Raw genomic sequence first — 107,358 nt, 5'->3', positions numbered from 1 at the left:
AAAGTAAAAAAGTGACTGAAATATATCACTCTTACTTATACCTCTAACTCTCTGACAAACCGAAGGTTTTTACCTTCAATCACCGCCGGTAACGCCCTGCGTCCCCGGCAGCGGATGCGTACTCTACGGGTTCACCGGCGGGTTGGCAAGGGGTTGTGTAAATTTCTTTCACGACGTTCGCCAATAGGCGTGAAAAGCGTCGCAGTTAGCCATAGGGCAGTTACACTAACGCGATTGCCATTCGCCTATACTCACGTCATCTTGAGGTCAGAAATGAGCCACCATCTGTTATCTGTCGACTCGCTAAACCGCGACCACGTGGATCACTTATTGCGCGTCGCCGCCCGCATGGAGCCCATCGCCGGTCGGCAGAAAGTTACCCGCGTATTAGAAGGCGCGGTGCTGGGCAATCTTTTCTTTGAGGCTAGCACGCGCACCCGGGTCAGCTTTAATGCGGCGTTCTGCCGTTTGGGCGGAAGCGTCTGCGATACCACAGGTTTCACCTTTTCTTCCATGGCCAAAGGGGAATCACTTTACGATACCAGCCGGGTGATGAGTGGCTACTGTGACGCCATTGTGATGCGCCACCCGGAGCAAGGCTCTGTCACCGAATTTGCGGCCGCCACCCACATCCCCGTCATCAACGGGGGTGATGGCCCAGGCGAACACCCAAGCCAAGCACTGCTCGACCTTTACACCATTGATAAGGAGTTTGCTCGACTCGGCAAATCGCTAAAAGGGGCGCATATTCTGCTTACTGGCGACCTGCTCCACGGGCGCACGGTGCATTCGCTGATCAAGCTATTATCGCTCTATGACCCGATGCGCATTACGCTGGTCTCCCCGCCGGGGCTTGAGATGCCCGCCGCACTGGTTGACCTAGTGACATCGCGCGGCCACCGCGTGGAAGTCCGCGATAGTTTGACCCACGATTTCAGCGATTTGGATGTGGTGTACACCACGCGGATACAGAAAGAGCGCTTCACCAACGAAATGAGTGAAACCTTTGCCGGTGTTTCGGACGACTTTACTGTTCACAAGCGCTTTATAGATCAACGTTGTTCGCCCAGCACGATCGTGATGCACCCACTACCTCGGGACAGTCGCCCCGGCGCGAATGATTTAAACGTGGACCTTAACGGCGACCCGCGCCTGGCGATCTTCCGCCAGACCGACAACGGCATCCCGATGCGCATGGCCATTTTCGCCACGCTGCTTCAGGTCGATGACTTGATTGAAAAAGACTTGCGCCCAGTGCGCTGGTTTGTGCCTGCACAAACCGGCACTCTCGACCGGTGATTGAATAAGCGATTCAGCCTGACGTTCGCCCACTGGGAAGGCCTTCCTGGTGGGCGAACCAACCTTCCAAGATAAGCACGGCAGCAATTCCATCGACACTCTGCTCGCGGTAATTGCCGCGATGCCCCGCTTCTCGGGCGATTTGCTTGGCTTCACGAGTAGAGCCGCGCTCGTCAACCATTTCGCAGGGTTTACCGTAGCGCCCGTGCAGCCGGTTGCCGAATTTGCGCGCCCGCGTGCTCATGGCTGACTCGCTGCCGTCCATGTTGAGCGGCAAGCCCACGACGAGCAGGTCCGGCTGCCACTCGCTGATCAAGCGTGTCACTACGTGCCAGTCAGGTATGCCGTCGCGGGCCGGCAACGGCTCCAGTTCGCGAGCGCTGTTCAAAAGCTCATTGCCAACTGCCACGCCGATACGGCGCGTACCAAAATCAAACGCCAGGACGAGACGCTGACCGATATTTGCCATCAGGCGTGTCCTGCGTCTCGCGTCATCAGGTTGAGATCCACGCCGAGAATACCCGCTGCAGCACTCAGGCGCTCTGCCGGTGGCGTTTCAAACAGCACACTCGCGTCGGCATCGACAGTGAGCCAAGCGTTTTCCTTGAGCTCCTCTTCCAGCTGCCCAACATCCCAGCCAGCGCAACCAAGGCAAACAAGATAGCGTTCAGGGCCCATGTTATTGGCTAACGCTTGAAGAATGTCCATCGACGTCGTTAGAGCAATATCGTCGGTAACCTGAATACTGGAGTCCCACTCATCGCTATTACCACGATGGAGAATAAAGCCCCGATCTTTGTGCATCGGGCCACCGTAGTAAACCGGCGAATTGCGATGCAGGCTCGTTTCCCCGCCCAGTGAAAGTTGCTCAAAAAGCGCATCCAGGGTGATATCGAGCGGCCGATTGGTGATAACACCCATACAGCCGTTATCGTCATGGTCGCATAGGTAGACCAAGCTTCCGGCGAAGTTGGCTTCTTCCATATGCGGCATGGCCAAAAGAAAATGGTGTTTCAAGCTTTGCATGCGTCTCCTAGCGCCTCCCCATAAGGAGAAGGCGTCTTCAATCGATCACGCCACCGGGGTTAAGCGGCGCTCAATGGCATCCAGCAGTAAACCCGCGATATCCGTGCCGCGCTGGTCGTCAATTTCGCGCACGCACGTGGGGCTCGTCACGTTAATTTCGGTGATGTAATCGCCGATCACATCCAGCCCCACAAGCAGCAGGCCCTTTTCGCGGATCATCGGCTGAACTTGCTTAATAAGCCAGTGATCGCGCTCGGTTAGCTCGCGGCTAACGCCACGCCCACCGGCCGCGAGATTGCCACGCGTTTCTCCCGCTGAGGGAATACGCGCCAGTCCATAAGGCACCGGCTCGCCGTCGACCAGGAGAATACGCGTGTCGCCGTCTTTGATTTCCGGCAAATAACGCTGCGCCATGATTTGACGCTGGCCGCGCAGCGAAAGTTGCTCAATCACAGCGCCGAGATTACGACCGTCTGGTCCAATATGAAAAATACCGGTGCCGCCCATGCCATCCAAGGGCTTGAAAATCACATCGCCGTGCTCGGCATGAAACGCGCGCAACACATTGGCTTGGCACGATACGAGCGTAGGCGCGCAGCACTGCGGAAACTGCTGAGCGAACAGCTTTTCATTGCACTGCAAAAGCGCCGCGGTGGGGTTCACCACGAGCACGCCTTCGCGCTCGGCAAAGCCAAGTAGGTGCACAGCATTGGTAAAATCGGCATCCACCGGCGGGTCTTTGCGCATCAGAATCGCATCAAGCTCGGCGAGCGGGCGCGCATCGGCCTCCCCCAGTTCAAACCAGTGCTCTGGGTCACGGTACACGTTGAGTGGCCGTATACGCGCGTAAGCCTGACCGGCGTTCAAGAAAAGATCTTCCTGCTCCATGTAATGCAGGATGTAGCCGCGCTCTTGCGCCGCCCACAGCAGTGCCATGGTGGAATCTTTCTTGTAAGCAATATCGGCGATGGAATCCATCACCACGCCAAGATGAAGGCTAGATTGGCTCATCAGGTCGCTATCCCCAAGGTGAACGGGTCGTTAAAGTATCGGCCAGTATGCCGTACGGCTCGCTTAGCTCCAACCGTGGCTGCAACGCTTACGACGTTACCGCACCGGGCACCAGTCGAATCGCATAAGGCTCAAGGGTGATCAGCTCGCGCTTGTAAAGACGGCCAATGGCCTGTTTATAGGCACTTTTGCTCACGCCTAAGCGTGCTTTAACCTCATGCGCGGCGCTTTTATCCCCCAGCGGAAGATACCCACCGCTTTCGCGCAGCGCCTGCAGAACTTTCTCGCCGACAACATCAAGGCGCGCTTCGCCCGGCGGTAGAAGTGAAATATCCAGTCGGCCATCGTCGCGGCGTTGCTTCACGTAGCCGGGAAGCGTTTGCCCACGCCGCAGCGGTTGCGTCAGGTCATCTAGGTAAACCAAACCCCAGTACCGGTGATTGACGACCACTTTCATGCCGAGATCCGTGCGCTCAGCAACAACCAGCGTGACCTGATCACCGCGCGCGAGTTCCCACGCTTCGTCGGTCACAAAACGCTCTAGGCGCATGGTCGCAACCGGGCGGCCTTGGTCATCCTCATAAAGTTTAACCAGCACGCGCTTACCCACATCCGGGCGAAAATGCTGCTCGCTGTAGGGCAGTAACACATCCTTCGCATGCCCCCAACGCAAAAACGCACCGGTGTTGTTCACCGTCGTCACCGTCAAGTACGCCACATCGCCAATATGGGCGGCAGCATCGGTAGCGGAAAGATGAGAAGCTCGTGCATCACGCGTCATAGCCAAGCCGTCCTGATAAAAAAGAGAGAAGGGATTAAAGCAACGTCAGGGACAACTTACAGATCACCAAAGTGATGCTGCAAAAGCGTTAACGCTACCACAGGGGCTGTCTCAGTGCGCAGCACCCGGGGGCCCAGGGTCAATGGGGTAAAATCTACCGCCTGTGCCGCAGCGGTATCATCTGGCGTCAAGCCACCCTCCGGGCCGATCAAAAGCGCCGCTGCCACCGGTTTTTGCGCTTGAGAAAACGCATTGCCGGTCGCCAGATGCAGCATCAGCCGTAGCGGTTCATTGCGCTCGGAAAGCCATGCCCCAAGCGCCTGCGGCGGGTGGACCGGCGGCACGACCGCGCGGCCGCACTGCTCACAGGCGCTCGCGGCCACGGCTTGCCAGTGGGCGAGCTTTTTCGCCTCACGCTCGCCTTTTAAGCGCACATCGCCCCGTTCGGTGTACAGCGGGGTGATCGCCGCGACGCCCAGTTCGACCGCTTTTTGAATCGCGTAATCCATGCGATCACCCTTAGAAACGGCCTGCCCCAGATGGACGGCCAGCGGCGATTCGCCTGTTCCCGGCCAAAGCGCCTCAAGCATTACCGTGGTGCGTTTACGCGAGACTTCCGTCAAGCGGGCACCCGCCTCTTGGCCGTTACCATCAAATAGCACCAGCGGCGCTCCCTCGCCCATACGCAACACGCGAGTGAGATGGCGCGCCGCGCCTTCTGGCAAGGTGAGCGTGCCGCCCACCTCGAACGTCGCCGGCACGTAAAGGCGTGGCATTTTGCCGTGGGCGGCGTACCAGTCGGCGGCTTGCATTTACTGCGCGTTTTCCTCTTGTGCGCCTTGCGCCTGCTGCGCTTCACGCTGCTTACGCTGGGCGTACATCGCCTCGAAGTTCACCGGCGCCAGCATCAGCGGCGGGAAGCCACCGCGGTTGACCAGGCTATCGACACACTCGCGGGCATAAGGGAACAGCAAGTTAGGGCAGAATGCGCCCAGGGTTTGATCCAGCTGGGCGCCTTCAATACCCGAAATGCGGAAAAGCCCCGCCTGCTCGATTTCGGCAAGAAACGAGGTCGTGCCGGTTTCATTGTCGTTGACCTGTGCGGTCACTTTCACTACGACTTCGTATTGATCGTCGGCAATCTTGGTGCTTGAGGTGTTGAGATCAAGGCTGACCTTGGGCTTGAACGGCTGCTTAAACACGCTCGGCGAGTTCGGCGCTTCAAAGGAGATGTCTTTGACGTAAATGCGCTGCAGCGAAAATTTAAGCTGCGATTTATCGCCCTCTTGAGCACCAGCTTGCTGGGCATTGTTCTGGGTATTGTTTGGTTGAGTACCGCCCTGTTGATTGCTGCCCTGGGTATTGTTCTCTTCCGCCATCGGAAACTCCTACTGATTAAGGTAAGGCGTGTAATAGGACGCCTATGACCATGGGTTATGTCTGCTGATTACAGCTAAGGACAATAAAGCGGCTTTGCAAAACACTTATAAAAACCGTGCGGTGTTTGAAGGCACCGTATTTGAAAACACGTAGCATTTGAAAACACGCAGCATTTAAAAAAATGGTTGAAAGCGGTTATTTTTTTACCACGGGCAAGCCATCCGCCTGCCACTGCACCATGCCGCCCTTAAGCTTAAACGCACGCTCAAAGCCCGCTTTGGCAAGCTTCGCTTGTACCGCACCGGCACTTTGGCCGTGCTTGCAAGCCACGACGATGGGCTGGCTTTTATGCTTTTCCAACTCGTTGAGCCGGCTATCCAGACTGCTTTGAGGAATATTACGCGCCCCGGCAATATGCCCGGCGTTATAATCTTTGCTCTCGCGCACGTCCACCACCACAGCATCTTCGCGGTTGATAAGCTGCGTCGCTTCAGCCGAGGTCACGCCGTTTGTGGAAGCGCTACGCGTCTCGTAGATAATCCAGGCGATTAACACGAGCAAAAACAAGCCCACCAGCAACGGGTGGTTCTGTACGAATTCGAACAGCTGATCGATCATCGCGAGCACAATCTCTTAGTCAATGCACAAATAAAGCGGCTTTGCCGCCGTGAAAACATCACAGTATACACGCCACGCAGCGTCGCGCGCAGGCCTCTAGCCATGACGAGCGGTCGCTGCCTGCGCTATGATGCACCAAGCTTACGCTCGTCGCGACCCCGCGTCGCTGTTCGGTCAATATGAGGTTTTCATGGACACGTCAAACACGCCGCGCCCGGTGGCGCTGATTATCCTAGACGGCTACGGCCACAACCCTGATGCCCAGCACAACGCGGTGGCAGCCGCCAACACGCCGGTCATGGATCAACTCTGGAATGAACGCCCGCATGCGTTCGTTCACACCGACGGCCACCACGTCGGCCTACCCGACGGGCAAATGGGCAATTCTGAAGTGGGCCACATGAATATCGGCGCTGGCCGCATTATCTATCAAGACCTTACCCGCATCACCAAAGCGGTGGAAAACGTTGACCTCGACGCTAACCCCATCCTTACCAAGCCAATCGACGACGCGGTTGCCAACGGCCGTGCCGTGCACCTACTGGGGCTTCTTTCCCCCGGCGGCGTGCATAGCCACGAAGACCACGTTCTCGCCTTGGCCGAACTTGCCGCCCGCCGGGGCGCCAAACACATTTACATTCATGCCTTCCTCGATGGTCGCGACATGCCGCCGAAAAGCGCGCTGCCTTCCATTGAGCGCGCCAACACCCGCTTAGCGGAACTGGTCGGTGCCGATAACGGTTTTGTGGCATCAATCATTGGGCGCTTTTACGCGCTGGATCGCGACAACCGCTGGGAGCGAGTCGCGCAGGCGTATACGTTGCTCACCCAAGGCAACGCCGATTTCCACGCGTTAGCCGCTGAAACAGCGCTAAATGACGCTTACGCGCGCGGCGAAACCGACGAGTTTGTCTCGGCAAGTAGCATACGGCCACAAGGGACACCGGTCACCATCGCGGATGGCGACGCGGCGATTTTCGCCAACTTCCGCGCCGACCGCGCCCGCGAGCTGACCCGTGCTTTTGCCGAGCCAGATTTCTCCGGCTTTGAGCGACAGGTGTGCCCCAAGCTTGCGGGTGATGGACTGGTCATGATGACCCAGTACGCCGCCGATATTCCCGCACCCACGGCGTTCCCGCCGGCGGAGCTTACCGATACGCTGGGCGAAGTCGTCGCCAAGCGCGGGCTTAAGCAGCTGCGCATCGCCGAAACGGAAAAATATCCCCACGTGACGTTTTTCTTCTCCGGCGGTCAAGAAGGGGAATTTGAAGGCGAAACGCGCATTCTGCTGCCCTCGCCTCAAGACGTGCGCACCTACGACGAAAAACCCGAAATGAGCGCATTTGAAATCACCGACAAGCTCGTAGAGGCCATCGACGGCGGCACGTTTGACCTGATCGTGTGCAACTATGCCAACGGCGATATGGTCGGTCACACCGGCGATTTTGCGGCCGCGGTGAAAGCGATTGAAACCGTCGATACCTGCGTGGGCCGCGTGGTTGACGCGATCAAGCGTGCCAGTGGCGCCTGCTTGATCACCGCGGATCACGGCAACGCCGAGCAGATGGTCAACCCCGACACCGGCGCGCCGCAAACCGCCCATACCACCTTTGTGGTGCCCCTAGTTTACGTGGGCGAGCGCCAGGCCAAGCTCGAAGAGGGACGCCTTTGTGATCTTGCCCCCACGCTTTTAACCCTCATGGATCAGCCGGTGCCCGAGGCCATGACCGGCCAATCCCTGATCACATTGAGCTAAACGCGCCAATGCGGCACTTAGCGTTCACCGGCGTATTACTGCTGTTGAGTGGGCTTTTCTGGGGCGGGTTTTCACCAGCGCTTAGCCACGCCAGCGAAGCGGATGCCAAGCGTCAGCTCGACGCGCTCGGCGAACAGATTGAAACCGTCGCCGAGCGCCTAAGCACTACCGATGCCGCTCGCGACGACGCTTCACGCGAGCTGCGCGACATCGAAACCCAACTCGCTGAGACCCATCGGCGTTTAGATGCATTACAGGCCGAGCGTCGCGAGCTCGCCGACGAAAGTGCCCAGCTGCGTGCGCATCGCGAGCGCTTAGAGCGCGAGCGGCATGAGCAGTCTCAAGCGCTCGCCAAGCAACTCGCCGCGCTTTACCGCGTCGGCCCCACGCCCCAACTCAAGCTGTTACTTAACCAGGGCAACCCAGGGGAACTCGACCGTATGCAGGCCTACCTCAATCGCCTAACGCAGGCACGCCAAGCGCGTATTGAGGCCATTGCCAAGCTCGACACTGCCCTTGCCGACACCGAGGCGGCACTCGCCGCACGCCAACAGCGTTTAGACACTCTCAGCGCCGAGCTTGAAAGCCAAAGTGCGACATTGGCAGAACGCACCGCGCAGCGTCGCGAGCTCGTCGCCACGCTCGATTCGCGCGTTCAAAACGAAGCGCAGCGATTAGCGACTCTAGAGCAAGAGCGCGAACAGGCGCAGCGCGCGTTGGAACACATTCGCCAAGAGATGGCGCGCCTTGACGAGCCCGCCCCGAGTACCCAAATCAACCGCACGCAGGGGGATCTTCCTTGGCCGGTGCAAGGCACGATTAGCGCGGCGTATCATCGTCAAGAAGGCGTTCATTACAACGGCATTGTCATCAACGCCCGTGCTGGGACACCGGTTACTGCCGTTCACGCCGGACGTGTGGTATTCGCCGACTGGATGCGCGGCTTTGGTAATCTCTTGATTATCGACCACGGTGATCACGTGATGACACTCTATGCCCACTTGCAGCGCTTCAGTGCTCGCCCTGGGCAACGCGTCACACGGGGCGACGAAATTGGCCGAGTCGGCGACACTGGTGGCCAAGCACAAGCCGCGCTCTACTTTGAAGTGCGCCAAAGCGGCGAGCCGATTAACCCTCAGCGTTGGATTGCCCGCCGCTGACGGGATAAGCTTGTGCCATTACCTTTCAATATCATTGTCTCTCAATTTGGGCAGCCCACCTGCCAATCGCCTAGCGGAGTCTCCATGACGCTTTCAGTTAATGCGGTAACCGCCCCCGCCAAGCGGCTTTTGGCCACCTTTATGCCGATTGCGCTGCTTTCGGTGTCGCTCATCGCCACCTCGCCACAGGCCGCGGCGCAAACAGTCGACACGCTGCCCAACACAAGCGAACTAGACGATTTACCTCTCGAAGAGATTCAAACCTTGGCGGAGGTGTTCGAGCGCATCAAACGGGGCTACGTGGAAGAGGTCGACGACCGCACGTTATTACGTAACGCCATGCGCGGGATGCTCAGCGAACTCGACCCTCACTCGGCGTATCTTGATGAAGACGAGTTCAGGAGCCTACGCGAATCCACCCAAGGCGAATTTGGCGGCATTGGTATCGAAGTGGGCATGGAAAACGGCCAGCTAACGGTGATTACACCGATTGACGATACGCCGGCCTCCAAGGCGGGCCTGATGTCGCGAGACATCATCATCGGCATTGACGGTACACCGACCGAAAGTCTATCGCTGCAAGAAGCCGTTAACCTGATGCGCGGCGAACCCGGCACCGCGATTACGATTTCCATCCTGCGCAGCGGTGAAGACAGCCCGCGTGAGTTCACTCTCACGCGTGAAGTTATCCGCACCGAAAGCGTGAAACACGAGCTCCTTGAGCCCGGTTACGGCTACCTGCGCATCAGCCAGTTTCAGTCGCGTACCGCCTCGCAGGCCCGCGAGGCGCTGCAAAACATGGCCGCTGACGCACCGCTGAATGGGCTCGTGCTCGATTTGCGCAACAATCCCGGCGGCGTGCTTCAAGCCGCCGTGGATGTGTCCAACCTGTTCTTGGACGAAGGGCTTGTGGTCTACACCGAAGGGCGCCTTTCAGACACACAAATGGAGTTCTCCGCCACGCCGGATACGCCTGCTGGCGACATTCCGCTGGTGGTGCTGATTAACGGCGGCAGCGCGTCCGCCGCGGAAATTGTCGCCGGCGCCATTCAGGACCAGCGACGCGGGGTGATCATGGGCACCGACAGCTTTGGCAAGGGCTCGGTGCAGCAGATTATGCCGCTGGGTAATGGTGAAGGACTGAAGCTCACCACCGCGCTTTACTACACGCCCAATGGCCGCTCCATTCAGGCCCAGGGCATCGAGCCCGATGTGGAAGTCGTACGCGGTCGGCTTGAAGTCGCCGATAGCCGGCGCCAACTACGCGAAGCCGATTTAGAAGGCCACCTCCGCTCCCAAGGAGAGGCGCGCGAGCGCCAAGAAACCTCCGAGCGGCTGCGCGAAGACTACCAACTCGGGGAGGCGCTCAACCTGCTAAAAGCGCTCAATGTGGTGGATCGCCGCCGCCGCTAGCGGCAACTCGTCGGCAGGCGGCCGCGCTCCCCGGTTGCCTGCCGCATGAGTACCCGCTTGATCGGCACCAGCCGGTTCATGCCGCTCATGCCCACGTTGCGTGCCAGCGTCAAGGCAGGGTTTTGCGCGCCAAACAGCAACTTAAACCCTTTCATTAGCCCCAGCATCGCCGCATTATCGCCCCGCCGCCGCCGCTCGTAGCGCGTAAGAATACGCTCATCGCCCCAGGGCGCCCCGCGACGCCAGGCCTGAATCACTTCTTCCGCCAACACGGCGGCATCTATCAAACCAAGGTTGACGCCTTGGCCCGCCAGCGGGTGGATGCTGTGCGCGGCATCGCCCACCAGCGCCAAGTGTGGCTGAACATACTCGCGGGCATGACGTTGCACCAAGGGGAAGCGGTGGGTGCTACCGCGCACTTCAACCTGACCTAACCGATGTTCAAAGGCATTACCTAACGCAGCGCCAAGCGCATCCGCGCTAAGCTCACATAAGGCCTTGGCCCGATCCGGCGTCGTGGACCAGACAATCGAGCAGTAGTGGTCATCACCCGCGACGGTCAGCGGCAAAAATGCCAGCGGCTCACCCGCGAGAAAGACTTGCCGCGCCGTGCCCGCGTGGGGCGTTTCACAGCGCACCGTGGTGACCACCGCGTGCTGCCCCATGTCGTCTTCACTCACTTCTATCTCAGCCAACGCCCGCAGCGCCGAGCGCGCGCCATCCGCGGCTACCACCAGCGGCGCGTGAAGCTTGCGACCGTTATTCAACTCAAGCCAACGCCCAGTGGCGGTGGTTTGCAGCGCCTCAACGCGAGCACCGTTAATGCGCGAGACCTTAGGATGGCCCGCGATCTGGGCGTTAAGCGCTGCAAGCGTCACGTCATTTTCGACGATGTGCCCCAACACCAGCACGCCGGCTTCATCGGCGGAAAAACGAATCTCACCACTGCCTTCGCCATCCCACACGTGCATAGCGTGATACGGCGTTACCCGCGCGGACACCATGGCTGGCCAGGCGTTTAGCCATGTGAGCAAGCGTTGCGATACCGGCGTTAGCGCACTAACCCGCGGGGTGGGCTGTGTTAGCTTAAGCGTTGCGGGCAGTAAAGGGGTGTTTTGTGCTTCTACCAGCGCCACGTGCATGCCGGCATTGGCGAGCAACGCGCACAGGGCGGCGCCCACCATGCCCCCACCGACGATAACGACGTCGAAGGCGGCGTCTTTGCTGTCGTTTTTTTGGTTCACGTCGTATTGGCTCCCTGTGCTCATTAGCGTTCAATTCCCATGGCGCGGCGCGCGAGGCTTCGCCGCAGCGGCCCGGCTAAATTAAGCCCGATCAGCCCCGCCGCGCGGGCATGGCCCAACAGCGGCACGTCAATGCCAAAGAGCTTCACCAGCCCATCGCTAAAGCGAATTACATTGGCCCGGTCGCGCTCACGGCAACGTTCGAAGTCCTTCAACATGGCCATGGCACCCGGTGGCTGACCAGCAGCAAGGCTGACGCTCAACGTATCGACTAGGTCCATTACACCGCGCAGCGCCAGGTTAAACCCCTGCCCCGCCACCGGGTGCAGCGCGTGGGCCGCATTGCCCAACACGGCGAGACCCGGGCGCACCGGCTCTTTCGCCGTGGTCAGCGTAAGCGGATAAGCATAACGACTGCCGACATGGGTAAATCGCCCAGCGCGGTCACCAAACGCCGCCTGAAGGGCGAGAAGAAAATCCCTCTCCGAGAGTGCCATGCGTGCTTTTTCAGCCCCGGCTGGGTGGGTCCATACCAACTCCATGGCATTACCTGGCAGCGGCAGTAGCGCAATCGGGCCTTCGCGGGTGAAGCGCTCATACGCCACGCCTTGATGCGGCTGGCTGACCGACACATTGGCAATTAGCGCGGTTTGCTCGTAAGGCGCATGCGCGCTTTCGATACCCAGCTGCTCTTTTAACCCCGAGCGCCCACCATCCGCGACGACCGTCAGCGCGCCAGTGAGCTCACTGCCATCGGAGAGCAAAAGCCGGTGCCCTTCAGCAACGGGCGCAATCGTCTCCACTCGCGCTGGGCAATGCCACTCAAGCGGCGACCCGGCGAGATGATGGTGCAGCACACGGCCCATCCAGGCATTAGGAATAACGTACCCCAGCGCCTCGATCCCGACATCAGAAGCGCTTAGACGCGTCGCTCCGAGCCGCCCACGCTCGCTGATATGAATGCGTTTAATCGGAGCTGCCTCTTGACGCATGGTTTCCCACACGCCTAAGTGGCGAAAACGTTGCGCGGAGCCCTCGGCAATGGCGCTGGCACGAGCATCAAAACTCGGCTGCCAAGTGGGCGGTGTCTCCATAGAGGGTAGCGGCGCGGCTTCGATAACCGCCACACGCAGCCCATGACGTTCAATAAGCGGTGCTAAGGCACAACCAAGGCTCGCCCCGACCAAACCACCACCCACAATCACAATATCGTGTGTCACTGCTTTTTCTGGCGTCGCCATCTAGGACTCCATCGGCACTTAAAACATAAAAATCAAATACTTATATCGTAATGTAAATTACATAAAGACATAGAACACTTTCCGCTCTGGTTATCTCTTAACCATTAAGGCTTCGATATCGGCCATCTGCTTGGGCACACCTGCCGTCAGCACGTCATGGCCGTTGTCTGTGACCACCACGTCGTCCTCGATACGGATGCCTATCCCGCGATACTCCATGGGTATGTCGGCGTCATCAGGAATATAGAGCCCTGGTTCCACGGTGAGTACCATCCCGGGTGCAAGCGGTCGAGGGGTCTCCAGGTCAAGGCGGTAAGTGCCAACGTCGTGGACATCAAGGCCGAGCCAATGCGATGTCGAGTGCAGGTAGAAGCGACGATAACTCTCGTCGTCCACGCGCGCTTTCGCGTCGCCTTCCAGCAAGCCAAGTTCAATCAGCCCTTGGGTTAGGTCGCGCACCACGCCCTGGTGGATGTCTTTCAGCGTCGTACCAGGCTTGACCGCCGCTACCGCGCGCTCCTGTGCAGCCAGCACGATACGGTAAAGGGCGCGCTGGGCCGCACTGAACGTGCCAGATACCGGAAACGTGCGGGTAATATCGCCCGCATAGAGGTCAAATTCGGCGCCGGCATCAATTAAAACAAGCTCGCCCGCACGTAGCGGTGCGCTGTTTTCAATGTAGTGCAAGACGCAGGCGTTCGCCCCGCCGCCCACAATGGTGCTGTACGCGGGGCCGCTACCGCCTTGCCACATGAATTCATGCTCCAGCTCTGCTTGCAGCTGGGACTCCAAAAGCCCAGGAGCAGCGGCCTGCATGGCGCGGCAATGGGCGCGGGCGGAAATTGCTGCCGCATGGCGTAACAGGTGGATTTCTTCCGCGCTTTTAATCAAGCGCATGTTATGAATTAAAGGGCTTATATCCTGCCAACCGCGCACCGGCGCTTCGCCATGGCGCTGGCCCGCTTTCGCCTGCACGTAAATGTCTTCGGCCAAGGCGACGGCCTCTGAGCTTTCCAGCGGCAGGTAGAGCTGTTCGCGGCCGCGGAGCAGCTCGGCTAAGCGCGTGTCGCGTTCGGCGTTCTCAAACGCGTGATCCAGGCCGTGCTCGCGCACCACACCTGCGGCACCAAGGCGCCGCCCCGTCCATGCCTCTAGCGTTGCATCACGGTCTTGGCAAAACACGATACTTTCGCCCTCGTCGTTCTCGCCTTTACCTGGCAGCAACACCAGTAGCGCATCGGGCTCGGTCATGCCGGTGAGGTAGTAGAAGTCGCTGTTCTGGCGAAACGGGAATTCGCTGTCATTGGAGCGCGTAAGCAATGACGCGCCGGGCAAGAGTATAGCCGCCGACGAGGGCAGCTGGCGCATCAGCGTTTCGCGGCGTGCGCGGTAGGTTTCCGGCGGGATCGCAGCGGGGCGCGGTATGACATCAGGCAGCATGCAAACTCCTTTTTAATTTGAAAAGCCGTTTTTGACTCACAGGACGTTTTTTGATCCACAGGACAATGGGGCGCTCAATGGACAGGCGCATCGGTCTGTTCTACCTGAGGCTGGCCAGGGTGTTGCTCGGTATACAACATCATGGCCGCCATGCGTGCGTGTTCGGTCAAGGCAAACAGATCGTTTTCGTTTTCCGGGCTGTCGTCGATATCGGTTTCGATCTGCGCCAGTGCCGGCAAGTCATCGAGCGCCTCGCGTAGCGTTTGCGACCAGCGCTTACGCAGCGCATCATCCACCGCTTCATCGAGCACTTCGACAAAGCCCTGTGTCCACTCTTTAAGCCCCTGCGCCTGCTCGACCAGAGAGAAAAGCTCATCAGGCAGTAGCGGCGTATAGTTCATTTCGCTGGCACTCAGCGCTTCAAGCGTCTGCTTGCGCCAGCCAAGCAACCGTTCAGCGCTGGCTTGATCCTTGGGCTCCTCGATGCCTAGGCTCAGACACACCTCATCAAGCCACGCCTCGGCAGAGAGATCCTTAAGCGCTAGCAGCGCGCATAAGCGACCGTCTAAAAACGCCGGCGACTGCATGCTGCCGTGCATAAGAAAAACATCAGCGACGTCAGAAAATTCTTGGCGCTCGTCGATTAGGGACATGCGAATCACTCACTTTTCGATGGGAGACCATACGCCATTGACGTACGGTGTTAACGTGTTAGCAACATTTTGTTAGCTAGAAAACCATGGCGTTCACGCCCGCGCGTTGACCCCGCGCAAGCCGCTCTCTTATAGTGAACGCCGATCATCCTTCCTATGCAGTAATGTTAACGCATCGGTCAATGAAATGACCCGTGCCGGAGCCTTTGATGAGTAACGCTAAGCGGCCAACCAAAGACATTACCCTACTCGGTCGCAGCTATATGATTGCCTGCGATCCAGGCGAAGAAAAGAAACTGGAGCGAGCCGCGCGTTACCTAGACCGCGCCATGCACGGTATTCATTCGCAAAGTAGCGTTTTAGGTAGCGAGCGCATCGCCATTATGGCCGCGCTCAATATCACCCATGAGTTACTGGAAACGCTGGATGAACGCCGCGACCACGAAGCTGATATCACTCGCTTGAGCGAGCGGCTGGAAAACGCGCTAGAGAAAACCCGACCGCCATCGTAAATCACACGCGTCCTTTGGTATCGGCAACCGCTCTGTTAGTATGAAGACGTTCCCTGGGGTGTTCGCCAGTCGTTTACGTCCCTCGAGCCTATGCGCAATACCTAGGGGGCCAAATGCTAGCCAGACCCGTGTGCATGTCCGCGCGACGGAAAGCCTAACGGTTTGGCTGCGGCCACCCACCTGAACCTTTGGGTTCAGGGCCAGAACGACAGCGGCACTCTGGGGAACTCACTGCCGAGAAACACGCGCTATGCCCGCCAATGACGCTACCGTTAACGCTCGCCCAACGACGGCACCGCTGGAAAAAACGGCACTACGCCGCGAGTTGAAACGCCGCCGCCGCGCGCTTCCCCCCCAAGCGCAACGCCTTGCCGCGAAAAAGTTGTGCGAACGGCTTAAAACATTACCTGAAATCCAACGCGCCCGGCGCGTCAGCTTCTATTTGCCCGTTCATGGTGAAATCGACCCAACGCCGATTTTGGCGTGGTTGCGCGCACGTCGTGTTGAGGTGTATCTGCCGGTATTACGCCCGTTAGCCAAAAATTCGCTTTGGTTTGTCGCTTACCGCCCTAATACGCCCATGGTGAAAAACCGCTTCAACATTTGGGAACCCGCGCCACGCTTTAGCGCTCAGCGCCGCCATCGCCTGCCCGCGTGGGCGCTTGATACGCTCATCGCCCCATTGGTGGGGTTTGATGCCCATGGGCACCGCATGGGCATGGGCGGCGGCTTTTACGACCGCACGCTGGCCTTTGTGCGCCACCGCCGCCCGGCGCCGCGGCTGATTGGCGTTGCTCACGCCTGCCAAGAGGTAAAAACGCTCCCCACCGACCCGTGGGATATTCCTCTCAGCGCCATCGTCACCGATACGAAGATCGTGCGGCCTTAGGGTCTTTCCCAGACACAAAAAGGCGGCGTTGCACTTAGCAACGCCGCCGTTTTGTGTTTGTACTTTTGTGTATGTACTAGCGGGTATGATGATACGTCGTGATCGATACGCAGCTAAAAAACCATTAGCTACCAGCGAGTGCCTGTGCATATCCCGTTACCAATACCCCCAGCGCAAACACCACCATTAAGGCCATGATCATATCCGGCTTTTTACGACGCATGTTGCTTCTCCACGATTTACGACAGTTGCCAAACCTTAAATGCGTATTTTTTTGCTAGTCGGTCGAGGCGATGATGTTTTTACATCATTTTGCTGCCGACTATTTCATTAGTGACTATAGGGCCAACCGGCTACGTTTCGCAATCGATAAAGGCGTTATCGAACAGCGTTTGTTTAAACGTTTGACCACAATCAAAACACCGAGCAACACAAAGCCTCCAGGTAAGTAACCGCTTACTCCAGGACACGTTTCATTACGTTATGCCATAAACAGTCGGTAAGCCGGATTATCGCTCTCTTTCCAGTAGCGATAGCCTATGGTATCCAGGTGTTTTTCCACGTTCACGCGGTCGCCGTTAGGCACTTGCATACCCACCAGCACACGCCCATAGGCTGCGCCGTGATTGCGGTAGTGGAAAAGCGAAATATTCCAATCATGCGGCAGCTGCGTTAAGAAGTTCATCAGCGCCCCAGGGCGCTCGGGGAACTCAAAGCGGTAGAGCTCTTCGGCAAACTGCTCGCTAGGCCGCCCGCCGCCTAAGTGACGGATATGCACCTTGGCCAGCTCATTGTCGGTTAAGTCTTCGACTTGATAGCCCGCCTCGGTGAGTTTTTCGATCACGGCTTGGCGGTCTTCTCCGCCCGGTTTGACTTGTACGGCGACAAAGATATGCGCGTCGGTGGCATCCGCATAGCGGTAGCTAAATTCAGTCACCATCCGCTTGCCCAGGGTGCGGCAGAATTTTTTAAAGCTGCCGGGCTTTTCGGCGATGGTCACGGCCAAAATAGCTTCGCGCTGCTCACCTAGCGAGGTACGCTCGGCGATATGCTGCAAACGATCAAAGTTGGTGTTAGCGCCCGAGTTAATGCAAATCAGCGTCTGGCCTTCCGCGCCCGTTTGCTGAATGTACTTTTTTAACCCCGCAAGCGACAACGCCCCAGACGTTTCCGAAACCGCGCGGGTATCCTCGAAAATATCCTTCACCGCCGCGCACATTTCATCGGCGGTAACGGTAATCACCTCGTCGATCAAATGCTGCATGATGGAGAACGGCACTTCACCAATTTGCGCCACCGCGACCCCTTCGGCAAAAACGCCAACTTGGTCCAACACCACGCGCTCACCGGCGTCGAGCGCCGCTTTCAGGCAAGCGCTATCTTCGGATTCCACCGCGATGACCTTGATATCCGGGCGCAGGTACTTCACGTAGGCGGCCACGCCGGCAATTAGCCCGCCGCCGCCCACGGGGACAAAAATGGCATCAATGGGTCCGGCGTGCTGGCGCAGTATTTCCACTGCAATGGTGCCTTGGCCAGCCACCACGTCAATATCGTCAAACGGCGGAATGTAAGTATACCCGTGCTCTTTGATTAACTCCTGGGCATGCTCGGCCGCAGCGGCAAAAGCATCGCCTTTCAGGATTACCTTGGCCCCCCGGGCGCGCACCGCGGCCACCTTGATTTCCGGAGTAATGCGCGGCATCACAATCGTGGCTTTAACGCCCATCTGCTTGGCCGCCATTGCTAACCCCTGGGCATGGTTACCGGCAGAGGCGGCAATCACGCCTTTGGCTTTTTGCTCTTCGGTAAGCTGCGCCATTTTGTTGTAAGCGCCACGAATCTTGAAGGAAAAAACCGGCTGGAGGTCTTCGCGCTTAATTAAAATCGTGTTGTTGAAGCGACGTGACAGAAAAGGAGCGGGGGAAATGGGAGTCTCATGAGCCGCTTCATAAACGCGGGCTTGGAGGATTTTCTTCACGGTAGCTTCGAGCATGCTGGTATCCACGGGAGTAATGGCCATCACGGCGCAGGTCAGACAAAACATCTATTGGTAGCAGATAGCGCCTAGCGGCGTCTAGCATTTCGACATCGGCAGTGCGCTTTTTGCCCGCTATACTGTGGCTCCACGCTTTTCCTGCTGACCCATTACAAGGGTGTATTATGACGCAAGACGAACTCAAAGCCGCCGTAGCCGACGCTGCCATCAACGAGATCGAACCGTGGCTTGAGAAAGACACCGTGCTCGGCATTGGCACCGGCTCCACGGCCAATCTGTTTATCGACCGGCTGGGTAAGTTGGCCGATCGCTTTAAAGGCGCGGTAGCAAGCTCGGATGCCAGCGCCAAGCGCTTAAAAGAGTTAGGTATCGATGTGCTAGAGCTCAACAGTAGCGGCACACTACCTTTTTATATCGACGGCGCAGACGAAGTAAATGCCCACTTACAAATGATCAAAGGCGGTGGCGCAGCCCTAACCCGGGAGAAAATCGTCGCCGCCTGCGCCGAGCGGTTTATCTGCATCGCCGATGGTTCGAAGTACGTCGCGCAGCTTGGCGAATTTCCTTTACCGATCGAAGTTATCCCCATGGCGCGCTCTTACGTCGCCCGCGAACTGGTGAAACTTGGCGCCGAGCCGGTCTATCGTGAGGGTGTGGTAACCGATAACGGCAACCAAATCATCGATTGCTATGACTTTATGATCGAAAACCCCAAGGCAATGGAAGCCACTCTCAACAGTATTGTCGGCGTGGTCACCAACGGCCTGTTTGCCGCCCGGGGAGCCGATGTGCTGCTGCTCGGCAAAGAAGACGGCGTCGAGCGCACCGCGCTGCGTTAAAATACGCGTTCCTCGTTATACCCTTCCTTTTGTATCCCTCCTCATTAACAGGCCAGCGAAATAGGCTGGCCTGGTTTCAAAGCGCTATCGCCGTTGGCATTCGCTTACCTTGAACGGCCATGGCCCGCTTAACCCAATAGCTTTACCTGCGCAAAACTCTGCCACCTTGAGTATGAGTAAAATCATACTTTTTCGTGGTAAATATCATTCCCTCTCATCTTGTATCAAAATGTAAACTAAGTTAATTTTAAGATACGGAGTGTATCTCTTATTTCCTTATAAACTTAGGCACTAACACCTTGTTGTCTAAAGCAAGTTATTTAAGAGCAAGGTTATCTAAACACCGAGGGGGAAGTACCCATGACCAAACTCAAAGAGCACGTACTGGTCACTGGCGGCGCCGGGTTTATTGGCTCGCACAGTGTCGAGTTATTGCTCCAGCAGGGCTTTACCGTGCGCGTTCTGGATAACCTTTCCAACGGTCACCTAGACAATCTCCCCCTCCACCCCCGCCTTGAGTTCATGAGGGGTGATATTCGCCATTCCGATGATGTAAAAGCGGCCATGCAAGGTGTTAGCCATTGTCTGCACCTCGCCGCCCAGGTGTCTGTTAACAGTTCGGTCGAGGACCCGGTCAGCTCTGCCACCCACAATATCCTGGGGGCGCTCAACGTCATGCACGAGGCTGCTCAGGCCCAGGTAACCAAGCTGGTCTACGCCTCTTCCGCTGCGGTATACGGTGATTCTGACCAGCTGCCGCTGCAAGAAGATTGCGCCTCTCAGCCCTTGTCTCCCTACGGGTTGGAAAAATGGGTCGACGAGCGCTATGCCACTTTACTGCAAAGCCTGCATGGCTTACCGAGCATGGGGTTACGCTATTTCAATGTTTACGGCCCACGGCAAGATCCGCGCTCCCCTTATGCCGGCGTCATCGCGCGCTTTCTCGACCGCCTGCTCGATCGCCAGGAACCTATCATCTTCGGTGATGGGCTTCAGTCACGAGACTTTGTTTATGTCGGCGATATTGCCCGAGCCAACGTTACCGCGTTGCTAAGCCCTCGCTGTGGTGTCTGTAACGTAACAACCGGCAAAAGCATCTCGCTTCTGGAGTTGCTTGAGCACCTCCGACACCTGACTAAATGCCATTTACCTGCTCGACACATGCCCGCCAAGGCCGAAGATATTCGCCACTCCTGCGGCGATGCCCAGCGCTTGTTCGAGTGGTTGGCGTTTGAGCCTCAGTGGTCCCTGCAACAAGGCTTGGTCGAGTTAATCAAACATCAACGTCAAAGCGACGTGGCGCGTGTCACGGCCATGCCGATCAACGCCTGACATCGGGCTGATTCCAAGGTGAATGTCGTGGAGAAACCGTTTTGTCGACTGATATTGGGTGCTGTCATAACGCTTTGCCAGCCCTTTATCCAGGCGCAAGCCACCGAGCCGGTATTGACGCCTAGCGTTAGCTTTTACTACGGCAATGACCTGCCCACGGAACTGCTTTCTCAGTTTGACTGGATCGTGGTGGAAGCGGCCAACGTGGACGCTACCGAGCTTCGTTTGCTCAAACAGCACGGTGGGCAACCGTTGGCCTATGTGAGTATCGGTGAGTTAGATGCCTGGCGTGGCGCTGATGTAACGTTGCCCCCCACTGCCCTGGTGGCAAAAAACGAGGCTTGGAACAGCCGGGTCGCCGATTTGACCGACCCTGGTTGGCAGGATTTCCTCATCGAGGCACTCATAAGGCCCTTGTGGGAGACGGGCTACCGGGGCCTGTTCCTGGACACCCTGGATAGTTACCGTTTATTTGCGCCGGAAGGCGCCGCCGCCGAGCGCCAGCAGGCCGCCCTGATTGAGATCATTAACCGGATACATCAAGAGTTTCCCGGTATCCAGTTACTGCTCAATCGCGGCTTCGAAATACTGGAGACGGTGCATGACGACATTATCGGCGTGGCGGCGGAATCCCTCTACCGAGGCTGGAACCCCGCCACCGACACCTTCGGCGCGGTGCCCGAGGCCGACCAGGCTTGGCTGTATCAGCAGCTGTCACGCGTGCGTGATCAATATGGGCTGCCGGCCATCGCCATCGACTACGTGCCCGCCGCCAATCGTGAGTTGGCACGCGAAACTGCCCAGCGCATTCATGCCGAAGGGTTTATCCCTTGGGTCAGCGTTCCTGAGTTGAACCAGGTCGGCGTGGGCCTGATCGAGCCCATCCCCCGGCGAGTGCTGGTGTTGTTCGACAAAGAAAAGACCGAAGCCGGCGAACTGGCCAACACCAACGCACACCGCTACCTGGCCATGCCCCTTGAGTACCATGGCTATGGTGCCGAATACCGCGACGTGAACGGAGAGCTGCCCAGCGACGTGCTGCATGGCCGTTATGCTGGTGTCGTTACCTGGTTCAACGACTCGCTTAGCAATGGCGCAACTTACCATGCGTGGCTACGCCAGCAGATGGAAAACGGCCTGCGCGCCGCTATCGTTGGCAACCCAGGAATCCCCTTATCCGGCGCTTTGGGCAGTCTAATGGGGCTCCAAGAACTCAACGGTTTGGCCGCGCAGACGCTAACCGTCATCGACCATGACGCGTTGTTGAATTTCGAAGGGTTTTCCCAGCCCTCCCCGTTGCCACAAACCAGCTACCGGTTAGTGGGAGACGGCTTGACCGCCCACCTGACATTGCGTGATGACAACAGTGGCGACACCGTCGTACCGATCATGACGGGCGCCTGGGGCGGTTTAGCGAGCTACCCCTGGGTTTTTCAGGAGGCAACTGAGTACCAGCATCGCTGGAACCTAGACCCTTTTGCCTTTCTTACGCGCGCCCTGGCACTGCCGGAGATGCCGGTGGCCGATGCCACGACGGAAAATGGCGCACGCTACTGGATGACGCAGATCGACGGGGATGCCTTTGTCAGCCGCGCCGACCTGCCCGGCACGCCCTTCACCGGCGAAAAAATGCTGTCGGATATTCTGATGCGCTACCAAGTGCCCACCACCGTTTCCATCATCGAAGGAGAAGTGGGGGCCGAAGGCCTCTATCCCCAATACCGGGAAGTGCTGGAGCCGCTTGCCAGGCGGATTTTCGCCCTGCCGTGGGTAGAAGTCGCCACTCACACGTTCAGTCACCCCTTCGAGTGGGAAAGCTTAGTGGAAGGTGAAATGGCCGGGCAGGGAGAAACGTCCGCGGGCTTCAACTACAACATGCCGATTCCCAACTACCGTTTTTCCCTGGAACGCGAAATCGCTGGCTCTACCGACTATATCAATCGCCATCTGGCACCGGCCAACAAGCCAGTAAAGATGGTGCTGTGGACCGGTAACACCCTCCCTCCGGAAAAGGCCTTAGCGATTGCCGACGAACTGGGGCTGCGCAATATCAACGGCGGCAATACCAGCGTGACCCACAGCAATCCCACCATGACCCGCGTATCCCCCATGCTACGGCCACAAGGCCGTTATCTGCAGGTTTATGCCCCGCAAATCAATGAAAACGTTTATACCAACAACATGTTGGGGCCGCTATGGGGTTATCGCCGCGCCATCGAAACGTATCAGATCACCGATCACCCCCGGCGCTTAAAACCCATCGACGTCTATTATCACTTCTACTCGGCGGCAAGCCCCGGTGCTCTGCGTGCGCTTCATCAGGTGTACGAATACGTTGAAACCCAAGAGACTCTGCCACTTTTCGCCAGTGACTGGAGCGATGTGGCCACCCAGTGGTATTCCACCGGTATTGCTCGGCGTCTGGATGGCGGCTGGCAGATTCGCGGCGCCGACCACATGCGCACACTGCGCATCCCTTCAGCAATGGGCTGGCCCGACCTTAACCGCTCAAGCGGTGTTGCCGGCGTGCGTGATCTCCCTTCTGGGCGTTACGTTGCCCTGACCGGCCAAGGCGACGCGGAGGTGTATTTCACTTCCACGGCTCCGTCACTTCCCCACTTGCGCCATGCTAACGGCCGCATTCAGGCGTGGCAGGCCACGTCGCCAGCCCGGCTGAGTATCAGCTTAGCGGCGCAACAAGTACCTTTGACCGTGGAACTGGGCGCCACCCAGGGGTGCCAGGTGTCAGCACCCGGCGCCCGCCAAGAGCAGCGTGGAGACAGTACCTTTTTACACTACCGCCAACCTCGCCCAGAGCGGATTGAGGTGACCTGTGCCGTACGCTAACCCTCACGCCCCGCCACCGCGGCGTTTACTACGCCCGCTGACTCTGCGCCTCATCGCACTGGTCATCGCCTTGATGCTGGTGTTGCTGTTTCCTGCCCATCATCTATTGACGTTAGAGCGCAACGACAGCATGCCGAGTCGCATCTCGATTCTGTATTCCCAGGCGCTACTTAACACCAATCCGGATAATGTCTCCCTGCGCGTCGGCCTGGCCACTAAATTGCTGCAGGTCGGCGAGCTCGACATGGCCAAAGCCACGCTGGCCCCGCTTCAAGACCACCCTGACCTCGCCATTCAGTGGTTGCGGCTCACTATTGAATGGCAATTGCTGGCCGCCATTTCGCACGACAACCCCACTCGCCACGATGCGGTACAACGCTTTCAAGCGCATTTGCTCGCCTACCAGAGCGGCACCGCGCTACCCAACGACTATCTGGAAAGTATGGCCTCGTACTGGCTGGCGCTTGAGCAGCCCCGCCACGCCGCCATGCTTTACGAGCAGCTAAGCGAGCAGGACCCCGAGCAACAGTACCAATGGCTAGCGCTCGCCGGTTATTGGTGGCTACGCGCCGGTTATCCTGAGCGTTCAGCGGCCGCCTGGCACCGTGCCTACCAAGTCGCCGACATTCCGCTGATCACCCTGGGTTGGCTCTCCTGGTTCATGACCCCGGCATTCGCTCAAGACACAGACACCACGGCAGAATCTCCCCGCCGCGAAGCAGCACTGGAAGCCTTGCGCGCCGCCCAGCAAAGCCAGCAAGACGACGGCGTTGCCTATGCCCGGGAATACTTGACGGTATACCCGCGCGACCCGGAATTACTCGACCTGGGTATCCGTCTGGCGTTATCCCACGGCCAACCGGAACAGGCCCACGCGTGGTCCCAGCGGCTTATTGAGATCAATCCGGCCACGGAGAACCTGGAACGCCATGTGACGATCGCCCTCGGCCTGACCGAGCTTCAAAGCGCTCTCGCCGCGCTGACACAGTTGCGCCAGCAACATCCAGACCAGCCTGCTTATCTGGAACAGCTTGCCCAGACGCAACAGTGGTCAGGCGATGCCCGTGGGGCGCTGACAAGCGCAGAACGCCTGGCTCAACAGACCGGCGACGCGCGCCACTACCGCTGGGTCGTCACCCTCGCGCTCAGCGTGCGAGAACGCAGAGCCGCCGTGGCCGCGCTGGCCCACCTGGAACGCAACGACACCATCACGTTGGAAGAGCGCCGCCGGTGGGTGGACTTGCTTGAAGAGCTCGGTGAGCCAGATGCCGCCATCCAACGTATTCAAGCCTGGCAGGCCAGCGGTCTCCACGATGAGGCACTGGGTATTCGCCTAGCGACCTGGCAGGAGCAGACCGGGCGCCTGGAAGACGCCGCCGACAGCTGGGCAGCGCTTAGCGCCCGATACGGCACGCGTCATAACTTCGTTCAAGCGCACAGCCAGGTCCTCGTCCGGAACTGGCAGCTCGAAAGCGCCTTGGACGTCCTGAATAACGCCCCGCTCCCATTAGCGGCTAACGCTGCGCAACCCTGGCAGCAGTCTTGGAATCAACCGTACTTAAATCCATCGTACTTAAATCAACAGTACTTAAATCAACGCGGGGAACTGGCCTGGAAACTGGGCGATAGCGAAGCCAGCTTGCAAGCCTACCGCGCCATGTTCGAACACGGCATGCTGGACGCGGAAGGCGCCTCACGGCTAATACAAGCCGCGGCGGATAATGGCGATATCGACCTGGCCATGCGTGTTTCACGGCAGCGCTGGCGCCAGGCTCGGGATGGCGACGCGTTGATCCAGATGCTTTACCTGGCCCAGCGTGAACGCCAAACCGCGCTTACCCAGGAGTTGCTGGCCATGGCCAACCAGGAGCCCGCCCAATTTGCCCAATCAGCGGATTACTGGGCGGCACGCGGCCAACAAGCCCTACTGCGGCAAGCGCCCGACGACGCGGTCACGGCCTACCACCGCGCCCTTGAGCTCTCGGACAACGACCCTGGCCTACTCGCGGGCATGCTGTATGCGCTAATGGCCGCCGGAGAAGACGTTGCCCTGCGTCAGCGGCTGGAAGCGTGGCATACCCAAGCGGCCCAAACGCCAGTGATGATGAGTGCCATGGCCGAGGGGCACCGTCATCTCGGCAACTTGGCGCAAACTTTAACGTGGTACGCCCTGGCGCAGGAATCTGGCGCCACGGATGCCTGGCAGCAGCTCTACCATGCCGATGCGCTAGCCCAGAGCGGCCAAGCGGCACTCGCTTTCAACATGCGCCTAAAAGCGCTTGATACCTTATCTCCAGGCCTCACGGACAGCTTGCAGGAAGCCTCTACGCCCACCCTCCCCCTCCAACAGCGCCGTGAACATACCCAAGCAATGGCCTTGCAGGCACAGCTTAGCGGCCCGGAAAGCGTACACGACTGGTACACCCAGCTGGTCACCAACGCCTTTGCCGACACTCCCCTTCAGGCCAGCGATAGCGATTGGCTGTTCGAGGCCCATACGAGCCTGCAGCAGCCCCTCCACGCGCGCTACTTGCTGCTGCGTGCCCAGGCACAAGGCCATGTCAGCCCTGCTTGGCAAACGTTTGTCGTCGCCCTAGAGAAAAACGACCGCGACACCCTTGAACAGCTACTCGATAGCGACGCAGGCCGCACGCTCCCAGCCACGGATCGGCTGGCGATAATGCGTCAGCTTGACCGCCGCCAACCGGCCCAGGCATTGGCCGAGACGCTCACCCACGGCGGTGTCGATCGCCGTCGCGATGCGGTGGAACTGGCCAGCGAGCTGCCACACCGGCTAGCGACGACCGCCGAGTATCGTCGCCTGGGCGACCTGGATATCACCTCTCAGAACGCTCTCTACGAAACCAGTGGCGAGCGCTTTTGGGGCCAGTTATTGCTGGTGACGCGCGAACTGGACATGGCTACCAGCGACATCGAGAGCGACGGGGTAACCGACGAACAAGGCGCCGAGCTACAGCTGGGCTGGAACGGACCTCGCGCCGACACCACGCTGACCATCGGCAGCACCCAAACCGATCGCGTCGACCGGCCTTACGGGGGCATTTCTCAGCGCTGGCAAGCCACCTCACGCGTGGCTGGCACGCTCTATGGCGAAATCAGCCGCACGTCCGATATCAACGATCGTATGCGCTTATTAAGCGTGGAAGACCGCGTCGGCGTGCAGCTTGAGTGGACCCCCACCGCCCGCGACACCCTTAGCCTTGATGCCGGCCACGTCAGCCTAAAAAGCCGCGAAACCCGCGACACGCTCGGCAGTGGCTACCGTGTCGACGCCGCCCTGCGCCGCACGCTGATCAAAGGCGCCACCCGTCAGCTAGAGGTGAGCCTTTTGGCCAATCACGCCGATTACCACTTGAATAACCGCTTGCCGGACGATATCGCTCGCCGGCTTCCAGTGGGCACGCAACCGGGCGACTTACTGACCGATCAGACCGGCTTTGTCGGCATGGGCGTCACCCTGCGGCGTGGCGACCCTTTCAGCAACTACCCAACGGTGGCATCTCCCCGAATCGAGATAGGGCTGGAAGCGGGTTACTTGATGCCGGATAACGACATTGGCCTCAATGCCCGCCTTGGGATAGGCAGTCGCCTTTTCGGTAACGATTCACTGAGCTTGCGCATAGAAGCCGACCAAGGCGCCGGCGATAACGGGAATACCAATCTCGGCGCCTCACTGACGTATCAGTACTTTTTGGGACATTGACCTGCCATGAAGTCACCAACCGCCATCGCACTTTTTCACCCAACCCTTCCCCACTGGTTGCGCCGCCGACTAGGCGCTCTCGGAGATAACGCTATGTCTACTGACTTGTTTCATCGTGTGGTAATGCTCACCTTGCTGATCGCGTTCACCGTGCTAAGCGGCTGCGCCGTGACCGATGTGCACCGAGGGGAGCCGCTCGCCAGCCAAGCCAAATGGGTGCTGCTACCCATTGCCAACCACTCAGAAACCCCGTTGGCGGGGCAAAAAGCACAAGCCAGTTTGATGACGCTACTGCACCAGCACGGCGTCAGCTCGCTGGCCCAGGCACCTCGCGCCGCGCAAACGGGGCTAATCGATCTGCCAAGCGATCGGGACTATCGTGCGGCCCTTGCCTGGGCACAACAGGAGGGCATTCGCTACGGCATCACAGGTTCCGTCGATGAGTGGCAGTACAAGGCCGGCTTGGACGGTGAACCCGCCATTGGCATCAGTTTGCGTGTGGTAGATATCAATAGCGGCGAGATTCTGTGGAGCGCCAGCGGCGCCCGTACCGGGTGGGGATTCAGCACGACAAGCGGTGTCGCGCAAAAACTGATGGCAGACCTGGTTGCCACGCTCCCCCTCCGGCAATGAGGACACATACCATGGCCACACGTATCGATGAACTAAAGCCCTTTGAGCCTCCCCGCTGGTTGCGCCTGCTGGAAACCGTGGTCATTACGCTTGCACTGCCAGCGGTCGGGTGGCTAATCAATCCTCAGGACCCCTTGCTGCTCGGCAGCGGTTTGACCTGGCTGCTGGCCATCGCGCCGCTGCTTGTTGGCATGCGCTACGGCTTCGCCTGGGGCTTTAGTAGCGCTTTACTCGGCGTTACCTTCATCGGCATGGAAGGATGGTGGTTTCATGGCGACGTATTTATCGATCGTACTCAACGACTGCCCATCGCTATCGCCTTGATTTTGGTGGGAATGGTCGCCGGTGAGATGGCCGATGTATGGCGTCGGCGCCTACAAAAAATGACTGTCATCTACCACGCGCAATCGACACGCCTGGAAGAGTTCGTACGCCACTATCAATTGCTGCGGGTTTCCCACGACCAGCTGGCGGAGCGTCTCGCCGCCAACCCGTTTACCCTGCGTGACGCGCTGAAAGCGCTGGAAAAAAAGTACCAGCATCTCCCTCCCAACCAGGCCCCCCTTCGCCATTTTGGCAACGAGCTGCTCGCCTTCCTAGCCCAACACGCCCGTGTGCAACAGGCGGCCCTGATACCTCTAGACGACCAGCAACAGCTGCATGCCGAACAGGCAATCTGGTTCGGTGGTGAAGCGCCTTTCGATCTCGACGATCCCATGCTGCGGGCCTGTCTGGAGCAGCGCCGCATGATCTGCCTGAAAAGCGCCATGGAACAAGGGATCAACGTGGATAACGCGCCGCTCACCGCCGTGGTGCCGCTGATCGATATCGCGGAACATATCCATGCGGTGGTGGCCGTGACCGCCATGCCGTTTATTGACTTCCATCGAGGGCATTTGCACCTGCTCGCGGTACTCGGCGCCCAGTTTGGCGATATGTTGCATCAGGCACAGCACTCGCCACATGACCCCCACTTCAACCAACATGCCTGCGTCGCTCAGTGGGTACGCCACGCGCGTGACCATCAGTTGACCTCTTTGCTGGTATTGATCGACTTTTCAGCGCAATTGAGTCCCGCTCAAGTTCAGCCCGTTATCGACAAGATTCTGAGCCAACAGCGTGGCCTTGATCGTAGCTGGGTCTCCTTTGACGACGACCTTCACCATCGGCTCTACGTTTTGTTACCCCTCACCCAGCCACAAGCTTTCGATATCTATGCAAAACGGCTACAGGAGATTATCGCCGCGCAACCCGGTATAGGCGAAAGTTGTGAGCAAATCCGCATCACCCATCGCGTTATCGATGGACGGCTTTCGGTCAAAAAACTGCTGGATCAACAGGTAAGCCAAGAGGTGGCCCATGTCCACGCATGAAACAGCGGCACGCGCCTCACCGCTCAAAAGCTTGCCTTGGCTTGTCGCCGGGTTACTTTTTGAAAGCACGGCGGCCTACCCTTGGTGGGTCGCGATCACCCTGCCGACAACTGAAATGATTGCCCTGCATGGCGTGGGCTCGGTATTGCTCGCCGAAGGGCTGCGACGCGCGCTGCCTACCCCTTATCAGCGCCCTGCGCTGGGAGTGCTGCTGTTTTTTGCCCTGCTGATTTTTATCTTGCCTGCGGTGGGCTTTTTGGGCTTAGCGTTCGGCCTGGTACCGGCTTTGTATCGGACAGCGCCTCAACGTGCGTCACGCTGGCAACCCCTTGACCTCCCTGCCTTGCCCTACCAGCCTATGGTACCCCCTAGCGCGGACTCGGTTGCCATGCGGGAAGGGCTCACCAGCGTGCTGAGCTATTCAGACAACAGCCGCCAGCGCCAGGAAGCGATTCTGGCCTGCCGACATTTGCCACGTCGTCAGGCAGTCAGCTTATTGCGACAAGGTTTGACCGACCCCACTGATGACGTGCGCTTGCTGGCGTACTCGATGCTCAGCGGGATCGAGCGCGACCTTGATGAACAAATCAAAACCCTGTCCACCGCTCGCCAAGACAATGGCGATCCTTTTGGTCAGCATGCCGAAGCATTGGCCATGCACTACTGGGAATATGACTACCTCAAACTTGCCCAAGGCAGTACCGCGCGTTTTTTGTTAAACCAAGCATTGGATTATCTCGACCAGGCGATTGACTGCGCGGATAGTGCCCACCGCCAGCTATTGCGAGGGCGCTTGTGTCTAGCGCTCAACGACGATCAAGGAGCGAAAACCGCCTTTCAACAATGTCAGCGTTTGGGCATGCACGATGACGATCTCGCCCCTTACCGCGCCGAGCTTGCCTTTCAAACCCGAGACTATGCCTCAATGCTCACGCAGCTTGCGCGGCTCAGCCCCACCGCACGTGAGCAACCCATCCTGCATCCTTTATTGGAGTACTGGCGATGACATGGCCCACCCTAAAACGGCGGGATGCACCCGCCGATGTGGTATTACTGCTGGAAGGCACCTACCCCATGGTGCGCGGTGGCGTCAGTGCATGGGTTGATCAATTAATTCGCGGCCTGCCTGCGCTGCGCTTTGCGCTTGTGTTTCTCGGCGGACGCCGCGAGCACTACGAAGGCATCCTCTTCGAACGCCCAGCCAATGTGGTGCACCTGGAGTGCCACTACTTGATAGACGATTTACCCAATGCCAAGACCATCAAGGCGCGTCGGGGTAAAAAACGTACCTTTGCCGCCGTTCATGAGTTTCACCAAACGCTGCGCCACGCCGAGCCTAGCGAGCAGAACCGAGCCCTGTGCGACATGGCGCGCATGCTTGGGCGTCGCGGCGGTCTCAGCCAAGAAGACTTTCTGTATAGCCAATCGGCGTGGCAACAGATCGTGGACCACTACCTAGAGCACGTCACCGAGCCTTCTTTCATCGACTACTTCTGGTCGGTTCGCAACATTCACGCTCCGCTGTTTTTATTGGCACGCATCGCCAAGACCCTGCCTCGGGGGCGCTGCCTGCACACCATTTCCACGGGCTATGCCGGTTTCCTGGGAGCGCTGGCGCACCACATCCACCACCGCCCACTATTAGTGACCGAACACGGCATCTATACCAAGGAGCGTCAAATTGACTTGCTCGAAGCCAAGTGGATAAAAAACTCAACCGATGCGCTTTCCCACGGGTTTCAAATCGATACCGGCTATATTCGCCAGATGTGGATTCGTTTTTTTCAGGGGCTGGGGCGCATGGCCTATACCAGCGCCGCGCAGATTACCGCCCTGCATGAAGGTAACCGCTTACGCCAGCTTCAGGACGGCGCCCCCGCTGAGCGTACTCGCCTCATTCCCAACGGCATTAATATCGAACGGTTTGCCCCGCTACGCGATGCCACCGCCCACAACCGGCAGCCAATCGTGGCGCTGCTAGGGCGAGTCACACCGATCAAAGACATCAAGACCTTTATTCGCGCAATGCGGCAACTAAGCGACCAACTTCCTGAGGCTCAGGGCTGGATCGTTGGCCCTACCAGCGAAGACCCCGCCTACGCCCAAGAGTGCCACGATCTAGTAGCTCAGCTAGGGCTGGAGGACCGGGTCCAGTTTCTGGGTTTTCAGCGGACTGAGGAGATCCTCGCCCAGGTGCGTCTCGTGGTGCTGACATCGATCAGCGAAGCGCAGCCGCTAGTGATATTGGAAGCCATGGCCGCCGGTATTCCGCTAGTGTGCAGCGATGTCGGCGCTTGCCGCGAGATGGTGCTAGGCGACCCAGCGGCGCCTCAGCCAGCGGGCAGTATCGTGCCAATTGCCAGCCCCCAGGCGACGGCGCAAGCCATGTATGACTTGCTGACGCAACAAGACACGTGGCAAGCGGCACGCACCACAGGGATCGCTCGGGTGGAAGCCGAGTATACCGACGCCCTGATGATGGCGCGCTACCAACAGCTCTACCAGGAGGTAATACACCCAGAAGACCACCCGCACCGCCAAGACACCGGCGCCCCCTCCCCCATCCCAGCGCTTAGCACGCCCTAGACCCGTAAAGGAGACCTCTCATGGCCGGCATTGGCTTTGAACTGCGGCGGCTACTTCGCCAGGATAGTTACGTCAGCTTGTTGCGCGCCTACGGTTACGCCGGCATGATCAGCTCGGGGCCGTGGGTACTTTCAATTTTAGCGGTGATGGCCCTGGGGGTGCTATCTGCCGCCGCGTCACCCACCGGCACAGCGACCCACGTCACCGCGTTTCTGGTCTCCGTGACGTGGCTAGTCGCCAGCTCCTTGCTGTTGACCTCGCTGGTTCAGCTACTCTTTACTCGCTTTGTCGCGGATCGCCTGTTCGAAAAACGTGAGCAGGCCGTGCTACCCAACCTGTTCGGCTTGCTAACGCTGGTACTGTGCGTAGCAACGCTTACCGGAGCCGCTCTGTTGCTGTTCACCTTCCAGCAAACCCCCTGGTTCTACCAGCTTGAAATGCTAATGGCTTTTGTCATTCTCTGCATGATTTGGTGTGTCACGGTGTTTATCGCCGGGATAAAAGCTTATCGCCAGGTGCTACTGGCGTTCGCCCTCGGCTATGGCGCGACCTTTATCGCCGGCATGTTACTCAGCGGTTATGGCCTAGAGGGCTTGCTGGGGGGCTTCGTGATAGGTCAGGGGCTATTGCTGTTCATCCTGCTAGTGATGGTGATTTACCATTTTCCCAGCAACCAGTTGTGGCGCTTTGATTTACACCGCGCCGCGCAGTGTCAGTGGTCGTTGATCGCCATTGGATTGTTTTACCAAGCCGGTATCTGGGCCGACAAACTGGTGTTCTGGTTCAATCCCGCGACGTCCGAAGCAGTTATCGGCCCATTGCGCGCCTCACCCATTTACGACTTACCGATTTTTCTCGCCTACCTATCGATTGTGCCGGGCATGGCGGTATTCATCATGCGCATGGAGACTGACTTTGCGGAACATTGCCAAGCGTATTACGAAGCCGTACGCAATGGCGATACATTGCAGCACATCGAGTCAGCGCGGGGTGAGATGGTCGCGAGCGTTCGCCATGGTATTTACGACATTTTCAAAGTGCAGGGGATCACCGTGATGGCGCTTCTGCTAGGTGGTCCGACGCTGTTTACCTGGCTGGGCTTTTCTCACTGGTATTTGCCGCTATTTAATATCGATATCGTGGCCGTGGGCATTCAAGTGCTGTTTATGGCGATCCTAAACGTGCTGTTTTATTTAGACCGGCTTAAACCTGCACTCTGGCTTTGCCTACTGTTTTTACTCGGCAACATCATGTTGACGCTGCTTAGCCAACTGCTGGGGCCGGTTTTTTATGGCTATGGCTACGCACTGTCGTTGCTGTTTGCTTCCCTGGTGGGGCTGGCGGTACTTGATCATGAGTTCGACAACCTGACCTACCAAACCTTTATGCTACAGCCCAACAGATAAAAGTGAGCACTTACTTATTTTTCGGCGCCTGTGAAATAAGCTTCTCAAGCCCCTCAAGGGTGCGCTCCAACGCGCCCCGCTCGGCGGCCACCACCCGCTGCCCCTGCGCGCCTTTTTGCGCCGTGGCAGCGAGGTTGTGGAGCGCATCAATCAGCGCACTCCCCAACGCCTCGGCATCGGCGACCGGCTTAAGCGCGCCGGCCTTAATCAGCGGGGCGGCGACATCGTCGAAGTTTTCCAGCGATGGCCCGCAAAGGGTAAAGCGCCCCAGGCTTGCCGGCTCCACCACGTTGTGACCGCCAAGCGGCACCAAACTGCCGCCAACGAAAGCGACATCGCCTGCCGCATAAAACATACCCAGTTCGCCTAGCGTATCGCCCAGGTAGACAGCCGTATCCGCCGTCACCGGCTGCTGTTTACTTCGGCGTGCGACGCTAAAACTTGCCTGCTCGCAAATGCGCGCCACTTCATCGAAACGTTGCGGATGGCGGGGCACTAAGATTAAAAGCGCCTCGGGAAACGTGTTGCGCAGTGCACGATGCGCGGCGAGTACGTGGGTTTCTTCCCCGTCGCGGGTCGAGCCAGCCACCCAAATAGGGCGCTCGCCGGCCGGCTCAAACACACGCTGACGTAAGCGCTCACTTTCTTCCCAAACCTTGTCAGGGGGCGTGACTTCAAATTTCAATGAGCCCACTACCTGCGTTCTCTCGGCGGGCATACCCAGTGTTTTAAAGCGCTCGGCATCCACAGCGGATTTCGCCGCCAGCCAGGTGACATTGCCAAGTGTCTGCGCCATCAAACGCGGGAAGCGCTGGTAGCGCGCAAAGGCCCGCGCCGACAAGCGCCCGTTCACCACGGCCACTGGGATGTGCTCAGCCGCGCAAGCGTGCAACAGGTTAGGCCAGAGCTCGGTTTCAAACATGATCGCAAGCGCAGGCTGCCAATAGCGCACAAAGCGCTTAGCACTGCCGGGGAAATCCAGCGGCAAAAAGCGATGATGTAGATTCGGCGAAAGGTGTGTAAGTGCTTGCACCTGCTGCGCTCCGGTCGCGGTCATGGTAGTGACGAGCAGGAAGTGTTGGGGGTAGGCGTTTAGTAGCGCGCCGATCAGCGGCGTTGCCGCGCGCACTTCGCCAACAGAAGCGCAGTGCAGCCAAATCAGCGGCCCTTCAAGGCGCGACTCGCGCTCGAATCCCAGCCGCTGAAGGCGTGAGTAAGTGGGCACTTGCTCACGCCAAACGCGCCATCCTATCAGCGGTGAAAGCGTATAAAGCGTGGCAGAATATAAATAACGCGCCCAGGCAGACATCAGCGCTCGCGGTCCAAAATGGTGTCGATCATCGCCATTGTAGAAATACTACATATAGCAGGATAGAGTGCAGCAATGACATTGCGTAATCGAATTGAGCGGGCAAACAAGAGCTTCATGAATCTAGTGACCCTCCAGCAAGAAAAAAGCATCATTCTATACGACGCTGACAGTTTATGTGACGCGCTGGGATCGCACCAAATTCAGTCCGCCCTCTTTACGCCCGACTACTGGCGTGAGCGCGCGCTGATCAAAGGCGAAGCACCGGGGCGAGGTAGCAGCTTGTTCCTTCAACCCATCCCTGGCGCAAGCACGCAGTGGGTGCTGCGCCCTTACCGCCGCGGTGGCCTCATCGCCAAGCTAAGCGAGTCGCGCTATATATGGACAGGCCGCGAGAATACTCGTGCCTTTCGTGAAATGCGCTTAACGGCTGCCCTTTTTGCTCAAGGTTTACCTGTGCCCCGCCCTACCGCCGCTTGCGTCACCCGCCATGGTCTCACCTATGAGGCCGCGCTGATCACCCAGCGCATCCCTGGCGCACGAGCCCTGGCCGATTGGCTTAGCGATGAGCGAATATCAGGGAAAACCTTAAATACAGCGCTAGAAAACGTCGGGCGCATGATTCGCCGCTTTCACGATCACGGTTTAGACCATGTGGACCTCAACGCGCGCAATATTTTACTTGAACCGCAAGGTACGCCATGGCTGATTGATCTTGACCGCTGTCGTCTACGCTCTCCGGGGAAATGGCAAAGCATGAATTTAAAGAGACTTGAAAGATCCATACACAAGTTAAATCCCACCATGTCAATCATCTCTATTCTTCAAGGGTATCGTACGAGACGTTAATCAAGCTCATCCATATTGGTGCAGCTAAAAAGTCTTTTTCGCCCCCTCCTACCGTCAAGAAACTGGCTTCTTAGATCACCTCGACCGCCGGAACAAGCTCGTAATGAGGCCACGCTTTGCCGAATAGAGTAGAACGCAGATTAGCAAGCGACGATAACTCAGCCTCATTCATCGGAACATGGTAGCGCCATTATTTAGCACTTCACGTCTGTGTTATGAATGAGGCGACTTATCGGGCTGTGTTAGACTTTGCTTCTTTTAACAGTGTGGCTGCCCTGCATGATTTCCGTCATCAGCCACATAAAATCGCATTGCTCGGAAAATCAATGATGTGGAATACGATACAATTGGCTTTTTTCCGCTTTGCAGCCGGCGGAAAAATACCGCCGGAATGGTTTGAGCCCAACTTACCAGCGCAACAAGACAGAGCCACTAAAACAGGGCACCTTAAGTTGGAAGTCGTCAGTCACTGCTGGAACTATTCCCACTTTCTGGTTTACCAGCTTAGTTCTCTGGTGCTGTTCCCACCCCGAAAACTCGATGTCACCATGACGGTATTCTATAGCCCTGAGGACACAAAAACGGCTGAGCTGCTGGCTTTCTTCGAAAAACAACAGGCACCAGGCGTTACCTGGAACTGGCAACCGATTCCTAGACAGTCGCTTTTTCGCCGGAGTATCGGACGCAACCGCGCAGCGTTGGCGACACAGGCCGACTGGGTCTGGTTTACCGATTGTGATCTTATGTTTCGAGAAAACTGTCTGGATGGCCTGTCAGAGTGCCTTCAGGGACGCAACGATGTCTTAGTATTTCCGCAAGAAGAACGAACGACTGACTTACTGACGGAAAACAACCCCCTGCTCCAGGCGGTTAACAATGGGCCGCAAGTATTGGATATTGATACCTCGTCCTTCACTTCCCGAGCGATTACCAAGGCCACTGGGCCATTACAGATTGCCCATGGCGATGTGTGCCGACGCGTAGGCTATTGCCGCGCCATTAATGTCTACCAGCAACCCGTCGACACCTTTGCCAAATGTCATGAAGATCGTGCCTTCCGCTGGCTATTACGTAGCCAAGGAGAACCGATTGCATTACCCGGTGTTTATCGCATCCGGCATGTTGCCAAAGGGCGTTACAGTGGAAATAAAACCCGCAGCAAGTTAAGAAAAACACTGCGTATCTGGCAATCTCGCTGGCGAGACCGGGAACAGAGAGAAAACAGCTGATGAGCGACAAACAGCGCATGGTGTTTATCACACCCACATGGGCAGGAGACCTTGACCATTTCCGTGTTATGCGCGCATCCCTGGAGCAATCCCCCCTCGCAGCATTTGACCATTATGTTGTGGTACAGGATGAAGATATCGCCCTGTTCGAGGAATTTCGTGGACGCAGTGGGCTGACTCTTCTCTCCACCCGAGATGTGCTACCTGAAGACGTGGAACGTCGCAGAAGCCATGCGCGCCGGCTTTCGCAACGTCTGGGTCGCAACATGACCCGGATATGTGGCAGTCTCAAGCGCGTATTTTCTTGGCCTGCGTGGCCGTCCTACACTGGCTGGCATACTCAGCAACTGTGCAAGTTAATGCTCGCCAGCGAACTTGACTACGATAAGGCCGTTATTATTGATTCCGATGTCATTGTTACTCAAAACGCCAGTGCTGATGACTTTGTCAGTGACATTAGTTACGTATGTTTTGCTGACTGGCAGAATCATGCTGAACTGAAAGGAAAAGTCAAAAAATGGATTCATGAATCCGCGTATTTGATGAATACAACATCGGATACACGTCAAGTTAACGCGTACTTTGATACGCCGTTTGTGTTTGACCGGCAACTTCTCTGCAAGGCCCTCGCGACCCTTGAATCCAATACCCATAAAAAGTGGTGGGCCACCTTATTGGATCGACCGCCACGGCGATGGTCCGAGTTTGGTATCTACAAGGCGTTTTTGTTGAAACAGACACCGCAAATCAGTATTGACTGGCGTATCCCTTCTTTTTGCCACTATCTCTTCGACACAACCGACCCACAAAAGGTGGTTGACACCGTGGGCGCACTACTGACAGACCCCAATATTCACTATGTCACAATTCACTCCCAGGCCAGCGGGCGCGTAAAACAGGATGCGAACACCTACCTTGAACCGCTTTTATCATTGCTAGAAAAGGTTCGCTGAATCATGCGCGCATCTTTTAAAAAGGCAATCGCCAACTTGCCCGTCCTCGCAAATATCAAGCTGGTCAACTGGTTGCCTTTATTATTTGCCGTTTGGTTATTACTCAGCATCACTATGCCTGTCAGCATCTATCGGGCTTTTTTCCATGTTCTTATTTATCCATTTACCCTTTATCTGGTGAGCCACCAGTACAACAGGATTATCTGGAAAGATGCCTTTATCAGGATTTTTATTACATTTTGCGGCTATATGGCCATTACCACCTGGCTGGTCGGAGATGACACTCTGGCAGGCGACATCCGGGCGGTACGTTGGAGTATTGAGGCCGCTCTGGGCATGCTCGCTTACTGGATATGGATGCAGTCTGTCGTCGTATACTCCCGCCTGTGGGGAAGAGGACTTTTATTTCTTGCCGGGGCGGGAGCTTGTGCCGGTCTGTTATCGTCGCTTGCTGACATCTCGGTTAATGCCCGCATTGGCGGTCTTGGCATGATGGGGCAGCACCCGATTCAAGGCGCTTCAATCAGCATTACATTGTTGGCAGTAGGGTTATTTTTAACCCATGCCAACCAACAAGCCGTCAACCGCAACGACATTATCTTCACTTTTCTCTCGATCATTGCTGTTTGTACCTTTGTGGCACTTAGCCAGAGCCGAGCCCCTCAAGTGACTCTGTTGGGATATCTTATCTTTTTCGGGCTTCTGATCAGCTATCAATACCGTAGGCCGGCAACGTTCTACCTCATTGGCGGCGTTTTTGTCGCCATCTTGTTGGCCATTCACGGGTTGATTGGGTTCGATCTGCTCTATGAACAGTTCAAGGAAAGAGGCACCTCTTACCGTATTGAGATCTGGACGGCCGTCTTTAACCATCCGCCAGAATCCCTGCTGTTAGGACATGGCGCGGGCCTTGACTTCAGACTCACCGATGCAGCAAAAATTGATTTGAATGACTTGGGATTCGAGGTCTATCATCCTCACAATATCTGGCTAGGGGCCTTCATGGACACAGGCATTATTGGGGTTGTCATGCAGGCTGGGCTGTTGGTGTTGCCATTAATCGCCATTCTGCGTAATGCACTTCGCATCGAAAACAAACTTCATCTGCTTGTTATTCTGGGGCTTTTTGTGCTTCTGACCTTAACAGATGAATACACTTTATTGATTTCCCCCCACCCAATCTGGTTGATCGGCTGGATTCCTCTGGTGTTTGTCTGGTCATGGTGTCGCTATAAAGATGACGCACAGGAAAACTTCCTGCAAACGCACGCCTGTGCTAGAGGGCAATCACTATGAGTTTGACGATCTGCATATTCTCCTTCAATCGGGGAAAGTACCTGCGAAACTGCGTCGAGTCAGTTCAACAGTGTCTTCCCGATGCTGAAGTTGTCATTTTTGATGACAACAGCGATGACCCCGACACCCAGGCATATCTCGAACAGGCCGCAAAAACCTGCCAGATTGTCGGCCCAAGGGAAGTTGGCACAATCAAACATGGCGGCTTATACCACAACATGAATACAGCGCTCGAACTTTTTCAGAGTCGCGAGCTAGTGTGCTTTTTGCAGGATGATACTCAGGTGGTGCGACCTGTCTCTAGTCACGAACTTGAAGACATCAAAGCTATATTTGACTGCCAACCCACGCTTGGTTTTCTTCATCCTTGTTTTATCAGAGGAATCGATCTAAAAAAAAGCCCGGTCACGCCTCTGGCTGGTCCAGCTCCTGGTTATTTTTACCGCAAAAATAACGGACAAAGTGCAGGCATACATTATTCAGACTTAGTAGTTTTCAGGCCTGATCGGCTTATTGAGGCTGGATGGTGTTTTCATCAGTCTGAGCCAGCAAACGATAAGCAAGCAAAAGATCTTTTCGATATGATGGCTTACATGTGGCTTCCATTTGCAATGTGGTTGCCGGAAGTACCAGCTTATCGCGGTAAGAAAAAAACGCTTGGGTTGCGCTTGGCAGAAAAGAAAAAGCGTGTAGGCTTTTACCCCTTCAAGCTTCTCTCGGACGAAGAAACTCAACTTCAAGAACGCTACCGCTTACCGGTTGCCGAGAATTACCTTGAATGTACGCCGGAGTCACCGCCTAAACCATGGACTTACAATCCATTAACCGGTCTAAAGCTGCTAAAAAATTTGAACAACCTTGAAGTTTTTTTCCGACGTTGGTTCAAACTTTGATTGTTTTGAGCGAAATGCTCAGACAGACTTTAGCTGGCAACAATGCGCGAAATACTTTGTTAACTGGATAAGTAAAAAATGGAATTACCGGAAATCATAGTCATTAGTCTGAAGCGAGCGACCGAAAGGCGGCGATCAATTGAGATGCAGTTTTCTGAATTGAAACTGCCTTTCAACTTTTTCGATGCGATCGATGGAAAGCAAGGGCACGAGCTATTTACCCGTTATGATACTGATAGAGCGAGGCAAATTGGCGAGATCCCCCTAACTTCAGGGCACCTGGGATGCTATACAAGCCATTTTCTTGTTTGGCAGCATTGTGTCGAGCTGGAAAAACCAATGATTATTCTGGAAGATGACGCCATGATCTTTCCAGGGCCATTTTTGAGTTTTGTAGAGCAGGCTTCTAGTCTCCCACAGGAGTTTGAGTGTGTCAGGTTATTCAAGAGTAAATCTCGAAACCAGACAAGCTGGCTGCTTTTCGAGCAAGGAGATCTTTCAATCGCAAAGTTTCTGCGGGGACATAAAAGCGCTACTGGTTATTATCTCACTCCGTCTGCTGCAAGGAAATTTCTGAAGTATGGTGAGCGTTGGATGGAACCTGTAGATATAGAGATGGATCAGTTCTGGGCAAATGGTGTTGAATGCTACGGAGTGCTTATTCCCTGTCTTACTCACAACCCTGATTTTGAGTCCGCTATCGATATGGGTATTGATACTTCTCAGGCGAGGCGTGGATTAATGCGCCTACGTTGGCGTTGGTATCTTTTGAAAGGCAAAATTGCTCGAGAGTTTCATAACTTCATGTTCAAAGCTAAAATGCAAAGATAGTGGTTGATGCTAAAACTTTGATGTTCCTATCGTCGATAACGTCTAAGCAGTGCTTCAATCTTGTCTAGTTTGCGCAATAAGCGATAGCGCCGAAGTGGGTCGTAGATCCAAGGTGACTTAAGCGTTTTATCAGCAACAATTAGGTAACCTTCAGCAATCGGAACCTGGCTTTTCGGGCGTTGGCGCAGTTTCCTGATGGTTTCATTATCCATGATGTGAAAAGGGTAAAAGCCCGCCTTGTTGATAATTTCCGCCAGCTGAAAGGTAAAGCTCTTCTTTTTGTTACGGTAGGCAGGAGGATTGGGCAACCACATAGCAAAAGGCGCATGCAGATAACCCATTTCAAGGAAATGCGTTTTTGCCTGTTGTTCGTTTTCAAACTCCCCTGAAATAAATTGCCAGTTGGCGTTGCGTAGACGGTCGCTCCGGGTGATCGAAATATCCGAATAGTAAACGCCAGCAACCTGCTTGCGGCTACGGTGCTCACAGACAAAAACATCGCGCTCCGGATAATAGACAAAGCGCTCAAGTGTGCGCTGCCGAGTGATGGCTTTTTGAAAAACCGGTGCGAGAAACCCTGCAGTGGGGAATTTTTCAAAATAGTTTTCCATCAAGCGAATGTCTTCTGCATCAATCCGGCGAACCAGTTGGGTGTCGTCCTGAAGAAAACAGATCAGTTCATCACCGTCCACGGAATTAAGGGCGCGCTGCATATTAGTGTAAAGCGCACCGTGTTGGTTTTCCGATTCTTTATCATCGCGGCGTCTTACTTCATGACATTTTTCGATTTCATTCAGAATTTTCTGGGTTTCCGGATCGTTACTGGCGTCGTCATAAACGATCACTTGGTGATCAGGAGCACAGTTTTCGAGTGACTCAACACAGTTTTTTAGATGCGGGCCGCGATTGTAGGAAAATACGAAAAAAATCAATGTCATACTCCCGCAGTATGGAAAGACTGATGTTGCTCGATGCCAAACGCTGTGCGCGTTATACCAGTTTTTTCAACGTGAAGACGATACTGCTTGTTGGCGGCGACGATATCAGGATCTACATACCCTCGTGTATGGTCCAGATGTATGACAATCGCGTTGTAGCGGACATGCTTTGGCTTTATACCGGCATTGATTAGCCTGACGCCAAACTCTCTGTCCTCACCACCGTACGCCATGGTTTCATCGAAGCCATTAACCTGTAGAACATCATTTTTCCAGGCAGATCCGTTAGAGCCTTTGAAACGGCAGCGCGTGGGAGTCAGCCTATTGAACAGCCGCGCCTGCCAGTCGTTGGCCGTTAGTTTTGCGTTCTTATAGGAAGTGGCCAACCCCTGAGATTTCAGCCATTTTAGGTCAAAACAGCGCCCAGACAAAATATCATCTTTGGTAATTGCCTGGCTGGTCACCATAGGAAGCTTGAGGTAACCGCCGGACAGATAATGGCCGGGCAATGCCTGATTTGCATGAACACTGAGAAAATCTCGACGTGGAATGCAATCGCCATCGCTGAACACTATGTAGTCGGATGTGGAAGCAAGTACGGCGCTGTTTAGGATGCAGCACTTCTGAAAACCATTATCTTCGTGCCAAACATGCTGGATATTTAAGCCTGTTTCATTGCAAAAGCGATGAATCAGTTGACGTGTTTCATCACCTGATCCGTCATCGGCAATAATGATTTCAAAGTCTTGATGTGACTGTACGCTATAGCCCCAGAGCACTTTCTCCAACCATATTGGAGAGTTATAAGTACTGATAATGACGGAAAGCTTCATGTCAAATCACTATGGTTGGTTAACAAATCAAACACGATAAAAATTGCGGTACCAACGCACAAATTCAGCAACACCATCCTCCACTCGGGTAGCAGGCTGATAACCAAACTGTTCCACCAAATCCTCAACATCGGCGTAGGTATCAGGTATATCGCCGGGTTGCATAGGTAACAGTTGTTTGTTCGCCGTAATGCCCAGAGCGTTTTCCAGTGCGGCAATATAATCCATCAAGACAATGGGCTGCTGATTCCCAATATTGTAAAGGCGCCAAGGGGCTTTACTGGTCGCCGGGTCAGGCGCTAGACCTGACCACTGCGGATTCGATTGTGCGGGTTTTTCCAGCACACGGATAATTCCCTCAACAATATCATCAATATACGTGAAATCACGACGATGCTGGCCAAAGTGATACACGGGAATCGCTTCCCCCGCCAGAATGGCTTGAGTGAACTTGAAAAGGGCCATGTCAGGACGCCCCCACGGGCCGTAGACGGTAAAAAAGCGCAGACCAGTCGTGGGGATGCCGTATAGATGGCTGTAGGTATGAGCCATGGCTTCGTTGGCTTTCTTGGTTGCTGCATAAAGGCTTATCGGATGGTCAACCGTATGATGAGTCGAGAAAGGCATCTGCTCATTAGCGCCGTATACACTAGAACTGCTAGCGTAAACCAGGTGTTCGATGGCTTGCTGTCGGCATCCTTCGAGGATATTGGCAAAACCAACCAGATTGCTATCGATATAGGCCGCGGGATTCTCTATTGAATATCGCACACCCACCTGTGCCGCCAGATGAATGACACGCTTGAAGGCGTAACGAGTAAATATCGCTTTCATGGCTTCCCGATCAGCAACGTCCACCCGCAAATGCTCGTAGCAGCTATAAGTGCTAAGACGTGATAGCCGTGCTTCTTTCAGCGAGGGATCGTAATACGCATTATGATTGTCCAGGCCGACAACACTTTCACCGCTTTCAAGCAGACGCTTCACGACAGCAGAGCCGATAAAACCAGCCGCACCAGTTACCAGAATAGCCAAATGGACTCTCCGTAAACTTTACAAGACAAAATTGGCCCTAGTTTTGATATATTAAATTCTAAAGTAGCACTAGAAATGATAAATCAAACCCAAGCTTGCTGTATCAACATCCGTGTCATAGTCATAGCGCTCCAGGTCGATGCGAAGAGAGACCGGACCTTCACGATAACTCATGCCTACACCAAACATGAAATCAGTACCACTATCGCTTCCTCCGTAGTTTAAGTCATAAACTTCCCAATCAGAATCCCAGGCATGTACACCAAGCTTGCCATGAAGTTCAAAAGACGGTGAAATTGGTGCGATGGCTAATGCTGCCACGCCGACACTCGAAGCATCCAGGTTTACCGAAAATATTGAAGAACGAACAGAATATTCACCATGATCAGCATAAAAGGCTTCAATAGCGAAATGATCATTGACTCTATGCCCTACTAAAAATTTATATACGGTGTCGCTATCATCGACGCTAATATCAGACTCGCCAATGTCGCTCAAACCATCTACTTCTGCTTTACCAATGAAGCCACCGATATAAGGCCCAGCATCAGCTGAACTTACTGATATATTAAATACAACCACTGATATAGAACATAGACCAAGAATTACTTTTTTCATTGAAAACTCCCTTTTCCATTTAAATCAAAAACTTCGCCGTTAGGGCGCAAAGAATACTTTCATACCCGATGATATACGTAAATAAACCACGTGACATTCGGTGCTGTGTTGTCGCCCACATTTTACCGTCCATGATAAGCTTTCCCCCAACGAAACGATAGCGCAACACAGCGAGTCACTATGAACATCAGCGTTTTTGGTACGGGGTACGTCGGATTGGTCGCGGGGGCGTGTTTAGCGGATGTGGGTCATCAAGTGATCTGCATGGACATCAACGCCGAACGCATCGCGCGTTTGGAAGCGGGTGAAGTTCCCATTTTTGAGCCGGGTTTGACGGAGCTCGTCACTCAGAATGTCGCCTCTGGACGCTTACGCTTTACCACTGATAGCACAAAAGCCGTGAAAGAAAGCGAGCTTCTCTTTATTGCCGTGGGTACACCGCCGGATGAAGATGGCAGTGCCGATTTGCGCCATGTGCTGGCGGTCGCGCGCAGCATCGGCGAGCACATGGATGACTATAAACTGGTTATCAATAAGTCTACCGTCCCGGTAGGTACAGCTGAGAAAGTACAGGCCGCTATCGCCGGCGCGCTTAACGTGCGCAGTGTTTACCTTGATTTTGATGTCTGCTCAAACCCCGAGTTCATGAAGGAAGGCGCAGCGATCGAGGATTTCACCCGCGGTGCGCGGATTGTGGTGGGTACCGATAGCGAGCATGTGGAAGCGCGTATGCGCGCCTGTTACGCACCTTACAATCGCAACCACGATAAGTTGATGTTTATGAGCGTACGCGCGGCTGAGCTAACTAAATACGCTGCTAACGCCATGCTCGCCACCAAAATCAGTTTTATGAACGAGATCGCCAACTTGGCCGAGCGCCTAGAGGTGGATGTAGAAGAAGTCCGTCGCGGGATCGGTAGCGATCCACGTATTGGCTACCATTTTATTTATCCCGGTTGCGGTTACGGTGGCTCTTGTTTCCCCAAAGACGTTCAAGCGCTGGAGCGTACCGCACGAGAGTACGGTTATCACCCAGCGCTTTTGAGCGCCGTGGAGCAGGTGAACCATCAGCAAAAGCAGACGCTCTTCGCTAAACTGCAAAACGTACTAGGCGATGTCAGCGGCAAAACCATTGCGATTTGGGGCCTCGCGTTTAAGCCCAATACCGACGATATGCGCGAAGCCCCCAGCCGCGAGTTAATGCAAGCGCTGTGGGCCGCCGGTGCCAAGGTGCAAGCCTTTGACCCAGAAGCGATGACGGAGTGCCGGCGACTCTACGGTGATCGCAACGACCTGGTACTCACTTTCGACCGTATTCAAGCGGTAAAAGGCGCGGATGCCTTGGTGATCTGCACCGAGTGGAAAGCATTTCGCAGCGTGGATTTTGCTTGGCTTGCGGGCGAGCTAAGCGAAAAGCTGGTGATTGATGGTCGTAATCTCTACGACGTGGAAAGTATGACCGCTGCTGGCTTGCGCTACATAGGCGTTGGGCGAGACAATTTACGGTTTCTCGTCTCGGCTTAACGCCACCCGTACCTCAGGAGAGCCATGCCCTCGTTCACACGCCCCAACCCCTCCACGTGGCTACCCCTCACGACCCTCGGGCTGAGCCTGGGCTACAGCATCACCGTATTAACACGCCTGCCTTGGTGGTCGCTGTTTCTGCTGGCCGCCATATGGGTCGGGATCGGCATTCGTTTGGGTATCGGGCACCGTCGCCACCACCGCTACCGCAAGGCATGGCCGTGGTCGCTATTACCGCTGTGTCTTTGGGGAATTTACCTCTACCTGGCGGATAGTTTCGGCAACGTCGATCTCGGTGCGGTCTTTTTTCATCTGCAGGCGGGGATGGCAGACCATGGTGGTACCGGACGTATGGTCACAGCGGCGCTATATACGTTCTGCATGCTGGGCATGTTGATAACATCGACTTGGCTAACCCGCAATGACTGGCGTTGGCGGCGATTCGAGCCGCTTCTTGCCGTATTACTGTTGGTGTCGAACCCGCTAATTTTGGGCCTGGGTCAGCGTAGCGCGGTCGTGGTGACCGATGACGGTAGTTGGTTAGATCGACGCTATGTCGAGCCTGACATCACGGCCCAACAAAACCCGCCTAATCTTTTACTGCTTTACCTTGAAAGCATTGAACGCACTTACGCTGCCCCCGTTTTTGGCGATGCCTACGCCGATCTTGAGGCAGTGGGCGAACGCGGCGTGGTGTTTGAGGGCGTCCGCCAGGTTGATAACACCGGTTGGACCATGGCCGGCAAAATTGCCAGCCAATGCGGTACGCCGCTAATGCCTGCGGGGCTTTTACACGACCGTCAATTCGAGCCCCTTTCTACCGTTGTGCCCGGAATCGACTGTTTGGGCGATATGCTCTCTGAGCAGGGTTACCGCTTAAGCTATTTGGGGGGCGCTAGCACGGAATTTGCCGGTAAAGGGCTTTTTTACCATGGCCATGGCTTTGATCATGTTTACGGTCTGCAAAAGCTAAAACCACGGTTAGAGAACCCAGACTATGTCAACGACTGGGGGCTTTATGACGACTCGCTTTACGATTTTACCGTGAAGGAAATCGAACGCCTCAATGCACAGGATGATTCTCCATGGGGCGTGGTTAACTTAACAATTGCAGGTCATGCGCCTGATGGCCATCCTGCGCAGCGCTGCATTGAGCGCCAAGGCGAGTGGGACGGTGAAGACATTCTCTATTCGGTCGAGTGTTCGGCGTGGTTGGCCCGCGATTTAGTCGAGCGCTTAGAGGCCAAAGGGTATTTAGATAACACCGTGGTTGCCATCGTCAGCGACCACCTCAGCATGCGTGTCTCCGAGTGGGATACGCTGGAAACTTTGCCACGGGAAAACACCTTTATTTTGCTCGGCGACGACCTTCAGCCGCGGCGTATTACCCGAAACGCTTCCATGATGGATGTGTTTCCTACGCTGCTCGATGCCATGGGCTACCTGCCCGACAATGCAGCAGCAGGCCTGGGTGTGTCGCTACTGAGAGACAAGTCTCAAACCCTGCTTGAACGGCATGATATGCAGACTATCAATAGCCGCTTACACGCCGAAAATGCCTTGCAGCAACGCCTTTGGGAAGGGCTCGCTCCCCAGGGTCATGGAAATCAAACACCACCATTACCCCAGCAAACCCTAGAAACACCAGGTGATCAGGCAAAATAATTACCCATCCCCCACTGACGGTGCATCATGTTTTTGCCAAATGGCCTGATAAACGCGCTCAACATCGATCTGCTTCAGGCAGTTGGTATGCCCCAGCGGGCAATCGCGTTTAAAACAAGGCGAACACTCAAGAGCGAGATAATGGATATGAGCGTTACTTGTCAGCGGCGGCGTGTACGCCGGTGACGACGAACCATAGATTGCCTGCACGCGGACACCCACCGACGCGGCGACATGCATCAACCCAGAGTCATTGGTCACCACTTGGCGGCAATCAGCGAGCAAATCGACCACATCGGCTAACGCCGTTTTTCCACACAGGTTATGCGCTTGAGAAAGCCCATGGACAATTTCTTGCCCTGCGACATGGTCCTTTGGGCCGCCAAAAATACGCACTTCAAAGCCATCATCCACCAGCCGTTTAGCCAACGCATGAAAATACGCCAGTGGCCACTGTTTCGCGGGGCCATATTCGGCCCCTGGCATCAGGCCAATGGCAGGACGCGAAGAGAGCGCGTGCTGTAGGCGTAAATTGACAAGGTTATCGCGGTCGATCTCCAGTCGCGGCGATGGAATCACAAACTGCCCTTCAGCCGCTTCGTTTGCCGGTAGCCCAAGCGCCACGAAACGCTTCACCGTTTGATCCAATACCTGCTTGTCGAGCTTACGTCGTTCATTAAGCAAGCCGTAGCGCTGCTCACCCAAAAAACCAATGCGCTCAGGAATGCGCGCAAGAAAAGGAACGAGAGCCGCCTTCCATGAACGCGGTAGCACAATGGCGCAATCAAAACGGCCTTTTAGTTGCTTGGCGAGATCACGTCTTGTTTTCAACCCAAATTCACCGTGACCAACCGGCAACGGCAATACCTCGTCCACTTCAGGCATGCGTGCAATAATCGGCTGCGACCAAGCAGGGGCCACCACGCCCAGCGTAGCGCCAGGGTAACGCTGCTTTAGGGTGATAAACAGGCTCTGAGCCATGACCATATCACCCACCCATGAGGGGCCAATCACCAATAGGCGTTTTACCGATTCATTCATTAAGCCACTCCAAGTACGCCTTCACCCCTTGGGCGACGGTTTTAAAGTCCACATCGCAGCCGACCTCACGCAGCTTGGCGATATCCGCCCGTGTATAGCTTTGATAGCGCCCTTTTAGCTCTTCGGGAAAATCGATGTAGTGTATCTCGCCTTGGCCATAATAATTAATGACGGCTTCGCCAATGGCTTTGAATGGCTCCGCACGGCCAGTACCCAAGTTAAAGATACCCGATTTCTCTGGATGATCGAGAAACCATAAGTTCACCTCCACCACGTCGCCCACGTAAACAAAATCGCGGCTCTGCATACCGGCTTCATAACCATCGTAGGCACCAAACAGTTTTAGCGTCTCGCCGTTACGCACTTGCAGGTGGTTGTGATACGCGACACTAGCCATCTTGCCTTTATGCTGCTCTCGCGGACCATAGATATTAAAGTAGCGAAAGCCAACGACCTGAGTGGTTAACTCCTCCCAACGAGCGCGCACGTGCTGATCGAAAAGCAGTTTTGAGTAGCCGTAGACGTTAAGCGGTTTCTCAAACGCCGGCGCTTCTTTAAAAACGCTGCTGCCGCCGTAGGTTGCCGCTGATGAGGCATAGAGAAAGGGAATGCCAAACTGCTCACAAAAATTGAGCAACACCTTGGAGTACTCGTAGTTATTCTCGAGCATAAAGTGGCCGTCCCACTCGGTGGTATCCGAGCAGGCACCCTCGTGAAAAATCGCTTCGATCTGAGGGAGATCAACCGACTCACCCCGCAAGGCACGTTTGACGCGCTGAATAAAGTCTTCTTTATCCAGGTAATCAGCCAAGGTGCAATCGGCCACGTTAACGAACTTAGTACCGTCACGCAGGTCATCGACCACCATGACATCGTTGCGCCCGCGCGCATTCAGTGCTTTTACGATATTGGCACCGATGAAACCGGCACCGCCTGTCACGACGATCATTGCTCTCTCCTTAACAAATAACCTGTACTGACTTACGGCCTATGTAAGCCTGCGCCTATAACCTATCTGCTTGGGATTGTATACTTGACGCTTTATGAATTCATGGCCAATGGTGCTTTTCCCGATGAGTGTTTCCAGAAGCGTTTCAAGTCATAGCTCGACACCTGATGTGTCGACCTTTCAAGGATTAATCCTTGCGCTGCAGCAGTACTGGGCTGAGCAAGGCTGCGTTGTACTTCAGCCCCTGGATATGGAAGTGGGCGCCGGTACCTTTCACCCCTCGACGTTCCTGCGCGCCATTGGCCCCGAGACGTGGAACGCGGCTTACGTTCAGCCGTCACGCCGCCCCACCGATGGCCGCTACGGCGAAAACCCCAACCGCCTGCAGCATTACTATCAGTTTCAGGTGGTGATGAAGCCCTCCCCCAGCAATTTACAGGACCTTTACCTCGGCTCGCTCAAGCGCTTAGGGCTGGACCCGCTGATTCACGATGTGCGCTTTGTCGAGGATAACTGGGAATCGCCCACACTAGGCGCTTGGGGCCTAGGCTGGGAAGTATGGCTCAACGGCATGGAAGTCACTCAGTTTACCTACTTTCAGCAAGCGGGCGGTATTGAGTGCTACCCCGTTACCGGCGAGCTTACCTACGGCATCGAGCGGATCGCCATGTACCTACAAGACGTGGACAGCGTCTACGACTTGGTGTGGACCATCGCCCCCGACGGCAGCAAAGTCACCTACGGCGACGTTTATCTGCAAAACGAGCGCGAACAATCCGCTTATAACTTTGAACACGCCGATGTCGAGCAGCTGTTCAAGTCATTTGATCATCAGGAAAAAGAGTGCAGCAAGCTGCTAGACGTGAACCTGCCGCTGCCCGCTTACGAGCAGGTACTTAAGGCATCGCACACGTTTAATTTACTCGATGCCCGCCATGCCATCTCAGTAACCGAGCGGCAACGCTTTATTCTGCGTGTGCGCACCATGGCGCGCGACGTAGCGCAGGCTTACTTTGAGTCACGCAAAGCCGCAGGCTTCCCCATGGCGCCGGACGCACTGCGGCATGAATTATTAAACGAATCCTCCGACGCTCAGGGAGACGCATGATGGCCGTTGATACGCTTTTACTCGAACTCGGCGCCGAAGAGCTTCCCCCCACGGCGCTGGATACGCTCTCAGACGCGTTTGCCAGCGGCATTCAGCGGGGTCTTCAAGAGGCTGAAATTCCCTTCGAAAGCGTTGAGGCCTTCGCTACGCCGCGGCGCCTCGCCGTTCGTGTTGCTGGCTTGGCTAACAAACAGCCCGACCGCGACGTTGAAAAACGTGGCCCTGCACTGGCTGCCGCCTTTAAAGAGGGCCAGCCGACCAAAGCGGCGGAAGGCTTTGCTCGTTCCTGCGGCGTCAGCGTCGATGATCTCATTCACCTAGAGACCGACAAAGGCACTTGGCTCGGCTACCGCGAACAGCAAACCGGTGAATCTGTCCAGGTGCTGCTACCGGTGATTCTGCGCAAAGCGATTGAAACGCTGCCAGTCCCCAAAAAAATGCGCTGGGGCACATCACGGGTCGAGTTTTCCCGCCCGGTACACTGGCTAGTTGCCCTTTACGGCAGCGATGTCATCGCCGCTGAGGCTCTCGGCCTGGAAGCCAGCCGCACCACTTACGGTCATCGCTTTCATGCGCCCGGTGCGATTCAGCTCGCTCATGCGGATGATTACCTAAGCGCGTTAGAAAATGCTTACGTGCTAGCCGAAAGAGCCCAACGCCGCGAGCGGATTCGCGAACAAGTACTCGCCGAAGCCGAAGTCCAAGATGCTACCGCCGTTATTGATGAAGACCTACTGGTTGAAGTCAGCGGTTTAGTGGAGTGGCCAGTTGCCCTTACCGGCAGCTTCGATGAGCGCTTTCTGGAGGTACCGGCAGAGTGCTTGATTTCATCGATGAAGGCCAATCAGAAGTACTTCCACCTGCTGGATGAAAACGGCAACCTTATGCCGCTTTTTATCACCATCGCCAATATTGAAAGCCTCGACCCGGACCAAGTCATTCAGGGCAATGAGAAAGTCATTCGCCCGCGCCTGGCCGATGCCGCCTTCTTCTACGACACCGATCGCAAACAGACGCTGGCTAGCCGCCTACCGGCGCTTGAAAATGTGGTCTTTCAGCAACAGCTTGGCACACTCGCGGACAAAGCCCGCCGCAGCGAAGCCGTTGCCGGCTATATTGCCGAGCAAATTGGCGGTGATGTGGCGTCAGCGCAGCGAGCCACGCAGTTAGCCAAGTGTGATCTCGTCACCGAAATGGTGCTCGAATTCCCCGAGCTGCAAGGGATTATGGGCCGCTATTATGCTGAACAGGACGGCGAACCCGCCGAGGTAGCCAAAGCGATTGAAGAGCAGTACCTGCCGCGTTTTGCCTCCGACGATATTCCGCATACGGCTACCGGTAAGGCATTGGCTCTTGCGGATCGTCTTGACACCTTGGTGGGTATTTTCGGCATCGGTCAACGCCCAACCGGCGCAAAAGACCCTTTTGCTTTGCGTCGTGCGTCCATCGGTGTGCTGAACATTTTAATCAAAGGGGAGCTAAACCTCGACCTGCGCGAGCTTCTCACCCGCGCCGCTGCGCAACATCAAAACCTGCCTAAAGCAGAGGGCTTAGTGGATGATGTGCTGACTTACATGCTCGACCGTTTTCGTGCCTGGGGGCAGGAGGAAGGCATTACCGCCGAGATGTATCTTGCGGTGCGTGCTCGCCCGGTCACCAAGCCGCTCGACTTTGCCCGCCGCCTACGCGCGGTTAAAGCCTTCGCCCAGCGCGAAGAAGCCACCGCCCTTGCTGCGGCTAATAAGCGGGTTTCCAACATTTTGGCTAAACAGGCGCACGACGGTAGCACCCAAGTCAACGGCGAGCTATTAAGCGAAAACGCCGAAAAAGCGTTGTTTCACGCGCTCGCCACCAGCCGCGATAGTGTTGGTCCACTGTTTGCCGAGGGTCACTACATGGAAGCGCTCGATGCGCTGGCAACGCTGCGTGAGCCGGTAGATAACTTTTTCGACCAAGTAATGGTGATGACGGATGACAACGCGGTGCGCCGTAACCGTCTTGCTCTGCTCGCTAACCTGCAAGCGTTGTTCCTAGACGTCGCGGATATTTCCGAGCTACCGCAGTAAGCTTTCACGCTTAAGCTTGTCTTCAGCCCGGCTAATTGCCGGGCTTTTTTATTTACTACGCTTCACTATTGTCAGCTAATTCACTCTTAGAACAAGCGCAAAGCGAACGGATATTGCGATCATCCTACAGCTCCGAAGAGTGTTTCACGTGAAACATTTTAAGCTTAACGAATTTGACTGCCTGAGAACTACTATGTCTACCTCCCCCGAAGGATTGATCATTCTCGACCGCGACGGTGTCATCAACGAAGACTCTGATGCCTACATCAAGTCGCTGGCGGAATGGATCCCCTACCCTAGTGCCATTAGGGCCATGGCACGTTTATCACAAGCAGGCTACACCCTGACGGTGGCCACGAATCAATCGGGTATTGCCCGCGGCTATTACGATGAAACAACGCTTGAGGCGATGCACGAAAGACTACGGCGCATGGTTAAAGAAGCAGGCGGTGAAATCGCCCATATTGCCTATTGCCCTCATGGACCAGATGACGGTTGCGACTGCCGTAAACCTTACCCCGGCTTACTCAGGCAGATTCAGCGTAAACTTAACTTGGCGACGCTAACAGGTAGCTGGTTAGTGGGCGATAGCCTACGCGACTTACAAGCGGGGGAAGCGGTAGGTTGCCACTCAGTATTGGTCAGAACGGGAAAAGGCAAAAACACCGAAACCAGAGGCGAAGGGCTCAAAAACGTGCATATCTTTGACGATCTTGGCACGTTTGCAGATTGGCTGCTAGATAAGAAAAAATGAAAGCAGGCAACCGCCTTGAACTTGTCGAAGAATAGTATTGAGAAGCAAAAAACAAAAGAAGTGGAAGTGGAAGCAAGAACCCTAGGCCAGATGTTTCACGTGAAACATCTGGCCTATCCGCTTTAGATATCGAGGTTCGCAACTAACGCATTGGTTTCGATGAACTCGCGGCGCGGCTCTACCTCATCGCCCATTAAGGTGTTAAACATCATATCCGCGGCAACGGCATCTTCGATGTTGACGCGTAGCATGCGGCGAGTTTCCGGGTCCATGGTGGTATCCCATAGCTGATCCGGGTTCATCTCTCCAAGCCCTTTATAACGCTGCACGGATAGCCCGCGCTGGCCTTCTTGCATCAACCACTGCAGCACATCAGCAAACGTGGATACCAACTTTTGACGTTCACCACGGGCAATATGGGCACCCTCTTCTAGCAAACCGTCTAGAGTCTCGCCTAACGCCACCATTGCGGGATAATCCAAGCTTTCAAAGAAATCTAGTCCCCACGTGTACTCCGTGGTCACCCCGTGAGCAATCAGTGAAACGGCCGGAAGCAGCAAGCCACGCTCGTGGTCTTCTTTGAGGTGGAAGTGATAACGTGGGCCACCTTCATAAGCGATCTGGTCATCCATGGCTTTTTGCAGCTCATCGATCCAGTTTTGCATCGTTACGCGGTCTTTCAGGCTAGATTCACCATCTAACCGCGACGCGTGCACCACCTGCTTAAGCACTTCGATAGGGTAAACGCGCGACAACCGATCAATACGCTTCATGACGTTACGGTATTGATTCACAAGCGCTTCCAGCTGCGAACCAGAAATACCCGGCGCATCGGCATTCACGTAGAGACGCGCACCATCAAGCGCCGTGGTGGTTAAGTAATCCACCATCGCCTGCTCATCTTTGAGATAGAGCTCTTGCTTGCCACGTTTGATCTTATAAAGCGGCGGCTGGGCAATAAACACGTGACCGCGCTCGATCAACTCTGGCATCTGACGGAAGAAGAACGTCAGCAACAACGTGCGGATGTGCGAACCATCAACGTCCGCATCGGTCATGATGATGATCGAATGATAGCGCAGTTTATCCGGGTTAAACTCTTCACGGCCGATACCGCAGCCTAGCGCCGTGATTAACGTCCCCACCTCCGCAGAAGAGAGCATCTTGTCAAAGCGGGCTTTCTCTACGTTTAAGATTTTACCCTTGAGCGGCAAAATCGCCTGGGTTCGCCGATCGCGCCCCTGCTTCGCACTACCGCCGGCCGAATCACCCTCCACCAAATAAAGCTCTGAAAGGCTTGGGTCTTTCTCCTGGCAATCGGCTAGCTTACCCGGCAGCCCCGCAATATCCAGAGCGCCTTTGCGTCGCGTCATATCTCGCGCTTTACGCGCCGCTTCACGTGCGCGCGCTGCATCCAGCATTTTATTAACGATCGCTTTAGCCTCATTGGGCTTCTCGATCAAGTATTCTGAAAACAGCCGCCCCATCTCTTGCTCAACGGCGGTTTTGACCTCACTGGAAACAAGCTTGTCTTTGGTCTGCGAAGAGAACTTCGGGTCCGGCACTTTGACGGAGATAATCGCCGTCAAGCCTTCACGCGCGTCATCACCCGCCGTACTCACCTTGGCTTTTTTCAGCAGCCCCTCGGCTTCAATATAGTGATTAAGCGTGCGGGTCAGCGAGGCGCGAAAGCCCGCCAAATGTGCACCGCCATCACGCTGCGGAATGTTATTGGTATAACAGAAGATGTTTTCGGTGAAGGCATCGCTCCACTGCATCGCCACCTCCACTTCGACCCCATCCTCACGAACGGCATTGAAGTGGAACACCGGGTTCAAGACGGTTTTGTTTTTATTGAGGTGATTAACGAAGGCCTTAAGACCGCCTTCATAATGAAAGAGCTCCTCTCTCCCACTGCGTTCATCCATTAGACGAATCGCAACGCCCGAGTTCAAAAACGACAGCTCCCGCAGGCGCTTAGCTAAAATATCGTAATGAAACTCAATATTGGCAAAGGTGTCGGTTGAAGGACGGAAGTGCACTTTAGTACCGCTTTTATCGGTTTGCCCCACAACCGAAAGCGGTGCTTGTGGCACGCCATGGCGGTACACCTGCTCAAACACGTCGCCTTGGCGCCAAATGGTAAGACGCAGCTCTTCTGAAAGCGCATTCACCACGGAAACCCCTACCCCGTGCAAACCCCCAGACACTTTATAAGAGTTATCGTCAAACTTGCCGCCCGCGTGCAGCACGGTCATGATAACTTCGGCAGCGGAAACACCCTCTTCCTCATGCAGCTCGGTAGGAACACCGCGACCGTTATCCGTCACCGTGACAGTTTCGTCGGGGTGGATGATCACGCGGATTTCGCTACAGTGACCTGCCAGCGCTTCATCGATGGAGTTATCCACCAGCTCGAACACCATATGGTGCAGCCCGGTGCCGTCGTCGGTGTCACCGATATACATGCCGGGACGCTTACGCACTGCGTCCAGCCCTTTGAGCACCTTAATGCTTGATGAATCGTAAGCTTGCTCGCTCATTGACTAACCACTCCATCGTGAAGTCTATTTATCCGTATCGCCTGTTTATCTGGCATCATTATCAGCGTCGAGTCACGGTGCGCTATTACGCACCAGTTGACTTAGCGCTGACAGGCTTTCCCCCACCAATGCCTCTTCCTGTTCATTATGTTTCACGTGAAACATTTGCACTTCGGTGCCAGAATGCCATTGATTACTTAAGGCGGCCGGTTCGACGCTGGTAATAAATGCTTGGCACTGCATCGTTTCAAGAAGTTCGCAAAACCGCTGACGATGTTTTTCATCGAGCTCAGCGGGCAAATCATCAATTAAATATACGCAGTGCCGATTGACGGTGCTTTCCAAAAATCGCCCTTGAGCAAGTTTCAGTGCGCTCACGACAAGTTTCTGCTGACCTCTGGAAAGCAACTCAATCGCCGGTTGTTTGTGGATTTTGATGCGTAAATCCGCTCGCTGGGGTCCTTGCTGGGTAAAACCCATTTGCTGATCCGTTAACCGACTCGACGTTAGCACATCAGCCAAGTCACGTTTTTTATCCCAACCGCGTGCGTAATGAAGCGTCAGCCCATTAATCGGCAGCAATGCCGAAAGGGTTTCCTCGAAAACGGGTAAAAAAGCCGTAAACCATTCACGCCGTTTTTGATCCATCAGCTCACCGCTACTGGCCAGCTCATGTTCCCAAACGTCCAGCTCATAAGGTGCTATTCTACCACGCCTGAGAAGGGCATTCCGATGTTTCAACGCCCGACGAGCCCGCTTCCACAGCGTGAGAAAATCGTGTTTCACGTGAAACACACCCCAATCGAGAAATTCACGCCGTCCTGCTGGTGACCCTTCGAGCAATCGAAACGCATCGGGATTAATCAGCTGAAGCGGGAGAGCCTCTGCAAGCTCAGCCAAACGCGTATTTTTGCTACCTTTGAAGCGCAGTTCTAGTTCACGCTGATCGCGCATGCGGCGTACACCAAGTGTCGCCGGTGGTTCACCGGCTAAACGTGCAAACAGGGTCATCTGCGCCACATTTTGTTGAATCACGTGCTTTAGCTGACGCGTTCGAAATGAACGCCCCATGCCCAAAATATGAATGCCTTCAAGCAGGCTCGTTTTGCCGCTGCCATTGAGACCGCTAATTACGTTAATACGCGCGCACGGCGCCATCGTAACGGGAGCAAGATTTCGCAGCCCCTGAAAATTCAACTGCTCTATGCTCATTGCCGCTGCCAATAAAGACACAAAAGCGGTGCCTCTTGTGACATAAGAGGCACCGCCAGGGCAACATACGAACTCTGCATCATACTAATAACTCGGGTGCTTATAACCGCATGGGCATCACAACGTACAGCGCATCGCCTCCGCCTGGCTCTTCCATTAAGGCGCTACTGTTGGGGTCGGCGAGCGTCATCTGCATACGCTCATCATTTAGCACCGTCAGCACATCAACAAGGTAGCCCACGTTAAAGCCAATCTCCATCGCGGGACCGTTATATTCAACGGCAATGTTTTCCTCGGCTTCTTCCTGCTCGGGATTATTGGCCATCACTTTTAAGTTGCCAGGCTCTAAATACAGCCGCACGCCCCGGTATTTTTCGTTAGACAGAATTGCCGTGCGTGAGAGCACTTGGCGTAATGCGGCACGCTCTGCCAATAACACCTTGTCACCATTGCGCGGTACAACACGCTCGTAATCCGGAAATTTGCCGTCGATTAGCTTGGACGTAAAGGTAAAATCACCGGTATGCGCGCGAATATGCGTAGAACCCAGCGTCAAGCTCACTGGTTCGTCGCTATCGTCTAGTAGGCGGGATAGCTCAAGGATCCCCTTGCGTGGCACTATGAGCTTGTGTGGCTGTTCAACGGTCACATCCACTGGGCGCGAACACATCGACAGGCGGTGACCATCGGTGGCCACGGCGCGTAACAAATTGCTTTGAATTTCCAGCAACATGCCGTTGAGGTAGTAGCGCACATCTTGCTGCGCCATCGCAAAAGACGTCGACTCAATCAGATGTTTCAGCGTACCCCGTGGAACGCTTAGCTCTTGGCTACCTTCGTTATCTTCAATATTAGGAAATTCCGCTACCGGTAACGTCGACAGCGTGAAACGTGAACGACCGCTACGCAGCACCGCACGCCCTTCTTCGACCGCAAGCTGAATCTCAGCCTGCTCCGGCAGCGATTTACAAATGTCCATCAACTTACGTGCCGGTAAGGTCGCTGCCCCTTCCTGTTCAACGTGGCTAGCCACCGTGCGACCGACCAGTTCAACTTCTAAATCCGTGCCGGTAAGGGCAACCTGATCGCTTTCAATTTCAATTAGGACGTTAGACAGCACAGGAAGTGTTTGCCGGCGCTCGACCACGCCGGCCACCAGCGTTAGCGGACGCAGCAGTGCCTCACGGGAAATAGAAAAATTCATCGGCGCTCCAAAATAGTCGGTGACACGGTTGTCGATAGATCGACAACACATTAAGTCGATAGCTGGGTAATTCGGTGATTAGCTGGTCAGTAAACGCAGCAGATTCTTGTAGTCTTCACGAATGTCGGCACTTTCTTCTTGTAACGCTTTTACCTTACGGCAAGCGTGCAATACCGTCGTGTGATCGCGCCCACCGAACGCATCGCCAATTTCCGGAAGGCTATGGTTAGTGAGTTCTTTGGCCAACGCCATCGCTACTTGACGGGGGCGAGCAACCGAACGCGAACGCCGTTTGGAGAGCAAATCGGCAATTTTAATTTTGTAATACTCAGCCACGGTACGCTGAATATTATCCACGCCGACCTGCTTATCTTGTAACGCGAGCAAATCTTTTAGCGACTCGCGAATAAAATCCTGAGTGATTGGCTTGCCCATAAAATGAGAATCGGCAATCACTTTCTTTAACGCGCCTTCTAACTCACGCACGTTGGAGCGAATTTTCTGGGCAATGAAAAAAGCCGCATCGTGAGGCAAATCCACTTTGGTCTGCTCGGCTTTTTTCATCAAAATGGCCACCCGCGTCTCAAGCTCCGGTGGTTCAATGGCAACGGTTAACCCCCAGCCAAAGCGAGACTTCAAGCGCTCTTCGACGCCACTAATCTCTTTCGGGTAGCGGTCAGACGTCAGAATCATTTGCTGTCCGCCCTCTAACAGCGCGTTGAAGGTATGAAAAAACTCCTCCTGAGAGCGCTCTTTGCCGGCGAAAAACTGAATATCGTCAATCAGTAACGCGTCCACACTACGATAGAAGCGTTTGAAATCGTTAATCGCATTCAGCTGCAGGGCTTTCACCATATCCGCGACAAAGCGTTCAGAGTGTAAGTACACCACCTGCGCATTCTCACGTCGCGTCGCCAGCGCATTGCCTACCGCGTGCATTAAGTGGGTTTTACCTAGCCCTACACCACCGTATAAAAAAAGCGGATTGTAAGCCCCGCCGGGATTTTCTGACACTTGACGCGAGGCGGCTCTCGCCAGCTGGTTGGACTTACCTTCCACAAAGGTGTCGAAGGTAAAATTGGGATTCAAACCGCTATTGTGTTTCAAGCCCCCTTCTACCTGAACCTGGCGTTCTTTAGGACGCTTTGCCGCCTGCTCTTCGCGCAGCTGATCAATCTCGCGCTCGTCAGCAATATCACCACGGGGAGGCGTGCTCACTGCCGGGGACGACGGTCTCGCTGGCGACGCAGAAACTGGGTTGCCAAGGTCACGTGGCTGAGGTGCTGCCGCGGCGACACGGCGGCTTCCCACCGTTAAGCTCACTTTTGGCGGCTTAGTCGGCGCGAGTTCTCGTATCAACTCGCTAATACGCTTGGCGTACTTATCACTCACCCAGTCGCGTACAAAGCGATTAGGCGCTAACAAGCGCAGCTCGTTGGACTCCCCCTCCTCTGCTTGAAGGGGACGTATCCAGGTATTGAACTGCTGTGAATTCAGTTCGTCCTGCAGATAGTCCAGACACTGTTGCCATAGCGCGAGAGACACTCAACTCACCTTCGGTTGAAAACGGCCGGATATTGTAGCGCCCCAAAAGCCAGTTATCCACACAGCGTTCGGTTAAATATTCTCTGTGGATAACCCTCTGACCAAATCAACAATACCCCGCGGATAAGCAGGGCACACTGCTTAATAACGACGAACTATCTTCGTTTTTACACCGTTTGCCCACAGCTATACCCCTGCTAAATAACCGCTTATCCACATATTTTTAAAACGCTTACCTAGCTGTTTATAAACACTTTAAAACACTTATCCACAAATTGTATCCCCAGTATTAATAACAGCAGAATTTAAATAATATTTTATAATAATTGTTGTAGTGGCTGTTGATTCGTTTTGACGAGAACGGCGCATAAGGCGCATGGCATCACGACGGGAACTCGACAAAAAAATTGCACCTATCGCGGTAAGGCTCTACAATTTCCGGTCTTGAATTGGATCTCCCTATGCCAGTGCCTCGCTGGTTTAGGTCTCTTAAAATCGACATTCCGTCCAAAAACCACGTGGGAATAACGAGTTATGAAACGCACTTTTCAACCCAGCGTTCTTAAGCGCAAGCGCGCGCATGGCTTCCGTGCTCGTATGGCAACCAAAAACGGCCGTGCCGTCATCTCACGCCGTCGTGCCAAAGGCCGCAAGCGTCTGAGCGCCTGATTTCGGATTGCGTGTGCTCAGTCAAGACTATCCTCGGAGCTTACGACTACTCAGCGCCGGGGATTTCCGTCACGTTTTCGAACATGCTGATCTTAAAGTTCATGGCAAAGGTATGATGGCGCTAGCACGCTGGAATACTCTTGGGCATCCTCGCCTTGGGCTTGTGGTTAGCAAAAAAAATGTGAAGCTTGCCGTGCAACGTAATCGTTTCAAACGGCTCGTACGGGAATCTGTTCGCTTACGCCAACACCAGCTACCTGCAGTAGATATCGTAGTACTGGCACGACGAGGCGTACATGATCTCGACAACGAAACGTTACATCGCCAACTACACGGCATGTGGAAACGTTTGCAGCGCGAAGCGCAACGTGACGCTTGACGACTACGCTTTACCGCTCGACCTCGGCCTGCCGCTTGGCAGGCTTTTGTGTGTCATAGGTCGAGTAAAATCACACTGCGCCATTAGCATGTTCACTACCCAGCGGGCAGAACCCTCATGGACGTAAAACGACTTATACTACTGATTCCATTGGCTATTTTGGCCTATCTATTGGTTGTTCAATGGAGTCAGGACTACAGTCAGCCGATTGATACGCCGTCTTCTACCGAAGTGGTACAGCGTAACGGCTCGACCCCAGCAGAGACGCAAGATGATGGTGGCCTGAGCGTGCCCTCTAGCGGCACTCAACAGGGCGACATCGACAACAGCATGGCGGCTGACGCAAGCGAAACTGATAGCCGCGACTTCATTGCCGTTACGACCGATGTGCTTGATGTACGTATCGATCCTTACGGTGGCGATATTCTCTACGCCGCGTTGCCCCAACATAAACTGCGTCTCAACTCTGAGCGCAACTACGTATTGCTCTCAGACAACGAGACACGCAGCTATGTCGCACGTTCAGGCATCCAGCTTAACGATCAAGCAAGCCGTATCGCTTATACGCCAGACAATACGGAGTACTTGCTGCGTGACGGCGACGACGCGCTAACGGTGAATCTCAGTGCCAATGTGAACGGCATCGACGTCACCAAACGGTTGACGTTTGAGCGTGGCAGCTACGCGGTTGAGGTTAGTTATTACCTCGCTAACAACACCGAAGAGCCGGTTAGCGCGCGCTTTATCGGCCAATTGGCACGCGATAATAGCGCCGACCCGTCAAGCGGCGTGGCAATCGGCATGAACTCCTATCTAGGGGCGGCCTATTCCACACCGGAAGAACGCTACCAAAAGGTCGATTTCGAAACGATCCAAAGCGGCGAGTTTTCAAACCGCGAGGCCGAAGGCGGCTGGGTCGCGATTATTCAACACTACTTTGTCTCAGCCTGGGCGCCGCCGCAAAACCAGCAAAACCTCTACTATGCGAGCACCGATTCACGTAATCGCAACGTAGCGGCGTTTGCCGGCCCGATTCAGCAGGTTTCGCCCTCCAGTGAAGCCACCCTGGGCGCGACACTCTACATGGGTCCCAAGGTACAAGACCACTTAGAGCAAGTCGCACCGAATCTTGAGCTCACCGTGGATTACGGCTGGCTGTGGTTCATCGCCAACCCGCTGTTCTGGCTGCTGGATAAGATTCACGACGTCGTGGGTAACTGGGGTTGGTCGATTGTGCTGCTAACCGTGCTGGTCAAGCTTGTGCTCTTCCCGCTCTCGGCCAAGGCCTATAAGTCGATGGCACGGATGCGCAAACTCGGCCCGGAGATGCAGCGCCTCAAAGAGCAGTACGGCGACGACCGTCAGAAAATGTCGCAGGAGATGATGAAGTTCTACCAGAAGGAGAAGATCAACCCGCTGGGCGGCTGTCTCCCCATTCTGGTGCAAATGCCGGTCTTCATCGCCCTCTACTGGATGTTGCTGGAATCCGTAGAGCTGCGCCATGCGCCGTTCATGTTCTGGATTCAGGATCTCTCGGTGAAAGACCCGTTCTTCATCCTGCCGATCCTGATGGGCGCGTCGATGTTCGTGCAGCAATTGCTCAACCCGACACCGCCAGACCCGATGCAGGCGAAGATCATGAAGATGCTGCCGATTATCTTCACCTTCTTCTTCCTGTGGTTCCCGGCGGGGCTGGTTATCTACTGGGTGGTCAACAACATTATCTCGGTGGCACAGCAGTACTTTATTACGCGCCAGATTGAGAATGACCCTAGCGTCGGAAAAGGCAAGCGAACCAAGTAGTCAATCGCTTAGCTTACGTGAATCAGACCCCCGCCTTGTGCGGGGGTCTGGCGTTTACGGGCAAAGAAAATCACAATATAACGAAACACACGGGATGCACCATGGCAGAACGACTCTATACCCCTGACACCATCGCCGCGCTTGCCACGCCACCTGGGCGCGGCGGCGTGGGAATTATTCGCCTTTCAGGCCCCGATAGCCGTCGGCTTGCCGAAGCGATGATTGGCCACTGCCCACGGCCGCGTTACGCCCACTACGGGCCGTTTAGCGGTCAAGACGACATTATCGACGAGGGAATTGCGCTCTTTTTTGCCGGGCCCAATTCCTTTACCGGCGAGGACGTCCTTGAGCTACAAGGCCACGGCGGCCCAGTGATCATGGATCTGCTCTTAGAGCGCTGCGTGCAGCTTGGCGCGCGCTTAGCCCGGCCTGGGGAGTTCTCTGAGCGCGCTTTCTTGAACGACAAGCTCGACCTTGCCCAAGCCGAAGCGATCGCCGATCTAATCGACGCCACCTCGCGCTCCGCGACAGAAAACGCAGTGCGATCGCTACAAGGGGAATTCTCCCAACGCGTTCACGCGCTGGTGCAGCGGCTAATTGAGCTGCGCATCTACGTCGAAGCGGCGATCGATTTTCCTGAAGAAGAGATCGATTTTCTTGCCGATGGCCACGTTGCCACCATGCTCAACGGCGTTGAACAAGAGCTTAGCCAGGTGCGTGCCGCCGCCGGCCAGGGGGCGCTGATGCGTGAGGGGATGAGCGTAGTGATCGCGGGTCGCCCCAATGCGGGTAAATCCAGCCTGTTAAATGCGCTCACCGAGCAAGAAACGGCGATTGTCACCGACATTGCTGGCACCACCCGCGACGTGCTGCGTGAGCATATTCATATCGACGGAATGCCGCTGCATATCATCGATACCGCAGGGCTACGTGATACCCCGGATGCGGTAGAAAAAATCGGTGTGGCCCGCGCCTGGGCAGAAATCGAAAAGGCTGACCGCGTATTACTGCTCGTCGATGCCACCACCACCGACGCCACCGACCCGATGGCGATCTGGCCCGAGTTTGTCGAGCGCTTGCCGGACCGTTCGCGGCTAACCCTCGTGCGTAACAAAATCGATACTAGCCAAGAACCCGCGGAAATCGACTTATCCACAACACACCCCACGTTGCGCCTTTCGGCAAAAACCGGCGAAGGTGTGGATAAATTAAAAACGCACCTCAAAGAGATCATGGGGTTTTCCGCCACCACCGAGGGGCGCTTCTCTGCCCGCCGCCGCCACCTCGATGCCCTCGACCGCGCGCAGGCTGCCCTAGAAGCAGGGCGCACGCAATTAGACGGCTTCGGCGCCGGCGAACTCCTCGCCGAAGACCTGCGCGACGCCCAGCAAGCGTTAGGCGAAATTACCGGGGAATTTAGCGCCGATGATCTTCTCGGTGAGATTTTTGGCAGTTTCTGCATCGGCAAATAATCTCCTGTAGCCTCGCGCTTCTCTTCCCCTTTCTATTCCCCTACCAGCCACTCATCGCGGTAGTGGCTGGCGGCTCCTAAAAGCGCCGTCACTTCGCGCATAGCCGCATTAAGACGCTCATCCAGCCCCCAGGGTGGGTTGATCACCACCATGCCACTGCCGTACATGCCGTGGCGCTGTTCGCTGGGTGAGCGAAGACAAAGCTCGCTGCGCCAGATATTGCGAATACCGCTGGCGGCAAGCCCTTCAAGCAGTATGTGATGATGCCCGGCGGGCAATAGCGGGTACCAGATCATGACGATGGCGTGACGCGCTTTTTTCATCGCTTGTATCACCGCCTCAACCACTTCTTGATACTCCTGCTTGCGCTCGTAACTGGGGTCGATCAGTACACTTAGCCGTGGGGTTGACACGGGTAAACGCTGGCCTAACCCCGCAAGTCCATCGCCGTAAGTGCGCATGGCATTCGCACTCAGCGCTTGGTCTTCTAGGTGGCGATGCTCACCAGGGTGAAGTTCAAAAAGCTGCAGCGCATCTTGTTGGCGTAAACGTTGATGCAACCACCAAGGCGAGCCTGGGTAGTGCGTTAGCGCTGCGGGTGACGGTTGAAGGGAAGCAAGGGCATCGCACCACTGGCGTAAAAGCGGGTCGTTAAGGGTGTGCTTGGCTTGCCAGAGTTTATCAACGCCCTCGCGATACTCCTGCAAACGCTGGCTCTCTTTGGCCGCAAGCGGATACACCCCGCGACCCGCGTGGGTATCGATATATGTAATAGGCGATTTTTTACGTAATAAATAATCCACTACGGCAAATAGCGTCACATGTTTATGCACATCGGCAAAATTACCGGCATGGTAGGCGTGCTGATAAGAGAGCATGAGAACCTAAAAAGACAAATAAAACACAAAAAAAGCCCGCTAAAAAAAGCGAGCTGGACGTTAAAAACTTTTTACAGCAACACTTATTCACTGGATCGCTTATTAACAGCAGCTTAGTGCAACCGGCTGTGGATAGTTTTTTATGCAGCGTTTTCTTACGCCTGCCTGTATTGCTGCCTCTGATAATGACTGAGCCAGGTAGTTACTAAGCCCAATAATTACTGGGCCTAATAATTACATAGTTACTGGGACTGATAATTTTGGGCACCTTCGGTCGGCGTTAAGGTAATCTCAACGCGACGGTTTTGCGTGCGGCCTTGCTCCGTTTCATTGCTGGCAATCGGCCGATCCTCACCGAACCCCATCATGTTTAAGCGTGTGGATGAGACGCCGCTCTGGTTAAGGTACCCGCCCACGGCCTGAGCGCGACGTTCGGAAAGGCGCTGGTTGTAATTCGCATCGCCTGTGCTATCAGTGTGGCCTGCTATGTTAACGCGCGTATCTTGGTACTGAGTGAGCACATTAGCGACTTCGTTAAGTGCGCTACGGGCTTCATTGGTAAGATCGGCTGAGTCAAAGCCAAAGGTCACACCGCTTGGCATATTGAGGACGATATCATCACCACGGCGGTCGATTTCAATACGCGAGCCTTGCAAGCTACCGCGCAGTTGGTTCTCTTGGCGATCCATATAGGCGCCCACGCCAGCACCGGCGGCGGCGCCAACGGCTGCACCAATAAGCGCACGGTCACGGCGGCTGGTGCTACCGTCACCTGAGAGCGCCCCGGCAACCGCGCCAACAGCCGCACCAATGCCGGTACCCGTTGCGGTACTAGAGCGCTGCGTTTGCCCACCGTAGGGGTCATTGGTTGCACAACCGGCCACCAATAAAACGGCCGCAATCGGCGTTAAAAGTCGATAAAAACGCATCACTCACTCCTTTATGTGTGACGAAAAAATCATCATTCGTCGCTGATCTCAGCCAGCAACTCGTTTAAGAATAGTAGCCCTTGCGGGGATGCCCTAAGACTTTTCGCTGTCTCCTCTAAAAGTCCTTTTTTATGGGCACTTTGTAAGCGTTTATGCAAGACCGTTTCTGGCTGCCCCGTGTACGCAGACCATAACGCTAACGGCACACCGTCAGTCAAACGCAGTGCGTTCATGGCAAACTCAAGCGGTAGCTCCGCCACGCTTACCTCGCGCTTTCCGGCGGTAAAACCACGAAGATCGCCTACGCGCTGAAGATATGCCTCGGGCTGGCGGGTTTTCCAACGCCGCTCAATGACCCATTCGCCGCTGTCGCTGATATGACTGAGCTTGCTGTGCGCGCCAGCTCCAATACCCAGATAATCACCAAACTGCCAATAGTTCATGTTGTGGCGACTTTCGCGCCCCGGTTGGGCATAGGCGGAAATTTCGTAACGCGAAAAACCGGCGGTTTCCAGGCGCTCGTGCCCTTGGTCCTGAATCTCCCACAGTGCCTCCTCTTCGGGAAGAACGGGCGGGTGAGAGTGGAAAGCGGTATTGGGCTCAAGGGTGAGCTGATACCAGGAAAGGTGCTCCGGCGCGAGCGCGAGTGCTTGATCAATATCGGCCAGCGCACGTTCGGGAGACTGCCCCGGTAGGCCGTGCATCAAATCGAGATTAAGGTTGCGAAAGCCTGCCGCCCTTGCCTGCCCCACGGCGTTTTCCGCCTCTTCACCGCTGTGAATACGGCCCAGCGCTTCAAGCTGCTCAGCATGAAAACTCTGCACACCCAGCGAAAGTCGATTAATACCCGCTTCGCGATAACCCGTAAAACGGTGCTGCTCGGTGGTGCCGGGGTTAGCTTCTAAGGTGATTTCGATGTCAGGGGCAAACGATAACCGCGCTTGTATTGCCTCAAGCAACACATGATAAAAACGCGGCGACAGCAAACTCGGTGTGCCGCCACCAATAAAGATCGAGACTAACGGGCGCTCAGCGGCAAGTGGCAGGTCCGCATCAAAATCGGCAAGCAGCGCGCGCAAGTAAGCCTCTTCGGGCAGCTCGCGATGGCTGGACTCATGAGAATTAAAGTCGCAATACGGGCACTTGCGCACGCACCACGGCGTGTGGATATAAAGCGATAGCGGCGGCAGCTCAGCCATGCGCCACCTGCGATGTTTCCACCTCTAGCATGTCCACCAGGGCATTAAGCGCACGACCACGATGACTAAAACGGTTCTTACTTTCAGCGGGCATTTCAGCAGCGGTCATGGCGTGATCGGGCAGCCAAAATAACGGATCATAGCCAAAGCCCCCCTCGCCGCGCGGATGCGCTAGGATCTGACCCTCCCAGCTGCGCTGTACGATGATCGGCACCGGATCTTCCGGATGGCGCAGATACACCAATACACACCAATAGCGCCCGCTGCGCTGGCCTTCCGCGCAGTCATGCAACGCATCAATCAGTTTGGCATTGTTGCGCGCATCGCTTTTCGGCTCACCGGCATAGCGCGCCGAATAAATCCCCGGTGCGCCGTTGAGGGCATCCACTTCCAAGCCAGAATCGTCGGCCAGCGCTGGCAAACCACTTGCCACGCTCGCCGCCCGCGCTTTAATCAGCGCATTTTCCACAAACGTCAGCCCGGTTTCGGCGACATCTGCCACGCCAAAATCCGCCTGCGGGCGTACATCCATTCCCAGCGGGGCAAGAAGCTGGTTGAACTCACTTAACTTTCCCGCATTGCCGCTCGCCAGTACTAGCACGTGGTGTGATGACATAGGTAGCCCCTTTTTTTAGGTGTACAACATGCAAAAATTAATCATTAAGGATGAAAATAACCCTTTAACATCAATCGGTATATTTATAAAGAATAACCTTATAATATAACAATTAGTAACATTTATTTACGTTTTTGGGGTTTTGGACAACACTCATTTTGTCGCCTATTAAGCTATTAATGCTACAAGGAGCTCACATGAATGCCCAAAAACCCTCAGGGACTGTGTATTTAATTACCGAAAAAAGTCCACAAACTCAATTATTTGCCGACTACCTTGCTGAGAAGACGGGGTTTGCTATCCACATACAATCCCCGGCGGCTACGTTTACTTCGCCCCCGTCAGGTAACTTATTGTTACTCGTTGATAGTGACCATATTGGCATTGACGCCTTACCCGAGTGGCAAGAAAGACTGCCAACCGAAATGGCGAAAACCCCAATCGCCGCGCTCAACATTCGCGATCTAGATCACGCCTTGGAAGCGCTCTCCTGCGCTCAGCTAAAAGGCGTGTTTTACCGTAATGAGAGTTTAGACGTTATCTGCAAGGGCATTCACGCATTGTTAGACGGGGACTTGTGGATGTCGCGCGACCTGATGGCTCGCCTTATTTTGTTTTACCGCAAGTATCAAAGCAACGCGTTTCGCCCTGCTTGTGGGCTGACCAATCGCGAAATGGAGATTATCACACTGCTCAGCTCAGGCTCCTCCAATCAACAAATCGCGGAAAAGCTATTTGTCAGTGAGCACACGGTAAAGTCCCACCTCTACAACATTTTTCGCAAGATAAACGTACATAACCGCATTCAGGCGCTGAATTGGATCCACCAAAACCTCGGCCCTATTTTGCCCAATATTGAGGCGGCTCGCAGCATACAACGCCAGCACACGCCTTAACGAGACCCAGTTCTCTTAAGGGAAGGGAGCGGTTATGAACGCATTACGCACCACTGCCTTAATGGCACTGTCGGCAGTCTTCCTCATGCCTATCGCATGGGCAGAAACGCCAAACCTAGCGCCCACCGACGGTGCCCAGGAGCAGGCCGACATCGACGCCATTAACCAACTCGATAGCCCTGATGGCCCTGCTATACAACAGCGGCCCAATGGTAGCAGCGAGCTTACCGGTGTGCTGGTGGATCGCACCATCACCATGGCGGGTAAAACCTTCTATCGCGCCTTCAGCCAGCTTGCCATGGGTAATCCGCTAATCGGTAATGCCACACTTACCATCCATGAACGCCCCGACGCCCGCTGGGGCAGCCAGGTGTGGATCATGGAAGCCAACCGCATGTATTTCCGCACACAGCTTTCCCCCAAGATCAGTGAGGCCGACCGCGCCGCCGGGGAAGCCGTGCAAATTGTCGAGGAGGCCTTGCTGCAACGCCAGCTTTCTTCGGCCATGTCGTCTGATCAAGATCTGGGAAGTGAGGAGTTGAACTGATGAAACCCAACCGTACTTACCGTGCCGTGCGTGTGCTGGCAACAGCGACTCTGGCAACCGCGCTTTCTGCATCCGCTGTTGCCGGAGAGCTCATTTACAAGCCCCTTAACCCGTCATTTGGCGGCGACCCGTTCGTGGGGAGTTATTTACTCGGCAAGGCCCAAGCACAAGACACCAATACCGACCCTAATGCGCGCCGTGCTCAACCGCTGTCACCCACCGCCCGTTTGGTCCAAAGCCTAGAGAGTCGTTTGATCTCTCAGCTTATTTCTGACGTAGGGCGGGGCGACATTGGCGAAGGCAGCTTTGATAGCGATGACTTTGGTGTTGTAGTCAGGGATGACGGGGGCGAACTTACCGTCCAGGTAGTGGACAAACTGACCGGTGATGTCACCACCATTAGCGTTGGTGGTTTATTTAACCCTTGAATTATCACGATAACGCCAACCAAAAAAAATTAAACCGTCATAAGACAAGGGAATCATTATGAGACTCGTAATTGTTGGGCTATTAGCCCTGTGGTTGAGTGGCTGTGCCAGCACCCTCGCCACCTCGGAAAACCTAGAAGGGGCGCCCGCCACCCTCATGCCCAGGGGCGCGGCTTACCAAGACCTTGTGTCGCTGCCGCCTCCCGCCGGGCGCATCTTTGTCTCGGTGTACGATTTCCGCGACCAGACAGGGCAATACCGCCCAGCACCGGCCAGCACATTCTCGACCGCGGTCACGCAAGGGGCAGCGGCCATGTTGACTGGCGCGCTGTCGGATTCCGGTTGGTTCATTCCCCTAGAGCGGGTGGGGTTGCAAAACCTATTGACCGAGCGACGTATCATTCGCGCGGAATTTGAGCGCTTTGGCCAACCCGATACGCTGCCTTCGCTGCGCGCCGCCTCGGTTATGCTCGAAGGCGGTATTATCGCCTACGAATCCAACATACGAACCGGCGGGGCGGGGGCAGAGTATTTTGGCATTGGCGCCTCAGGGCAGTACCAAGTGGATCAAGTAACGGTGAATTTACGCGCCGTTGAAATTTCTAGCGGCGAAGTACTGGCCAACGTTACCACCACCAAGACCATTTATTCCAAGGAGTTGCGAGCCGGGGTTTACCGCTTTATCGACTTCAGCCGGCTGCTTGAAGCAGAGGCCGGTATTACCACCAACGAGCCGGTGCAAATGGCGGTGATGGCGGCGATCGAGTCCTCGGTGATTCACTTGATCGCACAGGGCGTGGAAAACAGGCTGTGGAACCTGCCCAACGATATCGATTTTAACCAAACAATACTCGCGGAGTATCTGAACGCGCCAATACCGAAGTTATAAACCACAAAAAATAACAAGGGAACCTTCAAGGTCATGCTTATGCATGACCTTTTTTTTGTTGCTTAACATCTACTATACACATTAACCGTTTGAATTATAAATCAAAAACCAATCAGTGATGAAAAATTAATAACCGCTTAAGTACTTATTAACCATGAAATTGATAAGCCGATATCAACGACGTTAGTGATAATTGATAAAGAGTAAAAACAGGATTTATTAAAACAACAAAACCCAAAAACATCTGATAGATAAATAATCTCCAGAAGCCAAACTCAACACATGTAAAAAAAAGATACGGATCATTTCTTAATGGGGCCTTTAAGTGAACACAAAACACATTTTTACAAACGGCTTTAGCAAACAGTTCCGTTGGCTTATTGGCTCGGCTGCTTTGTTTTCAGCGTGCGTAGTGATGGCGCCGGCCACTGCTAATGAAAATGAAAATGCCTTAGAAGAAAAAGCAAAAATCACACAGCACATTGAAGAACAGAAGTCTCTAATTAATAGCAATTTTAGTAACGCCAGTATTATCGAGCAGATAGGCCACAATAATAATGCCAGTGTTGCCCAATCATTTTCCGGCGATTTTCAAATGAGAAACTTCGCTTTTATTTACCAAAATGGGAACAACAACACCGGGAATATTTCTCAGCAGGGGAGTAATAACACCGGGACTATTTCCCAACAGGGAAGTAATAACTCGGCCACGATTTGGCAAGAAGGAAATCATCATAATGCATCGATTAACCAGAAAAACAATGACGGTTTAGCCTTTAGCGCTGATATCCGCCAATTCGGCAGTTCAAGTGACGTTCATATTGTACAACCTTCGGAGAATGGCTGGCGCAGCATTAGCATCGAACACCACGCATACTCGGCCGATGCACTGCCGGTCTTCGTCGAAACACACTGAGCGGCATTCCGCTGACTCAGTGACCACCAAAGCAAGACGATCGAAACCAAAAGGGGAAATACCATGAAACTGCAACTCACCACACTCGCTGCCGCCGTCGCTCTCGCTGTCAGTGCCTCTTCATGGGCAGATGCAAGGGATCCCGTCTACGAAGTTAATGGCAACACTATAAATAATGGAAAAGGAGCATTCGACGCGCAAGAACTTATTCGTGAAGGCATGGATAATTTCACCAGCTTGGGTATCGACAATGGTACTCCCGGTGAACGTGAAACGGATCATGATCAAATCAACCAGACCGGCAGCACAATAAACTCAGCACAGGCCGGTACGGAGCAATACTCAGAAATTCTCCAAGGAGGATCAAGTGGCGCAAGCAACGAAGCTTATGTGGACCAGGGCAAAAATAGCGGCAGTGAAGAAAACGTCTCTCTTATTCAGCAGATTAATGGATCAACTAACAAAGCAACAGTATTCCAGAAAGGAGAGGGTTTCAATGAATCCCGTATAGTGCAAAGTAACGGAAGTATCAACACAGCAACTGTAAACCAATATGGTAAAAACGATCAATCAGATATACTTCAAACCAATGGTAGCAATAACAATGCGATAGTTGATCAGTACGCGGGTTTTAAAAATCAATCCTATATTGAGCAACGGAACGGAGACTCTAATACCGCAACTGTTGAACAACGAAACAGTGATTGGAGCGACTCTTACATCAAGCAAGACGGCTCTGACAACATAGCTGACGTGAGCCAGCGCAATAACTCAGACTACAGCGATTCAATCATCCGTCAAACTGGCGAAGGTAATGAAGCTTATGTCGATCAGCAAAATAACTCTGAGAAAACATGGAGCTTTATTGAGCAACGTGATAACGACCACTATGCTCAAGTTACCCAAAACGATGCTGACTTGAGTGCCTCGTACATTTATCAGGGAGGCAATCTTGGTGGTCACACAGCCTATGTAACCCAGAAAGACGAGTATGGAAGCGTGTCAATGGTTCGTCAGAACGGGAACCCAGGGGCTATTGTTAATCACAATCAAACAGGTGGTTCTGGTAACGTAGCAAGCTCTTATCAGTGGTAATAAATACACCTACTTATTTTGCAAATATTAGACCGCCCTACGGGGCGGTTTTTTATTGTCTTTTATTTCCCAGCCCCTTATGTACCTCCCCCCCTCACAACCGGCACCAAGAAACTGAATACCCTGCATGAGATATCTCATTGTTTACGTTTTTTAAAACAATGATGTTTTTAAGCCTTAATTTCAGTTTAAAGCATCATGGTAACGAAATGCTTTCCCTCCATACTTAAATCAACAAACGGTTACACGAAAATACAAACAGGCGGGTACATAACATGAACATTCAACCGCACGGCCCTAACGCGTTACGAAGTGCCAACACACTAAAAGCTTTACCAGCGGTTTCTCTTTTTACCTTGGGTTGTGTGGCCATCATGTTTTCTGCTTCAACAATGGCTGACGACAATACCACTGATACCAGCCCAGGTAACGAATCAGCTTATGCCCATATCAATAAAAGTGAAGAATCGCTGTTGAATGATGACGTTAAGCTTTCCAAAAATAGCGGCAACGTTGCCTTAATTAGTCAAATTGGCGATGGCAACAGGAACATTATTAATCAAAACAGGATTACTAAAGGTAGTGCGAATTTTGCTTCCATTGACCAAGACGGTAACTCCAATAATGCCACGATTAATCAAGAAGGCTCACAGAATACCGGCCTTATCTACCAGGAAGGTAATCGGCTAGAAGCCAATATTACGCAGACGGGTGACCAATTCGAATCTCAAGTTTATCAATACGGGTTTGAGGCAAAAGTCAACATTTCACAATCGGGGAGTGGCTATCGCAGCATTAACGTCGAACAGCAGTCTTACTCGGGTAATGCTTCACCAGTCACTATCGATACCAACTGAGTCGCACTTAGCTTCTCAGTAAACTAAAAGCAAATCGATCGACATAAAGGGGAACTACCATGAAAACTCAATTAACTACTATCGCCGCGGCTGTTGCTTTCACCATGAGTGCTGCTGCGTTGGCCCAAACAGCGCCTAACTCAAGCTTCAACGGTTCAAGAAGCGACATTGATAGCATGGCCGGTTCAAGCTATGACGGCAGCCCTGTGGGTAGCGATTCCTACATCGATCAAGTTGGCAATAACAATAACAACAACGTGGTTCAGTGGGGAACCCAGATCTCACGTATTAAACAGAATGGCGACAACAATATTGTCAACATTGATCAAGACGAGATAGAAGGAGTGGCTTCAACGGATCCTGGTCAACACGCCTCCTACGTTGTTCAAAAAGGAAATCGCAACGAAGCGACTGTTGTCCAACTTGATAAATACAATGACTCAAAAATCTACCAAGGGGGTAATAGAAACTACGCCAATGTTGATCAAGACGGCGAGCTTAATGACTCATGGATTGAACAAAGGGGCAATGGCAACGAAAGTGATGTCAACCAGGATGGTGATTTAAACGACAGCTATGTCCTTTTTGATGGCAATGGCAACTACTCGTACACCAGTCAAGCAGGAGATGAGTTAGATAGCGACATTATCACTCATGGCGATAACAACAATTACTCTATCGACCAAAGCGGCTACGGGCACGACTCTTTTGTTCGTACCAGTGGCTCAGGTAATGGTTACAGCGTAAACCAAAGGGGTAATTTCGGCGCTTCAGGTCAGCACTTTTCACAAATCATGACCACAGGCAATAATAACTACAACTCTGTTAACCAAGGCCATTAATTCGATCTAGGCCCTGCTAACGAACCGCCCCTTTCGGGGGCGGTTTTTTTGATTTCTCAATTCCGCTTTTATCTCACGGCAAAATTTAACGTGCTGCCTTTACCTTGAGTGGAGGAGCGCGAGCGGTTGCCGCCTTTTTGAACGGTTATATCCAACCGTCCTTCGCTCAATACCTCAATGCTTGCTTGAATCGCGTCGCCTTCAAACGCGTAGTCCGCCGGTACTTGCCCTTCTTCTTGATAGGTTTGCGTCTCGCCATCCTGCGTCACGCGCCACTCGGCGCTAAATACCACACCTGGTGTGCCGCTCACCTCGATTTGAATCTGCTGCCCCATTGCATCCTCCTCCATCGTGTCTGCGCCAAGCGGTAGCGATACCAACATGCTCGCGCCGAGTACCACACCTAGACAAGCCGTTGTGTGTTGCATGTGAACCCCCAACGTAAAAGAGCCGCCCAACGCGGGCGGCTCTTTCAGTATAGTCTTTATTGGCAACACTAAGTTACACAGACTCACATAAAGCGCTTTATGAAGGCATCAGCGCAAAGGCTTTTTCCGCCGCGTCTAGCGTGAACTGGATGTCCTCGGCGGTGTGGGCGCTGGACATAAAGCCGGCCTCAAATGCGGAGGGGGCTAAATACACGCCGTGATCCAACATGGCGCTAAAGAAACGGCGGAACATTTCCGGGTCGCACGCGGTGGCTTGGGCGAAGTTATCCACCCGCGACTGCGCGGTGAAAAACACCCCAAACATGCCCCCAGCGGATTGCGTGATCATCGGCACACCGGCGGCATCGGCGCGTTCTTGCAAACCGTGACGTAAGGTATCGACGCGTTGAGCCAGGGCATCGTGAAAGCCCGGTACCTGAAGCTTATTCAATAGTGTCACGCCCGCTGCCATCGCCAGCGGGTTACCCGAGAGCGTACCCGCGTGGTAAACCGGCCCAAGCGGGGAGATCTGCTGCATAATCTCGCGCTTACCGCCAAAGGCACCAACGGGCATCCCGCCGCCGACAATCTTGCCCAAACAGGTTAAATCCGGCGTTACATTGTAGTGCGCCTGGGCACCGCCGAGGGCGATACGAAAGCCGGTCATTACTTCATCAAAAATCAGCACGCTGCCGTGCTCGTTACACACCTGCCGCAGCGTTTCGAGGAAGTCGGGCTGCGGCGGAATGCAATTCATGTTACCGGCCACCGGCTCCACAATAATGCACGCGATTTGATCGCCAATCTCATCAAAACAGGCTTGCACGCCTTCAGGGTCATTAAACGACAGCGTTACCGTGTGCTCGGCAAGAGAGGCTGGTACGCCCGGTGAGCTCGGCTCGCCGTGGGTCAGCGCACCGGAGCCGGCCTTAACCAGCAGCGAATCGGAGTGGCCGTGGTAATTGCCTTCAAACTTCACGATCTTGTCGCGACCCGTGTAACCGCGCGCTAGGCGGATCGCCGACATGGTGGCTTCGGTGCCGGAGCTTGTCATGCGCACCATTTCCATCGACGGAATGATCTCGCAGATCAAATCGGCCATGGTGGTTTCGATTTCCGTCGGCGTGCCGAAAGAAAGGCCGTTATCCAGCCGCGCGCGCACGGCGGCAAGCACATCTTGATCGGCGTGGCCGGTAATCATCGGCCCCCACGAGCCGACGTAATCGACATAGCGGTTGCCTTCCACGTCGAACAGATAAGCCCCCTGGGCGCGCTCCATAAAAACCGGCGGGCGGTGCAGGCCTTTAAACGCACGCACGGGGGAGTTAACCCCGCCGGGGATGTGGCGACTGGCACGGTCAAACAGTTCGGCTGATGTGGTCATGGCGTCCTCTTCGTTATATGTAAACGTTCATATAAACGTTATCGGGTAAAAAAATACGCGTCAAAAAAGCGTTGGGGCAACGCTTGGCCGCTGCCTTGATGGTAGCCATGAGACAGGCTTTCCCAGGTAAAGTGCTGTGCTTGCTCGCAAGCAGTCAGTAAGCGCTCACCTACGGCTAACCGCGCAGCAAGCGATGAGGCCAGCGTACACCCTGAACCGTGAAACTGCCCCGCTAGACGCGGCCACTGCCATTGCCGCGTGGTTTCGGGCGTGTGCAAGGTGTGAGTTATCGGCTGTTGATCGCTATCGCTGCCTAAGCGCGAGTCATCGGTCGCGGTTACCAGAATCGCTTGGCAGCCTTGTGACATTAACGCCACCGCGCGGGCCGTGTCGTCATCGGGGTCTTGAACGTCAGGCGTCAGCTGGGCAAGTTCGTAACGGTTAGGCGTTAAGATATCCACAAGAGGTAGCAAGCGCTGGGTATACGCCCGGCACAAACCGGGTGTGGATAACTCAGTGCCGCCGCCGGCTTTGATCACTGGGTCCGCCACCACCGGCACGCCGGGAAACCGCCGCACGACCTTTTCCACCGCCAAAAGCGTGTCCTCATCGGCGATCAGCCCCAGTTTAATCGCCGCCACCGGCAGCTCACCTAGCGCGTCTACCATCGCCAGTAGCACCGCCGGGTCGGTGGGAATAACGCGCTGCACATCTTGCAGGTTCTGCACTGTGAGGGCGGTAGGCACCGTGACCGCCCAACCACCACTGGCGGCAATGGCTTCACTATCGGCGACGATGCCGGCACCACCGGTGGGGTCGTGGCCTGCCAATACCAACACCACAGGGGGAAGCGACTTTCCCATCAGTAAGGCTTAAGCACGGCCAAAATGATAATGATGAGCAGCGCCACCACCGGCAGCTCGTTAAACCAACGGAAGAAAACGTGGCCCTTCTTGCAGCGGTCTTGCGCGAATTGCTTTAAATAGATCAAACACACGTGGTGATACGCCACTAATAACACCACCAATAACAGTTTGGTGTGCATCCAGCCTTGGCTTAGCCAAGCAGGGTTGAGATACAACATCCAGATGCCGAAAATCAGTACCACAATCATGGAGGGCGTCATAATGCCGCGGTAGAGCTTACGCTCCATGATTTTGAACGTTTCCATGCTGGTGATTTCATTTTTATCTCGCGCCATGGCGTGATAAACGTACAGGCGTGGCAGATAAAACAGTGCGGCAAACCAAGTCACCATGGCGATCAGGTGGATCGCTTTTGCCCATAAATACATTGTGGCTCCTTACGCGTGGGGCGCTTAACGCTATTCCCCTTTTCGCTTGCTGTCTGAAGTGTCGTTGGGAGAATCCGCAGTTGTGTCTTGCGCTTGCTGCGAATAGGAGTACTGATAATAACGCTCAATCGCGTCACGGGTGATGATACCGGAAATGCGTCGCTGCTTTGGCCGGTAACCATGCACCACATATAAAGCGCCAAGGGCGTCATTCTGCAGCGTTATAAACGCTTCGGAAAGCGTGGCTTGCAGGCTAATGGGCGCCATCTCGATACGCTGGCCGGGAATTTCCAAAAGATCGATTTTTTCTTGGGCAATTTCTTCCGCCGTTTGCGACGCTTCATGCTCAAGCAACCAACGGGCCAGTTCCGCCGCTTTAAGCGCCAGCACCGGCTTCTCGCGCGTGGAACGTTCAATCACGATCCACACAGGTTTGGGTTCCAATAGCTTACGCACCTGCGCATGCGACACCATGCGTTCGGTGCGCACCACGCTGCGCTCCATCACCGCCGGGACAGATACTCGTGAGAGGGCTTGCATCAGCGGCTGCTGAAGCGGATGCAGGCCGTAACGCACCGAGCAAATAAAAAAGCCTTCGCAACCAGTGAGCTGGCGCGAGGTCAGGCACGCCACTACCACCGCTAGCATCCCCGGCAGCATGATATTGGGTGTATGAGTGAGCTCTAACAGCGCCATCAGCGCCGCCAATGGCGCCTGCAGCACGGCTCCCATCATCGCCGCCATTCCCAGCATGGCGAATACCGCAGGGTCCGCCGCTTTATTGGGCCAAACAACCGTGCCAAATAGCCCGGTAAGCGCCCCGGCAGCAGCGCCAATCACCAATACCGGGCCAATAATGCCAATTGGTACCCCGCCTGCCACGGTCAGCGCGGTGAGAATCAGCTTGAGCACCACCAGCGCGAACAGTACCGAGAGCGTCAGCTGATTATCCAGAATCGCCGCCACGCTATCGTAGCCGATCCCCTGAACGTCAGGGAAAAACCAAGCGATCGCACCGGTTAATACGCCGACCGCGCCTAAACGCAGCCAAAGCGGTTGGCGACCAAACCACACGCTTCGTGAAATATGAATAAAAAGCCCCGCCAAGAGACCAATCACAAGCCCCATGACGACCACCCACGGCAAATTCAAAAAAGAATCCAGCGCCACGTCTGGAATGCTAAACGCCGGCGCGCTGCCGTACGCAAGCTGCGCCACCAATGCCCCCATGGTGGACGCCAAGATCACCGGCATAAAGCTCATCAAGGTATATTCCATCATCACCACTTCCATGGCGAAGATAACCCCAGCAATCGGGGTATTAAACGAAGCGGAAATCCCTGCCGCCGTGCCGCACGCCACCAGTACTCGCAAGCTATTGTGCGGCAGGCGCAGCTGCTCGCCTAAACCACTCGATGCCGCCGCCCCCAGGTGAATCGCGGGACCTTCACGCCCCGCCGAGAGGCCACCGAGGACCGACACCACGCCCACCCACCACTGGTTAAGCCAGTTACGCCGCGGAAAGCGCCCCTGGTGATAGGTCAAACGCTCAATCACGTGGCTAACCCCCAGCTTGCGCGCGCTGGGTTTCTGCCGATAAAGCAGCACACCCACCAGCGTGACGGCGACCAGAGGCAATAACGCGCGTACCCAAGGCGCCAGGCCCTCAAACGCCTCAGGTTTGCCTTCCGGCATATACAGCATTGCACCGGCTTCCAGCAATAGCCGAAAACCTACCATCAGTGCTCCGGTAATCACCCCGGAAGCCAGCCCCAGCACGCACAGCTGCGGCAATGCATCCACATTGGCGAGTTGGCGGCGAAAACTCTCAAGGGTAAAATCTGACCGTGAAAAACGTGCCACGAAACCATCCCTGCTCTTTTCTTGTCACTGTCTTGTGTATCATAGCTAAAGCGCGTGCAACAGGTTGTTTTCAAGCGCAGGCTATTATCGACAAAGCAAAACAAGTGAAAACCGCAAGGAGTTGAGTGTGATTAAAGTAGGTATTGTTGGCGGTACCGGTTATACCGGCGTTGAGCTTTTACGGCTGCTTTCCCAGCATCCCGAGGTCAGCGTTGAGGCGATTACCTCACGCTCGGAGGCAGGCGTTAGGGTCTGCGATATGTACCCCAACTTGCGCGGCCACTACGATACGCTCACCTTCAGCGAGCCCGATGCTAAAACGCTTGGCGCGATGGACGCGGTATTTTTCGCCACGCCCCACGGTGTTGCCCACGCCTTGGCCGGTGAGCTTTTGCAAAACGGCACCCGCGTGATTGACCTCTCCGCCGATTTTCGTCTGCGCGACGCCGATGAATGGAGCCGTTGGTACAACCAGCCTCACGGCGCCCCTCACCTGCTTGAGGAAGCGGTTTACGGCTTGCCCGAAATGCACCGGGAGGCAATCAAAAACGCACGCTTGATCGCGGTACCCGGCTGCTACCCCACCGCCGTACAGCTTGGTTACCTACCGCTGTTGGAAGCCGGCCTGATTGATGCTTCGCAGCTCATTGCCGACTGCAAATCCGGCGTTACCGGTGCGGGTCGCGGGGCGAAAGTGCCATCGCTACTCGCCGAGGCGAGTGAATCCATGAAAGCCTACGGCGCCTCTGGCCACCGCCACCTACCGGAAATCCGCCAAGGGCTAAGCGATGCTCAAGGCACAAAGGTAGGGCTTACCTTTGTGCCGCATTTAACGCCGATGATTCGCGGCATCCACGCTACACTCTATGGCAAGCTCAAGGCCGAACCGCAAGAACTTCAAGCACAAGAACTTCAAGAATTGTTTGAAGCGCGTTACGCCAACGAGCCGTTTGTCGACGTGATGCCCGCCGGCAGCCACCCGGAAACCCGCAGCGTCAAGGGCATTAACACCTGCCGCATCGCGGTGCATCGCCCCGATGACGGCGATACCGTGGTGGTGCTCGCGGTGATTGATAACTTGGTGAAAGGCGCCTCAGGCCAGGCAATTCAAAACCTTAACCTGATGTTTGGGCTAAAAGAGACGCAAGGCCTTGAAGCACCGGCCATGATGCCCTGAACAGCGCCAACTAACGCATAGTTAAAGTTGACTATTTTACTGGGAATTACCCATAATTACGTTTCAAGCGTTATATACCCTCACGCTCACGGGAGGTTCCATGAGCAGTGCCGAATCCTTTGTCCCCACGCCGTTGATGCTGTCTGACAGTGCACGCACTCGCATCAAGGCGCTTATTGCAGAAGAACATAACCCCACGTTGAAACTGCGCGTCTACGTAACAGGCGGCGGTTGCTCAGGGTTTCAATACGGGTTTGATTTTGCCGATAACGTCGCTGATGACGACACCGTGATCGAGTTTGGCGAGGCATCACTCGTGGTTGACCCGCTGTCTTACCAGTATTTGGTGGGTTCCACGGTCGATTACGAAGAAGGCTTGGCTGGTGCCCGTTTTCGGGTACAAAACCCGAATGCCACCACCACTTGCGGCTGTGGTGCCTCCTTTATGGTGTAACCCCACACCAGCGCGCTTGCGTCCACGCAGCGTTTGCCACGGCTTTTCCCCGTGACTTGACGCCATGGCGGTTTCTCGCCAAGGTTAAAAGGTCAATAACAGTCTTACTGGCCGTTTTGATAGCGTTTTGCGCTATCGACGTTCCATTCAGGCCAATAACACACGGGGAATACCATGAAAAAAACCACAATTTTCCATACTAGCCTGCCGAAAACCGCCCTTGCCGCTGCCGTTGCGCTCGGTTTAGGCACCGCAAGTCTCGCCGTCGCCCAAGATAAGCCCACCGTTAACGTGGCGACCGACCCAAGTTTTGTGCCTTTTGAGATGATGGATCAAGAAACCGGTGAAATGATCGGTTTTGATATGGACATCATTAACGAAATCGCCGAGCGTGCTGGCTTTGACGTTAACCTGACCACGATGGAATTTGCCGGCATTATCCCGGCGATACAAACCGGTAACCAAGAAATTGCCATCGCCGGGGTTACCATCACAGAAGAACGTGCTGAAGTCGTCGACTTCTCCGATCCTTACTACGATTCTGGCCTACGCATCATTGTCCGCGCCGACAACGATGACATTGAAACCATTGAAGATCTCGCCGGACGTTCGGTCGCCACGCGGATTGGTTCCACCAGCTATGACTTCCTGCAAGAGGAACTGGGGGATGACGCGGATATCACGCCTTATCCCGCGATGAGCGATATCTACATGGCGCTGTTGGGCCGTAACGTTGATGCGGCATTCTACGACGCTCCCAATGTGTCTTATTTCGCCCAAACCCGAGGCGAAGGTCGCGCCAAGGTTGTTGGCCCCCTTTACGAAGGGCAGCAGTACGGCATCGTCTTTCATAAAGGCAGCGAATGGCTAGAACCCACCAACGAAGCCCTCGCCGCAATGCGTGAAGATGGAACCTACGATGAAATTTATCAAACGTGGTTCGGCGAAACGCCCAACGACGATTAATGCGCATTGCTGAATTACGTCTGTTGAGTTACTAACGCCAACACAGGGCCGGGTGGCCGCACCCCCGGCCCTGTGTCGTTTTTTATTTATTGATTCTCTTAGGAGATAACGCGTGGACGTCACCTTTCAATTTGATTGGTCGGCAGCGTTTGGATCCATTCCCTACCTGCTACCTGGGATTCCCTGGACGCTGCTCATCTCATTCGGCGGTTTAGCAATCGGTTTCTTCATTGGGATTTTCTTTGGCCTTTTACGTATCAGTCCGCTGCGCTGGCTACGCTGGCCCGCGATTGTTTACGTCGAAGTCTTTCGCGGTACGCCCATCCTTGTGCAGGTGTTGTTTATTTTCTACGGCCTACCACAGCTGCTGGATGGCCCCATTAATGCGCTAACCGCCGGTATTGCCGCGATTGCCGTCAACTCGGGTGCCTACATTTCTGAAATTGTGCGTGGCGGTGTGCAATCCATTGAACGCGGTCAACGCGAAGCGTCGCTCTCACTGGGCCTCTCGCGCACGCAATCGTTTCGCTACATTATCTGGCCTCAAGCCTTTCGCCGCATGATCCCGCCGCTGGGTAACCAAGGCATTATCAGCATCAAAGACACCTCGCTATTTTCCGTGATCGGCGTCGGTGAGCTGGTGCGTCAAGGGCAAATCTATATTGCGACCACCTTCACCGCGCTTGAGGTCTACTTTATGGTCGCGCTGATGTACCTTGCGATCACTTGGACCCTCTCTATCATCCTGCGTCAACTTGAACGCAGAGGCCTGGCTGGACAATAAGGACACGCGCAATGAACGATACAACGCAACCAATTGTGCAGATGCAGGCGTTAAATAAGCATTTTGGCAGTCTGCACGTACTTAAAGATATCGACCTTGAAATCGTACCCGGCGAGGTCGTGGTGGTCATCGGTGCCAGCGGGTCGGGGAAATCCACGCTCATTCGCTGCATTAACGGGCTAGAAGAGTTCCAGCAAGGCAGCCTTACGGTGGATAGCAAACCGCTGTTACCTCATGGCAAAAGTACTAAAGCCTTGCAGGCCATCCGTACTGAAGTCGGCATGGTATTTCAGCAGTTCAACCTTTTTCCTCACCTTAGCGTGATCGACAACATTTCGCTTGCGCCAAGGAAGGTGCGCGGTTGGAGCCGCGCTGATGCTATCGATAGCGCGAACCGCTTGCTCGAGCGCGTGGGGATTTCCGATCAGGCGCAAAAGTACCCCAGCCAGCTCTCAGGCGGCCAACAGCAACGTGTCGCACTGGCACGCGCCTTGGCCATGGAGCCACGGCTAATGTTGTTTGACGAGCCCACGTCAGCGCTGGACCCGGAGATGATCGGCGAAGTACTCGATGCCATGCGTGAATTGGCGAAAGAGGGCATGACCATGGTGATTGTGACGCACGAAATGGGCTTTGCCCGCGAAGTCGCCGACCGAGTGATCTTCATTCACCAGGGAGAAATTACCGAGCAAGGTCCTCCCGAGCAGCTGTTTGATAAACCCCAACACGAACGCACTCAGTCTTTCCTAGCACGTGTTTTAAAGCACTGACTGAGCAACATTAGCGCTAAGAAAAGCGCCAAAAACCCCATTATTTTATCGCCTGTCCTCGTGACAGGCTTTTTTTGCCTGTGGATAATATTTTTTCCACGATTTTCTTTATTGCTCTTAAGTCTGCATATGCCGGGGGTTAATCGACCCTGTGGAGAAAATATACGGTTGTTCACAGCCACGGTAACAAGTCAGGTATGCAGCAGTGGAAAACCCGTCGATGATTTGTCTTGTGGGTAAATCGCATTTCCATCCACAGGCTTAGCACCGTTTGTACGCGTCTCGTACGCGTCTTCTTAACACATTCGCCCACATAGCAACTCATTGATAGTTATCGGACAATTATGCTTTTCCACAGATTTTATCCACACCAATAATTACAACAACAACAGAACTTCCTTTATTTATATATATGTTGTTATTAATAGTAGCTGAAGTGACAAGATTCCCATGTGGAAAAACCTGACGGTTACCCACAGGAGGTTTATACTGCCGGGCTTACTGATGCATGCTGAATAAAGTCGCGGTGAAACGCGCAAGACGAGGTGTCATGAACTATCCCGACCGCTTTGATGTGATTGTCATCGGCGGTGGCCATGCGGGTACCGAAGCCGCGCTGGCCTCTGCTCGTATGGGCTGTCAAACCCTGCTGCTCACCCATAACATCGAAACCTTGGGCCAGATGTCGTGTAATCCCGCGATTGGCGGTATTGGCAAAAGCCATTTGGTCAAAGAAATTGATGCACTTGGCGGTGCAATGGGGCTAGCCACGGACCTAGGCGGCATTCAATTTCGTGTGCTTAACGCTCGCAAAGGGCCGGCAGTACGCGCCACTCGGGCGCAAGCCGACCGAGTACGTTACAAAGCCGCTATCCGCGGTATGTTGGAAAACCAACCGAATTTGACGATTTTCCAGCAAGCAGCGGGCGATTTGATTGTCGACAATGACACCGTTCGCGGTGTGGTAACCGAGACCGGCATTCGCTTTCACGGCGAATCCGTGGTGCTTTGCACAGGAACCTTCCTCGGGGGTGTGATTCATATCGGGCTTGATCAAAGTCGCGGTGGACGCGCGGGGGATCCGCCTTCCAACGCCTTGGCAGAACGGTTACGTGCACTGCCGTTTCGTGTTGATCGACTCAAAACCGGCACGCCGCCGCGTATTGACGCCAAAACCGTGGATTTCTCCCAACTCGAAGAACAGCCGGGGGATTCACCCACGCCGGTGATGTCGTATCTGGGTAATCGTGCGATGCATCCGCAGCAGATGAGCTGCTACATTGCCCATACCAATGAGAAAACCCACGATATTATTCTACAAAATCTGGACCGTTCGCCGATGTACTCTGGCGTGATCGAAGGCATTGGACCGCGCTACTGCCCGTCGATTGAAGACAAAGTTCACCGTTTTGCGGATAAATCGAGTCACCAAGTGTTTATCGAGCCGGAAGGCTTAGATACAAACGAGCTGTATCCCAACGGGATTTCTACGTCGCTGCCGTTTGATATTCAGCTTCAGGTGGTACGCTCAATCAAGGGGCTGGAAAACGCGCATATCACGCGGCCAGGTTACGCCATCGAGTACGATTTCTTTGATCCGCGCGATCTGAAACACTCGCTGGAAACCAAATTTATCCACAACCTGTTTTTTGCCGGACAAATCAACGGCACCACCGGTTACGAAGAAGCCGGCGCTCAAGGGCTACTTGCCGGTTTGAACGCCGCTCGCCGTGCGAAAGCCTTGGAGGCCTGGTGGCCGCGCCGCGATGAAGCGTATTTGGGCGTGTTGGTCGATGACCTGATTACCATGGGCACCAAAGAGCCCTACCGTATGTTCACCTCGCGCGCCGAATATCGTCTACTGCTGCGCGAAGACAACGCCGATTTACGCTTGACCGAAACAGGCCGTGATCTAGGGTTGGTGAATGACAAGCGTTGGAACGCTTTCAGCCGCAAGCGCGACGCCATAGAGCTGGAAAACCAGCGGCTCGCCGCTACCTGGGTGCAGCCCAATACCCAAGCAGCGACACGCATTGCGGAAATAACGGGAAAAGCGTTAACACGGGAGTATCGCTTAAGCGATCTGCTCAGGCGTCCCGAGCTTACCTACGCTGATATCGCGACGTTGCCGGGCATCGAAGGCGAGGCGGTAGACAACGACGCCGTTACCGAACAGGTGCAAATTCAGGCCAAATACCAGGGCTATATCGACCGTCAGCAGGACGAAATCGACAAACTCAAGCGTCACGAAGCAACGCCGTTACCCGAGACCCTGGATTACCAGCGGGTCGAAGGACTTTCCAACGAAATTCGTCAAAAACTTATCGAGACGCGCCCCGCCACACTCGCCCAAGCGGCGCGTATTTCTGGGGTAACGCCAGCGGCAGTGTCGGTCTTGCTAATTCATTTGAAAAAGCGTCGATTGGTGGAAAACAGCGAGGTTGCCAACGGATGAGTGCGCTGGCAACCCTCACCGCCTCGTTACCGGAGGGTATCGCGGAACGCCTAGACCAAGGGCTTGAGGCGCTAGGCCAAACCGTGACTCGTGAGCAGCGAGAACGCCTGCTGGGGCTTTTGGCCCTATTGCACAAGTGGAACCGGGCTTATAACCTCACCGCAGTGCGTGACGTGAGCGATATGGTCACACGCCACCTTCTCGATAGCGCGGCGGTGGCGCCATTTGTGCATGGCCCTCGCGTCTTGGATGTGGGCGCAGGGCCAGGGCTTCCTGGTTTGATACTCGCGATCCTTAAGCCAACGCTTGAGGTCACGCTGCTCGACAGCAATGGCAAAAAAGTGCGCTTTCAGCGTCAAGCGGTGATGGAGCTTGGGCTTGAAAACGTTATCCCGGTACAAGCCCGTGTTGAGCAGTTTGACGGAGCGACATTTGATCAGGTGGTTTCGCGCGCCTTTGCCAGTCTTGTTGACTTTGTCACGTTGACTCGTCAACTGCCCGCTGCTCACGGCGAGTGGGTAGCCATGAAAGGCCCCGGCGCCGACGATGAACTGCAAGCACTGCCTGCTGATATCGTAATTAAAGCGCGCCATTCGCTTAAAGTGCCGTTTGAAACCGCTTCGCGGCAGCTACTGATATTGAGACCACGATAGTAAGCACCTGATCATCAGGCGGGTTTCAAGATCGCCAAGGTAAACCCACAAGGAGTTGCGTAAGTGAGTCAGATCATTGCCCTGACCAATCAAAAAGGCGGCGTGGGCAAAACCACCTCCGCTGTTAACCTGGCGGCGAGTCTTGCGCAGCTTGGCCGCCGCGTACTGCTAGTGGATCTGGACCCGCAAGGCCACGCCAGCATGGGCAGCGGCATCGATAAACACGCATTAGACATTAGCGTCCTCGATGTACTGCTAGGCGACGCTAAAGCAAACGATGTGATTGCACGTAACCTGCCGGTGGGGTTTGATGTACTGCCCGGCAACGGCGATTTAACCGCGGCCGAAGTTGAGCTCCTTGATAGCGAGGCGCGTCAAAGCCGGTTATCGTCAGCGCTGAACGACGTCAGCGCTGATTATGATGTGGTCCTGATTGACTGCCCACCGTCGCTGAACATGCTGACAGTCAACGCGCTGACCGCCGCTGACGGTGTTCTTATCCCGTTACAGTGCGAGTTTTACGCACTTGAAGGGCTTTCCGCGCTGCTGGATACGGTTGAGCAGATCAAAGAGAACATCAACCCGAATCTGGCGGTTTGCGGTATTTTGCGCACCATGTATGACAAACGCACCAGTCTAACCCGCGAAGTCGATAAGCAGCTGCGTGACTTTTTTGGTGATGCGCTGCTGAAAACCACCATTCCACGTAATATTAAAGTGGCAGAAGCGCCTAGCCATGGCGTACCAGTCACCCACTATGCGCGCTTTTCACGGGGTAGCCAGGCGTACCGCGTGCTGGCGAAAGAGTTGATTCGTCGATTAACGCTGTAAGCAGACGCTGTTGGCAGATGTCGTTTCACGAGGGAAAACAATGACGCGTAAACGTGCGCTAGGACGCGGCCTCGACGCCCTAATTGGCGCCGGCGCCCGCCGCCGAGACAGTTTAGATATCACCGGCGACGACGCCGTACCGATTGATCCTGAGTCATCGGCAATCACGTCGGTAACCCCAAATAGCTCTAGCCCTGAGCTGGCTTCAAGCGCGCCGGAGCGCCTTGAGCGTTTACCGCTTGGCCAGCTGGTTCGCGGGAAATACCAGCCACGGCGCGATATTCAACCCGAGGCGCTGGAAGAACTCGCCGATTCCATTCGCGCACAAGGCGTTATGCAGCCTATTGTGGTGCGCCCGGTGGCGGAAAATCGCTATGAAATTATCGCCGGTGAGCGGCGTTGGCGAGCCGCCCAGCTGGCTGAGCTGGATGTGATTCCCGCGGTTATTCGTGAAGCTAGCGATGAAGTCGCCCTGGCGTTGGCGCTGATTGAAAACATTCAGCGTGAAAACCTGAACGTAGTGGAAGAGGCCATCGCGCTGAAGCGCTTAGGCGAAGAGTTCGAGCTAACCCAGCAACAAATCGCCGATGCAGTTGGCAAGTCGCGCACGCAAGTGGCGAATTTACTCCGCTTACTCGCCCTCGACCCGGAAGTACAAACGTTGCTTGAGCGCGGGGATTTGGATATGGGCCATGCTCGTGCGCTACTTTCGCTCAACAGCGCCGAACAGCGCCAAGTCGCCCACGAAGTGGTCAATCATGACCTTACCGTGCGCGCCACCGAAGCGTTAGTGAAAAAACGCCAAACGCAAGGTGAGCCTGCGCGCGCAAAAAGTCGCCAAAGTCCGTCGCCGGATGTGGCGCGGTTGGAAACGCGTTTAAGCGAGCAGCTCGGGGCGCCGGTATCGATTCAACACGGTCAAAAAGGCAAAGGTAAGCTCACCATTCGCTACACCAGCCTAGAAGAATTAGACGGGATACTCGGGCATATACAGTAGTCGGATAGGGGGAGAATGGTGGGTAGAATGTTGACAATCCTTCCCCCTTTGGTCGCAAGTTGTCAGCTTCGTAGGCAAAAAGCATGTAACGCTGGTTGAATGGCTGATAGCGCTTCCCTATAATCGCGCAAGATTTGTGCAGGTTGTGGACGTAGGTTTCGCTATTTAATTCGCGCTTCTCAACGGATCACCGCCTCTGTGTAGTAGTTATGAAAAAAAAATGGCAACGACGAGAAGTAACGCGACGCCAGACGTACTTGCGCAGGTTAAGCATAGCCCAAGCCGGTATTGCCCTTGCCGTTGTTGGGTTGGCCCTGGGCTTGGCACAGCGTGACGGTGCCATTTCGGCGTTTTTAGGGATTGTGGTTGCGCTACTGCCGCATGCGTTTTTTGTTCAACGCTCTGGGGCGTTAACGTCCCGAACGTCTCCTTCGCGGAGTGCAGCGCGTTTGTTTCGTGCTGAGATGGGTAAGTTTGGTTTGACGGTGGTGCTGTTTGTTGCAGTGTTTCTTTTAGTTCCCCCTTCAAACCCCGCTTTCTTTTTTAGTGCTTATGTAGCGGTTGTCTTGACGCATTGGCTGACTCCTTGGCTAATGCCCAAACGCCGCTCAACTGATTGAGGTGATAGTTCCATGGCAGCAGGAAACGAAGTCTCGGCGACTTACTATATCCAGCACCACTTGCAGAACTTAACGTTTGGCAAACACCCGGAGAACGGCTGGTCCCTGGCTCACACCGCTGAAGAAGCACGTGAAATGGGCTTTTGGGCGATTCACCTCGATACCATGGGGTGGTCGATTGCTATGGGGTTACTGTTTATCTGGATTTTTCGTAAAGCAGGTAAAGTGGCAACCACCGGTGTTCCGGGTACGTTACAAAACATCGTGGAAATGGTGGTTGAGTTTATCGAGAACCTCACACGCGCGACCTTCCACGGCAAAAATTCGAAAATTGCTCCACTTGCCTTAACGCTATTCGTTTGGATCTTGTTTATGAACACGCTCAAGATCCTTCCGGTGGATTACTTCCCGGAACTGTTTAAACGGTTAGGCGTGGACTATATGAAAATCGTTCCCACCACCGACCCGAACGCTACCTTGGGTATGGCGCTGGGCGTTTTCTGTTTGATCATCTACTACAGCATCAAGGTGAAAGGGGCCGGTGGCTTTGCCAAAGAGCTCTCGCTAACCCCGTTTAATCACTGGGCATTGATTCCCTTTAACCTTGTGCTCGAAATCATTGGCCTGCTTGTGAAACCGCTAGGCCTGGGTCTTCGTCTCTTCGGCAATATGTTTGCCGGCGAAGTTATCTTCATCCTGATTGCCCTGCTGCCGTTCTGGGCCATCTGGCTGTTGGATGTGCCGTGGGCCATCTTCCACATTTTGGTGGTTACCCTGCAGGCTTTCATCTTTACAACACTCTCCGTTGTTTATTTGAGTGCCGCGCACGAGCATCACTAAACCTAGCAACGCAAACGCTTTCATTAACCCTCAACCTTAACCAAACCTTAAAATCTGGAGCATTATCATGGAAATGGTTTATCTCTCTGCTGCCATCATCATCGGCCTGGGCGCACTGGCTACCGGTATCGGCTTCGCGCTGCTAGGTGGCAAACTGCTCGAATCAACCGCGCGTCAGCCGGAGTTGGGCGATCAGTTGCAAACCAAAACCTTCATCATGGCGGGTCTGCTTGACGCCGTTCCGATGATCGGTGTTGGTATCGCGATGTACCTGATCTTCGTTGTTGCCGGTTAATGATAGCGCTACCGAGCGGCTAGCCCGCTCGGTGTTGTTTCAATCCGGTCGCCACGAACCTGTCAGAGGTACATCCCTGTGAATATCAACATGACGCTTATCGGGCAGACGATCGCCTTCGCGATCTTTGTCTGGTTTTGCATAAAGTACGTGTGGCCGCCCATCAGCACTGCGCTCCACGAGCGTCAGAAAAAAATTGCTGACGGCTTGGACGCGGCAAGCCGTGCTTCGCGTGACCTTGAGCTCGCTCAAGAGCAGGCGGCACAGACGCTGCGTGAGAGCAAAGAGCAGGCTTCTGAAATTCTGGAACAGGCGAATAAACGTTCGAACCAGATGATCGAAGAAGCGCGTGAACAAGCGCGTTCTGAAGGCGAGCGTTTGATTGCAAGTGCTCGCACTGAGATCGATCAGGAAGTCCAGCGCGCCAAAGACGAACTGCGCGCGCAAGTGTCACATCTTGCGATTGTCGGTGCCGAGCGCGTGCTTGAGTCTTCGGTCGACGAAAAAACGCACCGCAAGTTGCTTGATGAGCTTGCTGCTGAACTGTAAGGAGGTGAATTATGGCGGAATTACTCACCGTCGCTCGTCCTTACGCTAAGGCAGCGTTCGAATATGCGCGCGATCACAATACGCTAGATGCCTGGTCTTATGCCCTTGGCTTTTTGGGCTACGCTATTGTAGATGACAAAGTCCGTTATTTACTCGGTAGCCCAAAGCTTGAAAACGAAAAGAAAGTATCGTTTCTGGCGGGCATGTTGCCTGAAAAGCAAGGCGATGCTTTTGAACGTTTTCTAATGAATCTAGCGGCTCAAAATCGCCTCGTTGCGCTGAAAGCGATTGCTGAGCAGTTTGAGCAGCTTCGCGCGGAACACGAACAGCGTATCGACGTAACCGTGACGTCAGCCTTTAAGCTCGACAGCAAGCAGAAGACTAAGCTGGCAACCGCGCTTAAAAAACGTCTGAATCGCGAAATCTCCATTACCACTCAGGTGGATAAAGCGCTAATTGGTGGTGTCATCCTGCGTGCCGGCGATACCGTCATTGACGGTTCGGTACGCGGTCGATTGAACCGCCTTTCTGAAGCGCTGACCACTTGAGTCTGAGGGACATGGCATGCAGCAACTGAATCCTTCCGAGATCAGCGACATCATTAAGCAGCGAATTGAAAAGCTCGATGTCGCATCCGAAGCCCGTAATCAGGGCACCATCGTCAGCGTTTCCGACGGTATCGTGAAAGTTCACGGCCTCGAAGACGCGATGTTTGGTGAAATGATTGAATTTCCCAACAGCATTTTCGGCATGGTACTGAACCTGGAGCGTGACTCCGTAGGTGCCGTCGTGCTGGGCGACTATCTGCAGCTTGAAGAAGGCATGACCGCGAAGTGTACCGGTCGTATCCTTGAAGTGCCGGTAGGCCCTGAGCTGATTGGTCGTGTCGTTGACGCGCTGGGTAACCCGATTGACGCCAAAGGCGATATTAACGCCAAGATGACCGACGCCGTCGAAAAAGTTGCGCCTGGTGTTATCACCCGTCAATCGGTTGATGAGCCGATCCAAACCGGCCTCAAGTCGATTGACTCCATGGTACCGATCGGTCGCGGTCAGCGTGAGCTGATTATCGGTGACCGTCAGATCGGTAAGTCCGCCATTGCCATTGATGCCATCATCAACCAGAAAGGCAAAGGCGTTACCTGTGTTTACGTTGCCATTGGTCAAAAGCAATCGACCATTGCCAACGTGGTGCGCAAGCTTGAAGAACATGGCGCGATGGAGCATACCATTGTCGTCGCCGCGGGCGCCGCTGACCCGGCACCGATGCAGTTCCTCGCCGCGTATGCTGGTTGCACGATGGGCGAATATTTCCGCGATCGCGGCGAAGATGCCATGATCGTATATGACGACTTGTCGAAACAAGCCGTTGCCTACCGTCAGGTATCATTGCTGTTGCGTCGCCCGCCGGGCCGTGAAGCGTATCCGGGTGATGTGTTCTATCTCCACTCGCGTTTGCTGGAGCGCGCTGCGCGCGTCAACGTCGATTACGTGGAGAAGTTCACCAATGGCGAAGTGAAAGGCAAAACCGGTTCCTTGACCGCTCTGCCGATCATCGAAACCCAAGGTGGCGACGTTTCCGCGTTTGTTCCGACCAACGTGATTTCAATCACTGACGGCCAGATCTTCCTTGAGACGAACCTGTTTAACTCGGGCATCCGTCCGGCGATCAACGCGGGTCTTTCGGTATCGCGTGTGGGTGGTTCAGCGCAAACCAAGATCATCAAAAAACTGGGCGGTAGCGTGCGTTTGGCACTGGCTCAGTACCGTGAGCTGGCAGCGTTCTCGCAGTTTGCCTCGGACCTTGATGAAGCGACGCGTAAGCAGCTGGAGCACGGTGAGCGTGTGACCGAGTTGATGAAACAAAGCCAGTACTCGCCGATGTCAGTGGCGGAAATGGCCTTGACGCTGTACGCCGCGAACGAAGGCTATCTGGATGACGTTGATGTGAAAAAGGTGCTGGACTTTGAAAGTGCATTGCACGATTACATGAAGTCTGAACACAGCGACCTGCTCGACAAGATCAACCAGACTGGCGACTACAACGACGAGATCCAAAGCGGCTTGAAGTCGGGTCTCGAACAGTTCAAGGCGACTCAGACTTGGTAATGCCCATGGCCTGCTCTTGGGTGGGCCTGGATGCTTTTCTGAGAGCCACGAACGAAAGGTAGATCGCTATGGCAGCTGCAAAAGAGATACGCACCCAAATCGGGAGCATTAAAAATACGCAGAAGATTACCAGCGCCATGGAAATGGTGGCTGCATCGAAAATGCGTAAAGCACAAGATCTGATGAAGGCCAGTCAGCCTTACGCTAAGCAGATCCGCAATGTGGTCGCCCATATTGCCGATGCCAACCCCGAGTACAGGCACGACTACATGGTCGAGCGTACCGAGGTAAAGCGCGTTGGTTATATCGTGGTGTCCACCGATCGCGGCCTCTGTGGCGGCTTGAACCATAACCTGTTCAAGGCCGTGTTGAAGGACGCCGCCGCTTGGCGTGACCAGGGGGCAGAACTTGAGTTCTGTGCGCTGGGTAGCAAGGCGGGCAGCTTCTTTAATAAGTATGGCGGTAAGCTGGTGGCGGCAAAAAGTGGCCTGGGCGAATCGCCCACGGTCGAAGATCTAATTGGTAGCGTGAAGGTCATGCTCGAAGCGTATGACGAAGGACATTTGGACCGCTTGATTGTGGTGCATAACGAATTCGTGAATACCATGACGCAACAGCCGGTAGTGCGTCAGCTTCTTCCGCTGTCGCCCAATATGGGCGCCGACGAGCAAGACGATGAAAACGCCCGTCCCGGAAGTTGGGACTACCTGTATGAACCGGATGCAAAGGCGTTACTCGATAGCCTGCTGGTTCGCTTTATTGAATCACAGGTCTATCAGGCAGTTGTGGAGAACGGCGCCTGCGAGCAGGCGGCACGCATGATTGCGATGAAGAGCGCCACCGACAACGCTGGCGATCTGATCGACGATCTGGAAATGGTGTACAACAAGGCCCGTCAGGCCGCCATTACCCAGGAAATTTCTGAAATCGTCGGCGGCGCCGCTGCCGTATAACGCCTAGGGAGCCCGTTCTTGCAAGGGCGCTCCCAGCAGACAGGTTTCATTTGCAGGTTTTTGAGAGGAACCAAGATGAGCGGACGTATCGTACAAATCATCGGCGCGGTGATTGACGTAGAGTTTCCGCGGGACTCAGTGCCCAAGGTCTACGACGCGCTGAAAATTTCGGGAGCCGAGACGGTTCTGGAAGTCCAGCAACAGCTGGGCGATGGCGTAGTGCGCACTATCGCCATGGGCTCCACCGAGGGGCTCAAACGGGGCATGGATGTTACCAGCACTGGGGCGGCGATTTCCGTCCCCGTGGGTAAAGCCACGCTGGGACGCATCATGAACGTGCTCGGCGAGCCAATCGATGAAGCCGGGGATATCGGCGAAGATGAGCGGATGCCGATTCACCGTAAAGCGCCAAGCTATGCGGAACAGTCGGCCTCTGAAGAGCTGCTGGAAACCGGCATCAAGGTAATCGACCTGGTTTGCCCATTTGCCAAAGGCGGCAAGGTTGGCCTGTTCGGCGGCGCCGGTGTAGGTAAAACCGTTAACATGATGGAGCTGATCCGCAACATCGCCACCGAGCACAGCGGTTATTCCGTTTTTGCCGGTGTGGGTGAGCGTACCCGTGAGGGTAACGACTTCTATCATGAAATGACCGATTCCAACGTTATCGATAAGGTATCGCTGGTGTATGGTCAGATGAACGAGCCGCCCGGCAACCGCCTGCGTGTAGCACTGACCGGTCTGACGATTGCAGAGAAATTCCGTGATGAAGGCCGCGACGTTCTGTTGTTCGTTGATAATATCTACCGCTACACCCTGGCCGGTACCGAAGTATCGGCTCTGCTCGGCCGTATGCCGTCAGCGGTAGGCTATCAGCCAACACTCGCCGAAGAGATGGGGGTTTTGCAGGAACGTATCACCTCGACCAAGACAGGCTCGATCACGTCTGTTCAGGCCGTTTACGTGCCTGCGGATGACTTGACCGACCCGTCGCCAGCGACCACCTTCTCGCACCTTGATGCCACCGTGGTATTGGCGCGTTCCATCGCCGAGCTAGGTATTTACCCGGCGATTGATCCGCTGGATTCCACCTCGCGGCAGCTCGACCCGCTAGTGGTGGGTGATGAGCACTACAATGTGGCTCGCGGTGTGCAGGGCGTGCTACAGCGCTACAAAGAGCTTAAGGATATTATCGCGATTCTGGGTATGGACGAGCTGTCGGATGAAGACAAGCTGGCCGTTTCCCGCGCGCGTAAAATCCAGCGCTTCTTGTCGCAGCCTTTCTTCGTCGCCGAGGTGTTTACCGGTGCGCCAGGTAAATACGTGCCGCTGAAAGATACAATCAGTAGCTTCCAGGGCATTCTCGCTGGCGAATACGACGACATGCCGGAACAGGCCTTCTACATGGTCGGCACTATCGACGAAGCCGTCGAGAAAGCCAACCAGATGAAGAAGTAATCCCGTCTACCAGGGGGATTCGCTATGGCGAATAGCTTCACTTGCAATATCGTCAGCGCAGAAGCATCCATCTTCTCAGGCTCAGTAGAGCAGGTGATTGCTTCTGGTTCGATGGGTGACCTTGGCGTACTGCCGGGTCACGCGCCGCTGCTGACTGAGCTTCAGCCGGGTCCAATCCGTGTGATTTTTGACGGCGGTAAAGAAGATAACTTCTTTGTCTCCGGCGGTTTCATGGAAGTGCAGCCGGATGTCGTGACCATTTTGGCCGATGCCGCCGCTCGTGCGTCTGACCTCGATGAGGCAGCGGCGCAGGAAGCGCGGCAACAGGCACTGCGCGCCTTCAACGAGAAATCGGCAGAATTGGATTACACGCGTGCCGCCGCTGAGCTGGCCGAGGCGGTTGCCCAATTACGTACGATTCAGCAACTGCGCAAAAAGGCAGGTAAAGGCTAAATCTACGCATTTGGCGTAACCTACGCCCCTTGAACCCTGCGTTGGGTTTAAGGGGCGTTTTTTTTGTCTGTTATTATGATGCTCACAAAGACGATCACAAAGGTCGTTACGACAGGTGTGGAGGTACGCCACACCCTGAGCCACGGCGACACAAAGGGGGAACCACTATGTCGCTAAATGATGAAGCCTTAGAAACATTAAAAACTGAGCTACTGGACGCGTTTAACGACGAAGCGCCGAATAAAGACGCGCTCACCGAGCGGTTGAGTGAAATTCGCTCAGCGGATATCGGCGAGATCCTCGAAGAGATGATCGAAGAGGACGAGGCGCTTAACACGGCGATTGGCGTCTTGAATCTACTCTCTGACGAGCGTTCGGCTAACGTCTTGGGTTATTTACCTGGGGATAGCCAACTCGAAGTGGTAGGCAAGCTTCCCGATGGACAAGTCCTCACGCTACTTGAAGAGATGAGCTCGGATGAGCGTGCCGACCTGTTTAACCTGCTTGATGAAGATCGCCGTGAGGCACTGCTGCGCCGCATGGCACATCGAGAGCGTGAAGACCTAAAGCGTCTGGCCAGTTATGAAGAAGGTACCGCCGGCGCCATTATGACCTCTGACTATGTGGCCATAGCCAGTGGCATGACGGTGTCCCAAGCGTTGATGCGCGTGCGTCAAACCGCGCCCGACGCGGAAACGGTTTATCAACTTTATATTCTCGCCAGCGATGGGCAGTTGATCGGCACGATGTCGTTGCGCCAATTGATGGTCGCGCGCCCAGGGGCGCTTGTTGATGACATTATGATCAAAGACGTCATCAGCACGATGGTGGATGAAGCGCAGGAGGAAGTAGCCCGCGTCGTGGCGCGTTACGATTTAATCGCTCTGCCCGTGATTGACGCTGACAACCGCATGGTGGGCATTGTCACCCACGATGATGCCATGGACGTGGCGGAATCTGAGGCCACCGAGGATTTTCATAAAGGGATGTCCATCGGCGCGCTTGAAGATGGCGTCAGTCGGGTTCCGTTGTGGAGCCTGTATCGCAAGCGCGTCATGTGGTTGGTATTGCTTGTGTTTGCCAACCTCTTTTCGGGAGCAGGGATTGCCTATTTTGAGGACACCATTGCCGCGGAGGTCGCGTTGGTGTTTTTTCTTCCGTTGTTGATTGGTTCTGGCGGTAACGCCGGTGCTCAGGCAGCGACTTTGATGGTACGCGGCATGGCCACCGGCGATGTCGGAGTCAAAGACTGGAGCAAACTGCTTGGACGTGAATTACTGGTGGCAGGCTCGCTAGGCTTGACCATGGCGCTTGCCGTTGCACCGATAGGCGTGATGCGGGGCGGGGAAGCCGTGGCCATGGTGGTGTCGCTTAGTATGGTAACGATTGTATTATTCGGTAGCCTCTTGGGTATGTGTCTGCCTTTTGTACTAGAGCGCTTCAAAATTGATCCGGCAACTGCCTCAGCGCCCCTGGTCACCACACTGATTGATGCGTCCGGGGTTGTGATTTATTTCAGCATCGCTTCAGCGATTTTAACGAGCGTCGCAACGTAGTAAATGAGGCGGTAAGTGTTTATCGGTGTTTACCCAACAAGCACGAGAAATAACACGCTCGTGGCGACCAGCATAATGCCAAGTGATGACCAATGCCGCAGTCGGCGTTCAATGACCCACGCCAGCCGAAAGCGGCTGGCGTGATGATAGGGAAGAGTCGGAAGGGTTAACGCACTGAACAAGGGAAATGACGGGCGCCAGATATATAGAGCGCCACATGATGATTTCCCTTAGTTCTTAGTGGTGTGTCACTTAGAAGGCATTACTCGCGGCGCGGGTAATAAACAGCACTTCCACGTTACCCAGCCACTCGATATCGCTGGCCAGCGCTTTTAGCTGGCTGGCGAGGCACTGCGGCGGCTGATGAATGGCATCACCGACGATCAGCGAAACGGAAATTTTGCCGTTGAGGTAGTGCAACTGCAAATCTGAGCGGGTTCGCCACACCGGGTGCTTGTGCCAGCGCGCGTCCAGCGTAGCTTCCACTTCTGGGCGCAGCGGTAAGCCCGGCAGGCGGCTTGGATCGCCTTCGCCGGCATCGTCCTCGGGGTCGATGTGAAAAATCACATCGGTCAGCGCGGGAAAAGCGCGGCGTAGACGGCGGCTAACTTCGTTACCGATTTCGTGCGCTTCTGAGACGCTAACGGTAGAACCTACCACCACGTGTAAATCCACCATTACCCACCCCGCGGATTGGCGCGTGCGCAAGTCGTGGACGCTATCCACCCCCGGCACGCTTTCGGCTACGGCGTGCATCTGCTGCTGCGCGTCTTCCGGTAGGGCGGTATCCACAAGCTCACGGGCGGAGTCCCACAGAAGATCCCACCCGACTTTACCGACAAGCAGCCCCACGATGACGGCCGCAACCGCGTCTAGCCAGCCGAGACCAAACTGCGCCCCGGTCAAGGCCACCAGCACCACGGCAGTCGAAAGCGCATCGCTGCGTGAGTGCCAGGCGTTGGCTTCTAGGAGTTTGGATTGCACGCGCTTGGCAACGCGCATGGTGTAGCGAAAGATCCATTCTTTACTCAGTAGGGCAAGAAGGGTAATCGCGATTGCTACCAACCCAGGCGCGTTGATTTGGGTGCCGCTCACCAAGCGGTCCAAACTCGACCAAGCGATCCCCCCGGCCACAAAAATCAGCACGCTACCCAACAGAAGCGTTGTGAGGGTTTCGATACGGCCATGGCCGTATTGGTGGTCGTTGTCTGGCCCTTGGCGCCCATAATGAATCGCCGCAAAAACAAAACCGTCGGTGATCAGATCAGACAGCGAGTGGATTCCATCGGCGATCAGCGCGGCAGAACCAACCAACGAGCCCACGACCACTTTGACCGCGCTCAAGATACCGTCTAGCCACGCGCCGATCGTGGTGACGCGCTTCGCCTCACGGCTATGTTCCGCGTGACTTGGCGATTGAGGCAGTGGGTCATTAGGTGTCATGGACAACCTTGCAGGCATGTTGCAATGAGGTGCCATTGTAGCGCATTGCAGCAAGTTGCCCATAGGCCAAGCCGTTAAGGATGCGGACAAGCAATAAAGCGGCGTGTATCCTTGAGCACGATAAAATAAGTCACCTATATCACACAGGCTTTGACATGGATTGGCTACAGGTGGTGGTGTTAGCGGTCGTTCAGGGGCTAACGGAGTTTTTGCCTATTTCAAGCTCCGCGCATTTGATTCTGGTGCCGGTGCTCACCGACTGGGAGGATCAGGGGCTCGCCTTTGATGTTGCGCTGCATATCGGCAGTTTGACCGCGGTGGTGGTCTACTTTCGCCGTGAAGTGTGGGGGATGGTGGTCAGTAGTTTAGCAGCGCTGCGCGGACGTGGGGTCGATCAAGAAGCGCAATTGGCGCTATGGGTGGTAGTGGCCACATTGCCGGTGTGTGCCATTGGCTTTGTGCTTCACGACGCGATCTCAGGGTACATGCGCTCGACGTTAATTATTGGACTAAGCTTAATTGGCTTTGGTCTGCTGCTGGGCTATGCCGATTGGAAGCAGCGTGGCACGCGTAGCGAATACCGTCTGAATTTCAAAGACGTGTTGATTATTGGCTTTGCCCAGGCGCTGGCGTTGATTCCGGGCACGTCGCGCTCGGGTATTACCATCACCGCGGCGCTTTTGGTCGGCATGAGCCGTGAAGGCGCGGCGCGATTTTCGTTTCTGCTTTCCATTCCGGTGATAGTGCTGGCAGGCGGGCTTGAAACCGTGGGGCTGATTAAGCAACCGCAAGCGATTGATTGGTCCGTTATGGTGTTCGGCGCGTTGCTTTCCGGGGTAAGCGCTTACGTGTGCATTCACTTCTTTTTACGCTTGATAAAACGCTTGGGAATGCAGCCCTTTGTGCTCTATCGGGTGATTTTTGGGGCCTGGCTGCTATGGTTTTTTCATTCCTGAACCGAATTGACGAAAACATCGAATCAACGGGTACAACCACGTGCAAAAAAGCCTGACACAAACCTTATGGGGTACGCTTCTCCTCGGTTCATTCGCTCTAGCCGGCTGCTCGTCTGAGAGTGAACGGCCGCTGGAATCACCGGTGCGTTTAGACGGCGGTGCGTTTGGCAGTTTTTATCAAGTTATCATTGCCGATCCGCTGACGCAGGGGGAGGCACAAACTCTGGAAGCGGGCATCCAAGCCCAACTCGAACAGGTCGATCAGGCGATGTCGACCTACCGTGATGATGCCGAGCTTGTGGCGTTTAACCAAGCCCCACTGGGGGAGTGGCAACCGCTCTCCGACGCGCTCATCGAGGTGATGGCGATTAGCCAATCGGTCGCGGAGGCCAGTAACGGTGCGTTTGATGTCACCATTGGAGGGCTGGTCAACCTGTGGAGCTTTGGCCCTGAGGCACGCCCTGAGGAAGTGCCGTCTGACGCGGTGTTAAACGAGCGCCTTGAGCAGGTGGGCTTTGATGCGCTCGACGTTGATACGCAGTCCATGCAGGCCCAGCGCACGCGCGATGTGTTTGTCGATCTTTCCGCCGTGGCCAAAGGTTATGCCACCGACCAAGTGGCCGCGTACCTTGATCAGCAAGGTATCGAGCACTACTTGGTGAATCTGGGTGGTGATTTGATCGCGCGCGGCTATCGCGACCCCAATGAAGAAATTTTGTGGCGCGTGGGTATCGAAGTGCCCGCCGACGGCCCGCAAACCGCACAGCATGTGATTCCGCTACGCGATATATCGGTGGCAACCTCGGGCGATTATCGCAATTACTTTGAGATAGAAGGAAAGCGCTATTCGCACACCCTCGACCCACGCAGCGGTAAACCGATTACCCACGGGCTTGCCTCAGTGTCGGTTTTTCATCCCGCTAATGCTTGGGCGGATGCTTGGGCAACGGCGCTTCTCGTGGCGGGAGAAACGTCGGGTATGAGGCTGGCGAACGAATACGATCTTGGTGTTTTAATGCTGGTTCGCGAGGGTGATGCGTGGCGAAGTCTCGCAAGCCCCGCGTTGGCTCAACGCTTCGGTGAAGCGCTGTTGGAGGAGCTGGACATTGACGTTGCCGCAGAGGCAAACGCCGAAGGAATGTAAAAATAGGAATTTAAAACGCAGGAATTGCAAACACAGGATAACGCGATGCACGCCGAACTCGATATTGTCATTCTGGCCGCCGGTAAAGGCACACGTATGCGCTCGCCACTGCCCAAAGTGTTGCACACGTTAGCGGGCAAACCGATGGTGCGTCATGTGCTGGATACCGCCGCCGCGCTCAATCCAGCGCGGACCCACGTGGTCATTGGCCACGGCGCCGACGCGCTGCGCGATGCCTTGAGCGATCGACACGTTGATACGCCGGTACGATTTGCCCTGCAGGCCGAACAGAAAGGCACTGGCCACGCCGTGGTGCAAACGCTTGATCAATTGGGTAATGGCAAGGTGTTGATTCTTTACGGCGATGTGCCGCTAATTCGCCGTGAAACGTTAGTGGCCCTGTTGCAACGCGTCGATGAGCAGCACCTAGGACTTTTGACCGTTACGCTGGATAACCCCACTGGGTACGGGCGTATCGTGCGCAACGATGCCGGTGACGCGGTGGCGATTGTCGAGCAAAAAGATGCCAGCGACGCCGAACTTGCCATCCGTGAATGCAATACCGGCATCATGGCGCTCACCGGCGCCCAGCTTAAGCGTTGGCTACCCAAGCTCTCGGATGACAATGCCCAGGGCGAGTATTACTTGACTGACGTGATTGCCATGGCGGCCAAAGAAGGCGTCAGCGTGGCCACCGCGCAGCCCGCCACACCGGTGGAAGTCGAAGGGGTGAATAACCGTGCCCAAATGGCGCGGTTAGAGCGTGCGTATCAAGCCCAACTGGCTGAGAAATTGATGGTGGAAGGTGTCGCCTTGGCTGATCCGGCACGGTTGGATATCCGCGGTACACTCACCTGTGGCCATGATGTGTTTATCGATGTTGGCTGTGTGTTTGAGGGCGATGTCGAGCTGGGCGAGGGGGTAAAAGTTGGCCCTTACTGTGTGATCAAAAACGCCACCATTGGCGCGGAAAGCGTGATTGAATCTCATAGCGTGCTGGATCAGTGCGTCGCGGCGGGGCGCAACCAGATTGGCCCCTTTGCCCGCCTTCGCCCTGGCACCCGCTTAGCGGTGAAGGCCAAAGTGGGCAATTTTGTTGAGACCAAAAATGCCGATGTCGGTGAGGGAAGTAAAATCAATCACTTGAGCTATGTTGGCGATGCGCGCTTAGGGCGCGAGGTCAACGTGGGCGCGGGCACGATCACCTGTAACTACGATGGCGTTAACAAGCATCGCACCGAGATCGGCGATGGCGCTTTTATTGGCTCGAACACCGCCCTCGTCGCGCCGGTATCGGTCGGCCTTGGGGCCACCGTGGGCGCCGGCTCCACTATTGGTAAAGACGTCGCTGACCATGCTTTGGCGGTGACCCGCGGCCGTCAGATTGAAAAAGCCGACTGGCCGCGACCGAAAAAGCGACTCGACTAAGCAGCACCAAGACCTTACAGCATCATGACTTGGGATTTGCCCCAGTGAAGGCAGGAGAAAGCGTATGTGTGGCATTGTCGGCGCTGTTGCCCAGCGCAACGTGCAGGAAATTTTGCTTGAAGGCTTAAAGCGCCTGGAGTATCGCGGCTACGACTCGGCGGGAATGAGCGTGATGCACCAGGGGGCGCTCGCCCGTCACCGCGCGGTGGGTAAAGTCGCCGCCCTTGAGGCCGGCGTTGGCGAAAAGCCATTACCGGGCCTTATCGGGATTGCCCACACCCGTTGGGCCACGCACGGCAAGCCCTCGGAGGCTAACGCCCACCCACACCAAAGCGGTGACCGCGTGGCCGTGGTACATAACGGCATTATCGAAAACCACGAGCGTACCAAAGCACGTTTGCAAGCCGCCGGCCATGTTTTCACCTCGGAAACCGACACCGAAGTCATCGCTCATTTGCTTAGCGACGCGCTGAACGGCACCCGCGATGAGCGTGGCGCGCTGCTCTCGGCTGTGCAACGCACCGTGCATGAATTGGGCGGGGCTTATGCGCTGGGGGTGATGAGCGTGAGCGAACCTGACGTGGTTATTGGCGCGCGCCAGGGCAGCCCGTTGGTCGTCGGGGTCGGTATTGGTGAAGCGTTTCTCGCCTCCGACCCGCTAGCGCTCTTGCCGGTCACTGACCGCTTTATCTACCTTGAAGAAGGCGATGTGGTTGAACTGCGAGACGGTGGGCATATCCGCATTTTCGATCGCGACGGTCAGGCAGTGGAGCGCTCGATTCACGTCTTTGAACACGGCGACGGCGCGGCGAGTAAAGGGGAATACCGCCACTTCATGCTTAAAGAGATTTATGAGCAGCCGGCGGTGATCAGCGCGGCGCTCGAAGGGCGGTTAAGCGATACCGGCGTGCTGGTGGAGAGCTTTGGCCCGGAAGCCGCGGCGTTGTTTGCGCGCACTCGTCAAATCCATATTATTGCCTGCGGTACCAGCTACCATGCAGGCTTAGTGGCGCGTTACTGGCTAGAACGCTACGCCGGCGTGCCTGTGCAGGTTGAGGTGGCATCTGAGTACCGTTATCGCTACCCAGTGGTGCCAGAGGGCACATTATTTGTCACGCTGTCACAGTCGGGGGAAACCGCTGATACGCTGGCCGCGCTGCGCTACGCTAAAACGCTGGGCTATATCGGGGCGTTGGGTATCTGCAACGTACCGGGCAGTTCGCTCGTGCGCGAATCCGACCTGACGCTAATGACTCGCGCCGGCCCCGAGATTGGGGTTGCCTCAACCAAAGCCTTCACCACCCAGCTTGTCGCCTTGATGCTCTTTACCTTGGCGCTTGCCAAATGCCGTGACAAGGCCCCGTTAAGCGCGGACGAACAGACAAAAATCGTCCAGGCGTTGAAAACCTTGATGCCGATTTGCCAGCAAGTATTGGCGTTGGATAGCGAAATTGAAACGCTCTCGCAGGCCTTTGCGGAAAAACACCACACGCTGTTTCTTGGCCGTGGTGCTCATTACCCCATCGCACTGGAAGGCGCGCTCAAGCTTAAAGAGATTTCCTATATTCACGCCGAAGCCTACCCGGCGGGCGAGCTTAAACACGGGCCGCTGGCGCTGGTGGATAGCGAAATGCCGGTAATATCCGTTGCGCCTAACGACGACTTGCTGGAAAAGCTGAAATCCAACCTGCAGGAAGTGCGCGCCCGAGGCGGGGAGCTTTTCGTTTTCGCTGATGAAAACGTCGGAATCCACGCCCAAGACGGTATTCAGGTGTTACATCTCCCACACATTCACGAAGCGCTCGCACCGCTGCTTTACACCTTGCCGCTGCAGCTTTTGAGCTACCACGTCGCGGTACTCAGAGGCACCGATGTCGACCAACCGAGGAACCTAGCTAAGAGCGTGACAGTCGAGTAGCGCAGAAAATAGCGGATAAGCGCCTGTCGGAGTAGAATAAAGTTTGATAAATCTTAATAAAGTTTGATGTTTTATAATAATGTTTGAACATTTCTGGCCTCCGGCTATGCTTAGATCATTCGGAGGCCTTTTATGTCAGATACGAACAAGCTGGTTGATCCCAAGCACAAGAAATTGCTCAAGACGCGTGGGCGAGGGATAGGTAGAGATTACGAGCCCTTTATCAAGGTTCACGAGATGAGCAGTCAAGGGGAAAGCGTTCGTATCAGAAGCGCGACGGTGGGCCGAGTACATCACTTGCTATCGGGTATAGAGCTGCAGGCCTTCCTCGTGTTCGATCAGTTCGAACGCACCATCGATATTCGGGAGCAATACCCCCTTCCTGTTGAAGATACCCTAGATATTTGCGAGAGATTAGGCATCCGTCATCCTCAAGTACGTGGCAACTTGACTGTTGTGACGACCGATCTTTTGATCAATTTCGATGATGGTACGCAGCTGGCAGTGGCAGTGAAATCTTCCTCTGAACTAGGCAAGCAAAGGGTCATTGAAAAGCTGCAAATCGAAAAATCTTACTGGGAGTTGAATGGCGCCGAATGGAAGCTGTTTACCGAGCGTGAAGTGTCCGATGGGCTGCGTGAAAACCTATCTTGGATACAGCCTTATTTGGCTGAAGAAGCAGCTGTTGATTATCAGCTGACAGCCGTTGAGGTTGAAGACCTGTTAGCCCGGCTTCGTCAGCATCCCAGAACCCAGGTGACACGCCTGTGCGCAAAATTTGATGACCAGTACGGAGTAGAGCCAGGCTTCCACCTTAGCACTCTTCGTTTCGCCGTTGCCCACAGGTTCATTCGCGCGCCATTAGATAAGCCATTCCACAGTTGGACCTTTAAAGATTTGACGCTAAGAGAAAGTGCCTGGGCTGGAGAGGTCCATCATGCTTCTTAACCAAGTTTTTCAAGAGCCGGAAACCCATAGTCGCTACCGAGTTGTCTTGGAGTATATCAATGAGTTAATGCTCATCGACATTGACAGCGATAAGGCTTGGCCGTTTCCAGTGAAAGAGGATGAGTTGCGAACAGTAGGATATGAGCCGATTGAAGACCCATTTCCGCTTCCTAATGTTGAAGAAGGCAGCATAGCGGCTGTCAAGCGTGATGAGGCATGGGGCGTTATAGCCCCATTGCTAGATAAATATACGAATCTGTGCGACAAGGCTAAACGTAACCAATTGATCAAGGAGCGGCTGGCAAGCACCGACAAATCGAGGCTCTACATCGTAAGGTATCTCCGACGTTACTGGCAGAGGGGGATGGCACCGAATGCATTGGCTCCCGACTATTATCGTTGCGGTGGAAAAGGAAAGCCAAGGCGCGAAATCGAGCAGAAACTCGGTCGTAAGCGCAGTATCTCCCCCGGCGTCGGGACGCCAGTAACAGAAGAAGTAGCAGAGCTTTTTAGACTAGCGATCGAGGGTTTTTATCTAACCAACGAGAAAGTGCCGTTAACGGCCGCCAAGGATAAAGCCATTGGCCTGTTTAAGGCCCGTCACCCTAATACCAATGAATCCAGTGTGCCCACGATGGCGCAGTTTCGGTACTTCTATCAAACTCACTATCTTCAGAGTGAGGTTATACGCAAGAGAACACCTTCACGTATTTATCAGAAAGACATGCGTGCACTGACCAGTACTTCCGGCAATCTGAATTTCGGTCCTGGTGCCCGTTATGAAATCGATGCCACGATTGCCGATCTTTATCTGGTGTCGGACCAAGATCCCGACGCCATTATTGGTCGCCCCGTCATGTACTTCGTTAAGGACGTATTCAGCCGCATGGTTGTGGGCATGTACATCGGCTTGGAAAACCCATCCTGGGTAGCAGCAATGATGGCGTTGTCGAATGCTTTTATCGACAAGACAGCGTTTTGTTGCGAATACGGAGTGAACATTAGGGCGACAGACTGGCCAAGTGTGGGAATTCCATACGGCATCATGGCTGATAGAGGCGAACTTCTCTATCGACAAGCGGATGTTCTGGTAAATCGCTTCGGCGTGCAGCTAAGTAATTCTCGTGCCTACAGAGGAGATGATAAAGCAATTTGTGAGCGCTTCTTCAACACGATCCAGAGCCAGTTTCGCCCATATGTTGGCGGGGTCGTTGAGCCCCTCAACGGTAAAAAGCGTATAGGGCGCCGTTATGAGCTGGATGCAACATTAGGGCTTTATGATTTCACCAGGTTAGTAATAAACCTTGTTATCAATTACAACACTAGGCATGTGATAGATGGGTACGATTTTGCTCCAGATATGCCGGAGAACCTGCCGGCAGTGCCATTGGAGCTATGGAACTGGGGGGTTCAGAATCGAACAGGAAAATTGCGTTCCTGCGACGAAGATCTGGCATGGATTAACCTGCTGCCTTACGAGCAAGCTTCTGTCTCTGAAGTTGGTATTACCTTCAAAGGCCTGGTTTACACATGCCAAGAGGCATTGAAAGCAGGTTGGTTTGACCGTATTCGCCAGAATCGCCCCTCCAAGATTGAAATTGCCTTTGACCCACGGCGTACCAACACCGTTTACTTGAGGCCTGACAGTAAATTCGAAAGTTATTGGATCTGCGAACTAGCAGACCGAAGTCGCCGATTCCGAAATATGAGCTTTGTCGAGGCAGCAGGAGTCCTCAAGTCCATGAAGCGTACCGAAGCAACTGCCCGCCAGAAGGAGGACTATGAAAAACCGGATGCATTGGCCAATGTAGAAAAAATCGTTTCAGAAGCGAAAGCCAAGGGGAAGGATAAGCAGAAAGTAACGCTGCCAGCGTCAGAGAGGCTCAAAGGGATACGGGATAACCGCTCAAGGGAAAAGGAGGCGGAAAGAGATCGCACCACGACCAAAACCCAGAAATCACGCAAATGCGACAAACCTGCCGATGTCGTGCCCCTTCGTCCTGAAAAAGAGCATAAAGACATAGGGTTAGACTATCCTGGCCTAGACGATTACCTGGAGGATGACGATGATTAAGCTCCCTATTGCGCAGTACCAGGAGGCTGAAATTCAGGAGTATGAACCCGCCTCATTCATCGCGGCGGTGGTAGCGCCATTATTGAGCGCTTTATGTCTGCATGGTGGATGCGTTGAGGCTATCTAACGTCTTACCGACGCGATAGTTATTCGAGATAGGCCTTTAGTGTCCCGTTTTTATCGCGCTTTTGCGTAGATCGCCGTCACTTACCCACAGTGTGCTCTCGGCCCTTGGCCGATGGTGATGCTTGCGTTGTTGAAGCCATCATGTCAGTCAGGAAGCGGCTGCAGTCGGCGGATACCCGGGAGTAAACGAGGCCACCACTTGTCGGCCGCAACACTCAAGCGAATGCGGATTTGGCGAGCTTTTACCGTGAACGTAGCCGCCACTTTCAATACCTGTTCGCGCAGCTTGACCAGGCTCCAACCTTGCCCGGTCCGGCGCTCCATCATGCAACGCACGCTGTGCAGCACCTGGTACGCATAGAGGCTCAACAGCAGATTCACCTGATTGCGGGCCATGACGTCCTGGGTGGTCAGGTGGCCGCGATCTGTCGAGGACAGGTGTAAATTGAGCGCTGATTTGAGT

98 protein-coding genes and 1 other RNA gene are annotated in these 107,358 nt (G+C 54.9%); 65 read left to right on the top strand and 34 right to left on the bottom strand.

Translation table 11 applies throughout. The annotated features are described in order from the left end of the window. The first annotated feature begins 273 nt into the window (after positions 1–273). Positions 274–1,299, top strand: coding sequence for an aspartate carbamoyltransferase (gene pyrB, locus QC823_RS08135; protein WP_309655864.1), 1,026 nt, complete (start codon positions 274–276; stop codon positions 1,297–1,299). A 13-nt stretch (positions 1,300–1,312) separates the two neighbouring features. Here the strand turns inward: pyrB and ruvX are convergent, their stop codons facing one another. From ruvX to QC823_RS08100, 7 genes are all read right to left on the bottom strand, one after another. After that, a complete protein-coding gene (gene ruvX / locus QC823_RS08130) occupies positions 1,313–1,768 on the bottom strand; it encodes a Holliday junction resolvase RuvX (protein WP_309655863.1) in 456 nt (151 codons plus the stop codon). Then, positions 1,768–2,325, bottom strand: coding sequence for a YqgE/AlgH family protein (locus QC823_RS08125; protein WP_309655862.1), 558 nt, complete (start codon positions 2,323–2,325; stop codon positions 1,768–1,770). Before QC823_RS08125 ends, ruvX begins: the two co-directional genes overlap by 1 nt. A 45-nt stretch (positions 2,326–2,370) precedes the next feature. Continuing rightward, on the bottom strand, positions 2,371–3,336 hold the full coding sequence (gene gshB, locus QC823_RS08120) for a glutathione synthase (RefSeq protein WP_309655861.1): 966 nt from the start codon (positions 3,334–3,336) through the stop codon (positions 2,371–2,373). An 88-nt stretch (positions 3,337–3,424) separates the two neighbouring features. Then, the gene (locus tag QC823_RS08115; RefSeq protein ID WP_309655860.1) at positions 3,425–4,117 is read right to left on the bottom strand and encodes a CvfB family protein; all 693 of its coding nucleotides are present in this window, start codon (positions 4,115–4,117) and stop codon (positions 3,425–3,427) included. A gap of 56 nt (positions 4,118–4,173) precedes the next feature. Then, positions 4,174–4,929 (bottom strand): 16S rRNA (uracil(1498)-N(3))-methyltransferase, encoded by a 756-nt coding sequence (locus tag QC823_RS08110; RefSeq protein ID WP_309655859.1) that lies wholly within the window; start codon positions 4,927–4,929, stop codon positions 4,174–4,176. Next, the gene (secB, locus tag QC823_RS08105; protein WP_309655858.1) at positions 4,930–5,496 is read right to left on the bottom strand and encodes a protein-export chaperone SecB; all 567 of its coding nucleotides are present in this window, start codon (positions 5,494–5,496) and stop codon (positions 4,930–4,932) included. Positions 5,497–5,692: 196 nt separating this feature from the next. Continuing rightward, positions 5,693–6,115, bottom strand: coding sequence for a rhodanese-like domain-containing protein (locus QC823_RS08100; RefSeq protein WP_309655857.1), 423 nt, complete (start codon positions 6,113–6,115; stop codon positions 5,693–5,695). A gap of 190 nt (positions 6,116–6,305) precedes the next feature. Here QC823_RS08100 and gpmI point away from each other — a divergent pair, with 190 nt between their 5' ends. The 3 genes from gpmI (at position 6,306) to QC823_RS08085 (ending at position 10,444) form a co-directional block, all read left to right on the top strand. Further along, the gene (gene gpmI / locus QC823_RS08095) at positions 6,306–7,871 is read left to right on the top strand and encodes a 2,3-bisphosphoglycerate-independent phosphoglycerate mutase (protein WP_309655856.1); all 1,566 of its coding nucleotides are present in this window, start codon (positions 6,306–6,308) and stop codon (positions 7,869–7,871) included. An 8-nt stretch (positions 7,872–7,879) separates the two neighbouring features. After that, positions 7,880–9,031 (top strand): murein hydrolase activator EnvC family protein, encoded by a 1,152-nt coding sequence (locus tag QC823_RS08090; protein ID WP_309655855.1) that lies wholly within the window; start codon positions 7,880–7,882, stop codon positions 9,029–9,031. An 84-nt stretch (positions 9,032–9,115) separates the two neighbouring features. Next, positions 9,116–10,444 (top strand): S41 family peptidase, encoded by a 1,329-nt coding sequence (locus QC823_RS08085; protein WP_309655854.1) that lies wholly within the window; start codon positions 9,116–9,118, stop codon positions 10,442–10,444. Here QC823_RS08085 and QC823_RS08080 read toward each other — a convergent pair. The 4 genes from QC823_RS08080 to QC823_RS08065 form a co-directional block, all read right to left on the bottom strand. After that, complete coding sequence (locus QC823_RS08080) at positions 10,441–11,688, bottom strand: UbiH/UbiF/VisC/COQ6 family ubiquinone biosynthesis hydroxylase (protein ID WP_309655853.1); 1,248 nt, start codon at positions 11,686–11,688, stop codon at positions 10,441–10,443. The genes QC823_RS08085 and QC823_RS08080 overlap by 4 nt on opposite strands. A gap of 23 nt (positions 11,689–11,711) precedes the next feature. Continuing rightward, the gene (gene ubiH / locus QC823_RS08075) at positions 11,712–12,929 is read right to left on the bottom strand and encodes a 2-octaprenyl-6-methoxyphenyl hydroxylase (protein ID WP_309655852.1); all 1,218 of its coding nucleotides are present in this window, start codon (positions 12,927–12,929) and stop codon (positions 11,712–11,714) included. 90 nt (positions 12,930–13,019) lie between these two features. Further along, on the bottom strand, positions 13,020–14,369 hold the full coding sequence (gene pepP, locus QC823_RS08070) for a Xaa-Pro aminopeptidase (RefSeq protein WP_309655851.1): 1,350 nt from the start codon (positions 14,367–14,369) through the stop codon (positions 13,020–13,022). Positions 14,370–14,443: 74 nt separating this feature from the next. Then, positions 14,444–15,022 carry a UPF0149 family protein gene (locus QC823_RS08065; protein WP_309655850.1) on the bottom strand — a complete coding sequence of 193 codons (579 nt, stop codon included), beginning with the start codon at positions 15,020–15,022 and terminating at the stop codon, positions 14,444–14,446. Between the two features lie 209 nt (positions 15,023–15,231). Between QC823_RS08065 and QC823_RS08060 the strand changes: the two genes are divergently transcribed. The 3 genes from QC823_RS08060 (at position 15,232) to QC823_RS08050 (ending at position 16,423) form a co-directional block, all read left to right on the top strand. Further along, entirely contained in the window at positions 15,232–15,534 is a 303-nt protein-coding gene (locus tag QC823_RS08060) for a cell division protein ZapA (RefSeq protein ID WP_309655849.1), read from the top strand. A gap of 47 nt (positions 15,535–15,581) precedes the next feature. After that, a non-coding RNA gene (gene ssrS, locus QC823_RS08055) (6S RNA) lies at positions 15,582–15,764 on the top strand. A 20-nt stretch (positions 15,765–15,784) separates the two neighbouring features. Further along, positions 15,785–16,423: a 5-formyltetrahydrofolate cyclo-ligase gene (locus QC823_RS08050; protein ID WP_309655848.1), complete on the top strand. Its 639-nt coding sequence runs from the start codon at positions 15,785–15,787 to the stop codon at positions 16,421–16,423. 481 nt (positions 16,424–16,904) lie between these two features. Here the strand turns inward: QC823_RS08050 and ilvA are convergent, their stop codons facing one another. Continuing rightward, entirely contained in the window at positions 16,905–18,446 is a 1,542-nt protein-coding gene (gene ilvA, locus QC823_RS08045) for a threonine ammonia-lyase, biosynthetic (RefSeq protein WP_309655847.1), read from the bottom strand. Positions 18,447–18,586: 140 nt separating this feature from the next. Between ilvA and rpiA the strand changes: the two genes are divergently transcribed. The 9 genes from rpiA (at position 18,587) to pelG (ending at position 33,162) form a co-directional block, all read left to right on the top strand. Further along, positions 18,587–19,261, top strand: coding sequence for a ribose-5-phosphate isomerase RpiA (rpiA, locus tag QC823_RS08040; protein ID WP_309655846.1), 675 nt, complete (start codon positions 18,587–18,589; stop codon positions 19,259–19,261). A 360-nt stretch (positions 19,262–19,621) separates the two neighbouring features. After that, positions 19,622–20,593, top strand: coding sequence for an NAD-dependent epimerase/dehydratase family protein (locus tag QC823_RS08035; RefSeq protein WP_309655845.1), 972 nt, complete (start codon positions 19,622–19,624; stop codon positions 20,591–20,593). Between the two features lie 27 nt (positions 20,594–20,620). Beyond that, the gene (locus tag QC823_RS08030; protein ID WP_309655844.1) at positions 20,621–23,440 is read left to right on the top strand and encodes a bifunctional glycoside hydrolase/polysaccharide deacetylase family protein; all 2,820 of its coding nucleotides are present in this window, start codon (positions 20,621–20,623) and stop codon (positions 23,438–23,440) included. Continuing rightward, a complete protein-coding gene (locus QC823_RS08025) occupies positions 23,427–27,164 on the top strand; it encodes a tetratricopeptide repeat protein (RefSeq protein ID WP_309655843.1) in 3,738 nt (1,245 codons plus the stop codon). The genes QC823_RS08030 and QC823_RS08025 overlap by 14 nt, the downstream gene beginning before the upstream one ends. 93 nt (positions 27,165–27,257) lie before the next feature. Beyond that, on the top strand, positions 27,258–27,797 hold the full coding sequence (locus QC823_RS08020; protein ID WP_309655842.1) for a hypothetical protein: 540 nt from the start codon (positions 27,258–27,260) through the stop codon (positions 27,795–27,797). 11 nt (positions 27,798–27,808) lie between these two features. Continuing rightward, positions 27,809–29,170 (top strand): PelD GGDEF domain-containing protein, encoded by a 1,362-nt coding sequence (locus tag QC823_RS08015; protein ID WP_309655841.1) that lies wholly within the window; start codon positions 27,809–27,811, stop codon positions 29,168–29,170. Beyond that, positions 29,157–30,176 carry a HEAT repeat domain-containing protein gene (locus QC823_RS08010; protein WP_309655840.1) on the top strand — a complete coding sequence of 340 codons (1,020 nt, stop codon included), beginning with the start codon at positions 29,157–29,159 and terminating at the stop codon, positions 30,174–30,176. The genes QC823_RS08015 and QC823_RS08010 overlap by 14 nt, the downstream gene beginning before the upstream one ends. Next, positions 30,173–31,756, top strand: coding sequence for a GT4 family glycosyltransferase PelF (gene pelF / locus QC823_RS08005; protein ID WP_309655839.1), 1,584 nt, complete (start codon positions 30,173–30,175; stop codon positions 31,754–31,756). The genes QC823_RS08010 and pelF overlap by 4 nt, the downstream gene beginning before the upstream one ends. Before the next feature lie 20 nt (positions 31,757–31,776). After that, a complete protein-coding gene (gene pelG / locus QC823_RS08000) occupies positions 31,777–33,162 on the top strand; it encodes an exopolysaccharide Pel transporter PelG (RefSeq protein ID WP_309655838.1) in 1,386 nt (461 codons plus the stop codon). Positions 33,163–33,172: 10 nt separating this feature from the next. On the opposite strand, the gene waaA is transcribed toward pelG, so the two are convergent. Continuing rightward, positions 33,173–34,471 carry a lipid IV(A) 3-deoxy-D-manno-octulosonic acid transferase gene (gene waaA, locus QC823_RS07995; RefSeq protein ID WP_309655837.1) on the bottom strand — a complete coding sequence of 433 codons (1,299 nt, stop codon included), beginning with the start codon at positions 34,469–34,471 and terminating at the stop codon, positions 33,173–33,175. 117 nt (positions 34,472–34,588) lie between these two features. On the opposite strand from waaA, the gene QC823_RS07990 reads away from it, so the two are divergent. The 6 genes from QC823_RS07990 to QC823_RS07965 all read left to right on the top strand — a co-directional run bounded on the left by QC823_RS07990 (position 34,589) and on the right by QC823_RS07965 (position 40,522). Beyond that, positions 34,589–35,320, top strand: coding sequence for a 3-deoxy-D-manno-octulosonic acid kinase (locus QC823_RS07990; protein WP_309655836.1), 732 nt, complete (start codon positions 34,589–34,591; stop codon positions 35,318–35,320). Between the two features lie 215 nt (positions 35,321–35,535). After that, positions 35,536–36,549 carry a glycosyltransferase family A protein gene (locus tag QC823_RS07985; RefSeq protein WP_309655835.1) on the top strand — a complete coding sequence of 338 codons (1,014 nt, stop codon included), beginning with the start codon at positions 35,536–35,538 and terminating at the stop codon, positions 36,547–36,549. After that, positions 36,549–37,502: a DUF6492 family protein gene (locus QC823_RS07980; protein ID WP_309655834.1), complete on the top strand. Its 954-nt coding sequence runs from the start codon at positions 36,549–36,551 to the stop codon at positions 37,500–37,502. Before QC823_RS07985 ends, QC823_RS07980 begins: the two co-directional genes overlap by 1 nt. Positions 37,503–37,505: 3 nt before the next feature. Then, positions 37,506–38,798 (top strand): O-antigen ligase family protein, encoded by a 1,293-nt coding sequence (locus QC823_RS07975; RefSeq protein ID WP_309655833.1) that lies wholly within the window; start codon positions 37,506–37,508, stop codon positions 38,796–38,798. Next, positions 38,795–39,691, top strand: coding sequence for a glycosyltransferase family 2 protein (locus QC823_RS07970; protein ID WP_309655832.1), 897 nt, complete (start codon positions 38,795–38,797; stop codon positions 39,689–39,691). Before QC823_RS07975 ends, QC823_RS07970 begins: the two co-directional genes overlap by 4 nt. Positions 39,692–39,769: 78 nt before the next feature. Beyond that, complete coding sequence (locus QC823_RS07965) at positions 39,770–40,522, top strand: glycosyltransferase family 25 protein (protein ID WP_309655831.1); 753 nt, start codon at positions 39,770–39,772, stop codon at positions 40,520–40,522. 26 nt (positions 40,523–40,548) lie between these two features. Here QC823_RS07965 and QC823_RS07960 read toward each other — a convergent pair whose 3' ends face one another. From QC823_RS07960 to QC823_RS07945, 4 genes are all read right to left on the bottom strand, one after another. Then, positions 40,549–41,460 (bottom strand): glycosyltransferase family A protein, encoded by a 912-nt coding sequence (locus tag QC823_RS07960; protein WP_309655830.1) that lies wholly within the window; start codon positions 41,458–41,460, stop codon positions 40,549–40,551. After that, positions 41,457–42,293, bottom strand: a complete 837-nt coding sequence (locus tag QC823_RS07955) for a glycosyltransferase family 2 protein (RefSeq protein ID WP_309655829.1) — start codon at positions 42,291–42,293, stop codon at positions 41,457–41,459. Before QC823_RS07955 ends, QC823_RS07960 begins: the two co-directional genes overlap by 4 nt. Positions 42,294–42,320: 27 nt before the next feature. Next, positions 42,321–43,328: an NAD-dependent epimerase gene (locus QC823_RS07950; protein ID WP_309655828.1), complete on the bottom strand. Its 1,008-nt coding sequence runs from the start codon at positions 43,326–43,328 to the stop codon at positions 42,321–42,323. A 69-nt stretch (positions 43,329–43,397) separates the two neighbouring features. Next, on the bottom strand, positions 43,398–43,946 hold the full coding sequence (locus tag QC823_RS07945; RefSeq protein WP_309655827.1) for an outer membrane beta-barrel protein: 549 nt from the start codon (positions 43,944–43,946) through the stop codon (positions 43,398–43,400). Between the two features lie 180 nt (positions 43,947–44,126). Here QC823_RS07945 and QC823_RS07940 point away from each other — a divergent pair, with 180 nt between their 5' ends. Beyond that, positions 44,127–45,470 carry a UDP-glucose dehydrogenase family protein gene (locus tag QC823_RS07940; RefSeq protein ID WP_309655826.1) on the top strand — a complete coding sequence of 448 codons (1,344 nt, stop codon included), beginning with the start codon at positions 44,127–44,129 and terminating at the stop codon, positions 45,468–45,470. Positions 45,471–45,494: 24 nt separating this feature from the next. Beyond that, a complete protein-coding gene (locus QC823_RS07935) occupies positions 45,495–47,135 on the top strand; it encodes a sulfatase-like hydrolase/transferase (RefSeq protein ID WP_309655825.1) in 1,641 nt (546 codons plus the stop codon). Here QC823_RS07935 and waaF read toward each other — a convergent pair whose 3' ends face one another. Beyond that, positions 47,136–48,176: a lipopolysaccharide heptosyltransferase II gene (waaF, locus tag QC823_RS07930; RefSeq protein ID WP_309655824.1), complete on the bottom strand. Its 1,041-nt coding sequence runs from the start codon at positions 48,174–48,176 to the stop codon at positions 47,136–47,138. Next, positions 48,169–49,125, bottom strand: coding sequence for an ADP-glyceromanno-heptose 6-epimerase (gene rfaD / locus QC823_RS07925; protein ID WP_309655823.1), 957 nt, complete (start codon positions 49,123–49,125; stop codon positions 48,169–48,171). Before rfaD ends, waaF begins: the two co-directional genes overlap by 8 nt. A 124-nt stretch (positions 49,126–49,249) precedes the next feature. Here rfaD and glyQ point away from each other — a divergent pair, with 124 nt between their 5' ends. From glyQ to gmhB, 3 genes are all read left to right on the top strand, one after another. Beyond that, positions 49,250–50,233, top strand: coding sequence for a glycine--tRNA ligase subunit alpha (gene glyQ, locus QC823_RS07920; protein ID WP_309655822.1), 984 nt, complete (start codon positions 49,250–49,252; stop codon positions 50,231–50,233). Further along, positions 50,233–52,299 (top strand): glycine--tRNA ligase subunit beta, encoded by a 2,067-nt coding sequence (gene glyS, locus QC823_RS07915; RefSeq protein ID WP_309655866.1) that lies wholly within the window; start codon positions 50,233–50,235, stop codon positions 52,297–52,299. Before glyQ ends, glyS begins: the two co-directional genes overlap by 1 nt. Positions 52,300–52,492: 193 nt before the next feature. Further along, positions 52,493–53,053, top strand: coding sequence for a D-glycero-beta-D-manno-heptose 1,7-bisphosphate 7-phosphatase (gmhB, locus tag QC823_RS07910; RefSeq protein WP_309655821.1), 561 nt, complete (start codon positions 52,493–52,495; stop codon positions 53,051–53,053). Between the two features lie 122 nt (positions 53,054–53,175). Here the strand turns inward: gmhB and gyrB are convergent, their stop codons facing one another. From gyrB to dnaA, 4 genes are all read right to left on the bottom strand, one after another. Further along, complete coding sequence (gyrB, locus tag QC823_RS07905; RefSeq protein ID WP_309655820.1) at positions 53,176–55,596, bottom strand: DNA topoisomerase (ATP-hydrolyzing) subunit B; 2,421 nt, start codon at positions 55,594–55,596, stop codon at positions 53,176–53,178. A gap of 72 nt (positions 55,597–55,668) precedes the next feature. After that, positions 55,669–56,808 (bottom strand): DNA replication/repair protein RecF, encoded by a 1,140-nt coding sequence (gene recF, locus QC823_RS07900; RefSeq protein ID WP_309655865.1) that lies wholly within the window; start codon positions 56,806–56,808, stop codon positions 55,669–55,671. Between the two features lie 100 nt (positions 56,809–56,908). Beyond that, complete coding sequence (gene dnaN, locus QC823_RS07895) at positions 56,909–58,012, bottom strand: DNA polymerase III subunit beta (RefSeq protein ID WP_309655819.1); 1,104 nt, start codon at positions 58,010–58,012, stop codon at positions 56,909–56,911. Between the two features lie 78 nt (positions 58,013–58,090). Further along, a complete protein-coding gene (dnaA, locus tag QC823_RS07890) occupies positions 58,091–59,557 on the bottom strand; it encodes a chromosomal replication initiator protein DnaA (RefSeq protein WP_309655818.1) in 1,467 nt (488 codons plus the stop codon). Between the two features lie 534 nt (positions 59,558–60,091). Here dnaA and rpmH point away from each other — a divergent pair. From rpmH to mnmE, 4 genes are all read left to right on the top strand, one after another. Beyond that, positions 60,092–60,226 (top strand): 50S ribosomal protein L34, encoded by a 135-nt coding sequence (rpmH, locus tag QC823_RS07885; protein WP_009101657.1) that lies wholly within the window; start codon positions 60,092–60,094, stop codon positions 60,224–60,226. A gap of 13 nt (positions 60,227–60,239) precedes the next feature. Beyond that, complete coding sequence (gene rnpA, locus QC823_RS07880; RefSeq protein ID WP_309655817.1) at positions 60,240–60,605, top strand: ribonuclease P protein component; 366 nt, start codon at positions 60,240–60,242, stop codon at positions 60,603–60,605. Between the two features lie 117 nt (positions 60,606–60,722). Further along, positions 60,723–62,408, top strand: a complete 1,686-nt coding sequence (yidC, locus tag QC823_RS07875) for a membrane protein insertase YidC (protein ID WP_309655816.1) — start codon at positions 60,723–60,725, stop codon at positions 62,406–62,408. Between the two features lie 101 nt (positions 62,409–62,509). Continuing rightward, on the top strand, positions 62,510–63,880 hold the full coding sequence (gene mnmE, locus QC823_RS07870) for a tRNA uridine-5-carboxymethylaminomethyl(34) synthesis GTPase MnmE (protein WP_309655815.1): 1,371 nt from the start codon (positions 62,510–62,512) through the stop codon (positions 63,878–63,880). A gap of 32 nt (positions 63,881–63,912) precedes the next feature. Here mnmE and QC823_RS07865 read toward each other — a convergent pair whose 3' ends face one another. From QC823_RS07865 to rdgB, 4 genes are all read right to left on the bottom strand, one after another. Further along, a complete protein-coding gene (locus tag QC823_RS07865) occupies positions 63,913–64,758 on the bottom strand; it encodes a 23S rRNA (adenine(2030)-N(6))-methyltransferase RlmJ (protein WP_309655814.1) in 846 nt (281 codons plus the stop codon). Positions 64,759–65,000: 242 nt separating this feature from the next. After that, entirely contained in the window at positions 65,001–65,687 is a 687-nt protein-coding gene (locus QC823_RS07860) for a YiaD family glycine zipper/OmpA-like lipoprotein (protein WP_309655813.1), read from the bottom strand. A gap of 32 nt (positions 65,688–65,719) precedes the next feature. Beyond that, positions 65,720–66,886, bottom strand: a complete 1,167-nt coding sequence (hemW, locus tag QC823_RS07855) for a radical SAM family heme chaperone HemW (protein ID WP_309655812.1) — start codon at positions 66,884–66,886, stop codon at positions 65,720–65,722. After that, positions 66,879–67,502: an RdgB/HAM1 family non-canonical purine NTP pyrophosphatase gene (gene rdgB, locus QC823_RS07850; RefSeq protein ID WP_309655811.1), complete on the bottom strand. Its 624-nt coding sequence runs from the start codon at positions 67,500–67,502 to the stop codon at positions 66,879–66,881. The genes hemW and rdgB overlap by 8 nt, the downstream gene beginning before the upstream one ends. Positions 67,503–67,699: 197 nt before the next feature. Between rdgB and QC823_RS07845 the strand changes: the two genes are divergently transcribed. The 8 genes from QC823_RS07845 to QC823_RS07810 all read left to right on the top strand — a co-directional run bounded on the left by QC823_RS07845 (position 67,700) and on the right by QC823_RS07810 (position 73,972). Next, positions 67,700–68,398 (top strand): response regulator transcription factor, encoded by a 699-nt coding sequence (locus QC823_RS07845; RefSeq protein ID WP_309655810.1) that lies wholly within the window; start codon positions 67,700–67,702, stop codon positions 68,396–68,398. Between the two features lie 34 nt (positions 68,399–68,432). Then, positions 68,433–68,945, top strand: a complete 513-nt coding sequence (locus QC823_RS07840) for a CsgE family curli-type amyloid fiber assembly protein (protein WP_309655809.1) — start codon at positions 68,433–68,435, stop codon at positions 68,943–68,945. Beyond that, positions 68,945–69,373 (top strand): curli assembly protein CsgF, encoded by a 429-nt coding sequence (locus tag QC823_RS07835; protein ID WP_309655808.1) that lies wholly within the window; start codon positions 68,945–68,947, stop codon positions 69,371–69,373. The genes QC823_RS07840 and QC823_RS07835 overlap by 1 nt, the downstream gene beginning before the upstream one ends. Before the next feature lie 58 nt (positions 69,374–69,431). After that, complete coding sequence (locus QC823_RS07830; protein WP_309655807.1) at positions 69,432–70,262, top strand: CsgG/HfaB family protein; 831 nt, start codon at positions 69,432–69,434, stop codon at positions 70,260–70,262. Between the two features lie 325 nt (positions 70,263–70,587). Continuing rightward, complete coding sequence (locus tag QC823_RS07825; protein ID WP_309655806.1) at positions 70,588–71,178, top strand: hypothetical protein; 591 nt, start codon at positions 70,588–70,590, stop codon at positions 71,176–71,178. Between the two features lie 63 nt (positions 71,179–71,241). Then, positions 71,242–72,273 carry a hypothetical protein gene (locus tag QC823_RS07820; RefSeq protein ID WP_309655805.1) on the top strand — a complete coding sequence of 344 codons (1,032 nt, stop codon included), beginning with the start codon at positions 71,242–71,244 and terminating at the stop codon, positions 72,271–72,273. 275 nt (positions 72,274–72,548) lie between these two features. After that, the gene (locus tag QC823_RS07815; protein ID WP_309655804.1) at positions 72,549–73,130 is read left to right on the top strand and encodes a hypothetical protein; all 582 of its coding nucleotides are present in this window, start codon (positions 72,549–72,551) and stop codon (positions 73,128–73,130) included. Positions 73,131–73,189: 59 nt separating this feature from the next. After that, entirely contained in the window at positions 73,190–73,972 is a 783-nt protein-coding gene (locus tag QC823_RS07810) for a curlin subunit CsgB (protein ID WP_309655803.1), read from the top strand. 68 nt (positions 73,973–74,040) lie between these two features. On the opposite strand, the gene QC823_RS07805 is transcribed toward QC823_RS07810, so the two are convergent. The 5 genes from QC823_RS07805 to QC823_RS07785 all read right to left on the bottom strand — a co-directional run bounded on the left by QC823_RS07805 (position 74,041) and on the right by QC823_RS07785 (position 78,941). Continuing rightward, entirely contained in the window at positions 74,041–74,400 is a 360-nt protein-coding gene (locus QC823_RS07805) for a hypothetical protein (RefSeq protein ID WP_309655802.1), read from the bottom strand. Positions 74,401–74,497: 97 nt separating this feature from the next. After that, the gene (hemL, locus tag QC823_RS07800) at positions 74,498–75,784 is read right to left on the bottom strand and encodes a glutamate-1-semialdehyde 2,1-aminomutase (protein WP_309655801.1); all 1,287 of its coding nucleotides are present in this window, start codon (positions 75,782–75,784) and stop codon (positions 74,498–74,500) included. A 38-nt stretch (positions 75,785–75,822) separates the two neighbouring features. Continuing rightward, entirely contained in the window at positions 75,823–76,647 is an 825-nt protein-coding gene (gene thiD, locus QC823_RS07795) for a bifunctional hydroxymethylpyrimidine kinase/phosphomethylpyrimidine kinase (protein ID WP_309655800.1), read from the bottom strand. Further along, positions 76,647–77,078 (bottom strand): protoporphyrinogen oxidase HemJ, encoded by a 432-nt coding sequence (gene hemJ / locus QC823_RS07790; protein ID WP_309655799.1) that lies wholly within the window; start codon positions 77,076–77,078, stop codon positions 76,647–76,649. The genes thiD and hemJ overlap by 1 nt, the downstream gene beginning before the upstream one ends. Before the next feature lie 30 nt (positions 77,079–77,108). Beyond that, positions 77,109–78,941: a chloride channel protein gene (locus QC823_RS07785; RefSeq protein WP_309655798.1), complete on the bottom strand. Its 1,833-nt coding sequence runs from the start codon at positions 78,939–78,941 to the stop codon at positions 77,109–77,111. 127 nt (positions 78,942–79,068) lie between these two features. On the opposite strand from QC823_RS07785, the gene argC reads away from it, so the two are divergent. The 19 genes from argC (at position 79,069) to mgtE (ending at position 96,858) form a co-directional block, all read left to right on the top strand. Then, the gene (gene argC, locus QC823_RS07780) at positions 79,069–80,118 is read left to right on the top strand and encodes an N-acetyl-gamma-glutamyl-phosphate reductase (protein WP_309655797.1); all 1,050 of its coding nucleotides are present in this window, start codon (positions 79,069–79,071) and stop codon (positions 80,116–80,118) included. A gap of 100 nt (positions 80,119–80,218) precedes the next feature. Next, positions 80,219–80,572 carry an iron-sulfur cluster insertion protein ErpA gene (gene erpA, locus QC823_RS07775; protein WP_309655796.1) on the top strand — a complete coding sequence of 118 codons (354 nt, stop codon included), beginning with the start codon at positions 80,219–80,221 and terminating at the stop codon, positions 80,570–80,572. A 174-nt stretch (positions 80,573–80,746) separates the two neighbouring features. Then, positions 80,747–81,538: a transporter substrate-binding domain-containing protein gene (locus QC823_RS07770; RefSeq protein ID WP_309655795.1), complete on the top strand. Its 792-nt coding sequence runs from the start codon at positions 80,747–80,749 to the stop codon at positions 81,536–81,538. Positions 81,539–81,650: 112 nt separating this feature from the next. Further along, complete coding sequence (locus QC823_RS07765) at positions 81,651–82,322, top strand: amino acid ABC transporter permease (protein WP_309655794.1); 672 nt, start codon at positions 81,651–81,653, stop codon at positions 82,320–82,322. An 11-nt stretch (positions 82,323–82,333) separates the two neighbouring features. Then, a complete protein-coding gene (locus tag QC823_RS07760; protein ID WP_309655793.1) occupies positions 82,334–83,092 on the top strand; it encodes an amino acid ABC transporter ATP-binding protein in 759 nt (252 codons plus the stop codon). 550 nt (positions 83,093–83,642) lie between these two features. Next, a complete protein-coding gene (gene mnmG, locus QC823_RS07755) occupies positions 83,643–85,547 on the top strand; it encodes a tRNA uridine-5-carboxymethylaminomethyl(34) synthesis enzyme MnmG (RefSeq protein WP_309655792.1) in 1,905 nt (634 codons plus the stop codon). After that, the gene (rsmG, locus tag QC823_RS07750; RefSeq protein WP_309655791.1) at positions 85,544–86,200 is read left to right on the top strand and encodes a 16S rRNA (guanine(527)-N(7))-methyltransferase RsmG; all 657 of its coding nucleotides are present in this window, start codon (positions 85,544–85,546) and stop codon (positions 86,198–86,200) included. The genes mnmG and rsmG overlap by 4 nt, the downstream gene beginning before the upstream one ends. Positions 86,201–86,263: 63 nt before the next feature. Continuing rightward, the gene (locus tag QC823_RS07745; protein WP_309655790.1) at positions 86,264–87,031 is read left to right on the top strand and encodes a ParA family protein; all 768 of its coding nucleotides are present in this window, start codon (positions 86,264–86,266) and stop codon (positions 87,029–87,031) included. Positions 87,032–87,071: 40 nt separating this feature from the next. Beyond that, positions 87,072–88,028 carry a ParB/RepB/Spo0J family partition protein gene (locus QC823_RS07740; protein ID WP_309655789.1) on the top strand — a complete coding sequence of 319 codons (957 nt, stop codon included), beginning with the start codon at positions 87,072–87,074 and terminating at the stop codon, positions 88,026–88,028. 209 nt (positions 88,029–88,237) lie between these two features. Continuing rightward, on the top strand, positions 88,238–88,648 hold the full coding sequence (locus QC823_RS07735; protein ID WP_309655788.1) for an ATP synthase subunit I: 411 nt from the start codon (positions 88,238–88,240) through the stop codon (positions 88,646–88,648). Between the two features lie 12 nt (positions 88,649–88,660). Beyond that, on the top strand, positions 88,661–89,488 hold the full coding sequence (gene atpB / locus QC823_RS07730; protein ID WP_309655787.1) for a F0F1 ATP synthase subunit A: 828 nt from the start codon (positions 88,661–88,663) through the stop codon (positions 89,486–89,488). A 67-nt stretch (positions 89,489–89,555) separates the two neighbouring features. Then, positions 89,556–89,783, top strand: coding sequence for a F0F1 ATP synthase subunit C (atpE, locus tag QC823_RS07725; RefSeq protein WP_007112217.1), 228 nt, complete (start codon positions 89,556–89,558; stop codon positions 89,781–89,783). A 78-nt stretch (positions 89,784–89,861) separates the two neighbouring features. Next, entirely contained in the window at positions 89,862–90,332 is a 471-nt protein-coding gene (locus tag QC823_RS07720) for a F0F1 ATP synthase subunit B (RefSeq protein WP_309655786.1), read from the top strand. A gap of 11 nt (positions 90,333–90,343) precedes the next feature. Next, on the top strand, positions 90,344–90,880 hold the full coding sequence (locus tag QC823_RS07715; protein ID WP_309655785.1) for a F0F1 ATP synthase subunit delta: 537 nt from the start codon (positions 90,344–90,346) through the stop codon (positions 90,878–90,880). Between the two features lie 16 nt (positions 90,881–90,896). Next, positions 90,897–92,441 (top strand): F0F1 ATP synthase subunit alpha, encoded by a 1,545-nt coding sequence (gene atpA, locus QC823_RS07710; RefSeq protein WP_309655784.1) that lies wholly within the window; start codon positions 90,897–90,899, stop codon positions 92,439–92,441. 68 nt (positions 92,442–92,509) lie between these two features. Further along, a complete protein-coding gene (gene atpG / locus QC823_RS07705) occupies positions 92,510–93,394 on the top strand; it encodes a F0F1 ATP synthase subunit gamma (RefSeq protein ID WP_309655783.1) in 885 nt (294 codons plus the stop codon). A 75-nt stretch (positions 93,395–93,469) separates the two neighbouring features. Then, a complete protein-coding gene (gene atpD / locus QC823_RS07700; protein WP_309655782.1) occupies positions 93,470–94,849 on the top strand; it encodes a F0F1 ATP synthase subunit beta in 1,380 nt (459 codons plus the stop codon). Positions 94,850–94,873: 24 nt separating this feature from the next. Then, positions 94,874–95,302: a F0F1 ATP synthase subunit epsilon gene (locus tag QC823_RS07695; RefSeq protein WP_309655781.1), complete on the top strand. Its 429-nt coding sequence runs from the start codon at positions 94,874–94,876 to the stop codon at positions 95,300–95,302. Between the two features lie 167 nt (positions 95,303–95,469). After that, positions 95,470–96,858 carry a magnesium transporter gene (mgtE, locus tag QC823_RS07690; RefSeq protein WP_309655780.1) on the top strand — a complete coding sequence of 463 codons (1,389 nt, stop codon included), beginning with the start codon at positions 95,470–95,472 and terminating at the stop codon, positions 96,856–96,858. Between the two features lie 252 nt (positions 96,859–97,110). Here mgtE and QC823_RS07685 read toward each other — a convergent pair whose 3' ends face one another. Further along, complete coding sequence (locus QC823_RS07685) at positions 97,111–98,301, bottom strand: cation diffusion facilitator family transporter (RefSeq protein WP_309655779.1); 1,191 nt, start codon at positions 98,299–98,301, stop codon at positions 97,111–97,113. Positions 98,302–98,456: 155 nt separating this feature from the next. On the opposite strand from QC823_RS07685, the gene QC823_RS07680 reads away from it, so the two are divergent. From QC823_RS07680 to QC823_RS07650, 7 genes are all read left to right on the top strand, one after another. Continuing rightward, complete coding sequence (locus tag QC823_RS07680; protein ID WP_309655778.1) at positions 98,457–99,257, top strand: undecaprenyl-diphosphate phosphatase; 801 nt, start codon at positions 98,457–98,459, stop codon at positions 99,255–99,257. A 40-nt stretch (positions 99,258–99,297) separates the two neighbouring features. Continuing rightward, entirely contained in the window at positions 99,298–100,401 is a 1,104-nt protein-coding gene (locus QC823_RS07675; protein WP_309655777.1) for an FAD:protein FMN transferase, read from the top strand. 45 nt (positions 100,402–100,446) lie between these two features. Continuing rightward, positions 100,447–101,829: a bifunctional UDP-N-acetylglucosamine diphosphorylase/glucosamine-1-phosphate N-acetyltransferase GlmU gene (gene glmU, locus QC823_RS07670; RefSeq protein ID WP_309655776.1), complete on the top strand. Its 1,383-nt coding sequence runs from the start codon at positions 100,447–100,449 to the stop codon at positions 101,827–101,829. 64 nt (positions 101,830–101,893) lie between these two features. Then, entirely contained in the window at positions 101,894–103,747 is a 1,854-nt protein-coding gene (glmS, locus tag QC823_RS07665; protein ID WP_309655775.1) for a glutamine--fructose-6-phosphate transaminase (isomerizing), read from the top strand. Between the two features lie 132 nt (positions 103,748–103,879). Continuing rightward, positions 103,880–104,695 carry a TnsA endonuclease N-terminal domain-containing protein gene (locus QC823_RS07660; protein WP_309655774.1) on the top strand — a complete coding sequence of 272 codons (816 nt, stop codon included), beginning with the start codon at positions 103,880–103,882 and terminating at the stop codon, positions 104,693–104,695. Beyond that, positions 104,685–106,769 (top strand): Mu transposase C-terminal domain-containing protein, encoded by a 2,085-nt coding sequence (locus tag QC823_RS07655; RefSeq protein WP_309655773.1) that lies wholly within the window; start codon positions 104,685–104,687, stop codon positions 106,767–106,769. The genes QC823_RS07660 and QC823_RS07655 overlap by 11 nt, the downstream gene beginning before the upstream one ends. Continuing rightward, a complete protein-coding gene (locus QC823_RS07650; RefSeq protein WP_309655772.1) occupies positions 106,762–106,896 on the top strand; it encodes a hypothetical protein in 135 nt (44 codons plus the stop codon). The genes QC823_RS07655 and QC823_RS07650 overlap by 8 nt, the downstream gene beginning before the upstream one ends. A gap of 143 nt (positions 106,897–107,039) precedes the next feature. Here the strand turns inward: QC823_RS07650 and QC823_RS07645 are convergent. Further along, positions 107,040–107,358 (bottom strand): transposase (locus tag QC823_RS07645; protein ID WP_309655771.1); only part of this gene is annotated, 319 nt, incomplete at its 5' end.

This window comes from Vreelandella vilamensis (assembly GCF_031451755.1).
GTDB lineage: Bacteria > Pseudomonadota > Gammaproteobacteria > Pseudomonadales > Halomonadaceae > Vreelandella > Vreelandella vilamensis.
The sequence above is the reverse complement of the archived record's forward strand: the minus strand, read 5'-3'. Positions and strand labels throughout refer to the sequence as shown.

Excerpts from the sequence above, each read along its gene's own strand:
- QC823_RS07860 (WP_309655813.1), bottom strand. The coding sequence starts at position 65,687 with ATGCGTTTTTATCGACTTTTAACGCCGATTGCGGCCGTTTTATTGGTG.
- QC823_RS08110 (WP_309655859.1), bottom strand. The coding sequence starts at position 4,929 with ATGCAAGCCGCCGACTGGTACGCCGCCCACGGCAAAATGCCACGCCTT.
- erpA (WP_309655796.1), top strand. The coding sequence starts at position 80,219 with ATGAGCAGTGCCGAATCCTTTGTCCCCACGCCGTTGATGCTGTCTGAC.
- QC823_RS07945 (WP_309655827.1), bottom strand. The coding sequence starts at position 43,946 with ATGAAAAAAGTAATTCTTGGTCTATGTTCTATATCAGTGGTTGTATTT.
- secB (WP_309655858.1), bottom strand. The coding sequence starts at position 5,496 with ATGGCGGAAGAGAACAATACCCAGGGCAGCAATCAACAGGGCGGTACT.
- atpB (WP_309655787.1), top strand. The coding sequence starts at position 88,661 with ATGGCAGCAGGAAACGAAGTCTCGGCGACTTACTATATCCAGCACCAC.
- ilvA (WP_309655847.1), bottom strand. The coding sequence starts at position 18,446 with ATGGCCATTACTCCCGTGGATACCAGCATGCTCGAAGCTACCGTGAAG.
- QC823_RS07935 (WP_309655825.1), top strand. The coding sequence starts at position 45,495 with ATGCCCTCGTTCACACGCCCCAACCCCTCCACGTGGCTACCCCTCACG.
- QC823_RS08115 (WP_309655860.1), bottom strand. The coding sequence starts at position 4,117 with ATGACGCGTGATGCACGAGCTTCTCATCTTTCCGCTACCGATGCTGCC.
- QC823_RS08035 (WP_309655845.1), top strand. The coding sequence starts at position 19,622 with ATGACCAAACTCAAAGAGCACGTACTGGTCACTGGCGGCGCCGGGTTT.
- QC823_RS08085 (WP_309655854.1), top strand. The coding sequence starts at position 9,116 with ATGACGCTTTCAGTTAATGCGGTAACCGCCCCCGCCAAGCGGCTTTTG.
- thiD (WP_309655800.1), bottom strand. The coding sequence starts at position 76,647 with ATGGGAAAGTCGCTTCCCCCTGTGGTGTTGGTATTGGCAGGCCACGAC.
- QC823_RS07970 (WP_309655832.1), top strand. The coding sequence starts at position 38,795 with ATGAGTTTGACGATCTGCATATTCTCCTTCAATCGGGGAAAGTACCTG.
- atpG (WP_309655783.1), top strand. The coding sequence starts at position 92,510 with ATGGCAGCTGCAAAAGAGATACGCACCCAAATCGGGAGCATTAAAAAT.
- atpE (WP_007112217.1), top strand. The coding sequence starts at position 89,556 with ATGGAAATGGTTTATCTCTCTGCTGCCATCATCATCGGCCTGGGCGCA.
- mnmE (WP_309655815.1), top strand. The coding sequence starts at position 62,510 with ATGGCAGAACGACTCTATACCCCTGACACCATCGCCGCGCTTGCCACG.
- glmU (WP_309655776.1), top strand. The coding sequence starts at position 100,447 with ATGCACGCCGAACTCGATATTGTCATTCTGGCCGCCGGTAAAGGCACA.
- QC823_RS07845 (WP_309655810.1), top strand. The coding sequence starts at position 67,700 with ATGAATGCCCAAAAACCCTCAGGGACTGTGTATTTAATTACCGAAAAA.
- QC823_RS07990 (WP_309655836.1), top strand. The coding sequence starts at position 34,589 with ATGAATCTAGTGACCCTCCAGCAAGAAAAAAGCATCATTCTATACGAC.
- hemL (WP_309655801.1), bottom strand. The coding sequence starts at position 75,784 with ATGACCACATCAGCCGAACTGTTTGACCGTGCCAGTCGCCACATCCCC.
- ruvX (WP_309655863.1), bottom strand. The coding sequence starts at position 1,768 with ATGGCAAATATCGGTCAGCGTCTCGTCCTGGCGTTTGATTTTGGTACG.
- hemW (WP_309655812.1), bottom strand. The coding sequence starts at position 66,886 with ATGGCTGAGCTGCCGCCGCTATCGCTTTATATCCACACGCCGTGGTGC.
- dnaN (WP_309655819.1), bottom strand. The coding sequence starts at position 58,012 with ATGAATTTTTCTATTTCCCGTGAGGCACTGCTGCGTCCGCTAACGCTG.
- glmS (WP_309655775.1), top strand. The coding sequence starts at position 101,894 with ATGTGTGGCATTGTCGGCGCTGTTGCCCAGCGCAACGTGCAGGAAATT.
- pelF (WP_309655839.1), top strand. The coding sequence starts at position 30,173 with ATGACATGGCCCACCCTAAAACGGCGGGATGCACCCGCCGATGTGGTA.
- QC823_RS07840 (WP_309655809.1), top strand. The coding sequence starts at position 68,433 with ATGAACGCATTACGCACCACTGCCTTAATGGCACTGTCGGCAGTCTTC.
- glyS (WP_309655866.1), top strand. The coding sequence starts at position 50,233 with ATGGCCGTTGATACGCTTTTACTCGAACTCGGCGCCGAAGAGCTTCCC.
- QC823_RS07975 (WP_309655833.1), top strand. The coding sequence starts at position 37,506 with ATGCGCGCATCTTTTAAAAAGGCAATCGCCAACTTGCCCGTCCTCGCA.
- rpmH (WP_009101657.1), top strand. The coding sequence starts at position 60,092 with ATGAAACGCACTTTTCAACCCAGCGTTCTTAAGCGCAAGCGCGCGCAT.
- QC823_RS07655 (WP_309655773.1), top strand. The coding sequence starts at position 104,685 with ATGCTTCTTAACCAAGTTTTTCAAGAGCCGGAAACCCATAGTCGCTAC.
- atpD (WP_309655782.1), top strand. The coding sequence starts at position 93,470 with ATGAGCGGACGTATCGTACAAATCATCGGCGCGGTGATTGACGTAGAG.
- QC823_RS07695 (WP_309655781.1), top strand. The coding sequence starts at position 94,874 with ATGGCGAATAGCTTCACTTGCAATATCGTCAGCGCAGAAGCATCCATC.
- atpA (WP_309655784.1), top strand. The coding sequence starts at position 90,897 with ATGCAGCAACTGAATCCTTCCGAGATCAGCGACATCATTAAGCAGCGA.
- QC823_RS08020 (WP_309655842.1), top strand. The coding sequence starts at position 27,258 with ATGTCTACTGACTTGTTTCATCGTGTGGTAATGCTCACCTTGCTGATC.
- QC823_RS07835 (WP_309655808.1), top strand. The coding sequence starts at position 68,945 with ATGAAACCCAACCGTACTTACCGTGCCGTGCGTGTGCTGGCAACAGCG.
- pyrB (WP_309655864.1), top strand. The coding sequence starts at position 274 with ATGAGCCACCATCTGTTATCTGTCGACTCGCTAAACCGCGACCACGTG.
- QC823_RS07770 (WP_309655795.1), top strand. The coding sequence starts at position 80,747 with ATGAAAAAAACCACAATTTTCCATACTAGCCTGCCGAAAACCGCCCTT.
- QC823_RS07955 (WP_309655829.1), bottom strand. The coding sequence starts at position 42,293 with ATGAAGCTTTCCGTCATTATCAGTACTTATAACTCTCCAATATGGTTG.
- waaF (WP_309655824.1), bottom strand. The coding sequence starts at position 48,176 with ATGAATGAATCGGTAAAACGCCTATTGGTGATTGGCCCCTCATGGGTG.
- gmhB (WP_309655821.1), top strand. The coding sequence starts at position 52,493 with ATGTCTACCTCCCCCGAAGGATTGATCATTCTCGACCGCGACGGTGTC.
- QC823_RS07965 (WP_309655831.1), top strand. The coding sequence starts at position 39,770 with ATGGAATTACCGGAAATCATAGTCATTAGTCTGAAGCGAGCGACCGAA.
- hemJ (WP_309655799.1), bottom strand. The coding sequence starts at position 77,078 with ATGTATTTATGGGCAAAAGCGATCCACCTGATCGCCATGGTGACTTGG.
- QC823_RS07740 (WP_309655789.1), top strand. The coding sequence starts at position 87,072 with ATGACGCGTAAACGTGCGCTAGGACGCGGCCTCGACGCCCTAATTGGC.
- QC823_RS07760 (WP_309655793.1), top strand. The coding sequence starts at position 82,334 with ATGAACGATACAACGCAACCAATTGTGCAGATGCAGGCGTTAAATAAG.
- rfaD (WP_309655823.1), bottom strand. The coding sequence starts at position 49,125 with ATGATCGTCGTGACAGGCGGTGCCGGTTTCATCGGTGCCAATATCGTA.
- QC823_RS07715 (WP_309655785.1), top strand. The coding sequence starts at position 90,344 with ATGGCGGAATTACTCACCGTCGCTCGTCCTTACGCTAAGGCAGCGTTC.
- mgtE (WP_309655780.1), top strand. The coding sequence starts at position 95,470 with ATGTCGCTAAATGATGAAGCCTTAGAAACATTAAAAACTGAGCTACTG.
- ubiH (WP_309655852.1), bottom strand. The coding sequence starts at position 12,929 with ATGGCGACGCCAGAAAAAGCAGTGACACACGATATTGTGATTGTGGGT.
- waaA (WP_309655837.1), bottom strand. The coding sequence starts at position 34,471 with ATGTCTGCCTGGGCGCGTTATTTATATTCTGCCACGCTTTATACGCTT.
- QC823_RS08090 (WP_309655855.1), top strand. The coding sequence starts at position 7,880 with ATGCGGCACTTAGCGTTCACCGGCGTATTACTGCTGTTGAGTGGGCTT.
- QC823_RS07805 (WP_309655802.1), bottom strand. The coding sequence starts at position 74,400 with ATGCAACACACAACGGCTTGTCTAGGTGTGGTACTCGGCGCGAGCATG.
- QC823_RS07660 (WP_309655774.1), top strand. The coding sequence starts at position 103,880 with ATGTCAGATACGAACAAGCTGGTTGATCCCAAGCACAAGAAATTGCTC.
- pelG (WP_309655838.1), top strand. The coding sequence starts at position 31,777 with ATGGCCGGCATTGGCTTTGAACTGCGGCGGCTACTTCGCCAGGATAGT.
- gyrB (WP_309655820.1), bottom strand. The coding sequence starts at position 55,596 with ATGAGCGAGCAAGCTTACGATTCATCAAGCATTAAGGTGCTCAAAGGG.
- QC823_RS08100 (WP_309655857.1), bottom strand. The coding sequence starts at position 6,115 with ATGATCGATCAGCTGTTCGAATTCGTACAGAACCACCCGTTGCTGGTG.
- rsmG (WP_309655791.1), top strand. The coding sequence starts at position 85,544 with ATGAGTGCGCTGGCAACCCTCACCGCCTCGTTACCGGAGGGTATCGCG.
- yidC (WP_309655816.1), top strand. The coding sequence starts at position 60,723 with ATGGACGTAAAACGACTTATACTACTGATTCCATTGGCTATTTTGGCC.
- QC823_RS07865 (WP_309655814.1), bottom strand. The coding sequence starts at position 64,758 with ATGCTCTCTTATCAGCACGCCTACCATGCCGGTAATTTTGCCGATGTG.
- QC823_RS08015 (WP_309655841.1), top strand. The coding sequence starts at position 27,809 with ATGGCCACACGTATCGATGAACTAAAGCCCTTTGAGCCTCCCCGCTGG.
- QC823_RS08010 (WP_309655840.1), top strand. The coding sequence starts at position 29,157 with ATGTCCACGCATGAAACAGCGGCACGCGCCTCACCGCTCAAAAGCTTG.
- QC823_RS07960 (WP_309655830.1), bottom strand. The coding sequence starts at position 41,460 with ATGACATTGATTTTTTTCGTATTTTCCTACAATCGCGGCCCGCATCTA.
- QC823_RS07735 (WP_309655788.1), top strand. The coding sequence starts at position 88,238 with ATGAAAAAAAAATGGCAACGACGAGAAGTAACGCGACGCCAGACGTAC.
- QC823_RS07680 (WP_309655778.1), top strand. The coding sequence starts at position 98,457 with ATGGATTGGCTACAGGTGGTGGTGTTAGCGGTCGTTCAGGGGCTAACG.
- glyQ (WP_309655822.1), top strand. The coding sequence starts at position 49,250 with ATGAGTGTTTCCAGAAGCGTTTCAAGTCATAGCTCGACACCTGATGTG.
- QC823_RS08060 (WP_309655849.1), top strand. The coding sequence starts at position 15,232 with ATGAGTAACGCTAAGCGGCCAACCAAAGACATTACCCTACTCGGTCGC.
- QC823_RS08050 (WP_309655848.1), top strand. The coding sequence starts at position 15,785 with ATGCCCGCCAATGACGCTACCGTTAACGCTCGCCCAACGACGGCACCG.
- pepP (WP_309655851.1), bottom strand. The coding sequence starts at position 14,369 with ATGCTGCCTGATGTCATACCGCGCCCCGCTGCGATCCCGCCGGAAACC.
- QC823_RS08065 (WP_309655850.1), bottom strand. The coding sequence starts at position 15,022 with ATGTCCCTAATCGACGAGCGCCAAGAATTTTCTGACGTCGCTGATGTT.
- QC823_RS07985 (WP_309655835.1), top strand. The coding sequence starts at position 35,536 with ATGAATGAGGCGACTTATCGGGCTGTGTTAGACTTTGCTTCTTTTAAC.
- QC823_RS07830 (WP_309655807.1), top strand. The coding sequence starts at position 69,432 with ATGAGACTCGTAATTGTTGGGCTATTAGCCCTGTGGTTGAGTGGCTGT.
- gpmI (WP_309655856.1), top strand. The coding sequence starts at position 6,306 with ATGGACACGTCAAACACGCCGCGCCCGGTGGCGCTGATTATCCTAGAC.
- QC823_RS07820 (WP_309655805.1), top strand. The coding sequence starts at position 71,242 with ATGAAACTGCAACTCACCACACTCGCTGCCGCCGTCGCTCTCGCTGTC.
- rdgB (WP_309655811.1), bottom strand. The coding sequence starts at position 67,502 with ATGTCATCACACCACGTGCTAGTACTGGCGAGCGGCAATGCGGGAAAG.
- QC823_RS07650 (WP_309655772.1), top strand. The coding sequence starts at position 106,762 with ATGATTAAGCTCCCTATTGCGCAGTACCAGGAGGCTGAAATTCAGGAG.
- QC823_RS07815 (WP_309655804.1), top strand. The coding sequence starts at position 72,549 with ATGAACATTCAACCGCACGGCCCTAACGCGTTACGAAGTGCCAACACA.
- gshB (WP_309655861.1), bottom strand. The coding sequence starts at position 3,336 with ATGAGCCAATCTAGCCTTCATCTTGGCGTGGTGATGGATTCCATCGCC.
- QC823_RS07810 (WP_309655803.1), top strand. The coding sequence starts at position 73,190 with ATGAAAACTCAATTAACTACTATCGCCGCGGCTGTTGCTTTCACCATG.
- rpiA (WP_309655846.1), top strand. The coding sequence starts at position 18,587 with ATGACGCAAGACGAACTCAAAGCCGCCGTAGCCGACGCTGCCATCAAC.
- QC823_RS08125 (WP_309655862.1), bottom strand. The coding sequence starts at position 2,325 with ATGCAAAGCTTGAAACACCATTTTCTTTTGGCCATGCCGCATATGGAA.
- QC823_RS07940 (WP_309655826.1), top strand. The coding sequence starts at position 44,127 with ATGAACATCAGCGTTTTTGGTACGGGGTACGTCGGATTGGTCGCGGGG.
- QC823_RS07685 (WP_309655779.1), bottom strand. The coding sequence starts at position 98,301 with ATGACACCTAATGACCCACTGCCTCAATCGCCAAGTCACGCGGAACAT.
- QC823_RS07980 (WP_309655834.1), top strand. The coding sequence starts at position 36,549 with ATGAGCGACAAACAGCGCATGGTGTTTATCACACCCACATGGGCAGGA.
- mnmG (WP_309655792.1), top strand. The coding sequence starts at position 83,643 with ATGAACTATCCCGACCGCTTTGATGTGATTGTCATCGGCGGTGGCCAT.
- recF (WP_309655865.1), bottom strand. The coding sequence starts at position 56,808 with ATGAGCATAGAGCAGTTGAATTTTCAGGGGCTGCGAAATCTTGCTCCC.